Genomic DNA, 110,203 nt, shown 5'->3' on the forward strand with positions numbered 1-110,203 from the left:
TCTCCGCTCGCCAAGCGTCCATATGATCTCCGGCACGCGGCGGTGTCCCTCTGGCTCAACGCGGGCGTGTCAGCCCCGGATGTGGCCGAACGAGCGGGTCACAGCGTCGATGTCCTCCTGAGGGTCTACGCCAAGTGCATCGACGGCCAACAGGAGATCGCCAACAAGCGGATCGGCGACGCCCTCGCCGCATGACCCACACCTCAACTCCGCCCAGAGCCCCGGCCACCACCGGGGCTCTTGTTCTTGGCCGCGTATTGGCCGGAACCAAGGCTCGACCTGCGAAAACGCACTCAAGATCATTGCACGCATATTGGTGGACCAGCGACAACAGGCCGCTCAGAGCGGCATCCGGCTGCATACCCCTGAAACGCAGAAGAGGCCCCGTAGGGCCTCTGACCTGCAGCTACTGCTGGTGGCAGGTGCAAGGTTCGAACTTGCGTAGGCTGAGCCGACGGTTTTACAGACCGCTCCCTTTGGCCACTCGGGCAACCTGCCGTGCCATCCGCTCTCGCGGCGACAGACAGAAGAATAGCGGACTTCGGGGGTGCACGTGACACCGGTTTGTCCCGAGCCGGATCCTGATCGCTTCGTGTCTTGAGGAGGTAGGGGGTGGAGCGGCCTCTCGCGGCCTTTGTCCCATGAGGTGATCCGCTTGGGGGGCCGAGGCTGATCCCCAGGTTCCGATGGGCCGGGAGCTGGTCGTGAGGGTCTGGAGCAGGGGATTCGATGTGGTTGGTGAGAGGGCTGCGGGCGTGTTGGTGGGTGAGGGGGGTGGGTGTGTCGGCGGAGGTGGTATGCGCCGGCAGGTGCTGTGCGGGTGTGGATGGCGTCGCGTTGCTTGACGGGGTGGCCGGGAGGGGTGTGAGGGCGGGGGTGTTGTGGGTGTGAGGGGCGTGAATGGGGGGTTGAGGGTGGGGCAAAACGGGGTGAAACGGGGGCGGGGAGGGTGTGGGGTGGGTTGGGGGCCTGCACTGGAGGGCGATGCTGGCTAGGCTCGTTCGCTGGGTCCGGAGCGTTTCGGGGCTGGGCCTGAATTCATCGCAGCTGAGAGGATGTGTACTTTGGCCGATTCATCGTTCGACATCGTCAGCAAGATCGACCGCCAGGAGGTCGACAACGCTCTCAACCAGACGGTCAAGGAGCTCGGGCACCGGTTCGACTTCAAGGGCACCGGGGCGAGTATCGAGTGGTCCGGGCAGAACAACATCGAGATCAAGGCGAACAGTGAGGAGCGGGCTAACGCCGCGCTCGACGTGTTCAAGGACAAGGTGGTCAAGCGGGGTCTTTCGCTTAAGACGCTCGATGCGGGCGAGCCCAAGCTTTCGGGGAAGGAATACCGCATGGCGGTCGCCCTGAAGGAGGGGATCGATCAGGAGCATGCGAAGAAGATCTCCAAGATGATCCGCGATGAGGGGCCGAAGGGGGTCAAGGCTCAGATTCAGGGCGAGGAGCTTCGGGTGAGCTCCAAGAAGAAGGACGATCTGCAGGACGTCATCACGCTGTTGAAGGGCAAGGACCTGGACATCGCCCTCCAGTTCGTGAACTACCGCTAGCCAGCCAGGGCATGCTGTACGGCTCCGAAGTAGCACGAGCGTCGCGGAGAGCGGAGCGCATCCGGGGCACGGGGAGCGAAGAGGGCTTCGTCGTTATATGCCGGTATATGCCGGTGTATATCGGTGTAGATGTGTGGCGGGCTTCTTCTCTCTACCTCCCCTGTGTCCCGGGGCTGTCGTCCTCTCCCATGCCGCGGGCTTCCGGGTGATGTTCGAAGGGCCGTAATGCTGTTTTTGGGTTTGTTTCGATCGTATGCTCGGGAAACGTGACGAAGATCCCTCTGCGCCGGTTCACAGCACGTGTGCTGCCCGTTGACGGACACGACCGCGTACTGCTGCTGCACGGCCTCGATCCGGCCCAGCCCGAACGGCGGTTCTGGTTCACGATCGGGGGCGCCGTGGAAGGCGATGAGACGCCTCAGGAGGCCGCGGCGCGGGAACTGTATGAGGAGGTCGGAATTCGGGCCTCCGTGGAGGAGTTCAGCGGGCCGCATGCCGAGGCGCTGGTCGAGTTCGAGTGGAGTGAGTACGCCTTCACCCAGGATCAGGTCTTCTTCGCGATTCGGGTGAATGGTGGGGCGGAGGCCGTGTCGTTCGATCATATGGAGCAGATCGAGAAGGATACGACGATCGGGTATCGGTGGTGGAGTGTCGCTGAGCTGGAGGCCACCGAGGAGGTCGTTCATCCGGAGGATCTGCCGGTGATTTTGAAAAGGGTCGCGGCGGCCGACGGCGGTGGCGATCAGCGGCGGTAGCCGGCCATTCGCTCCAGGCGGGCGACTCGCTCCGAGGTGGGCGGGTGGGTGGAGAAGAGGCGGGCGAGACCGGAGCCGCTGAACGGGTTGGCGATCATCATGTGGGCGGCCGAGGTCAGGCGGCTGTTCTCCGGGAGCGGGAGGCGGCGGGCGCCCATCTCGATCTTGCGGAGGGCGGAGGCCAGCGCGAGCGGGTCACCCGTGAGTCTGGCGCCCGATTCGTCGGCCTGGAACTCTCTCGTGCGGGTGATGGCCATCTGCACCATGGTGGCCGCCACGGGGCCGAGGAGCATCATCAGCAGGGCGCCCACGAAGCCGGGGCCCTCGTCGTCGTCGGAGCCGCCGAAGAAGACGGCCACGTAGCTGAGCCAGGTGATCATCGTGGCCAGCGCGCCGGCGACGGAGGAGATGAGGATGTCGCGGTTGTAGACGTGGGACAGCTCGTGGCCGATCACGCCGCGCAGCTCGGCCTCGTCGAGCAGTTTCGTCAGTCCGTACGTGACGCACACCGCAGCTCGGCGGGGACTTCTGCCGGTCGCGAACGCGTTCGGCTGCACCGTCGGCGAGATGTAGAGGCGCGGCATCGGCTGGCGGGCCTCCGTGGAGAGCTCGCGGACGATGCGGTAGAGGGTGGGCTGTTCGACCTCGCTGACCGGCCTGGCACGCATGGCCGACAGGGCGATGCGGTCGGAGAAGAAGTAGGCGACACCGTTGCTCACCAGGGCGAGAACGAACGCGAACTGCGCGCCGGTGCCGCCGCCCAACCACGCGCCCACCGCGACAATCAACGCCGACAGCCCGCCGAGCAGAACGGCGGTGCGCAGGCCGTTGTGGTGCAAGGTTCCCCCCTTCGTGGTTCGGGTCCATACGTCCAACGACGATGACCCGGTTCTTCGTTCCCCGTTGTGCTCAGCCGAGGGCGGAGCGCGACTTGTCCACAGCCCCGGTGCTTGATCGGGGCGGGACCTACCTACCCGGAGGGGGACAAGGTGGTCAGGTCCAGGACGAGCTGGGGGGCGATCGAGAAGAGGACGGCGGCGGCCACGGCCAGGCCCATGGCCATGACCAGCCACGTGCTCGTGGCGCGCCGCGGGACGGTGGACGCGGCGGGGGCGAAGAGGCGGGCCGTCCAGATGGCGTAGTAGTAGAGGCCGATCACCGTGTTGACGGCCATGACCACGGCCAGCCAGCCGTACCCGCCGCCGACGATCTCGCGGAAGACGAAGACCTTGGCGAACAGGCCCGCCAGCCCCGGCGGCAGGCCGGCCAGGCAGATCAGGCAGAACGCGAGCGCGATGCCCGCGGCGGGGCGGCCGAACACCAGGCCGCGGTAGTCGTCGAGCTCGTTGCGGGCGGACCATCGGGAGACGAGCATGACGACGGTGAATGCGCCGAGGTTCATGGCGGCGTAGATGACCAGGTAGGCGATGGACGCGCTGATCGCTCCCCCGGTTTGACCGGGTTCGGGGCCGGACGTCGTCGCCAGCGCCAACGGGGCCAGGATGTAACCGGACTGCGCCACCGAGGACCAGGCCAGCAGGCGTACGGCCGAGCGCTGGCGCATGGCGAGCAGGTTGCCCGCGGTCATGGTCAGCGCGGCTACGATCGCGACGATGGGGGCCCACGTGGCAGCCTGCCCGGCCAGGCCGGTGACCAGGATGAGGATCAGTCCAGCGAAACCGGCCGCCTTCGAGATGACCGAGAGCAACGCCGCCACCGGTACGGGGGCGCCCTGGTAGACGTCGGCCGCCCACGAATGGAACGGCACCGCGGCGATCTTGAAGGCGAAGCCGGCGACGACGAGGACCACGCCGACCGTGACGACGGCGGGCAACTCCTGACCTGCCGCGGGCAGCACGCCTGGAGCCGGCGCCTGGCCGCTGAAGACCGCCGCCAGGCGTGACAGGTAGACCGTGCCCGAGATGCCGTACAGGAGGGAGACGCCGAACAGCATGACCGCCGTCGAGACCACCGACACGACGAAGAGCTTCACGGCGGCCTCGGACGCGCGGCCGTCGTAGCGCTTCAGCGCGGTGAGCGCGAAGACCGGGAGCGAGACCAGTTCGAGCGCCACCACGAGCATGATCAAGTCGCGGGAGGCGGGCAGGGTGACCGCGCCCACGAGGGTGCACAGGAGCAGGAAGTACCACTCGCCGACGGGAATCGCGCCGCCTGCCAGCTCCGTCATCGACAGCAGGACGATCACCACGGCGGCCACGAGCATCAGGCCGGCGAAGATCAGGGTGAATCCGTCGGTGACGTACGAGCACAGTTGCAGGCCCTCGGCGAGGTTCGGCGGGACGCAGAACGTCGACCGGGGCGGGCCGCCGCTGGCCGCCTGAGCGACCACGAAGCCCAAGGAGAGCAGGACGCCCGCGAGCGTGACCAGGCCCAGGCCGGTTCGTGTCCGCGGGCGGGCCGGCAGGAACGCGTCCAGCAGCAGCACCAGGCCGGCCGCCAGGGCGAGCACGAGCGGTGGCGCGATCACGAAGTAGTCGATCTGCTGGATCATGAGATGGCTCCCAGCAGGGCTTGGACGGGCGGCGTGGTCAGCGACAGCAGCAGGCCCGGCCAGAGGCCGAACAGGAGGGTCAGGACCACCAGCGGCGTCCAGGCCAGGAGTTCGTGTCTGTCGATGTCCTCGATGGCGCTGTCGGTGGGGGGTCGTTCGAGGGTGGTCGTGGTGGTGTGCGCGGGCGTGGCGGCGGGCTGTTCGTCGGAGGTGTCCGGGGGCGGGGCCACGACGTTCGTCCCGGACGGGCTCGTGGGGGTTGGCGGCTGGGGGCGGCCGTGGGTGAGGCGGGAGAGCATGACGAGGAAGTACGCCGCCGTCAGGACCGCGCCCAGCCCGCCGATCACCATGTACGTGAGGAACAGCCCGCGCGGGAGCCCGGCGGCCGGCTGGAACGCCCCGTACAGCGCCAGCATATCCCCCCAGAACCCGGCCAACCCCGGGAGCCCGAGCGACGCGATAGCCGCGAACGTGAGCAGAGCGCCCAGCCGTGGCAGCGTCGCCAGCAGGCCGCCGCCCAGGGTGGGCATGTCGGCGGTGTGGTGGCGTTCTTTGATCGCTCCGGCCAGGAAGAACAGCAAGCCGGTGATCAGGCCGTGGGCGACGTTGGCGAAGAGGGCGCCGTTGACGCCCACGGGGGTGAGCGTGGCGAAGCCGAGCAGGACGAAGCCCATGTGCACGACGGAGGAGTAGGCGATCATGCGTTTCAGGTCGCGCTGGGCGAGGCAGGCCAGGGCGCCGTACACGATGCCGACCACGGCCAGCGCGCCCAGCCACGGGGCCATCGCCGTCGCGCCCTCCGGCAGGACGGGGATGGCGATCCTGGCGAAGCCGTACGTGCCCATCTTCAGCAACACGCCCGCGAGCAGCACAGAGCCGACGGTGGGGGCCTCGGTGTGCGCGTCGGGGAGCCAGGTGTGCAGCGGCCACATGGGGGTTTTCACCGCCAGGCCGATGCCGATCGCCACGAACGCCAGGATCTGGATGGACCTGGACATTCCCGCGCCGTGGGACGCGCTCAGCGCCACGATGTCGAGGGTGCCGGTCTGGGCCCAGATCAGGAGCAGGCCGAGCAGCATGACGACCGAGCCGAGCAGCGTGTAGAGGATGAACTTGATCGAGGCCGCCCTGCGTCCGTCGCCGCCCCAGATGCCGATCAGGAAGTACATCGGGATGAGGACGATCTCGAAGAAGACGAAGAAGAGGAGGAGGTCGAGGGCCAGGAACGTGCCGATCATGCCTACTTCGAGGACGAGCAGGGTGAAGATCAGGGCTCTTGGTCTGGTTCCCGTGGCCGGTTCGGTTTTCGCGGCCGGTCCGGCTCCCGTGGTCGGCACGGCTTTCGTGGCCGGTTTGGTGGTCAGGAGTTGGCCGGACGCTCGTGCGTTGCCCCAGCACAGGTAGACGAAGCAGAGGAACGTCAGCAGGGCCGTGAGGGTGATCAGCGGCAGTGAGATGCCGTCGACGCCGAGGTGGAACCGCAGCCCGAGGCCGGGGATCCACGACTGGTCGAGCTCGAACTGCACGTCTGCGGGCCGGTCGTAGTCGAACGTGGCGACCAGCAGCAGGCTCAGCGCCAATGTGAGGCCGGAGAGGATCAGCCCGTACGTACGGAGCACTGGGCGGAGCAGCTGCGGGGCGAGGAGGAGCAGGAGCGCGCCCAGCAGCGGCACGGCGAGGAGCGCCACGGGGATCCAGGCCATCATGCGGGCACCCCTTCCTCCGTGGTGCCGCGTCGCGTCCCGGTCGTCACGTGAACACCACCGCCCCCACCGCGATCAACAGGACGCCGGCCAGGACGCCGCTGACGTAGAGCTGGACGTTGCCGTTCTGGGCCAGGCGCAGCACGCCCGACAGCCCGCGCGCCGATCTGCCCGAGCCGCGTACCGCCCCGTCGACGACCACGTCGTCCGTTCTGACGACGAGCCTGGCCAGGGCCAGCACCGGGCGGACGAACAGCGCGGCGTACAGGGTGTCGACGTAGAACGCCCGCTCGCACGGCGCTCGCAGCGGGCCCAGCAGGCGGGCCGGGTCGGCGACGGGGTCGCTGCGCCAGAACGCGTACGTCGCCCCCGCGCCCAGCAGCGCGAGCACCACGCTGATGGCGGCCACGCCGAGGTCCAGGTGCGGTTCGCCGGCGAAGCCCAGCAGCAGGGCGGGGACGGCGAGGACGACGAGCGGCACGAGCATCGTCCTGGGGGCCTCCCTGACGTCCACGACGTGAGCGATGCCGGGCTCGGGCTCGGGCAGCGCCACGGCCTTCGCCTCGCCGAAGAAGGTGCGCAGCCAGGCTCTGGCGGCGTAGGCGCCGGTCACGGCCACGGTGGCGAGCGCGCACCCGTACAGGAGGAGGGCGGCCGCGTCGGTCAGGCCTCCCCCGCTCGCCGCGCCGCCGCCGGTCAGCGCGTCGTCCATGGCCAGCAGGAGGCCGTCCTTGCTGAAGAAGCCGCTGGCCGGCGGGAGGCCCACCAGGGCGGCGAAGCCGATCGTCATCGTCACGAACGTGACCGGCAGCTCCCGGCGCAGGCCGCCCATCTGGCTCATCAGGTTGGAGCCGACGTGGTGGATCACCGCGCCCGCGCACAGGAACAGCAGCGCCTTGAACGCGCCGTGGGTCAGCAGGTGGAAGATCGCCGCGGTGTCGGAGCCGGCGGCCAGGCCGCCCGCCATGTACGCGAGCTGGCTGACCGTGGAGTAGGCGAGGACGCGTTTCAGGTCGTCCTGCGCGAGCGCGGCCAGGGCGGCGCCGAGCATGCCGAGCGCGGCGACGACGGCCAGCACGTCGAGCGTGGGGCGGGCGGCGAGGAACGCGGGGAAGAGCCTGGCCACGATGAAGATGCCGGCGGCGACCATGGTGGCGGCGTGGATCAGCGCGCTGATCGGCGTCGGGCCGGCCATCGCGTCGGGGAGCCAGGTGTGCAGCGGCACCTGCGCGCTCTTGCCCGCCACCCCCGCCAGCAGCAGCATCGTGGCCGTCACCAGCGTGGCCGTGGACATCTCCGGCACCTTCGCCAGTACGTCGGCGATGCGGAAACTGCCCGCGCCCAGGCCCAGGACGAAGATGCCGAACAGGAAGCCGACGTCGCCCAGGCGGGTCACGAGGAACGCCTTCACCGCGGCGCGCGAATTGCCCCGGTCTTCCCACCAGTGGCCGATGAGGAGGTAGGAGCACAGGCCCATGATCTCCCAGCCCACGTATAGGACCAGGAGGTCGCCCGCGTAGACGACCAGCAGCATGGCGCTGGTGAACAGGCTGATGAACGCGCTGTAGGAGGGGTAGCGGGGGTCGGTTTTGAGGTAGCCGACCGAGTAGACCTGTACGGCCAGGGCCACCACGGTCACCAGGACGCCGAGGACGCTGGACAGGGCGTCGGCCTGGAGGGTCAGGGAGATCGGGACGGCGCCGGTGACGATCGTGCCGTAGGTCTGGCCGGTGGGTGGGGTGGCGGAGCCGGTGAAATAGGACAGGCCTGGGGTCCAGGCCAGCCAGGTGGCGAGGATGGTCGCGGCTGTGGTGGGGAGGATCGCGATCCAGGCGGCTCGGGTGTTGGCTCGGTCACCTGCCGTGCTGTCCGCCTGGCCGGCTTCGGTGGCGGTCGTCGTGGTGGCGGCTGGCGTGATGGCGGGTGTTCGGCGGCTGTGGTGGGGCCAGCGGGAGAGCAGGAGGCCGGCGAAGGCTGCGACGAAGGGCAGGAGGATGGCCAGCAGAGGGAAGGTCGTCGTCATCGTGGGCCACCGCCTCGCTTGACGGGCGCTTCGTTCTCGTCGGCTGCCTCGGGGGTGTCGCCGGCTGCGCCGGGGGCGGTCCGGTGAGAGGGGCCGTCATTGGATGGGGATCCGTCGGTGGCCGGCGTCTTGTCCGTCCCGATAGCCCGTGCGTCGTCCGTCTCCGTGGCCGACGCGCCGTCCCTCGCGGTGATCGGCTCGGGCTTCGCGGTCGAGGCCGGGGTTTGAGGTGAGGGCGGCGTGGGTGGTGCGGTCGTGTGGCCGTCTGTTGGGTGGAGGACGGCTGTCTGTGCCGGGGTGAGACGTTCGTCGGTGGGTTCGGCCAGGTCGCGGAGGTGGTCGATGTCGACGGTACGGCGGTTGCGGTAGAGGGCAAGCACGATGGCCAGGCCCAGGCCCACCTCGGCCGCCGCTATGACGATGACGAAGAGGGTGAGCACCTGGCCGCTGTGGAGGCGGTCACCGAGCCACACGTCGAACGCGACCAGGTTGAGGTTGACCGCGTTGAGCATCAGCTCCACCGACATCAGCACGAGGATCGTGTTGCGGCGGGCGAGCACGCCGTAGACGCCGATGGAGAACAGGAGCGCGGAGACGACCGCCGGGTAGACGATGTGCACTAATGACCCCCGGTCTGATCGGGTGGCGAGCCGTCCACTGTCCGGTCGGGTGCTCCGGTACTCCCCTGCCGACGGGGTGACCCCGTGCTCTCCCCCGGAGCGGGAGATCTCGTGCTTTCGGGTCGGTCGGGCGAGCTGCCGGAGGTGTCAGGGCGTGCGTCGAGTTGGGCGGTGCCCGGGTCGGGCGCGCCGCCCGGGATGTCGGTGCGGGACAGGACGATGGCACCGATCAGAGCGGCCAGCAAAAGCACCGACAGTGCCTCGAACGGCAGCACCCATGTGGCGAACACGCTGGCGCCCAGTTCCTTGGCGGCGCCGGGGCCGGGAGTGAGCGGGGCGTAGGCCGTACGGAAGCCGTCGATCACCACCGTGACGAGGAGCGCGGCCGTCGCGAGCGCCACCACGGCGGCGACCACTCTGTTGTTGCTGTCGAGGTCGGCGGAGCGGCCGATGGGGGCGCGGGTGAGCATGATGCCGAACAGCATGAGCACGACCACCGCGCCCACGTAGATCAACACCTGCACCCACGCCACGAACTCGGCGGTCAGGACGAGATAGCCGCCCGCCAGCGCGCCGAAGCAGAGCACCAGCCAGAGGGCCGCGTGGACGAGTTGTCTGGTCGTGACGACGAGCAGCGCCGATCCAACCGCTACCGCGCCCAGGAGCAAGAAGACGATCTCTTGCCCGGTGGGTGACAGATAGGAGGGCACCGCCTCGGTCACGACTCCTCCTCGGACTCCCTTGTCTCGCCAGGACCGAGCCGACCCGGCGGGCGGATGGACCGTGGATCGGCCATCTTGCGCCGGCGAGGGCTCGCGGCAGAAGTCTGCTCTTCGGGATCGGGGCTCGGTTGCGGCTCGCCCGAAGCTGTGGACAACTTTTCTGGAGGTGGCCGGCCTGTGGATGAAGACTCGGCCTCAGCCTGGCCCCCTGCTTGAGGCTCGGCCCCTTCCGACGAAGGCTCAGAACCGGACGGCGGCTCGGGGCTCGTCTGGGTCTGGGTGGATGGCGTGTTCTCGCCGTTCTGGGACCGGTCCTCGTCCTCGCCTGCCTGGGCCGACGGACGGGCGGCTTCTTCCCCGGCGGCTTGAGTCGTGTCCTGCGGGGTGGGCAGGGCACCTGGAGGACGGATTCCCCGTACGTTCGCCATAGAACGGCGGGGGCGTCCGCTTGGAGCGGACGGCTCGCCCGAACCTGGCTGTGGGGTGGCCGGTTCGTCTGAGGCACGGGGGCGTTCGGCGGGTGAGATGTCCGTTGTGTCGGTGGCCGGAGCGCCTGGTCCTGCTGTGTCGGCTTTCGGGGTGTCGGTCGCCTGGCCTTCTGTCGGCGTACGTGCTGAGTCGTCGCTGGACGAAGGCCGGGTTGGGCGTTCGGCGGGTGCCTGAGCCGGCCGGTCCGTGGCCGAGGTACGTGCAGGGCGGTCGGCGGCCGGGGTGCGGGACGGACGGTCGGCCGCTGCGGCGGTGCGGGCCGGGCGGCGGGGGGCGGCCGTCAGCTCCTTGGGAGGTTCGGCGCCGGGGTCGTGGGCCGGGGGTGGAGGAACGGTCTGCGTCCAGGAGGCCAGTTTGTCCTTCTCGTGGAGGAGGTTGCGGATGTCGCCTTCCGCGTACTCGAACTCCGGAGACCAGAAGAGCGCGTCGAAGGGGCAGACCTCGATGCAGATGCCGCAGTACATGCACAGGGAGAAGTCGATGGCGAAGCGGTCGAGCACGTTGCGCTGGCGGGCGCGGCCGCCCTCGGGGGCCGGGATCGTCTCCTTGTGGGAATCGATGTAGATGCACCAGTCGGGACACTCCCGGGCACAGAGCATGCAAGAGGTGCAGTTTTCCTCAACCAGGGCGATGACGCCTCGGCTGCGGGGCGGGAGGGTGGGCTTGACCTCGGGATATTGCTGGGTGACGGATTTGCGCAGCATGTGGCGAAGGGTGATGGACAGCCCTTTCGCCAGTCCGACTCCCGGAATCCGCGCCATGGTTCAACATCATGACGTACTTGGCCGCGCAGGTGAATGAGTGAGGCCGTTGTCCCCAGTTTTTCCACAGCTGTCCACAGGTTCACGGGTGGTTATCCACAACCTGTGCGCATGCCCGATATGAACTACTGCATGGCGATAGTCTCTCGGCCATGCAACACAGCCATCCGGTCCGCCCCAGTGGCCTGAGGTGGACGGCCGCCGTTGCTTGGGCCTGCCTGCCCCTGTTCACGTGCGGTCTGGCGACTCCGTTCACCATCGGGGCCGCCGCGTTCTGGCTGCGCAACTTCTGGCACGCCGCCGCCGCGTCCGTCTACCTGGTCGGCATCGGCACCTTCGTGATCGCGACCTTGGCGTACACCGAGTACGAGGAATGGCCGCCGGGGGTGTCCGTGCTGGCGACGATGGGGCTGCTGGTCAGCTGGATCGGTGGGCTCGTGCACTCGGCGGTCCTGGTGCCGTTCATGGTTCGCGCGCGACTGGAAGGCGCGGCGCACGGGCGGCTGGAAGGGCCTCCGCACGCGGGGATGGAAGGGACGGCACGCGGACGGCAGGGCGGGATGGCGCACGCGCGGCTCGGTGGGACGTCGCGTCCGCCGGTCGACCTGCGACAGCGAACGACCGCGCCCACGCACCACCGTTCGAGCACCGAGCCGCAGTGGGTGGGGCACTATCGCGTGCTGCAACCGCTCGGGCGGGGCGGGCAGGGCGCGGTCTACCTCGCCGTGGCGCCCAACGGGGCGCGGGTCGCCGTGAAGGTGCTGCATGACCTGGTGGACGAGACGGCCAGGACCCGGTTCGCGCGGGAGGTCGAGGCGGCGCGGCGGGTCGCGACGTTTTCCACAGCGCGGGTGCTCGACGTGAGCATCACCGGGCAGCAGGCGTACATCGTCAGCGAGTACGTGGAGGGGCCGTCGCTGGAGCAGCTCGTCAGGAAGCACGGTCCGCGCGACGAGGACAGCTTGACGCGGCTGGCGTTATCCACAGCCGGGGCGTTGGCGGCCATTCACAAGGCCGGAGTCGTGCATCGTGACTTCAAGCCGAGCAACGTGCTGATCGGGAACGACGGGCCGAGAGTGATCGACTTCGGGATCGCGCGTGCGCTTGATCAGGTGACGATGACCTCAGGGAAAATGGTCGGGACGCCGCCTTACATGTCGCCTGAGCAGTTGTCCGGGGAGACCGTGGGGCCGGCTTCTGATGTGTTCAGCTGGGCTGTGACGATCATGTTCGCGGCGACGGGGCGGCCGGCGTTCGGGGAGGACACGGTGCCGGCGGTGTTCAACCGGGTGCTTACCGTTCATCCTGATTTGTCGCCGTTGCCGCCTGGGTTGCGGGGGATTGTGGGGGCGTGCCTGAACAAGCGGCCTGATGAGCGGCCGTCGGCTTCGGATGTGATGCTGGCGATCGTGCGCTGAGTTAGGTGTTCGGGCGTTCCGGGGGCTCAGGTGTGCAGAAGGAGACGCTCTGGTTCGACCGGCGGGCCCTCGGGTGCGCGGGACAGAGGTGCTGCTGTTCGCTCGTCGGGTCGAGGTATGCAGGAGAGCGGGTCCCCTCCCGCTCGGTCTGGTCCGGGATGTGTACGAAGAGCTGTTCCGTCCAACCCACCAGCGGCGGGGTATGCAGAGAAGGCTGCTCCAGTCCGGCCCGCACGGGTACAGGTGTGCAGGTAAGGGGTCACGTTCCGGCGCTCCTCGGTCGAGTGTATGTACGGAGGGACGTTCTGGTTCGGCCTGCCTGGGCTGAAGTGTGCAGGGCATGTTGTCGAAGTAGGGCGGTTCGTGAGTGATGAGGTGAGCGGGGGCGTTGGGGTAAGCCCGCACGCCGAAGGGCCCGCTCACCAGGGACCCGCACGTTGGGAGACCCGCACGTTGGAGACCGCACGTTGGGAGGCGAGCCCGTTATGCGGGCGCGGGAGGACCCCCGATGGACTCCTATGTCGTCGGCACGGCCTCCTCAGCCTGGAACTCGGCCGCGTGGTCGGCCGCCCACCGGTCGAACCCGATCGCGGCACGACCCAGCACCTCCTCGACGGTGGAGGTGGCCGGCGAGTTCCCGGCGGCGGCGTCATCGAGGAACCGCAGCACCGCCTCGGCCTCCTCGCCCGGCATGAACCGCGAGAAGCGTTCCAATGCGGCGTCCTTGGACAGCTCGATCACCGGGATCTTCCTCCCTGCCGCGCGGCCGATCGCCGCGACCTGCTCGCGCTGGGTGAGCCGGGCCGGGCCGGTGAGCATGCCGCTCATCGGCGGCGTGGGCGTACCGGTCAGCGCCGCGCAAACCACTGCGGCGACGTCGCGCTCATGGATCGGCGCGGTGAGCGCGTCCGGCTGGAAAAGCGGCAGGCCGCCACCGCCGCGAATCGGATAAGCCCAGCCCAGAGCATTGGTAGCGAGCACCAGCGGCCGGATCGGCACCAACTCGACCCCCGGCTCCGCGGCGAACGCGGCCTCGGTCTCGCGGTGCCTCTCGGTGATCGGGTTGCCTGCCGACGTCGGGTGGATCACGCTGCCCGAGGACATCAGCACGACGCGTTCCACCCCAGCGGCACGCGCCACGTTCCACCCCAGCGGCACGCGCCACGTTCCACCCCAGCGGCACGCGCCACCTCGGCGACAGCGGGGGCGCCCTCGTGGGTGGCGTACAGGAACACCTGCGTCATCCCGTCGAACGCCGGGCGCAGGCTCGCCGGATCGGTCAGGTCCGCGGCGAACCAACCGGGCTCCGGCCGTCGTGCGGAGGCCCGAACCGGGACGTCGTCGGCCAGAAGCTGTTCGAGCACGAGCCGGCCGATGTGTCCGCGGGCTCCCATGATCAAGGTCGGTCGGCGATCCACCGCGGCTGTCTCCCATCGGCGCCATGGGGACCCGGGCGGCCGGCAGGGCGTTCCGACGCTTCACCCTGCTCCCGCTGATATTACCGAACCCGTCACCGCGGCCCATCGGGAACCACTCGCGTGAAGAACCCCGAGAGCTCTCGAAGCACTGGGATTTGTGAGGGGGCCGGGGTTCTCTTCGTGCTCGCCCCCTGGGCTCTCTTCGTGCTCGCTCCCTGGAAGGAGTCGGCGCCGACGCCCCGTGTGCGCGAGTGGGGTGGGCGGGGTTATGGGGTGGCTTCTCGGGTTTGTTTGGTGAGGGTTGTGTATTCCTCGTGGTCTATCTGGTGAACGGCCAGGGCGAGGTCGTGTCGATTGGCGAAGTGTTCCGCTTGTTGGGGGGACCACCTGCCGGGGAGGTGGTGGAGGGGGCGGCCGTATCGGTCGCTGATGAGGAGGCCGGTCAGGTTCTCGTGGCGGTAGAGGAGGAGGCTGAACGCTTGGCCGTGGAGCGCGCCGAGGCGGATCTCGGCTAGGACGGCGTTGCCGATGCGAACCTGGAGCTTGTTGGCGTCGCCGAGAATGAGGTGGAGGCCGGCGTACGGGCCCAGGGCGATGCCGCGCTTGACGCGGTAGCGGTGGAGCTTCGCTCGGAGGAGGCGCAGGAGGAGCAGTACGGGGCTGAAGGCCACCAGGAGCCACTTGCCGTCCACGAGGTCGAGGACGATCCGGCCGAAGGTGGCCAGACCGCGCCAGGCCAGCCACAGCCCCGACGTGGCCAGATAGACCATCAGTGCCGCGCCCGCGATTCCGGCGCAGATCGCCACCGGTGGCTGGGGTGGTGGATGTACGGCTGGGGAATGGTTGGACGTGGCCATCCGCCGTGTGTATGCGTAAGCGTGAATGGTTCGACGTGACCTGGTCATTCGCCCTGCACGTGTGTAGGGGTGAGCGGTTGGGCTTGGTCATGCGCCATGCATGTATGTGGGGGTGCATGGCGCATGACGTGGTCGGGTGACGTGCATGTGGGCAAGGCGGCGAATCTTCGCGTGGTCGGGAAGATGGCGCAGGGTTACGTGCTCGTTCGATCATGAGTGAAGGTGTGGCGAGGGGGTCGAGCGAGTCCCGTCCATGCCGAGGGGCTTCGGGTTTGTGGGTGGGGGTTAGATGAGGACCTTGATGATGCCGGTCAAGGCGAGTTGGACGAGGGCCAGGGGGACGAGGACGGCCCAGGCCAGTTTCTGGAGCTGGTCCTCGCGCAGTCGCGGGTAGGTGACGCGGAGCCAGATCACGACGAAGGCCAGCAGGAAGACCTTCAGCAGCGTCCACAGCCACCCGGGCAGGAACGGGCCCTGCCAGCCGCCCAGGAACAGGACGGTGGTCAGGAACGACAGGACGACGATGCCGGCGTACTCGGAGAGCATGAAGAGCGCGAAGCGCATGCCCGTGTACTCGGTCATCGGGCCCATGATGATCTCGGACTCGGCGATCGGCATGTCGAACGGGGGGCGGCGGAGTTCGGCCAGGCCTGCCAGGAAGAAGACGACGCCGCCGATGGCCTGCCAGGGCAGCCACCACCACTGCCACGCCTCGACGATCGAGGGGAGCGACAGGGTGCCCGCCGCCATGGCCACCGATGAGGCCGCGAGGACGAGGGGCAGTTCGTACGACATGAGCTGGGCCGCCGAGCGCATGCCGCCGAGGACCGAGTATTTGTTGGCCGACGCCCAGCCCGCCATGATCGAGCCGAGGACGCCGATGCCCATGACGGCGAGGACGAAGAAGAGGCCGAGGTCGAGGTCGACGGCCACGCGGTCGCGGTCGATGGGGATGACGATCAGGACGACCAGGTACGGGACGAGCGCCACGCCTGGGGCGATCATGAAGATGCGGCGGTCGGCCGCGGCCGGGATGATGTCCTCCTTCTGCGCGAACTTCACCCCGTCGGCGATGAGCTGCGCCCAGCCATGGAAACCGCCCGCGTACATAGGGCCGAGGCGGGACTGCATATGGGCCATGACCTTGTGCTCCGTCTGCCCGATGATGAGGGGCAGCACCAGGAACACGATCAGGATGACGACGAAGCTCAGCACCACTTCAAGCATCGGGCGGCCCCCAGTCGGCGGGTACTCCTGGCGGAAGCGTCTTGCGGCGGCTCGGGGAGCCGTGTCCTGATTCGCCTGGTTCCTTTGCGCCCGGCCAGGGCTTGGCCACGCGGGCGGCCAGGATGAAATCCTTGCGGAGCGGGTGGCCTTCGAAGCCGTCGGGCAGGAGGAGGGGCACGAGGTAGGGGTGGTCGTCGAAGATCACGCCGAACATCTCGTACGTCTCGCGCTCGTGCCAGTTCGCGCCCCGGTAGACGCCTACGGCGGTGGGGAGGTGGGGGCGGTCCTTGGGTACGCGGGTGCGCAGGAGCAGGCGGCTGCCCGACTCCGGGTTGTAGACGTGGGCCACGACGAGGAAGGCGTCCGGTGGGTCGTCGACGCCGGTCAGCCAGTCGAAGAAGATGTGGCCGAGGTTGTCGCGGGCGTAGGTGAGGAGGGCGATCCAGTCGGCGGGGGCTACATCGGCGGTGGTGTCGCCGTACGACTCCGAGATGTCGACGCGGTCGCCGAAGTGGGCCGAGATCCGGGCTGTCACTGCGCCTTGGGCTGTTTCGGCCTCAGCTGTTTCGGCCTCAGCTGTTTCGGTGTCGGACTGGGCGGGGTCGGAGTTGTCCTGCCTGGTCGGGGTGTTGCGGGGATCGTCCTGGCCGCTCGGGGTTGTGGTGGAGTCGCCCTGCCCGTGCGGGGTCACGTGGGGGTCGTTCTGGCCGTTCGGGGGCGTGCCGGTCATGACTGGTCCGCTTCCGGGGAGTCGCCGTGGGGGCGGGACCAGACGTAGCGGTCGCTGAGCTTCTCGCCGGCGATCTTCTCCTGGAGCTTCATGATGCCGTACAGAAGCGCTTCCGGCCTGGGTGGGCAGCCGGGGACGTACACGTCGACGGGGATGATCTGGTCCACGCCATTGGTGACGCAGTAGGAGTCCCAGTACGGGCCGCCGGTGTTGGAGCAGGCCCCGAACGAGATCACGTACTTCGGGTCGGGCATCTGCTCGTAGAGGCGCTTGACGGCCGGGGCCATCTTGTCGGTGACCGTGCCTGAGACGATCATGAGGTCGGCCTGTCTGGGGCCGTTCGCGAACGGGATCACGCCGAAGCGGATGAAGTCGTGGCGGCTGGTGGAGGTCGCGATGAACTCGATGGCGCAGCAGGCCAGCCCGAAGTTGAACACCCAGAGTGAATAACGGCGGCCCCAATTGAGCACGAACCGCATCGGTTTGGGCGCCAACCGGGAGATCGGGCCCACGGTGGGCATCGGGAGATCCGTTGCTGCCATGCCGCCCATTCTTGCGCGGATCGCTGGTCAGGCAAAGGATTGATCCCAAAGGGGGTTCGGCGGCGGCCCAGCCTGCGCGTCCTAGCAGTGCACGGTGCGAGGCGGTGCGGTGCGGTCCGGGGTGGGTCGGGTGGTCCAGGGTGAGTGGTGCCGCCGGGAGTGGTGGGTAACCGAGCTGTCGGGCGGGCTGGACGGTTGAAGGGTGGAGCGGCGGCGCCGTTCGGTGAGAATCCAGGCGTCGAGATACGGATCGCAGGGCTGGGGGCGCCGGGTCGTCCGGTGGCGGGTCGAGACGTCGGGGCTGATCCGGCGGGTCGAGACGTCGGGGCTGATCCGGCGGATCGAAGGCGGGCGAGACGTCGGGGCGGAGCCAGCAGACCGGAGGTAGGAGAGACGCTGGCGTGGAGCCGGCGGGCCGGTGATGGGGCGAACCATTGGGGCGGAGCCGGCGGGCTGGAGGGGGCGAGCCGCAGTGCGCTGAAGACCTCAGTGCGCCGAGGGTCTCAGCGCGCCGAGAGCCTCGTGCGCTGCGAGACGGCGGCGCGTTCAGGTCCAGGTCAAGACGCGTTTGCGCCAGGCGTACACGATGCCCAGCGCGATGAACCCCAAAAACACGAACATCTCCACCAGCGTCGTCAGCCCGTAACCGGGCGCGTCGAAGACGGTGGCCCAGGGGAACAGGAAGACGGCGTCCACGGCGAAGACGACGTACAGGTACGTGAAGACGTAGTAGCGCACCTGCGACTGCGCCCATCCCTCTCCGACGGGGTCGACCCCGCACTCGTACGTGGTGAGCTTCTCCGGGGTCGGGCGGTTGGGGCGCAGGAGGCGGTTGGCGAAGAGGGCGCCGGCCACGATGGCGACGCCGATGGCGAGCAGTGCGGCGACCAGCGCGTACGAGCCGAAGTAGCCGTCCATGAACGCGATGGTAACCCGAGGAGAGGTACCCGCACCGGTCAAAGCCTCTGGACCTATCCCACAAAATCGGAGTAAAAGGTAAGATCAGCGCCATACCCTGACAAGCATGCACAAATCGCGGTTCTGTATGGGAATCGCTCTGCTGACCCTCTCAGCCTCCGGCTGCGGCCTGGCCGCCGCCGGCGACGGGAAGGACGTCATGGTCCCGGCAGAGCCGACGATGATCGACTTCGTCGACCCCGCCGGCATCGTCGGCCTGTCCACCAGGACGCTGACCGAAGGCGACTCGGCCGACAGCAGATACGTGCACATCAACTACCCCGAACTGCCCGGCGCCCCAGCGCTCACCAAGGCCCTGCGCGCCCAGGCCGAGCGGCAGATGAAGGAGTTCCACGACCGCACCCGGGGCGACGAGCACCTGACGCCCCGCCCCGAGCTGAACGTGGACTGGCAGCTCGCCGCCGCCTCGCCCCAGGCCGTCGCGGTCCGGCTGCGCACCGGTGAGTATCTGGGCGCGAGATGGGGCAACTCCACCCGCACCTACTGGTTCGACCCGGGCGCCGGCAAGGCGGTCGACTCGACCGGGCTGCTGTCGGGCAAGGCGGCGCTCAGGACGCTGACGGCGCTGGTCAAGGAGCAGTTCAAGGAACGCAAGCCGCAGATCGAGCAGGACGACCTGCGGCCCGGCGGGGACGCGTTCGACTCGATGGCCTTCAACCGGAGCGGAGACCTCGTCGTCGAGTTCGACGACTGCCAGCTCGGCCCCTGCTCGCTCGGCCGGCTGGCCGTGGCGGTGCCCGCCTGGCGGGCGGCGCCGCTGCTGTCGGATCTGGGCCGGCGGGCGCAGGAGGGCGTGCGCGCGGAGAGCGCGGCGCACGGCGGTCCGCCCCGGTTCGCGCCCACGACCAGCCCCGACGCGGTCAGCAGCAGGGCAGGCAGCGTGGACTGCGCGCGGGTCAAGTGCGTGGCGCTGACGTTCGACGACGGGCCTGGACCGTACACGGGGAAGCTGCTCGACGCGCTCAAGCGGGAGCGGGCGCGGGCGACGTTCTTCCTTGTCGGGAGCAACGCGATGGCGCAGCCGGCGCTGGTGCGCCGGATGAGCGCGGAAGGCCACCTGGTCGGCAACCACAGCTGGGCGCACAGGGACCTGTCGAAGCAGGCCAGCAGCAAGATCGCCGACTCGCTCACGAAGACCAACAGCGCGGTGTCGGCCGCCATCGGGCAGACGCCCACGCTGGTGCGGCCGCCGTACGGGGCGGTGAGCGAGCGGCTGCGTGACGTCGCCCGCGAGATGGGGCTGGCCCTGGTCAATTGGGACGTCGACACGAAGGACCAAATCGGGGGACGGGCCGGCGAATCTGGCGACATAGCGGACCTGGCCGTGCGTGCGGCGCATCCAGGTGCGATCATTCTTATGCACGACATCCATCGGGAAACCGTTGCGGCGGTTCCGGACATCCTCAAAAGGTTGCGCGGGAAGGGTTACAGCTTCGTCACCGTTCCCGAGTTGTACGGCTCTGCGGGGATGCAGGCCGGACGCCTGTACGGGTCAGGAAACGAGCTGCCAGGTAAGCAGCCCCTGACGTAACGCACGTAGTGGGGGGACGTATAGTTGGCGCTCGTGACCCGAACCGTCCTGTTCGCCCGCCTGCATGTAGACCTCTGCAGGCTCGCGTCCGGGCTGTGTCGTCGCTCTCCCACCTCACCCTGACTGACGTCCACCGCGTTTACCCGCTCAACGCGGCTGGCAAACGCGTGACCTTCCGAGGATCTAGCATGGATACAGAGAACGCGCCCAGGCAACCGCGCATCGGCGTGTCGAGGAGGATTGAGCTGTGACTAAGCAGGTCCAGCAACTCGATCGCGTGATCATCAGGTTCGCTGGAGACTCCGGCGACGGCATGCAGCTCACCGGCGACCGCTTCACCGCGGGCACGGCGGAGTTCGGCAACGACCTGTCGACGCTGCCCAACTTCCCGGCGGAGATCCGCGCGCCCGCAGGCACCCTGCCCGGCGTGTCGAGCTTCCAGCTCCACTTCGCCGACCACGACATCCTCACGCCCGGCGACGCGCCGAACGTGCTCGTGGCCATGAACCCGGCCGCCCTCAAGGCCAATCTGGGCGACCTGCCCAGGGGCGCGGACATCATCGCCAACACCGATGAGTTCACCAAGCGCAACCTGCAGAAGGTCGGCTACGCCACCAGCCCGCTGGAGGACGAGTCGCTGAGCGAGTGGCGGGTGCACGCGGTGCCGCTGACCTCGCTGACGGTCAAGGCGCTCGAAGACTTCGACCTGTCCAAGAAGGACGCCGAGCGGTCGAAGAACATGTTCGCCCTCGGCCTGCTGTCCTGGCTCTACCACCGGCCGACCGAGCAGACCGTCAAGTTCCTTGAGCAGAAGTTCGCCAAGAAGCCCGACCTCGCCAAGGCCAACATCGCGGCCTTCCAGGCCGGCTGGAACTATGGCGAGACGACCGAGTCGTTCTCGGTCTCCTACGAGGTCAAGCCCGCGCAACTGGCGCCGGGTGTCTATCGCAACATCTCCGGCAACCAGGCGCTCGCCTACGGATTGATCGCCGCGAGCGTGCAGTCGAAGCTGCCGCTGTTCCTCGGGTCCTACCCGATCACCCCGGCCAGCGACATCCTGCACGAGCTGAGCAAGCACAAGCGGTTCGGCATCCGCACCTTCCAGGCGGAGGACGAGATCGCGGGCGTCGGCGCGGCGCTGGGCGCGGCGTTCGGCGGGGCGCTGGGCGTCACCACGACGAGCGGCCCCGGCGTTGCGCTGAAGGCGGAGACCGTCGGCCTGGCGGTCACCACCGAGCTTCCGTTGATCGTCGTGGACGTGCAGCGGGCCGGTCCGAGCACCGGCATGCCGACCAAGACCGAGCAGACCGACCTGCTGATGGCGCTGTTCGGGCGCAACGGCGAGTCGCCCGTGCCGGTCGTGGCGCCGATGTCGCCGAGCGACTGCTTCGACGCGGCCGTCGAGGCGGCCAGGATCGCCGTCAAATATCGCACTCCGGTCATGTTGCTCTCGGACGGCTACCTGGCCAACGGCTCCGAGCCGTGGCGCCTACCGGAAATTTCCGACTTGCCGGACATTTCGCAGGAGTTCACCACCGAGCCCAACGGCGCCGACGGCGAGTTCCTGCCCTTCAAGCGTGACACCGAGACCCTCGCCCGCCCGTGGGCCATCCCCGGCACCCCCGGGCTCGAACACCGCATCGGCGGCATCGAGAAGGCCGACGGCACCGGCAACATCTCCTACGACCCGGACAACCACGACCTGATGGTCCGCACCAGGGCCGCCAAGATCGCCGGCATCGACGTGCCCGACCTGGTGGTCGACGACGCCGACGGTGACGCGAAGGTGCTGGTCATCGGCTGGGGTTCCACGTACGGGCCCATCGCCGCGGCCGTGCGGCGCATCAGGAGGAGCGGTGGCAAGGTCGCGCAGACCCACCTGCGTCACCTCAACCCGCTGCCCGCCAACACCGGCGACGTGCTCAAGCGCTATGACAAGGTGCTGCTGCCCGAGATCAACCTCGGCCAGCTGGCGCTGCTGCTGCGGGCGCGCTTCCTCGTCGACGTGATCAGCTACAACCGTGTGCGCGGGCTCCCGTTCAAGGCCGAGGAGCTGGCCGGAGTCATCCAGGACGTGATCGACAGTGACTGAGCTGGTTAATGGGAAGGGCCTGTCGCTCATCCCGAAGACCGACGTGAAGCAGGGCATGAAGGACTTCAAGTCCGACCAGGAGGTGCGCTGGTGCCCGGGCTGCGGTGACTACGCGATCCTGGCCGCGGTGCAGAGCTTCCTGCCCGACCTGGGGCTCAAGCGCGAGAACATCGTGTTCGTCTCGGGCATCGGCTGCTCCTCACGTTTCCCGTACTACCTCAACACCTACGGTTTCCACTCCATCCACGGCCGGGCTCCGGCCATCGCGACCGGGCTCGCGGCCAGCAGGCCCGACCTGAGCGTGTGGGTGATCACCGGTGACGGCGACGCGCTGTCCATCGGCGGCAACCACCTGATCCACGCGCTGCGGCGCAACGTCAACCTGAACATCCTGCTGTTCAACAACAGGATCTACGGCCTGACGAAGGGCCAGTACTCCCCCACCTCCGAGGTCGGCAAGATCACCAAGTCGACCCCGATGGGCTCACTGGACAAGCCGTTCAACCCGATCTCGCTGGCCATCGGCGCCGAGGCGTCGTTCGTGGCCAGGACCATCGACTCCGACCGCAAGCACCTGCAGTCGGTGCTGCGCGAGGCGACCGAGCACCGCGGCACGTCGCTGGTCGAGATCTACCAGAACTGCAACATCTTCAACGACAACGCCTTCGAGCAGCTCAAGGACCCCGAGGTCCGTGACGACATCACGTTGCGGCTGGAGCACGGGCAGCCGATCACGAGCGCTTCCAAGGCGGTCGTACGGAGTGCGAACGGCGGCATCGAGGTCGTGGCCCGCGACGGCGTGAGCGAGGACGAGATCCTCGTGCACGACGCGCACAACCCCGACCCGTCGGTGGCGTTCGCGCTCAGCAGGCTCGACGAGCCGGCCTTCGAGCACGTGCCGATCGGCATCTTCCGCCAGGTCGACCGGCCGGCGTATGACGTGCTCATGGCCGAGCAGCTGGAAGAGGCCGTGGCCCAGAAGGGGCCCGGCGACCTGGGAGAGCTGCTGCTGGGTGGCGACACCTGGCGCATCGGCTGATTTTTCGCGACGATGCCGGGGTGGCGAGGACGTGGTCGTACGTTGTAGCCGCGGTCGCCGCCCTGGCACTGGTCGTGGCCGTCGCAGGTGAACTGGCTGAGCCGATCGGCTCAGCCGGCCCTGCCAAGCAGGCCGACCAGACGGCCGAACCGGCCGAAAAGGCCACAGACCAGGCGGGACAGGCCACTGGCCGCGGACAGGCCGCGGACCAGGCGGTCAGCCCTCCGGCGACGGCCCCCGCCGGTTTCCCCGACGCCGCCTCGACCGGCGTCCCGCCGGGCACCACACTCACCGACGTCACCGGCGACCAGCTCTTCGCCAAGGACGGCGAGATCGTCGAGGGCAAGGTCTTCTACGGGTTCGTCACCGTGACCGCGCGCGGCGTCACGTTCAGGGAGTGCGTCTTCCGCGGCGGCCCCACCGAGGAGACCCGCCCGCTGCTCGACAGCGAGCACGCCCGCGACACCGTGATCGAGGACTCCGAGTTCTACCCCTCCCACCCCTCGCCGTCGATCGACGGCATCTGGGCGGCGCACACGAAGATCTTCCGCAGCGAGTTCCGCGGCACGGTGGACGGGATCAAGGCCCACACCGGCACCCTGGTCCAGGACTCCTACATCCACGACCTGAGCTGGTTCGCCAGCGATCCCGACCAGGGCGGTGAGCCCACGCACAACGACGGCGTGCAGGCGTTCGCCGAGCAGCGCGGTGTCACGCTGCGGCACAACACGATCGACGTCTCCACCACCGAGGACCCGAACGCGGCCGTGCAGTCCTCCGCGGACGAGCTGCGGGTGGAGGGCAACTACCTCGACGGCGGCGCCTGCGTGGTCAACATCGACCACACGCCGCTGGGCCGGCCGCTGACCGGGCAGCGGGTCACCGGCAACCGGTTCGGCCGCGGCTCCACGCACGACTGCCCGATCCTGCTCAGCACGCGCGCGAAGCTCCAGGAGGGGTCGGGAAACGCCTGGCACGATTCCGGCGATCCCATACCGTCACCGGAACAACACGACTGAACCAACCGCGGAGGCCGCATGTCCGCCTGGCACGGAACGCGGGCCCTGGTAACGGGCGCGACCGGGTTCATCGGCTCCCACCTCGTCCGGCGCCTGACGGAGCTGGGCGCGCGGACGCACACGGTGAGCCGCCGCCCACCCGAAGCGGAAGGCCGGCACGTGGTGGACCTGACCGACGCCGAAGCCGTCGCGGAGCTGGTCGCGCGGGTCGAGCCCGAGGTGGTCTTCCACCTGGCCGGCGAGGTCACCGGGGTGCGCGACCCGGCCACCGTGGCGCCCACCCTGGCGGGCAACCTGGGCGCCACGGTGAACCTGCTGACCGCGCTGACCGGCACGCCGGTGCGCAGCGTGGTGCTGGCCGGGTCCGTGGAGGAGCCGCGTGACGGGCAGGCGCCCGGCTCGCCGTACGCGGCGGCCAAGGCGGCGGCGACCGGGTACGCGCGCATGTACCACGCGCTGTGGGGGCTGCCGGTGTCGGTGCTGCGGGTGGCCATGGTCTACGGCCCCGGCGAGCCGAACCTGGCCAGGCTGGTGCCGTACGTGACGCGGTCGCTGCTGCGCGGGCAGGCGCCCGAGCTGACCTCAGGGACCAGGCTGATCACCTGGGTGTACGTGGACGACGTGGTGGAGGCGTTCGTCCGCGCGGGCGCGAACGGCGACGCGGCCGGGCACGTGCTCGACATCGGCACGCCCGAGCCGGTCTCCATCCACGACACCGCGGAGCTGCTGGCGAAGATCGTCGGCGGGCCCGCCAGGCCCGTGTACGGCGCGGTGGCCGCCCGCCCGCTGGACCGCGCGCAGCGCTCCGACGTCGAGCCGGCCGCCCGCGTCCTCGGCTGGCGGCCGGTCACCTCCCTGGAGGAGGGCCTGAGACGGACGGTCGATTGGCACACAAGTCGCCTGTAACGGTCCATCCCGGGCGGCGATAACACTCTCGGCGGCACTCTGATCAGGGGGCGGGATGCGTGCGGTGACCAATCTGACCGTGCACGGCATCGGCGGCACCACCCGGGAGCTCGACCGGGACGAGGACCAGACGTGGGTGTCGGTCGAGCAGTTCGAGCGGGTGGTCGACGCGGTGGCGGGACGGCCCGACGTACGCCTCACGTTCGACGACGGCAACGCCTCCGACGTGGAGATCGCGCTTCCCCGGCTGCTGGAGCGCGGGCTGGAGGCGGAGTTCTTCGTCCTGGCCGGGCTGCTCGGCGAGCCGGGCCGGCTCGACGCCGGCGGCGTGCGCGAGCTGATCGGCACGGGCATGCGGGTGGGCTCGCACGGCTGGGCGCACCGCGACTGGCGCACGCTGGACGCGGCCCAGGCGGGCGAGGAGCTGACCCGGGCCTGCGAGGTGCTCGGCGAGCTGACCGGCACGCCCGTGTCCAGGGTGGCGATCCCGTTCGGCTCCTACGACAGACGGGTGCTGCGCCGCTTACGCCGCGCGGGGGTGACCCGCGCCTACACCAGCGACGGCGGCAGGGCCAGAGCGGGCTCGTGGCTGCAGCCGCGGACCAGCCTGCGGCGTGACCTGGACGCCGCGTGGATCGACGGAGTGCTCTCCGGGCCGTCGCCGGCCCGCCGGGCGGGCAAGCTCGGCATGCGGCTGTACAAGCGGGTGCGCTGATGCGCAGGGTCGCGGTGGTCATCGTCACCTACAACAGCGCGGACGTGCTCCAGGGCTGCCTCGACTCGCTGCCGTCCGGCGCGGCCGGGGTGGAGCTGGCCGCGGTCGTGGTGGCGGACAACGCCTCGAAGGACGACTCCACGGCGCTGGCCGAGCGGGCGGGCCTTCCGGTCACGGTGGTGCAGGTGGGCAGGAACGCCGGATACGCGGCGGCCATCAACGCCGGGATCGCCGCGCTCGACCTCGACCGGCTGGACGGCGTCTACGTGCTCAACCCCGACTGCCGGCTGCGTCCTGGGGCCGTCGCTCCCCTGCTGGACTGCCTGGAGCGGCCGGGCCTGGGCATCGTGGTGCCGTACATGGTCAATCCGGACGGCACGCTGCAGCCCTCGCTGCGCCGGATGCCCACGGTGGGCCGGGCCGTGGCCGAGGCGGTGGTCGGCGGGGCGCTGGCCGGGCGCATGGGCACCGTGGGCGAGCTGGTGACCGACCCGCGCGACTACGCCAGGCCGGGCGCGTTCGCCTGGGCGACGGGGGCGGCGCTGATGCTCTCGCCGCGGATGATCCGCGAGGTGGGGGCGTGGGACGAGTCGTTCCTGCTCTACAGCGAGGAGACGGACTACTGCCTGCGCGCCGCGGACCTGGGCTGGGCCACCTGGTACGAGCCCGCCTCGGTGATCGAGCACATCGGCGGCGCCTCAGGGATCGATCCGGTGCTGGCGTCGCTGCTGGTCGTCAACAAGGTACGGCTGTTCCGGCGGCGGCACGGGCCCGTGCGCGGGACGGCGTACTACGTGGCCGTGCTGGCGGGTGAGGCGGTGCGGGCCCTCGCGGGGCGGCGTACGTCCAGGGCCAGCGTGGTGGCGCTGCTGCGGCCCTCGCGGCGCATGACGGCGCTGCCGCAGTGAGCGGCCTGCGGGTCAAGGCGTTCGACGAGCTGACCGCGGCCGAGCTGGACGCCTGGGAGGCGGTACGGGCCGCGAACCCGGCGCTGGACAGCCCGTACTTCCATCCCGGCTTCTCCGCGGCCGTGCACGCCTCGGGGCACACCGTGCACGTGGCCGTGGGGAACGACGTGTTCGTGCCGCACCACCGCGAAGGCCGGCTGCTGCGCCCGGCCGGCTGGCCGGGAGCGGACTTCCAGGGGCCGATCCTGGCCGCCGGCGCCGCCTTCCGGCCGCTCGACCTGCTCGGGAACGGCGCGGGCGGCTACGCCTTCGACCATCTGGTGCCGGACGCCCCCGGCTTCGAGCGGTGGGTGCTCTCGCGCCGGCCATCGCCCTACCTGGACGTCACCGGCGGGCTGACCGGATATCTGGGCCGGGCCTCGAAGAGCGGCAAGGACAACATGGGGCAGGCGCGGCGCCGGGCCGCCAGGGCCGAGCGGGATCTGGGCGCGGTCAGGTTCGAGGCCGACGCGGTGGACGCCGGGGCGCTGGCGCGGGTGATCGAGCTCAAGCGGGCCCAGTACGCCGCCACCGGCGCCCAGGACTACTTCGCCGAGCCCGGCCGGATCAAGCTGCTCGAAGCCCTGCTCGATACCCGCGATCCAGGCTTCGGCGGCGTGCTGTCCACCCTGCGCGCCGGGCCGCACCTGCTCGCGGCCCACTTCGGCCTCAGGTCGGGCGGCGTGCTGCACTGGTGGTTCCCCGTCTACGACCCCGCGTTCGCCAAGCTGTCCCCCGGCTGGATCCTGCTGCGCGAACTGGTCGCGGCCGCTCCGTCGCTCGGGATCGCCAGGATCGACCTCGGGCGGGGCGAGGACGAGTACAAACGGCGGGCCAGGACCGGCGAGAGCGTGGTCTGCCAGGGCATCGTGACCAGGAATCCGGCCCGCCGGTGGGCGGCCGCCGTCGGCACCAGGGCCAGGGCGGTCGTGCGATCCCTCCGCGCCGGAAGAAATCGGTAACGTTCCAAAGGGCATACCCGACATATCCCTTGGAGGCGGGGGAAATCGCGCTTTGCCCTCCACATAGGCGGTCCACGGTAGACGGTCCAACGGAGGGCGGCTATGCGGATCAGTGTCTTCGGGCTCGGCTACGTGGGGTGCGTCTCGGCCGCCTGCCTGGCCTCCATGGGACATCAGGTCGTGGGCGTGGACGTCAATCCGGCCAAGGTCGACCTCATCAACGGCGGGCACGCGCCCATCGTCGAGGAGCGCATCGGCGAGCTGATCGCCGAGACGACCGCTCGCGGCGCGCTGCGCGCCACCACGGACGCGGCCGAGGCGGTCGCGGCCACCGAGCTGTCGCTGGTCTGCGTGGGCACGCCGTCGGCGCCCAACGGCAGCCTGTCCACGACCTTCCTGGAGCGGGTGGCCGAGCAGATCGGCCGGGCGCTGCGGCCGGGACACGTCGTCGTCTTCCGCTCGACCATGCTGCCCGGCACCTGCGCGGAGCTGCTGGTGCCGATCCTGGAGCTGGCGTCGGGCCTGCGCGCGGGCACCGGTTTCGGGGTGGCGGTCAACCCCGAGTTCCTGCGCGAGGGCACCAGCGTGCGCGACTTCTTCGCGCCGCCGAAGACGGTGATCGGCGAGTCGGACGAGCGGACGGGGAACGTGGTGGCCTCCCTGTACGAGGGCCTGCCCGGCGACGTCTTCCGGGTCCCCGTCCCCGTAGCCGAAATGACGAAATATGCGGACAACGCGTTTCATGCGGTCAAGATCGGCTTCGCCAACGAGATGGGCGCCATCTGCCAGGCCCTCGGCCTGGACTCCCACCAGGTCATGGACGTCTTCCTGGCTGACCGCAAGCTCAACATCAGCCCCGCCTACCTGCGCCCAGGATTCGCCTTCGGCGGCTCCTGCCTGCCCAAGGACCTGCGCGGGCTGGTCTACGCGGCCAGGAAGGCCGACGTGTCGATCCCGCTGCTGTCGCACGTGCTGCCCGCCAACGAGGCGCACCTGCAGCGCGCCTTCGAGCTGATCACCGCCTCGGGCCGGCGCCGGATCGGCATGTTCGGCCTGTCGTTCAAGCCCGGCACGGACGACCTGCGCGAGAGCCCGCTCGTGGAGCTGGCGGAACGGCTCCTCGGTAAGGGCTACGACCTGCGCATCTACGACGCCAACGTGACCCTGTCACGGCTGGTCGGCGCCAACCGCGCCTACATCGCCGAACGGCTGCCGCACCTGGGCGACCTGCTCGGCGACTCGGCCGAGGAGGTGCTCGACCACGCCGAGGTGTGCGTCGTCGGGTGCCTGGACGAGCGGGTGCTCGCCGCCCTGGACCAGGCCGACGACCGCACGATCGTGGACCTCGTCCGCATCCCGGACGCGGAAACCCAACGGGGCAGAAAGGACTACACAGGCATTGGGTGGTAGAGCGCTCATCCTCGTCGAGAACCTTTCCGTACCACTCGACCGGCGTGTCTGGCAGGAGAGCACCGCGCTGCGCCAGGCCGGCTGGGAGGTGCACGTCATCTGCCCCAAGGGGGCCAAACAGGACACCGAGGTGGAGGCCGTCATCGACGGCGTCCACATCCACCGCTACCCGCTGCGCGCCGCCACCGGCGGCCCGGCGGGCTTCCTGCGCGAGTACGGCTCCGCCCTCTGGCACACCTTCCGCCTGGCCCGGCGGCTCGGCCGGTTCGACGTCGTGCACGGGTGCAACCCGCCGGACCTGTTCTTCCTGCTCGCGCTGGCCATGCGGCGCAGGGGCACCCGGTACGTCTTCGACCAGCACGACCTGGTGCCCGAGCTGTACCTGTCGCGCTTCGGCCGGGGCCGGGACCTGCTCTTCCGCGCGGTGTCGTGGATGGAGCGGATGACGTACCGGGCGGCGCACGTGGTGATCGCGACCAACGAGAGCTACCGGCAGGTCGCGCTCTCCCGGGGTGGCAAGCGTCCTGAGGAGGTGTTCGTGGTGCGCAGCGCGCCCGTGGTGGAGCGGTTCCACCAGGTGCCGCCGGACGCGTCCGTACGGCGCGGGAAGCCGTACCTGCTGTGCTACCTCGGCGTGATGGGCCCGCAGGACGGTGTGGACTACGCGCTGCGCAGCCTGGCCAGGCTGCGGGACGAGCACGGGCGCGCCGACTGGCACGCGGTGTTCGTCGGCGGCGGCGACACGTTCGACGCGATGGTCGGGCTGGCCCGCGAGCTGGGTCTGGACGACTGCGTCGAGTTCACGGGACGCATCCCGGACGAGGACCTGATGCGTTACCTGTCCACCGCCGACGTGTGCCTGTCGCCCGATCCGCTCAACCCGCTCAACGACGTCTCGACGATGAACAAGGTCATGGAGTACATGGCCATGTCCAGGCCCATCGTCTCCTTCGAGTTACGCGAGGCCCGCGTGTCGGCGGGCGAGGCGGCGCTGTACGCGCCCGCCAACGACGAGTCGGAGTTCGCCAAGCTGATCTCCCGGCTGCTCGACGACCCGGAGGAGCGGCGGCGGATGGGCGAGATCGGCCGGGAACGGGTGGCCGGGCCGCTGTCCTGGGACCACTCGGAGACCGCGCTCCTGGCCGCATACGAGGCCGCCGTGGCACCGCGCAAGGGTGCGCGATGACGGCCGCCACCTACGAGGTCGACGCCTACGAGTCCGCTGCGGGGTCGCCGGCGGGGTCGCGATGACGGCTGCCCGCGTCGGTGCCCCAGCCCGTGGCGCCGCCGCGGAGCCTGGCGAGCAGCCGATCCACGGCCAGCACCGCCAGGTAGCAGGCGGCGTCCAGCGGGCTGACCTGGCGCCCGGCCAGCAGCGCTCCGAGCGCGGACAACCGCAGCGCCCGGCCCGGCCGGCCCAGCGCGGCCAGCTCGCGGTTGCCCCTGCGCACCCTGATCCGCCGGCGCAAGTGGGCGCGGACCGTACGCGGAGGGCGTACCAGAGACCGGGCCTCGGCGACCACGACGCGCTCGGCGCCGGTGAAGCAACCGTCCACCCAGCCGTCGTCGGAGATCACGTCGGGCAGGGGGAAGGCGCGCTCGTGGCCGCGCTCGCCGAGCACGTACACGCCCACGCCGGCCAGCGCCCGCGACGGCGCGACGAGCCGGTCGTGCACCCGGTGCACCCGCCGCACCACGGGCCCGGCGCCGCTCAGGTCCCACTCGGGCACGGGCGCGCAGGCCAGCACGCCCGGCCGGGCCACCGCCTCGGCCAGGGCCCGTACGGAGGCCGCGTCGATCCGTACGTCGGCGTCCAGGTAGACCCGGGGGAAGACCCGGCACGCGGCGTCGCCCAGGTGCAGCGCGTGGACCTTGCCGGGCACGGGCGTCTCCAGCACCCGCACGCCGGGCCGCGCCGCCACCGCCGCCGTACGGTCGGAGCAGGCGTTGGCCACCACCACGACGTCGAACTCCCCCGGCGCCGCCCCCGCGAGCAGCGCGTCGAGCCCCGCCCCGATGACCGTCTCCTCGTTGTGCGCCGGAATCACGACGCTCACCGACGCCTTCATCAGACCCCCTCCCGGAAGGACGAAGCATGAAAGTGGAGCAGGGCGAGCTCGACGGGGTGCTGCTGTTCAGGCCGTCGCCGCACCGCGACAGCCGCGGCCTGTTCACCAGAACGTTCGACGCCGCCACGGCCGCCGCGGCGGGGCTGGACGCGTGCGCGTTCATCCAGGACAGCCAGTCCAGGTCGCGCCTGGGCACGATCCGCGGCCTGCACGGGCGCTCCGGCAGAGGGGAGGCCAAGCTCGTCCGCTGTGCCAGGGGCGCGGTGCACGACGTGCTGGTGGACGCCAGGCCGCACTCGCCCACGTTCGGCCGGAGCATGGCGGTGCGCCTGGACGACGAGGACTTCCTGACCCTGTACGTGCCCCCCGGTCTGCTGCACGGCTTCCAGGCGCTGACCGAGCCCGCCGACACCTGCTACCGCATCGACAGGGAGCACGATCCGAGCGAGGACCTCGCGGTCCGGTACGACGATCCGGACCTGCGGATAGCCTGGCCCCTTCCCCCGGCCGAGGTCAGCCCGCGCGACCTGGACGCGGGCTCCTGGGCCGAGCTGCTGCCCCGGCTCGGCGCCTGAGAGGCGGCCATGCGCGCACGTCATCTCCTGCTCCTCGCCGCGGCGCTGGCCCCGGCCGGCTGCGACGCGGCCCCGGCCGCGACGCCGACCCCGGCGCCCTCCCCCGTGATCGTCCGGCCGGACGGCTCCTCCTGCCCCGACCACCCCACGCCCGCCTGCACCGGCGCGCCCAAGGGCGTCAAGCTGAAAGAGGTCGAGCTCAACACGGAGAACGTCGCCTACCGCGTGCAGACCGACGGCACCGTGCTGGACGGCGTGCACATTCCCGGGCACCTGCTGATCCACGCGAACGACGTGACGATCACCAACAGCGTCGTCGACGGCGACGTGATCAACGCCGACGGGCCCGAGTCGTTCCGGTTCACGATCGCCGACTCCACGGTGGGCACCACGGCCAAGTGCGAGCCGCTGCCCGCGATCGGCTACGACAAGTACAAAGCCACCCGGGTGCTGGTGCAGGGCCACAGCGACGGCTTCCGCGTCTCCGGCGACGACGTGGAGATCCGCGACTCCTTCGTCAAGCTCTGCTCGCGGTCCGGCGACCACTCCGACGGCATCCAGGCCTACAACGGCGGCAAGGGCCTGCTGTTCCACCACAACACCGTCGACCAGCGCGAGGCCGAGCACATCACGGCGCCGATCTTCCTGGTGGACGAGAAGTCGGAGGACGTGACCGTCACCGACAACCTCATCATGGGCGGCACCTACAGCCTCCAAGTGCGCAACGCCCGCGGCAGGCAGGTGGTGCGCGGCAACAAGCTGGTGGACAAGTCCTGGGTGTACGGGCCGACCGACTCCGAGTGCGGGCGGACGGAGTGGGCCGGCAACGAGCTGGTCACCATCGACGAGAACTATCGGGTCACCTCGATCGTCGGCCCGCTGGCCTGCGCGGGAGAGAGCTGATCCGCCTGCCGATCCGCCTGCTGAGCCGAGTGCTGATCCGCTCTGGCCGCCCGTAGCAGGGCGCCGGCCGCGCCGACCAGGATGAACGCCAGGCCCGTCACGGTCGCGAACGACAGCAGGTCGAAGGTGAGCGAGCCCACCAGCGGCACGACCAGGCAGGCGGCGACCGTCAGGCACAGGTCGCGGTCGCCCGGGTCGGCGCTGAGGTGCCTGGCCCGCAGCGCCGCGTAACAGGCCACCACGAACAGCGCGGCGAAGGTGACGGTGCCGAACAGGCCCGTCTCGACCATGGACAGGATGTACTGGTTGTCGAAGATCTGGTGTTTGGGGGCGTACCAGGTGCCCAGGCCCCGGCCGAGCCAGAAGTGCCGGCCGATCTGCTGGGCGGCCACGGCGTAGTCGTGCGTCCTGTACTGGATGCTCTCGTCGTTGCCGAGGTCGGTGAACAGCCCCGTGATGGCCCCGAGCAGGCCCGGCACGGCCACCCTGATCACCACCAGGAACCCGGCCGCCACCAGCAGCGTGGCCAGCCGCCGCCACCACGACCACCCCGCGAACAGCACCACGCCCACGGCGAGCAGGCTCAGCATGGCCGAGCGCGACACCGAGAACATCAGGCCGAGCCCGATCAGCGCCGTGCACACCCACCACCGCAGCGCCGGCTCGGCCCGCAGCCGGGCCCGGGTGGCGTAGTGGGCGGCCAGCGGCAGCAGGATGGCGCAGGTGACGCCGAACTCGATCGGATGGCCGGTGGTCGCGGCCACTCGGCGCAGGTCGGCCCGTTCCAGCACGAACGAGTCGCCCTCGCTGCTGTAGCGCAGGATCGGCAGCTCAAGGAACCTGGTCAGGTCGATCGAGAGCAGGAACTGCAGGGCCGCGATCACCGAGATCACCGCTCCGCAGACCACCAGCGTCTTGAGCATGAGGTCCAGCCGGTGCCTGCCGCGCACGCCGTCGCAGACCGTCAGCGCCAGGCCCACCGTGGCGATCACCAGGACGAAGGAGTGATCGCTCAGGTTGAGCTCGTCGGAGTCCATGTACCCCCAGGTGGACAACCCGTAGGTGGCCACCATCGAGGTGAAGTAGGCGAACAGGGCGGTACGCACGGGGTTGCGGCCCTTGGCCGCCCCCAGCGTGAGCGTGAGCTGCGCGCACAGCCAGAGCACCGCCGCGCCCAGGCTCACCACGTTGGCCGGGGTGAGCGACAGGGGCAGGCCCTTGAGCACGAGCCGGGCCGGCACGATCAGCAGCACGGCGGCGAACACGGCGGCCACGGTCGCGCCGTCGGCCCGCCCCGGCAGCGGCGGCCCACCGGGACGCCGGGCGGTCCCGGGCGCGGGCGCGCGGACGTCTGCGGGGGCGGCCATCGGTCACGCCCCCGTCTTCCCGGCTTCGGCCGGGTCCGGCATCTCAGCAGGCGTCCCGGTCTGAGGCGTCTCAGCCGAAGGCGTCTCGCCGGCGTCGCGCCGGTGGCCCCGGAGCAGGCGGCCCCGGAGCAGGCGGCGTCCGGCGAGGCGGGCGCCGAGCGGCGCCGCCAGGCTCTCCGCCGCGAACGAGGCACACAGCGAGGCGATCACCCCCAGCCCGAGCGCCGCCGCCGCCGAGCGCAGCTTCCTGCCCTGCTGCGGCGCGGGCCTGGTCGGCGGCACGGCCTCGCTGACCGTGATGTACGTCCCCACGGGCGCCTGCACCTGCCGCTGCCGCGCGTTCAGCTCCTGCCTGATCCGTGTGACGGCCTTGCGCACGATCGCCGTGGCCTCCTGCGGCGCCAGGCTCTCCCCCTCCACGAACACCAGCGGCCCCGTGGCCAGCGACTCCAGGTTGTTGGTGCCGTTGGTCACCGCGTACGTGGTCGGCCCCCCGCTGGTGACCCCCATCTCCGCCACCATGTCCGGCGTGCTCATGACGCTGATCAGGATGGAGGCGGCCACGTCGAGCCCGTGGTCGAAGTTGAGCAGCGGGTTGACCTGGAGAAGGGGCTGATCGGGATCGGACGGGAGGGTGCCGCCGCTGTTCGGCGCGGTGAGCACGAGGACCGCGGTCGTGGTGTAGGTGACCGGGACCGTGGAGTAGGCGTAGAAGGCGGCGCCGACGGCCGCGAGGAAGGCGGGGACGGCCACGTACCAGCGACGCGCCAGGACGAGCAGAGTCCCCCAGAAATCCACGCGTCCTCCCTGTGAATCCCGCCTCATGCATGTCGGCCAAACCGGGGTGGAGCGTTACACAAACGCTGTAACACCAGCTATGGGTCACCGATATGGATACAAGGGGACATCTTCAACTCGGCGGGACGGAGATCACCTTTCTTGACATCCTCCCCCTCGTCAACGAGGGGATTCCCACGGTCGCCCGTGAGGCTTCCTGCTTCACCGCCGGTTGCCCGCCCGAGAAGGACTCTCGTTGAGGTCTGACACCAGCTCCACAGGCGTCTGCTGCAACGGCACAGACGGCACCTCCGACAGGAAGCCGAACTCGCCGCTGCGCTTCCACTCCGTGAGCATCGCCGATGACTCCCCGTAGGAAACGCGCTTGCCTTGCAGGGTGTAGGCGCGCGTGCGCTCCTCCAGGGCTTTGTTGTACACGAGGCGGACGCAGCCGAACGTCCGGGCAAGCTCGGAGGCTTGCTCGGGAGTCGGATAGAAGCGGCACTTGTAGGCCCGCTTCACGATCTGCGCCACGTCCCACATCATACCGAACGATCAAGAAATACTCGTGCGTTTGTTCGATATTCCGGTTCGCCTGGAGGCGAATCGGCTGCCCCTGTCCTGCTCCGCAGGGGTCCGGTTCCTCCCCGCCTGAAGGCGGGGGTCTCCTCGGAGGTATCCGATGAGCGCACTGGCCGTCGTCACGCCCACGTACGCTCCCGACGCCGGACTCTTCGCCCACCTGCACCGTTCGGTCCTCGACCACACCTCGGACGACACCGTCCACCACGTGATCGTGCCGCCGTCCGACCGGCGGCTCTTCGCCCGCTTCTCGGGCCCTCGGTGCCGAATCTGGACGTACGCCGAGATCCTGCCGCGCCGCCTCGCGCACGTCCCGTTCACCGGCGTGTGGATCGATCCCGTACGCCCCTGGCCGCCGTTGCGCGGCTGGGTGGCCCAGCAGGCGGTGAAGATGGCGGTCACGGCGCGGCTCGACGCCAAGGTCGTGCTGGTCGCCGACTCGGACGTGGTGCTGGTACGCGAGGCGACGCCCGATCTGTTCATCCAGGACGGCCAGGTGAGCATGTTCCGGGTGGACGGCGGCGTGCACGAGCTCATGACCGACCACGTCACCTGGCACCGGGTGGCCCGCGAGCTGCTGGGCGTGCCGGGGCCCGCGCCGCTGCCGCTGCCCGACTACGTCAGCTCGCTGGCGTGCTGGGATCCGGCCGTCGTGCGCGCCATGCGGGAGCGCATCACCGAGACGACCGGGCGTGACTGGCTGGCCGCCTTCACCTCCTACCTCCAGGTCTCGGAGTTCATCGTCTACGGCGTGTTCGTGGACGAGGTGCTGCGGGCCGCGCCTCCGGTCAGCACCGCGATCTGCCACAGCCGGTGGGATCGCACCCCTCTGGACCACGCCGGAGCCATCGCGTTCGCCGACCGGCTGCCGCCCGACGCGGTGGGCATGATGATCTCGGCCAAGTCGGGCACGCCCATGGCGGTCAGATCGGCGGCGATCGAGCGATGCTCCCAGATCACCGGACCCGATGGGAGTCATCCGTGAGCAAGCTGGCGGTCATCACCCCGTCCTACGCCCTGGACGCCGAGCTGTTCGCCGAGTTGCACCGTTCCGTCCTGGAGTTCACCTCCGAGGACACCATCCACCACGTCTTCGTCCCGCCGAGCGACCGTGCGGCCTTCGCCCGCTTCGAAGGCCCGCGTTGCCACGTGTGGATCCGCTCGGAGCTGCTGCCCCGCCGATACCTGCGGCTGCCCGGCGCCGACCTGTACGTCAACTACCGCCGCCCCTGGCCTCCGCTGCGCGGCTGGGTGATGCAGCAGACGGTCAAGATCGCCTCCGCCGGATTGATCGACGCCGACGCCATGCTCATCGTCGACTCCGACGCCGTACTCGTCCGCCCGACCAGCGCCGCGTCCTTCACCGTGGACGGGCGGCTGTGCCTGTACCGGCTGGAGAACGGCGTCACGGCCGAGATGGAGCGGCACGTCATCTGGCACCGGGTCGCCCGCGAGCTGCTCGGCCTGCCGTCCCCGCCGCCCCCGCCGCTGCCCGACTACGTGACGGCGCTGACGTTCTGGGACCCGGAGATCGTGCGGGCCATGCAGCGGCGCATCACCCAGGTGACCGGCCGCGACTGGCTCGACGCGTTCAATTCCCAGATGCACGTCTCCGAGTTCATCCTGTACGGCGTCTTCGTGGACGAGGTGCTGAAGGCCGACCCGCCGATCAACACCACGATCTGCCACCTGAGCTACAACCACGAGCCGTGGGACGTGGCGCAGGCCGTGGCCTTCGCCGACCGGCTGCCGCAGGAGGCGGTGGGGATGATGATCTCGGCCAAGTCGCACACGCCGGCGGAGGCCAGGGCGGCCGCCATCGCGCGGTGCGCTCAGGTCGTCGAGTCGAGCTGACCCTTCTTCGGCCCGTCCTCGTCCGGCTTGTCCTCTTCGGGCCTGTCCTCCTTGGGCCCGTCCTTCTCGGGCCCGTCCTTCTCGGGCTCGGCCTTTTCAGGGACGGCGCTCGCCTGAACCGGCTCCACCTCGGCCGGTGCAGGGTCGGCCGGTGCAGGGTCGGCCGGCCCGTCTCCGGCCGGTTCCGCGTCGGTCTTGATGACCTGGATCGGGCCGGTGGTCTCCTCGGCCAGCTCGTCCACCGTCAGCGGGAACCCGGACATCATGGGCAGACGCGACCTGGAGCCGTTGACCGCCGCGGCGCCCTCCGCCACCGGCTGCTCGGCGACGACCTCGGCCCAGACGCCCTGCGAAGCCTCCGCCGGTTCCTCCGAAGGTGAGGGCTCGGGTGCGGGCTCGGGTGCGACGTCCGCGCCGGCCCGCCGCGCGGAGCGGACGCGCTGGACGGCGTAGGCCAGCCCCATCCCGCCGACCACCCCGAACGCGCCGCCGAAGGCCGCGACGGTCAGCCGGTCGCCGATGGCCGCCTTGGGCGTGGAGGGCGGCATCACGTCCATGATCGCGATGTGCGTGCTGATCGGCGCATCGAGCGCGGTCTGCCGCTTGGCCAGCTCCAGCCGTACCCGCAACTGGGCCTTGCGCATGACCTCCCGCACGGTGGCGGGCGAGTCGCTCTCGACCTCGACGTAGACGAACGGCCCGTTGGTGCTGATGCCGAGCAGGTCGGGGTTGGTCCGCCCGTCGTTGATGATCACGGCGGTGGGCCCGTTCTCCGGCGCGCCGATCTCGGCGTACACGTCGGGCGTGTTGGTGGCCAGGATGAGGATGCCCGCGGTCGTGCGCAGGGCGTCGTTGAACTGCAGCAGCGGGTTGGTCAGGCCCGGGCGGTTCTGCGGCTCGGTCTCCAGCGTGCCGCCGGTGGCGGGCACGGTGAGCACCATGGAGGCGGTGGAGACGTACCGGCTCGGCATCAGGAAGTAGGCGGCCAGGGCGAGTCCCACGGCCGCGATGACGACAGGCGGCCCCACGAACTTCTTCCGGGCCAGTCCAAGGACGGTCCTCCAGAAGCGCACTTTTCCGCCCCCGTCACTTCTCGTTCCATGGGAAATCGCTCTGTTCATCGGACGTGTTACACAAATCGGACCATGGAGAGGAGCTTGCGGCTCCTGTGCGCGATGGTGCGCCGCTGGCGTCGTGCGAACATGCGCAGCACCTCCGTACGGGCCCGGCGGCGCTGCGCGTCGGTGAGCTCGGCCTGGTGCAGCCAGCGCAGCAGTTCCCTGCACTGGAGCGTGTTGGCCAGATGGGACTGCCAGGACGGCACGTCGAGGCGGCCGGCCAGGCGGGTGATCCGTTCCGTCCGCCAGTTGCGGTGCGAGAGCACCTCGGGGACGTGCGCCCATGGCCCGGCCAGCGCCAGCTTGGCCGCGTAGACCTCGTCCTCGCGCAGCATGTTGCGCCGGGGGATCTCGGTCGCGGGCCCGCGCCGCAGCAGCCCGTAGAGCGGGTCGATGAGGAACGGGCTCTCGTTGAGCAGCCTGAGCATCTCGGCGAACCGCTCGACCGGGTCGTCGGAGCCCAGCCCGGCGCCCGCCGCCGCGCCCTCCCCCGGACCCGGGTAGGGAGTGGTGGTGACCTGGCCGCCGTCGCGGGTGTAGGCCACCTGGTTGGTGACGAGGATGAGGCGTTCGTCGGCGGCGAAGGCGGCCAGGGCACGCGAGACGCAGGAGGGCTCCAGCCGGTCGTCGTCGCCGATCCAGCGGATGAACGCGCCGCGCGAGATCCTGGCGGCGTGGGTGAAGTTGCCGAGCAGGCCGACGTTGCGCGGGTGCCGGTGGTAGACGATCCGCTCGTCGCCGGCGGCCAGGTCGCGGCAGAGCTCCTCGGTGGCGTCGGTGGAGGCGTTGTCGGAGATGACCAGCTCGATGTGCTGATGATCCTGGGCCAGCACCGAGCGGACCACGCCTTCGAGGCGTCCGGCCCCGTTCCTGACCGGCAGGGCGATCGAGACGAGCTCAGAGTCGCGCATGGACCCTCCCTTGGCGTACGAGTCGCTTCAGCACGGCGCGCGGCACCACGACGAGCACGAACAGCAGCAGCCCCGCCCCGCCGGCCACGCACAGCTCGAAGAAGGGGCCGTCGATCACCGTGGCCAGCCCCGTCATGACGCCGCCGGCCAGCGCCGCGCCGAGCAGCGGCCGGGCCAGCCCGGCGCCGAACAGCCGCGCGGGCACGCCCGAGCGCCGCAGGGCCACGGCGAGCAGCGGCAGCGCCACCAGCACCGCGACGGCGGCGTGCGCCACGGCCGCGCCCTCGATGCCGTCGAGCCTGGCGCCGGCCAGCAGGGCGGGCAGCAGCGCGGCGGCCCAGCACAGGTTGACCCACATCGTCGACTTCGTCCGGCCGAGCGCGGCCAGGATGTCGGTGATGAGCAGGGTCAGCATGCGCACGGCCATCACGATGGCCAGGAAGCGCAGCACCTGGGCGGCGGGCAGCCACGGCGTGCCGTACAGGAACTCCACGACCGCGGGCGCGAGCGTGCCCATCAGCACGGCGATCGGCAGCACCATCCCGGCCAGCAGCGGCACGGCCTGCCGTACGCCCTCCCGCATCGACTCCTCGCCCTCCTCGGCCAGGCGCGCGAAGCTGGGCAGCGCGACGTAGCGGATGGCGGTGCCGATGAGGCCGGGCACCCAGCTGGAGATGTTGAACGCGAGCAGGTAGAAGCCCAGCATCACCGGCCCGAGCACGTCGCCGACGATGACAGCGTCCATGTTGAGCAGCAGCCCCTCGATGCCCAGGCTGACGCAGAGCGGCAGCCCGAACCGCAGCAGCCGGGCCGCCAGCGCGCGGTCGAAGCCGAGCTCGATCTTGACCCGGGCCAGCACGACCACGAGCAGCCCGGTGAGCACCCCGCCGCTGAGCTGCCCCCAGGCGAAGCTGTAGGCCCCGGCGCCGTTCGCGGCCAGCGTGATGGAGACGCCGGCGTTGACGACGAAGCCGGCCAGGTTCGCCCAGGCCAGTTTGTCCTGCTCGAACCTGCGCATGAGCGCGGCGCTGCGGACCGCGGTCAGCCCGTAGACGACGTTGGTGGCCATGAGGACGCGGATCACCCACGTGGCGTCCTCGCTGCCGGCCAGCCGCGCGTAGAACGGCGCGATCACCCAGAACAGGGCGTAGAGGGCCAGGCTGGACGCGATGGCGACCACGGTGGCAGTCTGCGCGACCTCCTCCAGCCGGCCGCGCCACTGCACGGTCGCCGCGATCACCCCGGCGTCGTTGATGTAGATGACGAACTGGGTGGCGGCCAGGGCGATGGCGAACACGCCGAAGTCCTCGGGCACCAGCAGCCTGGCCAGGACCAGGCTCATCACGAACGAGCCCGCCTTCATCACCAGGTTGCCGAGCAGGCTCCAGCGCAGGCCGCGCCCGGCCTTGCGGCCTATGTCGCCGACCTCGCTCACGGGGCTTCCCCGCCGGCCGGCACCCGTTCCAGCCAGATCTCCCGCCAGAACGGGACGAACTCGCGCGGGCAGTTGGCGTTGTAGACGCCCTCGCAGACCAGGTCGTCGAGAATGATGCAGGGGCTCTTCATGGTCAGCATGCGCCCGGTCTTCTCGTCCAGGCAGCGCTCGACCCTGGCGCGTACGCGTGCCGTCCTGCCGCAGTAGCGGGCCATCTCCTCCTCGAACCCGAGGCCGCGGTTGAGCAGGTCGTCGTTGAGCGTGTCGAGGATCTCGTCCTTGGACTTGATCCTGACCAGCTCGCCCGGCCGCAGGTCCAGGCTGCCCGTCGGGGTGACCCGGCCGGCGCGGCCCTGGACGAAGCCCCAGCGCAGCCCGCCCCTGATCCACAGGCGGCGCGGCAGCACCTTCTTGCTGACGTCCTGGAAGCGGTTGAACAGCCCGACGAGGAACGTGCGAACGGTCGCGAGCACGCCCGCGTTGCCGCTGCGCACGTCGGTGACGTACTGGCCGAGGTCGCGGAAGGGCAGGCACGTGGGCGCGGCGCGGAGCAGCTCGGTGGCCTGGCAGGAGTAGGCGTCCGCGCCCTTGCGGGTGTTGGCCTCGACCAGCTTCAGCAGGCGCTCCTCGGGCACGGCCTGGGCCTGTGGCGTGCCGGGTTCGACCCGTTTGAGCCAGGCCTCCTTCCAGTAGAGCGAGCAGGCGGTCTGGCAGCCGCCGTGCCCGCCGCCGTCGCAGCGCGCCCCGGTGAGGTGCACGGCACGCTCCATCCGCCGCATGCCGCTGCGGCTGATGGTGTCGCAGAGCTTGTGCGCCACCTTGTGCACGGTCATCCGCCGCCCGCAGAAGGCCAGCATCTCCGGCATGAACGGCAGGCTCTCCAGCTCGCCCCGCTCGTCCAGCGTGGCCAGGATCTCCGCCTCGCTCCGCACCTCGACGAGGTCCCCCACCCGCAGGTTCATGCGCTCTCTCCCACCCGCTTGAGCAGGCCCGCGCCCTCCAGCGCGCCCGCCGCCTCGGCGACCGCCTGGAAGGGCAGGCCCGACCGCTCCGCGATGTCCAGCAGCCCGTGGTCGCCGTCCGACAGGTTCAGCACCCATAACATCGCCAGTTGCGCCTGTTTCGTGTCACTTCTGCCGCCGAGTGAGCCGTACAGGCCGCGCCGGCCCAGCTGCGGCTCCCCGTACGGGCTCAGGTTCTGGTAGCGGCCGTCACGTTCCAGCACCTCCACCGCCGACCAGAGCGCGTCCAGGGTGTCGGCCATGGCCTGGGGCGAGACGAAGCCCACGTCGTCTCCGGAGGTGTGGTACTCGGGGTAGCCCGCGTACGGCGTCCTGGTCAGGCTGCCCACGGGCAGGTTGAAGCCGGGCGAGCAGAACTGCCGCTCGTCGTACCCGTACGGCGAGAAGCCGGCGATCGTGTGCGGCCTGTCGCGCAGCACGGCCGCCAGCACCCGGTCGATGGGGGCGTCCCCGCGCCGGCTGCGCTTGTACGTCAGCGCCCCCGGATCCCCCGCGCAGGCCAGCGTGAGCCCATGACGAACGCGCCCGGTGCGCTCCCGGTTGCGCGCCAGCCAGGTGATGGCGCCGATCGTGCCGGGGGCGAACAGGAACCGGTAGGTGTAACGGGGCTCACGCAGCCGGCCCGCGAGCGCGACGGCCACGGCGATGCCGGCCAGGTTGTCGTTGGCCAGCGACGGATGGCAGACGTGGCAGGAGATCAGCACCTCCTCGTCGGTGCGTCCCCGTACGACGTGCTCGGCGTACGTCAGGTGCCCGTCGGCCAGCGTCGAGTCGATCACCACCTCGTACGGCCCCGGGCCCATCCCGTCGAGCGTCTCCTGGCTCAGGCAGAACCCCCACGTCTCGGCGTAGTACGAGGTCCGGTACGGCACCAAGCCCGGCTGCTCGGGCAGCGTGTGCAGGTGGGGGCGCAGCTCGTCCAGCGTCATGACGGCCGAGACGGGCACGCTGTAGCCCACCACGTGCAGGTTCGACCGCCGGAAGTCCACCACCCTGGCCCCTGACGGATCCTTGACGTAGGCGTCGCGGATGTTCCACTCCCTGGGCACGGTCCAGTCGAGCACCTGGGTGCCGGTGGGCACCTCGTGCACCTTCAGCTCCAGGTGCTCGCCGACGATGCCGAGCGTGGCGCGCACGCCGTCGCCCGTGATGGAGCGGCACAGCGGGTAGAGCCGCTCCACCAGGGCGTGCATCTCCTCGCCCGTCACGTCCGCAGCTCCTCGGAGACCGTGCCGGCCGCGCGCCGGTCGGCCAGCCAGGCCAGCCTGGTGAAGCGCTGGCGGAAGTCCGTGACCGTCAGCCCGTGGCACCGGTAGGCGTCGGCCAGCTCGACGGCGCCTGCCTTCACCGTCCAGCGGGCGTGCAGCTCCGGCAGCGCGGCGCGGATGCGGGAGAAGTCGACCCGGTACGAGCGCGGGTCGGCTCCCGTCTCACCGGTGACCAGCAGCTCGGAGCCGGGCACCGCCTCCACGACGTGCTCGGCGATCTCGGCGACGGTCAGGTTGTTCTGCTCGCCGCCCACGTTGAACGCCCTCGCGTGCACGGCTTGGCGCGGCGCGGTGAGCGCGGCCACGAAGGCGTCGGCGATGTCGGCCACGTGCACGAGGGGCCGCCACGGAGTGCCGTCCGACAACACGCGGACCTGCCCGGTCAGATGGGCGTGGCCGACCAGGTTGTTCAGCACGATGTCGGCGCGCAGCCTCGGGGAGAAGCCGAACGCGGTCGCGTTGCGCAGGAACACCGGCGTGAAGTCGGCGTCGGCCAGCTCGACCAGCTCGTCCTCGACGCGGACCTTCGACTCCGCGTACGGGGTGACCGGGCGCAGCGGGGCGTCCTCGCCGAGCAGGTCGTCGCCGCCCGAGGCGCCGTACACCGAGCAGGTGGAGGCGTACAGGAAGCGGCGCACGCCCGCGTCGCGGGCCAGCCTGGCCAGGCGGACCGAGGCGTGGTGATTGATGTCGTAGGTCAGCTCGGGCGCGAGCGCGCCCAGCGGGTCGTTCGAGAGCGCGGCCAGGTGGATCACGGCGTCGAAGCCGGTGAGCAGCCCGGCCGGTACGTCGCGCAGGTCCACCCGGTGGCCCGGCGGGTCGTCGGGCAGCGGGCCGAGCACGCACTCGGCGAAGAGCCCGGAGTCGAGGCCCACCACCTCGTGGCCGGCCCGGGCCAGCGCCGGCGCCATGACGGTGCCGAGGTAGCCCTGGTGCCCCGTGAGTAACACACGCATGCCGATCAGCCTCCAGCTAGATCTAGGGCGAGTTTGTGCAGGTAGAACGCCTCCGCATGGCGTGCGTGACACTCGATGCCGCGGATTCTGGCCAGTCCGAGGAAGGCCTCCCTGTCGAACCAGGGGCGGTGCCGCTGCGAGGGGTAGTGCTCCCACAGCAGGTTGACCTTGCGCTCGGCCAGGGCCAGGTCGAGCGGCTGGTAGGCGTTGGGCCGGCCGAGGTCGCCGTCCCATTTGAGGATCTCGTACCCGAGCGTGAGGTGGTCGCGGAAGGCGGTGGGCACGAGCTGGGCCAGCCCGCGATGGTCCTGGTGCGCGTCGCCCGCGTGGGGGGCCAGGATCAGGTCCGGCTCGGTACGCAGCCGCATCCCCTCGACCGCGGCCTTGGCGTCGTCCCAGTGGGCGGGCAGCCGTCCGTCGGGCAGCTTGCCCACCTCGACACGCAGGTCGGCGCCTGGGCAGAAGGCGGCCAGCGCGTTGCGTTCCTCCTCCTCGCGTACGGTCCCGCCCCCCGACAGGATCAGCGCGTCGACCTTGATGCCCGGGTGCGCGGTGCACATGACGAGGAGCGTGCCGCCCGCGCCGATGGCGAGATCGTCGCAGTGGGCGGCCAGCAGGGCGATCCGGCGCAGGCCGGACGGGAAGAGCCGGTTCACGCCCGCTCCCACAGTGCCCAGGGCCGCTCGCCGCGGATGTAAGCCCGGTCCAGCTCCATGCGCTGGTTGACGGTGTCGGTGGGCCGCCAGTAGCCGCGGTAGGGGTAGGCCATCAGGCGGCCGCGCTTGGCCAGCTCCTTGCAGCCGTCCACGAGCAGGTCGCCGTTCTCGGGGATGTGGTCGAAGATTTCCTGACGTAAGACGAAATATCCGCCGTTTACCCATAAGGGCATTTCGGTGACCGCGGTGATCTGCCCGACCATCCCGTTCTCCCCCACCTCCACGCAGTGGAAGGTGCCCGGCGGCGGCACCGCCATGAGCGTGCCGCCCGCCCCCGACGCGGCGAACCTGCCGATGATCTCCGGCAGCGGCGCGTCCGTGAGCACGTCGGCGTAGTTGGCCAGGAACATCTCCTCGCCCTCCAGGTGCTCGCGCACCCGGCGCAGCCGCTCCCCGATCGACGACTCGATCCCCGTGTGGATGAAGGAGATCGTCCAGTCGGAGATGTCGTTGCCCAGCAGCTCGACGTCGCCGCGGCGCAGGACGAAGTCGTTGGAGGCGGTCTCCTCGTACCGCAGGAAGAAGTTCTTGATCTGCTCGGCGCCGTAGCCGAGGCAGAGCACGAACTCCTTGTGACCGAAGTGCGCGTAATAGCGCATGACATGCCAGATCAGCGGCCTCGGGCCGACGAGCTGCATGGGCTTCGGCACGTCGCCGGAGCCGCCCGTACGCATGCGCGTGCCGTACCCGCCGCAGAAGAGGACGACCTTCACACGACCTCCAGTGTGGGGATGGGGAAGACCAGCCGGCCGCCCCAGTCACGGATGTAGGACAGCTGCTCGATCAGCTCGTCCCGCAGGTTCCACGGCAGGACGAGGACGTAGTCGGGCCGATCGGCCGCGATGCGCTCGGGCGGGAAGATCGGGATGCGCGCCCCGGGGGTGAACTTGCCGTGCTTGTACGGATTGCGATCCACCGTGTACGCCAGCAGATCGGGCCGGACCCCGCAGTGGTTGAGCAGCGTGTTGCCCTTGCCCGGCGCCCCGTACCCGACCACCGTGCTGCCCTCCTCGGCGGCGTTGACCAGGAACGTCAGCAGGTCGCGCCGGACCTTGGCCACCCGCTCGGTGAAGTCGATGTAGCCCGAGAGGTCGTGCAGCCCCGCCGCCTTCTCCATCGCCAGCACGTCGGCCACCCGCTGCGAGGGCGTGCCCGAGGGCCGGGCCCACAGCCGGATCGAGCCGCCGTGCGTGGTCAGCAGCTCCACGTCCACCAGCGTCAGCCCGCCACTGGCCAGCGCGCGCCGGGCTGAGGCGACCGTGTAGTACTGGAAGTGCTCGTGGTAGATCGTGTCGTACTGGTTCAGCCGCATCAGCGTGAGCAGGTGCTGCACCTCGATCGAGACCACGCCGTCGTCGGCGACCAGCGCCCGCAGGCCCTTCGTGAAGCCGATCACGTCGGGGATGTGCGCGTAGACGTTGTTGGCCACCACGTGGTCGGCGGTGCCGTGCTCCCGTACGACGGCACTGGCGCTCTCCGGGGTCAGGAACGCCGTCACCGTCGGCACGCCGCGCTCCCTGGCCGCCTGGCCCACGTTCACCGACGGCTCGATGCCGAGACAGCGCACGCCCCGGTCCACCACGTGCCGCAGCAGGTAGCCGTCGTTGCTGGCCACCTCGACCACGAACGCGTCCGGCCGCAGGTCCAGCTCGGCCACGAAGGCGCGGGCGTGCTCGACCCAGGAGGCGGAGTAGGAGGAGAAGTAGGCGTAGTCGGTGAAGGTGTCCTCGGGGGTGATCAGTGGCGGAACCTGCGTTAGCCAGCACGACGTGCACACGCGCAGGTGCAGCGGATAGGTCGGCTCTGGCTCTTCGAGCTGCTCGGCGGTGAGGATGCGCTCGCAGGGAGGTGTCGCCCCGAGGTCCACCACACTGGCGAGCTCCGCCGAGCCGCATAACCGGCAAGTCATCATTCGCACGCTCCAAGAGATTGATATTTCGCCGGGGCCGGTGCTCTCGTTACTGTCGGACCATGGATCCCCTCGGCATCGATGGCGCCTGGCGCCACACGCCGCGCGTCCACACCGACCCCCGCGGCGCGTTCTTCGAGGCCTTCCGCGCCGCCGACCTGCCGCGGCGGTTCGACCTGGCCCAGGTCAACTGCTCGGTCTCCGCCCACGGCGTGCTGCGCGGCGTGCACTTCGCCGACGTGCCCCCTGGTCAGGCCAAATACGTGATGTGCCTGTCCGGCAGCGTCATGGACGTCGTCGTGGACCTGCGTGTGGGCTCGCCCACGTTCGGCCGGTGGGAGGCCGTGACGCTCGACGACGAGTCGCGCACCGCGGTCCTCATCGGCGAGGGCCTGGGGCACGCGTTCATGGTGCTCAGCCCGAGCGCCACGGTCGCGTACCTGTGCTCCGAGCCGTACGCGCCGGCTCGCGAGCACGGGGTCCATCCGCTCGATCCGGCCCTGTCGATCGGCTGGCCGGCCGATGTCGAGCCGGTGCTGTCGGAGAAGGACGCCAAGGCGCCCACCCTGGAGGAGGCGCTGGCCGGCGGGCTGCTGCCCGACCACCGCGCCTGCGCCGAGTTCTACGCGACCCTGCGCTGACGGCTCGCGGTTCGCACGGGGCTCGTGATTCGCACGGGGCTCGTGGCTCTTGTCGCGTCTCACGCCACGCTCCGCTGACGGCTCGTCGCCAGCACCGGCCAGGCCGCGTGCAGGGCCTCGCGCCAGTGCCTGATCGGCTGCCACCGGGTGTGGGCCAGCACGCTGTTCGCCGGCCGCACCGCCGCCCGCGACAGCGCCGACGACGGCACCGGGCGCACCCGTCCCGGATCCTCACCGAGCAGCGCGAAGATCTCCTTGGCGAACCCGCACCAGGTCGTCTCCCCCGAGCTCGTACCGTGGTAGACGCCGGGCGGCAGATCCGACTGCGCCAGCCGGACGAGATAGTCGGCCAGGTCGGCGCTCCACGTCGGCTGCCCGCGCTGGTCGTCCACCACGTCCACGCTCGGCCGCTCCCCGGCCAGGCGGATCATCGTGCGGGCGAAGCTGACACCGCGCGCGCCGTACAGCCACTCCGTGCGCACCACGTAGTGCCCGTGCTCCAGCGCCGCCTCCTCGCCCGCCAGCTTGCTCCTGCCGTACGCGTTCACCGGCCCGGTCCGCGCGTCCTCCCGGTACGGCAGCGCGGCGGCACCGTCGAAGACGTAGTCGGTGGACACCTGGACGAGCCTCGCCCCCACGAGGTCGCACGCCTCGGCCAGCCAGCGCACGGCGGTCCCGTTGACCGCCAGCGCGTCGGCCTCGCTCGCCTCGGCGTCGTCCACCGCTGTCCAGCCGGCGCAGTTGAGCACGACCCTCGGCCGGTAGGCGCAGACGAAGTCGCGCACCGCCCGCCGGTCGCGGACGTCCAGCTCGTCCCGGCCGAGCGCGAGCACCGGATCGCCGGTCAGCGCGGTCCGGTCGAGGACGTCGCTCGCGAGCATGCCGCCCGCCCCCGTGATGAGCCACCTCATGCCGCCTCCAGGCATAAAAGAGCGATCATCGCGCCCACCAGTCGCGGTGCTCCGCGTACCAGCGGACGGTGTCCTTCAACCCCTGCTCGAACGGGACCTGCGGCCGGTAGCCGAGGGCGCGCAGCTTGCTGTCGTCCAGGGAGTAGCGGCGGTCGTGGCCCTTGCGGTCGGCGACGTACTCGACCATGTCCCAGTCCCGGCCGCAGGCTTCGAGCAGGCGCGTCGTGAGCTCCTTGTTGGTCAGCTCCGCCGTGCCGGCGATGTGGTAGACCTCGCCGGGTTCGCCCCGCTCTGCGACCAGGCGGATGCCCGCGCAGTGGTCGCGGACGTGGATCCAGTCCCGTACGTTGCCGCCGTCCCCGTACAGCGGCACCTTCCTGCCCCGGAGCAGGTTCGTGATGAACAGCGGGATGACCTTCTCGGGGTACTGCCTGGGCCCGTAGTTGTTGCCGCAGCGGGTGATCGAGACGTTCATCCCGTACGTGACCGCGTAGGCGCGCGCGATCAGGTCGCCGCCCGCCTTCGAGGCCGCGTACGGCGAGCGCGGCCGCACCGGCGCGGCCTCGTCCCACGAGCCGATGTCGATCGACCCGTACACCTCGTCCGTCGACACCTGCACCACCTTCGGCACCTCCGCCTCCAGGCAGGCCTGGAGCAGGGTCTGGGTGCCGAGCGCGTTGGTGCGCATGAACGGCGCGGCGCCCTCGATCGAGCGGTCCACATGGGACTCCGCGGCGAAGTTGACCACCAGGTCGTGCCCGGGGACGACGCGGGCGAGCAGCTCGGCGTCGCAGATGTCACCGTGCACGAACGTGTGCTCGACCCCGTCGAGGTTGGCCCGGTTGCCCGCGTACGTCAGCTTGTCCAGAACGGTGACGTCCACGTTCGCGTCGGCGGGGGTCGTGTCGCGGAGGCTCCGGACGAAGTGGGAGCCGATGAATCCCGCACCACCCGTCACCAGAATTCTTGTCATCAGAAACCTCCGAGGAAACCCCCGCCTTCAGGCGGAGGAGGAACCGGACCGCTGCGGAGCAGGGCAGGAACAGGCGATTCGCTGCCAGCCGAACCGCCATATCGAACAAGCACGCGAATTCCCCTTGATCGTTCGATACGATGTGCGACGTGGCGCTGATCGTGAAGCGGGCTTACAAATACCGCTTCTACCCGACCCCCGAGCAAGCCTCGCAGCTGGCCCGGACGTTCGGCTGCGTCCGCCTCGTCTACAACAAAGCCCTCGAAGAGCGCAGCGGCGAGTTCGGCTTCCTGCGCGAGGTGTCGTCCGTGCCCTTGCAGCAGACGTTGCGCCATCTCCAGGCGGGGTTTGGACGCCCCGCTGGACGTCGTGTGGTCGTGTCCGCTGCCGGAGGGCGCGCAGCCGTCCACGGTGACGGTGTCGAAGGACGCTGCGGGGCGCTAGTTCGTGTCGATCCTGGTGGAGGAGACGATCGCCCCGCTCGCTCCGGCAGAGCAGGCGGTGGGCGTGGACGCGGGCATCACCGTGCTGGCCACCCTGTCCACCGGCGAGAAGATCGTCAACCCCCGGCACGAGCGCCGCGACCGGCGCAAGCTCGCCAAAGCCCAGCGGGCCCTGTCCCGCAAGGAGAAAGGCAGCGCCAACCGGGCCACGGCCCGGCTCAAGGTGGCCAAGGTGTACGCCCGCATCGCCGACCGCAGGACAGACCACCTGCACAAGGTCACCACACGGCTTGTTCGCGAGAACCAAGCGATCGCCGTGGAAGACCTGACCATCCGCACCATGGTTCGCAATCACTCGCTGGCCCGCGCCATCTCGGACGCGGCCTGGCGACAGTTGCGGTCGATGCTGGAGTACAAAGCGCGCTGGTACGGGCGCACGCTGGTGGCGGTGAACCGCTGGTTCCCCTCCTCCAGGCTGTGCTCGGCCTGCGGCGCCGTGCGAGAGAAGATGCCGCTGAACGTCCGGATGTGGCAGTGCGCCTGCGGCACGGTCCACGACCGGGACGTCAACGCGGCCAGGAACGTGCTCGCCGCCGGGCTGGCGGAGAGCTGAAACGCCTGTGGAGCCGGTGTAAGACCTCAACGAGACCCCTCTCGGGCGGGCGACCGGCCGTGAAGCAGGAAGGCCCATGGGCGACCGTGGGAATCCCCCTCCTTCAGGAGGGGCGGATGTCAAGAACTGATCTGTACCTGGCTGTGATCGCCCAGTACGAGACGGTGGGCTTTGGGCGTGTTGGGAGCCGACGTGATCTCGACGTCGTGTCCGATCAGCGACGACTCGATCCGGCCGACCCCGGCGATGGAGGCTCTGGGCAGCACGATCGAGTACTCGATCTCGCTGCCGGTGATGGCGCAGGAGGCCCCGATCGAGGTGTACGGGCCGACGTAGCTGTCCTGGATCCTGGCGCCGGCGCCGACGATGGCCGGGCCCACGACGCGGGAGCGCTCGACCACGGCGCCCGGCTCGATCGCGACCCGGCCGATGAGCTCGCTGACCGCGTCCACCCGGCCCTGGACCAGGGGCTCGACCGATTCGAGCACCAGCCGGTTGACCTCCAGCATGTCGGTGACGTTGCCGGTGTCCTTCCAGTAGCCGGAGATGATCGAGGACTCGACGCGCAGCCCGGCCTCGATCAGCCACTGGATCGCGTCGGTGATCTCCAGCTCGCCCCGCCAGGACGGCTTGAGCTCGGCCACCGCCTTGTGGACGGCCGGGCCGAACAGGTAGACGCCGACCAGCGCCAGATCGCTCTTGGGCCGGGCGGGCTTCTCCTCCAGACCGGCCACGCGCCCCTCCGCGTCCAGCTCGGCGACCCCGAACTGCCGCGGGTCGGCGACCTTGGTGAGCATGATCTGAGCCGCCGGCCGTTCCCTGGCGAACCGCTCCACCAGGCCGTTGATGCCGCCCACGATGAAGTTGTCGCCCAGGTACATGACGAAGTCCTCGTCGCCCAGGTAGTCGCGGGCGATCAGCACGGCGTGGGCCAGCCCGAGCGGCGCCTGCTGGCGCAGGTAGGTGACCTGCAGCCCGAACGCCGAGCCGTCGCCCACCGCCGCCTCGATCTCGGCGTGGGTGTCGCCCACCACCAGGCCCAGCTCCGTGATCCCGGCCGCGGCGATGGCCTCAAGGCCGTAGAACAGGACCGGTTTGTTGGCGACCGGGACCAGTTGCTTGGCCGAGGTGTGCGTGATGGGTCGTAGCCGTGTGCCCGACCCCCCGGCGAGCACGAGTGCTTTCACCGCTAGTACGCCCCTTCTCCACGGGTGACGACGGACCAGGTCTTCCAGAGGATCTGCAGGTCGAGGATGAGCGACCAGTTCTCCACGTAACGCAGATCGAGGCGGACGGACTCCTCCCAGGTCAGGTCGGAGCGTCCGCTGACCTGCCACAACCCGGTCATGCCCGGCTTGACGACGAGGCGGCGGCGGACGTCGGCGCCGTATTTGCCCACCTCTTCGGGCAGCGGGGGGCGGGGGCCGACGAGGGACATCTCGCCGCGCAGGACGTTGAGCAGCTGGGGCAGCTCGTCGAGGGAGTATTTCCGCAGGAATGCGCCTACCCGGGTGATCCTTGGATCGTTCCGAATTTTGAACAGCACGCCGTCGAACTCGTTGTCGTCGAGGAGGCCGCCTTTGAGCCTTTCGGCATCCACCACCATCGTACGAAATTTCACGACACGGAACTCTTTGCCGTCTTTGCCGACCCGTACCTGGTAGAACAGGGCTCCCCCAGGGCTGGTCAGCCGGATCACCAGCGCCAGCACCAGCAGCGGCAGCGCCAGGACCAGCAGCGCGATCCCCGCGACCAGCCGGTCGAACACAGCCTTCACGAACTGCCGCATGCCGTTGAACTCGGGATGCTCCACGTGCAGCAGCGGCATCCCCGCGACCGGCCTGATGCTGATGCGCGGCCCGGCCACGTCGAGCAGGGCCGGGGCCACGAACAGATCCGTGCGCGCCGTCTCCAGGCTCCAGGCCAGCCGGCGCAGCGCGGCCCCGTCGAGCTCGGGGCAGGCCAGCACGGCCACCGCGTCGGCCCGTTCCCGCTCCACCACGCTCGCCACGTCGCCGAACGACCCCAGCACCGGAATGCCGTCCAGGTCCACGTCCATCGCGTTCTCAGGAAGGCAGGCTCCCACCACCCGCATTCCGTGATAAGGCTGGCGCCTGAACTGCATCACCAGGTCGAGGATCGACTCCCGGTGCCCGACCGCGATCACCTGGCGCATGTATTCGCCCACCGCTCTCCTTCGGTGGAGCCGTTTGCGCATGCGATAGCGGTAGTAGAGCGTGGCCAGCAGCGCGAGCGGCAGCATGGCCATCACGAAGCTTCGCGCGATCACCGTCTGCGTGGCGTAGGCCATGATCGCGACGGCGGCCATCAGCCCGACGCCGCCGTTGAACACCGCCTTGAACTCCTCCGTTCCCTCGCCGTTGGCGCGCTGGCGGTACGCGCCGCCCATCATGAGCGCGAGCGGCCAGGCGACGACGAGGCCGAAGCCCAGCACGAACTCGGCCGCGGGAATGTAGGCGCCGGCGATCAGCCGCACACCCAGCACGCACACGCAGGCGAACAGCGCGCACATCGTGTCCCCGGATAACAGGAGCCGTAGGTACGCACGCGTCCAGATGCTCGACGCGCGGCGCGGTACGGCCTCGAGGAGCACGACGGCGGACTCCCCAGTCCCCACCCTCATAACACCATCCTGACAACTCTGTGCACCGCGATAACCGGACGTTCCTTGAGCCTCATGGGTTGACAGCTCCCACGAACAACAAGGGCGGCGGCCCCCACTAAAGAGTAAAGATCGATTCCGACCCGGGAAATACCATCAAATGTCCACAATCGGACGATTGATGGGTGGGCGAAGGGCTTGACGGAACGATCCATCAGTGGCAGCAGTACGCAGGTGGAATGCGAGTTTTGCCAGGAGATTTCGGGAGGTTACCGTTATGCGAAACGGCTAGGCGTACGCGGGATCACGGCTCGTCGTCCTCCGGATGAGGCTAGTCGTACTCCAGATCGGGAAGCGCCGACGGCGGGTCCGGGCTGCGCCAGACGACCACGACCCCGTCGTGCGCGGAGTCGCTCGCCACCGTCAGCCGATCGAGGTCGAAATCGGGCAGATAACGCAGGCGGGCCAGGAACGTGGCGTCCGTGGCCGAGCGCGGCACGACGCAGCCCTCGCCGTCGCGGTCGAGCAGGATGTAGAGGACGTCTTCCCCGGCTTCGGTGACGACACGGACCTCCACCACGTCCTCCCAGGCGAGGGCTTCGACGCTACCGTCCGCGTAGTGACGAGTGACGCCCTCTTCCGTGACATACACGTAGGAGTCCGGCATCGGATTGCCGTGCATGGCCGCGATTCTTGCGAGTTACGGGGCAGTACCGCAAGGGTTCGCGCTCATTGGCGCTCACGCGGGGCCCGGGAGACGCTCCTCGCCGCCCCAGGAGTGGCTGAGATGGGCCGCCACCGCCGCCCGCGCGGCCTCCTCGGGCCCGTTCGCGATGGCCTCCAGCAACTCGCGGTGCTCGCGGACGAGCACGTCCCTGTCCTTGTAGACGGCACGCAGCCGGACCAGCCCGAGCCTGGTCTCGACGGCCAGCGCGCCGTAGAGCCGCTCCAGCCGCGGGCTGCCGACCGCCTCGATGAGCGCCTGGTGCAGCGCCATGTGCTCGCCCACCATCTCCGACCAGGGCGCGTCGGCGGGCAGCGCGGCCATCCGGTCGAGCGCGGCCTGCGCCCCCGCCACCGTCCGGCCGGCCAGGGCCTGCGCCATCAGGTCCTCCAGGGGGCGGCGCACGTACATGAGATCTTCGAGGTCCGAAAGCGTCACCTCGGGGACATGAGCGCTGCGGTTGCGCTCGCGCCGCAGCACCCCCTCATTGACCAGGACCGCCAGGGCCTCGCGGACGGTCGGTCTGGCCACGCGGTAGGCCGCGGCGATCTCCTGCTCGGGCAGCGCGGTGCCGGGCGCGATCTCGCCGGACAACACCCTGCCGCGCAGGGCGTCGGCGAGCGCTCCCACGGTGGAGACGGGTCTGAGGGGCAAGGTCACGGCTGCGACTCTAGCTGCATTTCCGGTGTACGTTCCGGTACGGCCACAGCCACCAAACTAAGACCCAGCAGGACAAGCCCGGCGATCGACACCAGAGTCAGCCGCTCACCCAGCACCACCAGGCCGAGCAGCGCGGCGACGGCCGGCTCGGCCAGGGCCAGCGTGGCGGCCGTGGCCACGGGGGTGGTGCGCAGGCCGCGGCCGTACAGGAAGTAGGACAGGGCGGTGGTCCCGAGCCCGAGGTAGAGCACGGCGGCCAGGGCGCCGGGCGAGGCGATCCAGCCGGTGCCGCTGATCACCAGCACCGGCAGCATGATCAGCGCGGCTCCGCCGAACATGACCCCCATCACCGCGTTGGACTCACCGCCCTGGCCGATCGCCCGCGCCGCCGTGACCGCGTAGAACGCGTAGAGCAGCCCACCCAACAACGCGAACAGAATCCCCGACACCACCTGCGTTCCCGCCTGGATGTCGCCGCCGATGATCAGTGCCGCGCAGCCGCAGACGGCGGCGGTGGTGGCCGCGGTCCAGCGCCCGCTCGGGCGGCGGCCGTGCAGCAGCCACGACAGCAGCCCGGTGAACACCGGCCCGCTGCCGATCGCGACGACGGTCCCGATCGCGACCCCGGTACGGCTCACGGCGGCGAAGAAGCAGAGCTGGTAGGCGGCCACCGCCACCGCGCCGAGCAGCAGCCCAGGGCTGAGCGTGCGGCGCAGCCCGGCCCCGGCCAGCAGGGCGAGCGCCACGCCGCCGATCACCAGCCGCGCGGCGGCCAGGGCCACGGAGTCGGCGCTGACGAGCAGGCCGGCCGTGCCCGCCGTGCCCCAGAGCACGGAGGCGCCGACGACGGCGAGCGGTCCATTCCTCATGTACCCATTGTCAGACAACCAGACACCGTTCGTCTAGTTGTCCGACAATTCTTCGAGCAGTCCGTCGATCACCCGCGCCGCCGGAGCCGTCACCTCCCCCGCGTAGTCGTCGAACACCGCCAGCCCGTCCTGGATCGTCTCCACACTCTTGCGCGGCAGCTCCAACAGCGGCTCACCCTCCGCGTCGATGCCGCCGTCCACGTGGAAGACGTCGCCGGCGGTCACGATGGACACCTCGAAGCGCACCTCGCGGCCGTCGGGCAGGGTGAAGACGGTGCCGACGCGGACGCCGGCCGGCGGGAGGAAAAGGGTGAAGCGCTCACTCCTGGCGAAGGGGTGGCGTAAGTCCGCGAGAATCTCCGACGCCCGCCCCAGTGCCGCCAGCAGCCCGGCCGCGGCCAGACTCGCGCTGTCCATTTCGCAAAGGGTAGTTCAGCCCCACCCACCCTGACCAGGCCACGCCCTCCCCGCACGTCCCGGTTGTCGATCAATCCGTGACGAGGCGGGCGTGCCGTTCGACGTCGTAACGGATGCCGTCGTAACAGATCTTGCTCCGCTCGATCCCCTCGGGCAGGAAGCCCGCCTTGGTGGCCACCCGGCAGGAGGCCGGATTGTTCGTCCGGTGGCCCAGCTCCAGCCGATACAGCCCGCGCTCCTCGAACGCCCACCGGGCCAGTAACTCGGTGGCCGCCGCCGCGACCCCTTTCCCCCTGGCCTCGGGCACCACCCAGTAGGACACCCAGCCGTTGTCGTTGCCGTCGATCCGGTCCACCGCGACGTTGCCGACGACCTGCTCCCCCACCGTCACCGCGAAGGCGTGGCCGACACCGGACCAGGCGGCGATCCAGCCCGCGGCGTCCTGGAGGGTGAGCACGGGCAGCGGCGCCTGCGGCCGCAGATCGGGGGCCCGGAAGGCACGCAGCACGACGGGCGCGTCCGCCTCGGACCAGGGTCGTAGCCGGACCGGCGCGTCACCGTCGAACCAGGGACGCGGCCGTACGTTCACAGAAGTCACGTTGTCCGAGATTACGGCGCTTGCACCTTCTGCCCGATCGGGTGGGTCGCCTCGAACTCCTCGACGAGCGGCGTGGGCGCGGTCAGGCACCAGGCCTCGGCCATGAGCTCGAACAGCTCGTCGGCGTCGATCCGATCGAGATGCACCACCACCCAGCCGAACCGCCCCGCCGTGAACTGCACCTCGAACACCTCGGGCCGCTCACTGACGAGCGCGATCTGCTCCTCGATCGTCGCCTTGAGCCCGACGGTCTCGGTGGCCTCCCACAGGTAGCCGAACCCCTTGCCGTGCACCTTGAACGCGACCCACTCGCCGCCGTGGCCCTGCTTGACCTCGGGCAGCTCTTTCAGCAACTCCAGGAACTCATCGACGCTCACACCCATGCCGCCTGTGTACCAGAAGCGACCGACACTTCGAAGCCACTTGAGCGACTGCTCAAATCGCCGTACTCTGCCTTAAGCGTCCGCTCAACTTCCCGGCGGTGTCAGCATGCGCGTGTACGTCGAGACCCTGATCAAGGCCGACCTGGAGGAGGTGTGGCAGGCCACCCAGGACCTGTCCCAGCACCAGCGCTGGGACCTGCGCTTCGGCCGGATCCAGGCCCTGCCGGGCGGCCGGCTGCGCTACACGACACTCGGCGTCTCCGGCACGGCCGTCGCCACCCAGAGCCGCCACCACACAAAAGGCACCACCGGAAACAGCGCTGGAATCACCACCGGGACCCGTACCGAAAACCGCGCCGGCGGCCGCACCTCCGCGCTCCGGTTCGGCTCGGCGCACCCGCTCTCGCCCATCCGCTCGGGCTCCGGCTACTGGCGCTACCTCCCCGCCCCCGACGGCGGTGTCCGTTTCCTCACCGGCTACCGCTACCGCCCGAACGTCCTGCCCGCCCGCCTGATGTGGTGGGCCACGGCCTGGTCGTTCGACCGGCTGCGCCTGTGGCTGGAGACCGGCAGAACCCCCGAACGCCTCCTGCGCCAAGCCCTCGCCGAGGCCACCCTGCGCACGGCCGCCGTCGCACTGGCCGCCTGCGTACTGCCGCCCCTCGCCGCCCTGGCGGCAGCCGCGCTCGCCCTCGCCATCCCGCCCCTCCCCACCACACCGGCGGCCCGCCGCTGCCTACGCCGCCCCCCGCAAGGAAACGGAGCGACCACACCATGCCCTCGATCTTCGAACGCGCGCTCGGCCCCGACTTCTCCCGCCTCCACCCCCAGCTCCAGCGCCGCTTCCGGGTAGGCCTGGACAGCGGCGAGGCCTGCGTCGGCACCGGCGTCATGCACCGCGTCTGGAACGCCGGCCTCGTCGTCCAGCCGTTCCTGGCCCTCGGCCGCCGCCGCAACATCCTGGTGGCGGAGACCGGCCACGACCTCCCGTTCCGGATCGAGAACTATCCGTACGCCGACTCGTACGGACGCGAGACCGTGACCTTCGTCCGCACCTTCCCGCACAGCCGCTTCGACGCCACGATGATCTACGACGAGACCCGGGCGCAGGTGCTCGACTACCTGGGCAGTCACCAGCACATCGCGGCCCCGCTCTCGCTCACCGTGGACGACCGCGGCGGCCTGGTCATCCGCTCCGGCCGCCAGCGCCTGCTGGAGGGCCCGCTCGCCGTCCGCATCCCGTCCGCCGCCACCGGCACCGCCGTCGTCAGCGAGCACTACGACGAACGGATCGAGCGCTTCAGGATCGCGGTGACCGTCTCCAACCCCCTGCTCGGCCGGATCTTCGGCTACTGGGGCACCTTCACCGCCGCGTACGTGGACGTCGCCGAGCACGGCGTGCCCGCTAGCGTTAGGCCGAGACGGGAGGACGCCCGTCGCTGACCCGTCCCGACAAGCCCGGGGAACCTGGTGGCCGACACACGTACCAAGCTGCTCGACGCGGCGCTCGAAACGCTCAAGAAGCAGGGGATGGCCGGCGTCTCCGCCCGTACGATCGCCACCGCGGCCGGCGTCAACCAGGCCCTCGTCTTCTACCACTTCGGCAGCGTCGACCAGCTGCTCGCCGCCGCCGTCGAACGCGGCTGCGAGCAGCGCATGGTCCTCTACCGCGACCGCTTCGCCGCCGTGACGACCCTGCGCGAGCTGCTCGACCTCGGCCGCGCGATCCACGAGGAGGAGCGCGCCGAGGGCAGCGTCGCGGCGCTGGCCCAGCTGCTGGCCGGCAGCCAGACCGACAGCAAGCTCGCCCCGGCGGTGGTCGGCGGGCTGAACCTGTGGATCGGCGAGGTGGAGCAGGCGCTCGGCAGGGTGCTGGCGACCTCGCCACTGGCCGAGTTCGCGGACGTGTCGGGCCTGGCCAAGGCGACGGCGGCGGCGTTCGTCGGGCTGGAGCTGTACGAGGGCGTCGACACCGACGGCGCCGCCCAGGCCCTGGACGCGCTTGAGGAGCTGGCGGTGCTGGTGACGGCCCTTGAGGACATGGGCCCGATGGTCCGCCGGGTCGTCCGTGCCCGGCTCACTCGTAGTATCGGACCTCGATCACGTTCCCATCGGGATCAGGAAAGTAAATAGTCTCCGGTGCGATTCCGCGGGCGCCGAAGGAATTGGTTCTGGTTCCGGTGACCTCCACGTCGTGCCGCTTCAGCCGTACCTGGAGCGCGTCGAAGTCCTCTTCGTTCACGGCCAGGCAGAAATGGTTCAACGGATGCCCGGCGCTGCCCCGTACACCGGTTCCCTCGTCCACGCCGCGCATGGCGTCATAGGACATCAGGTCGAGAATGGTGTCGGGCGAGATCCGCACGCTCGGAAAAGGCGCCGTCCCATGGCGGAACTGGTCGGCCCTGACTCCGGGGAGCCCGACCACCTGCTCGTAGAACTGCAGGGATAAGAGCTGATCGGAGACCCAGCAGACGAGGTGGTCCAGGCGTGCGCGCATTCAAGCACCTCCGTTTTCTCTCCAATATCGGCTGTACGAATCGCCATGTCCACCTGGCCACCCGTAAGAAAAACGGATTCAACGCCGGAACACGCTGAATTTTCCCGTCGGCGGCGGCCTTGACGGGTGTCATGAACGGCGGGTCAGCGCTGTCGCAGGGCGAGCAGTTCGGAGACGGTGACGAACCTGTATCCCTGCTCGCGCAGCTCGGTGACCAGCCCCACGATGGACTCACGGGTGGGGGCGCCGCCGGCGTACCAGGGATGCAGCAGGATGATCGATCCCGGCCTGACCTCGTCGCGCACGGTCGTGACGATCTCGGCCGCCGTGGGGGTGGTGCCCGAGTCCGGCTCGATGTCCCACATGACCGTGTGCCGCTGGTGCTCGGACAGGTAGAGCGGCAGGCTCAGCAGCTTCTTGCCGGTCGGCGGGCGGAACACGATCTCGCCCTGCTGCCCGGCCGCGCGGATGACCCGGTCGGTACGTTCGATCTCGTCGGCCACGGTGGACTTCGAGACGAAGACCATGCGCCGGTGGCTGTAGGTGTGGTTGGCGAGCTGGTGCCCCGCGTCCACCAGCGCCTTCGTCAGCCGGGGATGGGCCTCGACCTGAGAGCCGACGACGAAGAACGTCGCGTGCACCCGCTGCTCGGCGAGCAGGTCGATGATCTCACGCGTGTGCTCGTCGGGCCCGTCGTCGAAGGTCAGGGCGACGACCTTCTCGTTCGTCTCCACGCGGTCGGTCAGCTCTCCCGCGAGCTGGAAACTTCGGGCGTTCATCAGCTGGTAGAGACCCGTGGCGGACAGGAGGACGACGACCGGGAGGAGCGCGAGCAGCAGCTTGACCCCTCGCCGGCGTACGGTCGTTGCGGCTGTCTTCATGGGTGATCATGGAACCACGAGCGGCGGGCGCAGGTGGCCTCTTTGCCCACGGAGACGGACCTTCGCCCGCGCGGGGGCGGGTCAGCGCTGGTGCTGCTCGGGCAGATAGCCTTCGCCGTGCGCCCAGACCATCACATTCGCGACACCCTCCCGCTCGAAGAAGTCGAGCACCTCCCGGTCCGAGTGACGCAAGCTGAAATGGGTCAGCACGAAGAGATTGTCCGGATGCGCGATGACGTACGGCTTGAGCTCGCTCCACACCGTGTGCCCCACACGCCGCGCCCGATCGAGCTCGGCGTCGTCCAGATAGGTGCACTCCGTGATGATCGCCGGATATTCGGACAGCCACCCGCCACGTCCGAGCGCACTCGCGTGCGTGTCGCCGAGATAGGCGAACAACGGCCGCCGAACCTCCCGATCGACCGCCTCTCCCCGCTTCCTCCTGCCCGCGACCTCCCGGCCGAACGCGCCCGGATCCAGCCTCTCCTTCAACGCCTCGATCTCCGGCAGGAGGGCCCGCCGGTTCTCGGCGACGCCGTACCCGACGCTGGGCACCTTGTGCTCGGTCTCCAGCACCCGTACCGTGTGCGACCCGTTCCTGCCGAAGCGGAACTCCGCACCGGGCCGCACACCGTGCACCCGCGCCCCCGCCGCCCGGGCCGGCTCGAAGGCGGCGGCCTGGTTGAGCTCGGTCGTGGCGCGCAGATAGTCCCGTACGTACGGCAGCACCTGCTCGGGCACGTACATGTCGACCCCGGTCGCCCGCGTGGCCAGGAAGTCGAGGTCCTTGGAGTGGTCGAGATGCGCGTGCGTCAGCAGCACCGTATCGACCTGCCGGCCTTCGGCCAGCCCCGCGTCGAGGGCCAGCTTCAGCTCCGGCACGTGGAAGAAGGTCTTGTCGTTGGCGCGCGAGTAGCCGGTGAGGGTCAGGGAGGCGCCCGGCATCCGCCACGTCTTCCACTGCCGGAACGGATGCCCACGCTCCAGCCGCTCAGGCCGCAAGATCATGGCGAGGAGAATAACCGCCCACCGGGGCCAGGCCCATCGCTTATCCGACCACGACACCGACCGGCACCAGCGGCCACGCTGGACAGCACCACCGGAGGTACGACCCACCCAGAGCGACTTCACCGGACATAGCACCCATCCACAGCGACTTCACCGGACATACCGCCCTCCCAGAACGGCGTACCAAACCATGACCGGCAGATGGAGCGCATACCCCAGCTGCTCCAGCCCCGCAGTTGGACCCTCCGTCCCAGTCGTCCACGGCAGAACGACGGCCGCCAGCCCGGAGAACGCAGCAACCACCCCGGCGACCCGCTGCCACCCCGGCATCGGCAACCCGGCGGCCCCGGCGAAGGTGGCCGCCACCCACAGCAGCCCCGCCAGATTGACCATCCACTTCGCGACGAGCAGCACGGCCATGGCCACGGTCCCGACAGCCGGTGCCGCCGGCCGACCAGCCAGTTGCGTGACCGCCAGATTCCCCGCGTCATGCAACACCCCCGCCAGCCCCGCCCCAGCCAGCAACCCGCCGCCCAACCACCCCAGACACGACCTCCACGCGCGAGCAGCCCGAACACCGGACACCAACTCAACCTGGGCCACTCCAGCCAACACCAGCCCAGCCGCAGCCAACCCCAACCACCCCACGACATCAAAGGCCAATTCCCCCAAATGCAGCCCGACATGCCCGCGTACCGCAACCAACACGGCACTTGAGTCGTACGGATTCAGGGTCAACCCCGATGGCACCACGAGGGCGGTACCGGCGACCATGGCAACCAGCGAGGTCAACAGCAGCACGCCGGCGAGCCGGCGCCGAGGATTCGATTCGGTCATGAACCGGACGCTAAAACCCTGACGCGACGACAAGGTCAACCCACCAGGAGAGGCAATCATGTGGCGGATCGGCCAACTGGCCCGCATGGTCGGCGTATCCGAACGAACCCTGCGCCACTACGACAAGCTCGGCCTCCTGCTCCCCGCCGCGACCGACCGAGCAACCGGCTACCGCTGGTACGGCGTGAACGAGTTGTCCCGCCTCGAACGCATCCGCGGCCTCCAACGCCTCGGCCTCCCCCTACGCCGAATCGCCGACCTCCTGGACGCCCCCGATCAGGACCTGAACCAGGCCCTGAAGGAGACCCTCGCGACCCTCCACCACGACATCGCAGCCCTCACCGCGACCGCGGCACACGCCGAAGAGCACCTCACCACACCGATGTCGATCCTGCCCCAACAGAGCCAGGTAGCCCCGCGCCGTCTACGCGTCCACCGCATGACCCTCGACCACCCCACAGCCCTGTCAGCCCTCTGCCCACCACCCCCGGCAACCCTGCTGACCTGGCTCCAAGGACCCCCGACCGGCACCTTCACCGCCGCCCTGACCACGGACGACGCCACCGAACACCTCACCCTGCCGCGCCGCACGGTCGTACGAGCCGTCGTCCCTCCCGCAACGAGCGTGATCCGCGCCGGCCAGGACCTCTTCGCCTGGCTACACCGCCACCACCTCACCATCACCGGCCCCACCGTCGAGGAACACCTCATCGACGCCGACGGCACCCACGCCACCGTCCTGGAGATCCCCTGCACCCCCGCCACGCCGCGCTGAAACCGGAACGACCCAGACGCGATGGGGCAATCGATCCCACCGCCGCGACGCCCCAGACCACCCCGTCACCCAGGACCATCGGCGCCAAGCCGGGGCCTGACCCCGCACCCGGTCTGCCCTCTCGGCCCCTATAACGGCACCGCGTCATATGCCCCCGTTGGTCTTCCGAAGTTTCCGGTCGTTGGCGGTCTTCTTCAACGCCGCTTTCTGCCGCCCTCGGCAACCGGCACAGGAACAGTCATGGCACCCGGCCCGATAGTGGTGACGAATAACGATCATCCGCTCCCCTATCTGGCTCCCGCTGGGCTCGTCCGCCTGGACCGTCGCCTCCGTGTCGCTTCCGGCAGGTTCGTCCGCTGCGTTCGGGTGGCCGTGCCGCAGGCAGACGACGTTGTCTTCGAGCGGACGTCCTTGTGCCGCTATTTCGTATTCCGTACGGGATCGCAGGAAGTCGACCAAGCTCTCAGCTGAATTGATCATGCCGATGAGCTTCTCCTGCGCCATGCGTTCGGTCTCCTGTCGCTGCCGCTGCAGCCGGTATTGGAAGACCTTGTCCAGGGTGGCCAGCAGCAGCGAACCCACGATCAGGATGATGGCGCCGACGCCAAGAAGGCCGCTCATCTGATCGGTCAACATCCGGGCGGGCAGCAGTATGGGCAGGTGAGTAACGGTCAGGACGCCGCCGCCGACCGCCAGCCCGACGTGAGGGACACGTGACGATGGTGGCATCTTCATACCGGTCGTCCGTCGTGCCGGCTCACGACGCCGAGGTGAGGAATGTGAGCAGGCCAGGCACACTCGCTATCGGTACGACCGAAACACCGAATGTGGATTCGGCAGGCTGTGGCGTTCAGGACACACCTTGTTGACCGACAGCGGTCGTCGCCTGCCCCAAGTGATTGATGGCAATGGGGGGATGGACGTAGAACGTCCCGGTTTACTGGCGGGCTGATGGGCGCTTTGGGGGCGTAATTCCGATCGGGAAACCAAGGGCTTCCATCGGTGGCCCCAAGTGAACCGAGCCGAATGCCTAGACAGGCACTCCGCTGGGGGCTCACAGTCGAGGTCGTACACATGACGAACCTCCTCCGGGGGGTTCGACGGGGCCGCTCTCTCGTTGTCCACGCCTTCATCAGCTGGCAGGCAGAGACGCGTGGGCATCCGGCAGGAGAGCGGCCCCCACCTGGGGGACTTACGCCAACAAGGCGACTACGCGCCTGAGGTGGCGTGATGTGCGGGTTCGCATCCCGCACACAGCGGGGCTCTCCATCCTCGCTCTCGTTATGTGCACCCCAGGCGCCCACCTCCGCCATCGCCGTCCGGGTGTTTTCGCCTGCGGGCCCGCCGGGGCATGACGTGACAGCGGTCGCGACTCCCCCGATCTCCCACCATCACTTGAGGCTCGCCTGCTAACTTTGGGTAATGATTCAGCTAGCCATCGTAATCTGGCCATCTGCATGTGGCAGATTACATGTCGCTACTATACACCTGCATCCTGCCAGGTAGGGTACGGTGGGTAGCTTCTTACCCCGAGGAAGTAGGTGAAGTACCGAGCGAATGCCACGCCAACGGGGTCGGTGCACGTGGCGCTACGAACCATGCGGTATGCTTCCTGTCAAAATGCAGGTAGCACACTTTTGAGACCTCGCTGTATGCGGAGAGTTAGGTAAGGATGTGCGCTGATCAAGGGCCGGTCATTCATCGGGCCCTCTTGTCTTCAGAGCTGGTTCGCCTGCGCCAAGAGAAGAATCTGAAACAAGAAACAGTCGCCCGTGCGCTGGATTGGTCGCCGTCCAAGCTGATCCGCATCGAGGGGGGCAGCGTCGGCATCTCCACCACGGACCTGCAGGCCCTGCTGCGCCAGTACGGCATCGCGGACGAAGATCCACTCATGGCCCGCCTCATCGAGCTGGCCAGGGGCGCCCGAGAACGCGGCTGGTGGAGTTCGTACAGCAGAGAGCTTTCCAGCGACCCCGCCTATCTCGCCTTTCTCGGATACGAGTACGGCGCCTCCAGGATCAAGCACTTCGGCCTCGCGGTGATGCCGGCACTGCTGCAGACCGAGGACTACGCGAAGGCGCTGACCCGCCAATACGTGAGCGAAGAGCGGGCTGACATGCTGGTCACCGTACGCATGTTGCGCCAGGAGAAGCTGCTCGAACGAGACCCCTCACCGGAGCAGGCGTTCGTTCTCGACGAGGGCGTCATCCGCCGTCGCGTGGGCCGGAGCATCGATCCCAAGATCATGCCCAATCAGCTGAAGCATCTTTTGGAGCTTCAGTCCTCCCGCCCCTACTTGACGGTCCAAGTGATCCCTTTCGAAGTCGGCGCTCATTTCGGCATGACCGGCAACTTCGCCGTACTGGAATTCGAAGGTGCGCTCGGTCCCGTCCTGTATCTGGAAAACTCACGCGGCGGCGCGCTCACCGTCACGGGCCGCGATCCGGAGATCGTCAACTACAACTCGGCGTTCGAGACGTTGCGAGAGACGGCGCTGACTCCAGAAGCGTCACGCGAACTGATCGAGCGTGTCATTGCGAAAATGGGTTAACGGGTCATCCTTTAGTGTTCCCGCTGCGGCTCGATGGTGGCGCCGTGACGCGAACTGGTCTTGATCGTCAGATCTGGCGGCCAGGTAAGTGCTGAGACGTGCTCATGGTGTAGGAGAATCCCGGGCAGGGAACTTACACTCGTGAGATAGAGCACGGACAACGCACGGGTGCCTACCACGGGAAGCTCTGGGATACTTCATGGCGGATCCTCGTATGCGTCATTTGACCTGGTTAAAGAGCAAGAAGTGTAATCCTGGTGACTGTGTCGAAGTGGCGTTCATGGGATCCTACGTGTTCCTCAGGAACTCCAAGGAGCAGGCGGGTCCGGTGCTTGCCTTCACCCGGCCCGAGTGGGATGCCTTCGTAGAGGGAATCCATGCGGGGGACTTCGCTTGACAGGCATTCTTGGTTGCTCAGGTCGGCTATGAGTTGTGCCACGCCTGCCCACCCAGTCGAAGCAAGCGGCTGAAGGCTGTATCTTCTCTCCAAATGTGCGCCCAGTACGCTTGGCCGGAACGCTTCCCGGCACGATATCCGGCGACCGGAGGTCCCGATCACCCGGCGGTCTCTCCACTCGGCGAGCCGTTTCCTCCGGCTGCCGAAGCGGAGGTCCGTAGTGAGCTGGAAGAACGGCTGGGCGTGCAGCTGCCGCCGAGTTACCGACAGTTTCTCCTGTTCGCCAACGGGTGGGGCGGCGACGATGACTGCCGCCTGCTGCGAGTGGCAGAAATCGGCCGGCTCCGTAACGTCGACCCCATGATCGCCGAGATCTGGTCCCGCCCCAAGCCCGAGAACTCGTGGAGCGTGCCAACGGAGAACGGCAGCCTGCACGGCCGTACGCTCGCCAGACACCCGGGCACCACCTCGGCCGCCTACACGCCGGACGGCGAGATGGCACTCCTGACCGCCGACGGAAAGCTACGTCGGCCGGCCCGGCAACGTTGGTGATCAGATCATGCTCCACCCGAACCCACCGGACTCCACCCCCTACGCAGCCGCCACCACTCGACCCGAGCGCTAGGACTCGACCCAAACGCTTGAACACAACAGCATCCATCACCCACTGGCGATAAATCCCCAAATTGGACTAACATCGCCATATGACGATCAATAAGGACGCCGGCCGCTGCGTATCCGCCGACATAGCCGCCGGCATCTCCCCAGCCGCAGCCCTGTTCCACTCCCTGTCCGACGAGACCCGGCTACGCATCGTCCAACGCCTGACCCACGGAGAGGCACGCGTCGTAGACCTCACCACCGAACTCGGCCTGGCCCAGTCAACCGTCTCCAAGCACCTGGCCTGCCTGCGCGACTGCGGGCTGGTCGACTACCGGGCCGAAGGACGTCAGTCGTTCTACTCCCTGACCCGCCCGGAACTGATGGACCTCCTCGCCTCCGCCGAACACCTGCTGTCAGCCACCGGACATACCATCACCTTGCGCCCGATCACGGCCGACGAGAGACCCTGATGACCGCCCTCCCCCTGGGCCCGGCCCCTGCCCGCCGCACCATCCTGCGCCGCCGAATCCGCCTCCTCGTCGCCGCGACCATCGCCTACAACGTGATCGAGGCCGCCGTCGCCATCACCGCAGGAACCGTCGCCTCCTCAGCCGCTCTCATCGGCTTCGGACTGGACTCCATCGTCGAAGTCGCCTCCGCCGCCGCCGTGGCCTGGCAGTTCTCCGCCACCGACCACGAGCGCCGCGAGAGGGCAGCGCTCCGGGTCATCGCCCTGTCCTTCTTCGCTCTGGCGGCTTATGTCACCTTCGACGCCGTACGCGCCCTGCTGGGCACCGGGACAGCCGAGCACTCCACCCCCGGTCTGCTCCTGGCCACACTCAGCCTCGGCATCATGCCGTTCCTCTCGTACGCCCAACGGCGCGCGGGCCGCGAACTCGGCTCCGCCTCCGCAGTCGCCGACTCCAAGCAGACCCTGCTGTGCACGTACCTGTCGGGCGTCCTGCTCGCCGGCCTCGCCCTCAACAGCCTCTTCGGCTGGTCCTGGGCCGACCCCGTCGCGGCCCTGGTCATCGCCGCCGTAGCCGTCAAGGAAGGCCGCGCAGCCTGGCACGGAGACACCTGCTGCACTCCCCCGACGGCCACCCCCGAGCACAACCAGAGCGACCCCTGCTGCCGCACCGACTGAGAACACGGCCTGCTGGATGGGTCGCTTCAGTTCTGACAGTAGAAGAGGGGCAGGTCGACTCGGAATCAGTTCGGCAGGGTTTCAGCCGGCTCTAAGAGCAGCGACCGCCTCAACGAGGCCGGCCGCCTCCAAAGCGTCGAGCACATCATCAACAGTCTCCGGCGGACTGCTCCGTGAGTCCGCGATCTGCTGCACACAAGCCCAGACAACTCGTCCGTCCAGGTCGATCTGATCCAGTACGAAATCGTCCGGCGACTTTGCGTTGATATCCCATGGAGCCAAGTAGTCAGCAGGGAAGTCCTTGAGATTCGAGGTGACGATGGTCTCCGCACCCACCTTGATCGCCGCAGCCAGCACATGGCGGTCATCCGGGTCGGGAAGCTTCAACCCTTCTATCAGCGGCTCGTACCCTTCGACGAGGCAGTCTCGGACCGCGGAGTTCATCAGGCAGCGGAGCTTGCCGAGCTTCTCCACAGGAATGTCGGGCCGGTTGGCGGCAAGGTTGCGCTGCATCTCGTCCAGGATCCGGTTGGTCCACTTGGCTTGCACCCGCCCGGTCATGGCGAGGCGGATGAGCAGGTCGCGCAGGGCGTTGCCATAGAGCACGTTCGCGTCGTAGACCGCTACGAATGTCATTGCTCAGATGCCCAGCTCTTGCCCCAGCGCAGCGAGCTGATCGGCTGAGCTCCGGCGTTTGGCGTCATCGCGGCGCTTGTATTCCTGGAGATCCTCGTACTTGATTCGTCGATGCTTGCCGATCAACCGGAAGGGGATCTCGCCCGTCTCCAGAAGCTTGATCACGTAGGGGCGTGAGACGTTCAGCATGTCCGCCGCTTGCTGCGTCGTCAGCTCAGCGTGCGACGGAATGACCGTGACTCCTCGTCCTTCTGCTGCTTGGGCGAGGATGAAAGCAAGCAGACTCACGGCTTCGCGAGGCAGGATCAGCGGATCCTCACCCCCGTGCTCACCGGCGACTCGAACGGTCGACTGCTCGGGGTACCGCATCAGGTAGTCCTTGATCCGGCGCACTGCGCGACCGGCGACCTCGGCGTCGATGCTCCCGGGCTGAACTCGCTTGGCCTGCACGTCCGTCATGACGTCACCCCCTCTTCGCAGTATCCGCAACAAACGAAATAAACGCAAGCGCAATCGCTTGCAGCTTCGGTCACGGCCGGGTCGCGTACCGCCGCCCTTACGCTGACCGCAGAGGACCGAAGCGCAGTGTCCAGGGCGAGACTCACCAGATGCGCAAGCAGCATCAACAGGTACGAAGACGCCCAACCCAAAACCGCTGTCCTGCGCCTCTCGTACGCCCAACGGCGCGCGGGCCGCGAACTCGGCTCCGCCTCGGCGGTCGCCGACTCCAAGCAAACCCTCCTGTGCACGTACCTGTCGGGCGTCCTGCTCGCCGGCCTCGCCCTCAACAGCCTCTTCGGCTGGTCCTGGGCCGACCCCGTCGCGGCCCTGGCCATCGCCGCCGTAGCCGTCAAGGAAGGCCGCGCAGCCTGGCACGGAGACACCTGCTGCACAGCCCCGACAGCCACCCGCGAGCACGACCAGAACGACGACTGCTGCCGCACCGACTGAGAACACGGCCTGCTGGATGGGTCGCTTCAGTTCTGACCGTAAAGGGCGGGCAGGTCGACGAGGCGGAGCTCGGATGACGATGCCGCCGCCTGGTGGGCCTTGCCGTTGAAGCCCGCTCCGCTGAAACAGATCAGCTTCGTCTGTGAGGTGTCATAGCGGCCGGTCCGAGTGATGAGGTCATGGATGTGCCGGAGCCGGTCGACGTGCGCGGCGCCCATGGTGTCGTTCCATTTGGCTTCCCCGATGGCCAGGAGGGGCGCCTTGCCACCGTCGGCGATGCCGATGACGGCCACGTCGATCTCGTGGCCGGTGCGGGTGGCGGGGTCGTGAACGGTGCCGCGCCCCACGCGGGCGGGCAGTCCGCCAAGGAGATCGGGTTCGGCGTGATGCAAGGCCCAGTCGCGGCAGACCTGTTCGAAGTGAGGGCCGAGGACATTGCTGACGAAACGGCGGCGGCTGGCTTGCCAGACTCGATTCGCGCTGCCGGGCCGTTCCAACTGGTCCCAGACGGGCCGCATGATCGCGTGGTAGAAGGCGATCAGCGGTTCCGCGATGCGGTAAGTCGGGCGGTTCTCCCGGAAGACATCGGCGTCTCTGTGGAGCAGCCCAGCGTCTTCGAGGACATTGATCGGGTGTGCGATATCCGTCGCCTTGCGTTCGAGATAACCGGCCATGCCACCGCGAGTGGTGTTCCCATCGGCCACCGCTCCCAGGACGGACAGGTACAGAGTGGTGTCGCGGAGGTCCGGTTCCTCAGCAAGGAGATAACGCGCCTCGCGAAAGAGAGGCGTCTCTGGATTGAGGACCGTACGGACGACCCAGTCATCGAAATCCGCCAGGTCCGACGGGGAGTCGCCGCGGGCGAACTCACGCCTGTAAGCGGGCGTACCACCGACGATCGAATTGACCATGAGAGCCAGACGCGGATCGGCGATCTCCCAGAACTCGGCGGCCAGGCGGTGATCGAGCGGGCGAACGACCAGTTCCAGACCGGACCGACCGCGCAGCGGCGCATTGCCCGCCAGCAGCTTGCCCATGAAGGACAGGGCGGAACCGCAGAGCAGAAGTCTCGTCCTGGAGGCGGTTCGCTGATCGCGCAATGGCCTGAAAGCCTCCTGAAGCAGTGACGGTAGCTCGGGGTTGGCTTTGGCCAGGTACGGAAATTCGTCGATCACCACGGGCAGCGGCCGCTCGGAGCCGAGCGCGAGGAGTGCGTCGATGGCTTCGGACCAATGGGCGAAGTGATGAGGGGTCGCGGGGCGTGAATATTCGGTGAGCGCGGCACTGATGCGACGAAGCGACTCGGCATCAGCGGCCTCGGTCGCGCCGAAGTAGAACCCTCCGGCTGCCCGGCACGCGGCATCGAGCAGGAAGGTCTTCCCCTGACGTCGGCGTCCGGAGACCACGCCCAAGGTGGCGCCGGGCTGCGGGTCGGTGATGAACCTGCTCAGCGCTGACCACTCGTACTCACGGTCGAAGATCTCGACTGGCTTGTCCATCGACTACCTCCGATAGAGAAGTACAGTTCTATTAACTGTACTTCCCTATTCGACCGCAGGGCCGTGAAGGCGACGTCGGACACGGTTCACTCATCGTCCGGGATTGCTGACAGCGACTCTCGCGTCTGCCCGAAAGCGGCAAGCACCTCGTCGAACGAGACCCGCTCTCCCGTATCCGTGACCGATCGGGCGAGCACCAGCGCCGGATCGCGCAGATCGGCCGCCGCCTCCTCCAGCTCGTTGAGCCGCATCTGCCGCACTGCCCGACCGAGTTCAAAGGCGAGACGAGCCGCATCGTACGCCTCAGCCGTTCCGGGCTCGAACAGTCGTCGATCACGGAGACCAGCCCAATCGGTCCGCTCGGTCCGCTCGGTCACCGCAACTCCTCATCCACCGAGTGCGCCTCGTCCCTACAACGAGACAACGCTCGTCGCGCCCGGTCCACTTCTAGATCTTCCTTCATTCGCGTCGGCACCGCTGGTTGAGCACCCTTCATCTCGCGCGGCGAATCGGGTTCAGGCTGCGGGAGCGCACATCACAGGTCAGGCGACAAACGTCAACCGATCATCAGTGGTCACCGCACTGGCCGCCCCGATCTCGGGCTCACGCCGGCCGGGCGGTGGGGCGGAGGCCGTCCATCAGGAGGTCCAGCAGGCGACCGGCCTTGGCTTCGTGCTCGCGCCGAGGCGCCACCGTGAAGATGCCGATGAGCGAGGCGGCGATGTCTTCGGCGGTGACGTCGGAGCGGAGGTCGCCCGCCGCGCGACCGGCGTCGAGGATCGTGGTGATGGCCGCCAGCAGCTCGTCCCGAGTCTGCGCGTGGGCGATCTCGCCCGCCTCGATCATCGCGAGCAGCGTGTCGAGCATGCCGTTCTTGGTGGCGATCCAGTCCCCGAACAGGTCCATCCAGCGCCGCATCGCCGCGGCCGGGGGCAGCCGGTCGAGCAGCTCGCGGGCGCCGGTCGTCAGCCGTACGACCTGGTCCCGGTAGACCGCGTCGACCAGCGACTCGCGGGTCGGGAAGTGCCGGTAGAGCGTGGCGATGCCGACCCCGGCCTCGCGGGCGATCGCGCGCATAGACGGCTCGGCATCGGCCGACATGAACGCGCGGGTCGCCACCGCGAGCAACTGGTCGCGGTTACGGGCTGCGTCCGCCCGTGGGGCACGCATCTCCTCGTCAGCCAAAACGGATCACGCTCCGGTTATGTTAGGGTCATCTATAGAAACGGAGCATAGTCCGTTTGGCGGGCGTTCCCTCCAAGGAGACAGACGTACATGCAGGAACAGAGCACGCAACAGCCGGCGGGCAGGAGCAGGGCGGTCCGGCTCGACACGTTCGGCGGCCCCGAAGTTCTGGACGTCCATGAAGTTCCCGTTCCGCAGGCCGGCCCGGGACAGATCCGTGTACGGGTCACTGCGGCCGGCCTGAACCCGATGGACTGGATCATGACCGCCGACGCGGACACCGCCGCCAGGTTCGGCCTGAGCCTCCCGGCCGGGTTCGGGACCGACTACGCGGGAGTGGTCGACCGGCTCGGTGACGGGGTGACCGGGTTCGCGCCCGGCGACCGGGTGTTCGGGGGCGCGCTGTCCCGCGCGGTCGCCGACTTCGTGGTGATCGACCTGGATGAGAGGATCGCGGCGAACGAGACCCATCACACTCCCGACGGCGTCGACGACCGCACCGCCGCCACCCTCACGATCGCCGGCCGTACGGCCTCCGCCGCCCTCGCCGTGGTCGACCTCGGCCCGGACGACACCGTGCTGATCGGCGGCGCGGCGGGCGGGGTCGGGGGTGTTCGCCGTCCAGCTGGCCCGGATCGCAGGAGCGCGGGTGATCGGGACGGGATCGGCCACCTCATCCGACTTCCTGCGCGACCTCGGCGCCGAGCCGGTCCCCTACGGCGACGGCCTGGCCGACCGGGTCCGCGCCCTCGCTCCCGACGGCGTCACCGCCGCCATCGACCTGCACGGGACGGAGACGGTGCACGCGGCAAGGAAACTCGGTGTCCAGGACGACCGCATCTGCACCATCGCCGCGCAGGTCGACGGCGTACCGGCAGCCAACGGCGCGAACGCCACCCCCGGCGCCCTGGAAGAGATCGCCCGGTTGGTCGCGGCGGGCCGGCTCCGGGTGCCGATCGCGGCCAGCTTCCCGATCGAGGAGATCCGCCGCGCGGCCGAACTCCAGGCCGGTCGGCACGTGCACGGCAAGGTCGTGATCGACCTCTAGCTCAAGGCCGTCGTGACGATGAACGCGAGGTCATTGTCACCGATCAGGCGAGGACGGCCTCCGCCCGCTGAGGGCTCTGGGCGGCCAAGATAGGAATCAGGTGGCCGAGCCCGTCAAAGCTCGCAGGTTGAGCGACGACGAAGGCCCAGACCGACGGGGCAGACGACGCCCGGGCCGCCGATACCGCAGTACCCGTGCGGCACTTTGAAGAGGTACTGCTGGTGGTAGCGGTCCACTCCAAGTATCGAGCGACCCCGCACAGGCCGTGTCAGACCCCGATCACCTGCACGGTCTTCCCGCACAGTTTCCTCGTGTCGTCCTCGTCAGAGGTGAGGACGATGACCGGCCGGATCGAGCGGAGCGCGGTAGCCGCCACCACCGCGTCAACGGCGTACTTGTGACCGTGCAGGCGAGCATCGCGAAGCAGTTCGATCGCCAGCGCTGATATGTCCTCGTTACCGGCTCGATCCTCAGCCGGGACAGGTGCCACCTGAGGCGATCACTCTTCACGCGGACGTCCTGCGCCTCGATCGGCGTCATCGCACTTACGACAACCCTGAAGTCGTTGTCCTGACCCTCCCGTACGAACGCCGTCACTCTCTGATCGGCTTCGCACCACTTCACGAGCCCCTCGCAGCCGAGAACGACGGTGCCCGCGCTCAACCGGCTTCGTGCGCGCGCCATCCGTCGTCCTCTTGGAGTTCAGGCGCGGACTTCACGCGGCGGAACAACTCCGCCGCCTCATCACGCAGAGCCTGTGGGATCGGCCCGGAAAGAGCCTCGTTGGCCTGCAGGGCCTCCTCCAGGAGGTCCCGCTCGATCTGGCGCTCCACGGCAGCGTCAACGTAGCCCGCGGGCTCCGACTCGCTCGCGGACGGCGCGAATGTTGCCCGCTCTCAAAGAGACGCTGACCTTGGCGGCCGGCCCGTCTCCCCGGCGCGTAGTCTCGCTCAGGCATGCTCATAGGTTCAGTTCACTACTCGAAGTAGCAAACCTCCTGTACGAGCTGCCGGTGATGGCAGAAGCGCTGTGGCGGTCAGGCGGACGCCGAGAGACGGATCACCTCGACCTGGCCGTCCAGAAGGACCGGGCCGGCGGCGTACGGAACCAGCAGCGTGTCTCCCCGCCGGAGCGACAGGCCGTCCCTTTCGCCGATCAGCCTGCCCTCACCGGCCACCACGACCAGCACGCTGAAGCCACGCTCCAGGCGTTCGCCGCCATACAGGCGGTGGACGGCGAAGAACTCGTCCGCAGCCTCGGGCAGCAGTCGCGCTGGAGTACCGCGGAGTTCGTCGAGGCGTGCTGGCGTCCAGGCGCCGCGGTCGACGCACTGCAGCGCCAGGTCGTAGCCGAGGCCGAGGTGGCCGCCGGCGAGGCCGAAGCCTTCGTACTCCAGCAGCACCGAGAAGTCGGTCGGCTCCTGGACCTCGACCAGCAGGATGCCGTCGCCGATCGCGTGCGGAAGCCCGGCCGGGCAGAGGATCGCGTCGCCGGCCGCGACCGGGATTTGGTTGGTGGCGGCGAGCATCGCCTCAGTCTTCTGCCCGTCCACCCAGCCGGCCAGCTCGGCGGCCTCCACGTCACGGGCGAAACCCAGATGGACGTACGCGCCGGGCCGCGCGGAGACGATCACCCATGCCTCGGTCTTCCCGTACGGCGAGGCGAGGTGCGCGGTGGCGAAGCGGCGGTCAGGGTGCACATGTAAGGGCAGCCGCTGGCCGGCGTCGAGCAGCTTCACCAGCACGCCGGTGTCGGCGCGTTCCGGACCGAGCCACCAGCGCGGGTCCGCGGCGATCGCCTCGGCCAGCACGCGGCCGTCGGCCAGGGTGGACAGCCCGGATGGGGCGAGCCCGAACCTGGAGGTCACCGAGCCCACCCAGTCCTCCGGGCGGTCGGGCAGCCCCGGCACGTCGCGGAACTCGGCGATCCGGCCGGCGCCGCGATAGAACGTCTCGGGCTGGTTCGCAGGCAGTACCTCGACGGTCATCGATGTCCCTTCAGGGCCAGCTCGGCGAGGAAGCCGCCGACGAACGTGTCGCCGAGCCCGACGGTGGTGGGATTCCGGACGTCGAGTGCGAAGCCGGGGACACAGTCGACAGTCGCCCCCATGCGCGAGCGCAGCGCCGCCGCGAAGGCGACGGACTCGGGCCGCCGGGCCAGCCGGCGCACCCGCTCGACGTCCTCCTCGCTGAATTCGTCGCCGTGGCAGTAGCGGGTGGCGGCCATGACCGTGCCGGTGTCGAGGGCGTCGGCGTAACCGCCTGCGCCGAGCGCCGCAGCCCAGTACTTCGTGTGCAGCACCAGCGTCGGCACCGGGATGAGCGCGTGCACCGCTGTGAGGGCCTGCGCGACATCTTCGGCCGAGAGCAGGTCGACCGGGCGCTCGATGTGCGACTGCAGCTCGTCCTCGTTCAGTCCGTACACGTTGATCTCGTCGAGCAGCGCATCCCGGACCCGGCGGCTGAAGGCGGGCTCGTGGTATGCCGCGTCCTCGAAGTAGGCCACCGCCCCGTACGGCAGCTGCCGCATGTGCTCTTTCAGGGAGGCGAGCCTCTCGTCGAGCTCCGCCTGATCGCGCATGGCGTTGAATCCGGAGATCAGGAAGATGTCCGCCTTCCGCAACCGGTCGCCGAGATCGTCGGTGAGCAGCATGGCGGCGTTCGCCGGGTCGTTGACGTAGATCAGGCGGTTCGGGAACGGCGCGACGATGTCGATGTCGCTTGCCCGGACCCGCAGGCCCTTGTCGTACTGGACGATCAGGTGTGGATAGAAGGTCTCCCCGACACCGCTGTTGATGTACTCGCAGTTCGCCGGCAGCAGCCGGCGGAAGGTGTCGTTGACGCTGACCAGGTGCAGCGTGGACGGCACGCCGAGCCGGCTCATCACGATCCCGGCCCGCACCGAGGTGCCGCCCAGAGTTTCCCGATGCGGAGACCGGTTCGCGAAGGTCGACAGCGCTGGGGCGGAGGCGACGAAGTGTTCGCCGCCTCCGCCCCGGGCGACGTACCCGAGGATCGACACCACGAGGTCCCGCTCACTGGTCACCGTGGCCGGCGACGCCAGTTCCGCGGCCACGATGCCGTAGTCGGCGACAAGCTGTTCCAGGACACCGGCGGTCAGCTTCAACTCGTGGTCGACGCAACCGCCGAGGCCCAGGATTATCCGGGACGCGTCGGCCATGTCAGTAGAGCGAGCCCTTACCGGCAGCGCCGAACAGCTCGATCTTCTGGGCGGCGACCACCTTCATGGCCTCGATGCAGGCGGGCTGGATGGCGTTCGGCTCGCGCACCTTCCGGTCGCTGCCCAGCACCTCGCGCATCTTGTCGTGGTAGGCGACCTTGATATCGGTGGAGATGTTGATCTTGTTGATGCCGATTCGCGCCGCCTCGCGGATCTCGTCGTCCGGGTTGCCGGAGCCGCCGTGCAGCACCAGGGGGATCTGCACCCGGCTCTTGATCTCCTTGAGCAGATCGAGCTTCAGCTCCGGCTTGAGGTGGGCCGGGTAGAGGCCGTGGAACGTCCCGATCGCGACGGCGAGGCTGTCCGCGCCGGTCTGCTCGACGAACGTGACCGCGTCGTCAGGGTCGGTGTAGATGATCTCGGCGGCGCCCGCCTCGGCGTAGCTGTCGTTTCCGCCGATCGTGCCGAGCTCGCCCTCCACCGACACTCCGAGAACGTGCGCGGAGTCGGTGACCTTCTTGGTGATCGCGATGTTCTCCTCGAACGGCTTCAGCGACCCGTCGATCATCACGGAGGTGAAGCCGTACTGGATCGCCTGCAGGATCTGCTCATAGGTGGCGCCGTGGTCCCAGTGGATCGCGATCGGGACGCTCGAGTGGTGCGACCGCTCGACGATGCCGGTGATCATCTCGCGGCCGATGTGCCGAACCTCGTCCGGGTGGATCCCGACGATCAGGGGGGCGTTCGTCTCCTCGCTGATCTCAACGATCCCCTTGAACATCGCCCAGTCGCTGATGTTGAAGGCGGGCACGGCGAAGCTGTGTTCGTTGGCGACGTCCAGGATCGCCTTGCCGGTCGTCAGCATTTGTGCGTTCTCTCCTTTTGCGTGCTGGGTGTGTCAGGCCTTGACGGCGCCGGCGGTGAGCCCGCCGATGAACCGTCGCTGGGACAGGAGGAAGAGGAGCAGGACCGGAATGGACCCGAGGATGCTCATCGCCATCATCTGATTCCACTCGTACGAGTGCTGGCCCATGAGAAGTTGGATGCCGATCGGCACGGTGCGCATGTCGTCGGTACGGGTCAGACTGAGCGCGAACAGGTACTCGTTCCACGAGATCATGAACGTGTACACGCCGACCGCGATCAGACCGGGCACCGAGATCGGTACCAGGATCCGCCACAGCGCGGTCCAGTTGGTGCCGCCGTCGACCTTGACGGACTCGTCCAGCTCTCGTGGCAGCGTGTTCAGGTACGCGGTGATCATGATGATCGCGTACGGGAGGGTGAACACCATGTGCGTGAGGATCAGGCCGGGATAGGTGTTGTACAGCCCGAGCGCGACGACGAGCCCGAAGTACGGAATGACGAGCGTGATCGGCGGCACGGCCTGGACGCTGACGATCACGGCGTTGATGGTCTTCTGGAACGGGAACGTGAAGCGGCTGAAGGCGAACCCGGCCAGGACGGCCACCAGCAGCGTCAGGATGGTCACCGCGAAGGCGACGATGTAGCTGTTGAGGAAGTACCGCAGCTGGGCACCGTTGCCCAGGATCTCCCAGTAGGCGTCGAACGAGAAGCTGCCGGTGATGAGCTTCGGCGGATTCTGGAAGACTTCTCCGTTGCTCTTGAACGAGGTGGACAGCAGCCACAGGACCGGCAGGCCGGCGAACAGCCCGCCGATGACGAGGCCGGTGATGACACCGGCCTTGGCGAGGGTGCGACGACTCTTGATGGTGGTGGCCATGCGTCTCACCGCTCCCTTTGCTGGCGTACGTAGAAGAAGGCCAGGATCATCGTCAGCAGCAGCACGATCACGGCGGCGGCGGACGCGGTCGCGAACTCGTACTCGCTGAAGGCCTGCTTGTAGGTGTAGGTGCTGAGCATCTCGGTGGCGTGCAGCGGCCCGCCGCCGGTCGTCATCCAGATCAGTGCGAACTGCTGGGACGTCCAGATCAGGTCGAGCACCCCCATGCTGACGATCACCGGTCGCAGTTGGGGCAGCGTCACGTGCGTGAACCGCTGGAACCAGTTCGCCCCGTCCATCGCGGCCGCTTCGTACAGATGACCAGGGATGCCCTGCAGCGCGGCGAGCAGACTGATCATGAAGAACGGGTAGCCGGACCAGATGTTGACGAACGTGATCGCCCAGAGCGCCTTGGCCGGGTCGCCGAGCCAGTTCACGCCCTCCTGAATGAGACCCAGCGTGTGCAGGACGTAGTTGACCACGCCGGACGGGTCGAGCAGCAGCCGCCAGATGACGGCGATCACCGCGATCGTGAACAGCCAGGGCAGGATGTAGACGATTCGGAAAACGGCCTTGGTGACCCCGCCCAGCAACTGGGTGTTGAGCATCATCGCGAAGGCCAGGCCGAGGACCAGGTGGGCCACGGTGCTGACCGTGATGAAGATGGCGGTGTTCTGCAGCGCCGCCAGGAAGTCCGGGTCGGTGAGCACCTTGGTGTAGTTGGCGAACCCGGCGAACACCGGGTTCTCCTGGACGATCACGTTGTCCTGGAACGAGTAGCTGATCACCATGACGATGGGGACCACCATCAGGACCACGATCAGAAGCACCGTGGGGGACAGATAGCCGTACGGGATCAGGCGCCCGGCCAGGGTGGAGCGGGTCCGGCCGGGTGTGACCCGCTCCTCGGTGGGCGCCGTCTTCGGCGCCGTCATGGATGTCATCGCTTTCTCCTTGATCGCGCGCCGCGCCCGGGGGACCGGCACGGCGCCCGGGCGAGCTACCCGATCGCCGAGGTCCAGGACTCCTGCGCCTTGGCGAGGGCGTCGTCGACACTCGTCTTGCCGGTCAGCACGAGCTGGAGCTGCTCGTCGAAGCTGCGCATCAGGTCCTCGGACTTGGGCAGGCCGACGAACTCGTTGGCGGGGTAGCCCTGCTGGTAGATGTCGAAAGCGGTCTTGAACAGCGGGTCACTGTCGCTGAAGTCGGGCTGGGCGTTCTTGTTGCCCGGGAAGCCGTTCGCGATCGTGCTCAGCTTCGCGTTGGTCTCCTTGCTGAGCAGGTAGGACACGAACTTGAACGCCTCGGCCTTGTGCTCGGTGGAGCCTGAGATGCCGATGCCCCACGACGCGTACGGGATGCCGCGCTTGCCGGTGTAGCCGTCCTCGGCCGGAAGGGCCGCCACCTCGAACTTCAGATCCGGCTTGTTCTTCTTGATCAGGTTGATGTGCGCGAGCGAGTCGATCATCATGCCGACCTGGCCGTTGGTGAACTTCTCGACCTTGTCCTGTTCCTTCATGGTGAGCGAGCCGGGGGCGATGACGCCCGCGTCGTTCAGGCTCTTCACATACTCGACCACGCTCTTGACCGGCGCGCCGGTCAGGTTGGGCTTGCCGTTGGTCAGCATGCTGCCGCCGGACGCCCAGAGCCAGGACATGACGTCGTTCTGGATGCCGTTGGGGACGGCGGTGTCGAGCGGGAGCGCCCAGCCCTTGACGTCACCGCCGGTTGCGCTGATCTTCTTGGCCGCGTCGAGGAACTGGGTGCGCGTGGTGGGCACCTTGGCGACGCCGGCCTTGGTGAGCAGGTCCTTGTTGACGAAGAGTGGGTAGACGAAGTTGACCACCGGGATCATGTAGGTCTTGTCCTTGATCTGCACCTGACTGGCGAGCTGGCCGGCGTCGTAGTTCGCGTCGGCCATCAGCTTGGACAGATCGGTGATCGCGCCCTGCTTGGCGAAGTCGTTGACCCAGGCGCCGTCGAGGCCGACCACGTCGGGCAGAGTCTTCGACGCGGCGCCGGTGATCAGCTGCTGCTTCGTCGAGGCGTACGGCGCGCTCAGCAGCTTGATCTTGATGTTCGGATTCTGTGCGGTGAAATCGTTGACAATCTTGTCGAACTCCCCGGCCGGCAGCTCGGCCCCCCACCACTGGGCGAACTCCAGCGTCACACTGCCGTCCGAGGCGGTGTCGCTCGAGGTGCCCGAGCCACACGCCGTCGCGAGCGCGACCGTCGCAGCCGCTGTGGCTGCCCCTATCACTCGCCTCACCCGGGTTGCATCAACCACCATGACGGGCTCCTCCTACTTCGAGATCTTTCCGCCCTCTGCCGAGTTGGCCGTCACGTTAGCAGCGTGTTACGGACGTAAACAAGAGAAGAACGGCAGAAAGCTGCGAAGTACGGCATAATGTGGTGCCATGAAGCAAGATCCGGCGCCCCATCGCCGCCCCTTGATCTGTGGATTTCCCCGTCTTCACCGACCTTCGGCCGGCCCTGCCCCCTCTTGCTGCTCTCGGCAGCTCTATGCGGCAACGTGCCCAATCGGCGCAGACTTGTGGAATACTCCCGCACTGACAAGGGGGAATCAGTGAGCGTTGACAGGGACGAGCGGCAGCGCCACCTACCCGCCGGGCGCAAAGCCCAGCTGGCCGCGTACGTGGCCGACACCGGTCAGGTCACGGTGAGCGAGCTCGCCGAGCGCTTCGGCGTCTCCATCGACACCGTGCGACGCGATCTCGATCAGCTGGCCGCCGAGGGCATCCTCGTGCGTACGTACGGCGGCGCCGTCAGCCTGTCCACGGTCTCCCGCACCGACCGCGCCGTCGACCAGCGGCTTGCCGTGCAGGAGCAGGAGAAGGAGAAGATCGCGGCACTGGCCGCGACACTGGTCGACGACGGCTCGACCATCATGATCAACGGCGGGACGACCACCCTTGCGCTCGCCCGCAGTCTGGGCCAGCACCGCGACCTCACGGTGGCGACGAACAATCTGCTGGTGCCGAGCGCGCTCCCGCCCACGGCCATCCGCGACATCTACGTCTTCGGCGGCGCGGTGCGCGCGCTCACCCTCGCCACGATCGGCCCGGTCAGCTTCCGCGCCAACACCGGCGCCGAGCTGGACATCAGCTGCGATCTGGCGCTGATCGGCGTCGGCGCGGTCTCAGCCGACGCCGGCTACACCACGAGCAACCTCGCCGAGGCCGCGATGATGCAGGAGATGATCTCCCGCGCGGCCCGCGTGGCGATCCTCGCCGACTCCTCCAAATTCGGCCGCCGCCTGTTCGCCCAAGTGTCGGAACTGGGAGCTGCCGACTACCTGATCACCGACGCCGCACCGCCACCCGACCTGCGGGGCGCCCTTAAGGCGAGCGGCGTGGAGGTGCTCACCCCCGCGGCCAAGCCCTAGCGCTCACAAGAGCTCGTCAGGCCCCACCGGACGTCAACCCAGCCCCTCAAACCGACACACTTAAGCATGTCTACATATTTCCGTATAGTGGACAAAGTTTGTGTTCAAGGTGGTAATGCCCGAAACTGGGTGACATGCCTGACGCTCGGCGTGGTGTTCTGCTTGGTATCGCCGCCTACATCATGTGGGGACTCTTCCCCCTCTACTGGCCTCTCCTCAAGCCTTCTGGAGCCGTCGAGATCCTCGCCCACCGCATGGCGTGGTCGCTGGTGATCGTGGCGATTCTGCTGAGCGTGCGCAGGCACTGGTCGTGGATGCGCCAGATCGTCAGGCAGCCCGCCAAACTCGCCCTGCTGACGCTGGCCGCCATCGTGGTGACCGTCAACTGGGGCACCTACATCTACGCGGTCAACGCCGGGCACGTCGTCGAGAGTGCTCTGGGATACTTCATCAATCCCCTGGTCAACGTGGTGTTCGGGGTCGCGTTGCTGCGGGAGCGGCTGCGGCCGCTGCAGTGGGCGGCGGTCGGGTTCGGGGCGCTGGCGGTGCTGGTGCTGACGTTCGACTACGGGCGCCTGCCGTGGGTCGCGCTCACGCTGGCCGTCAGCTTCGGCCTGTACGGGCTGATCAAGAAGCAGGCCAACGTGGCGGCCACCGAGAGCTTCGCGGTCGAGACGATGGTCTTGCTGCTGCCGGCGCTGGGCTACCTGGTCTATCTGCAGGCGAGCGGGGGGACCACGTTCGGGCACGCCGGGGTCGGACACGTGCTGCTCATGGTGGGGGCCGGGGCCATCACGGCGGTGCCGCTGATCTGCTTCGGAGCGGCGGCGATCCGGGTGCCGTTGAGCACGCTGGGCGTGTTGCAGTACATCGCGCCGATTCTGCAGTTCGCGTGCGGTGTGCTGATCGCCAAGGAGGTCATGCCGTCGAGCCGGTGGATCGGGTTCTCGATCGTGTGGCTGGCGCTCGTGATCTTCACGTACGACGGGCTCCGGGCGGCGCGTACGTCCGCCCGGAAGCGCACCGAGCTCAGGGCACCTCAGCCCGAGCGCTCGACCACGTAGTCGCAGAGGGCCAGGAAGGCGGCCCTGGCCGGGATGTCGGGCAGGCCGGAAAGGTCCGCCCGGGCCCGGTCCACCCACGCCACCAGCTCCGCCCGCGCCCTGGCCATGCCGGGATGGGCACGGAGCAGGGTGAGGGTCTCCTCGACGTCCTCCTCGGCCACCGGCCCCGACAACAGGGCCGCCAGCCGCGGCGAGTCGCCGGCCGCCAGCGCGTACAGCACCGGCAGCGTCTTGACGCCCTCGCGCAGGTCGGTGCCCTGTGTCTTGCCCGACTGGGCGCCCGTGGAGGCCACGTCCAGCAGGTCGTCGCCGAGCTGCCAGGCCACCCCGATGGCCTCGCAGGCGCGGCTGAGACGCTCTTCGACGTCCGCGGGCGCGCCCGACAGCAGCGCCCCGAAGCGGCCCGAGGCGGCGATCAGGGAGCCGGTCTTGTCGGCCAGGACGCTCAGGTAGTGGGCGACCGGGTCCTCGTCGTCGCGCGGGCCGATGGTCTCGCGGATCTGGCCCTGCACCAGGCGCGAGAACGTCTGCGCCTGGATGCGGATCAGCTCGGGACCGAGGTCGGCGAGGATGTCGGAGGCCTGGGCGAACAGGTAGTCGCCGGTGAGGATGGCCACGGTGTTGTCCCACCGGGCGTTGGCCGAGGGCGTGCCCCGGCGCACCGGGGCCTCGTCCATGACGTCGTCGTGGTAGAGCGAGCCGAGATGGGTCAGCTCGATGACCACGGCGCCGGGGACGACCCCCGGCGCCGACGGGTCGCCGAACTGGGCGGCGAGCAGCACCATCAAGGTGCGGAACCGCTTCCCGCCCGCCTCGATGAGGTGCTTGGACGCCTCCGTGACGAAGGCGTCCTCGCTCTCCACGGACGAGCGCAGGAGCTTCTCGACCGCGGCCAGCCCGGTGGCCACGTCCTGCGCCAGCCGTTCGTCCTCAATGGGAAGGTCAACCACGGGAGGCGCAGACATACGAGATCCCCTTATCTGATGAACAGGCTGCTGGCAGCGTCGTTGGCAACACCGAGCACGGACTCCGGGTAGAGGCCCACTCCTACGGTAACCAGCAACGAAACGGCGATGACCGCCACGGTCCCCATACTGGGGGCCGCGACGGCGGGGCCGTCCGCCGCCGGCTCGCTGAAGAACATCAGCACGATCACGCGGACGTAGAAGAACGCCGCGATCGCGGAGGCCACCACGCCGACGACGACCAGGCCGGCCATCCAGCCGCCCATGGAGTCGCCGGGCTGGGTGCCGCTGTTGAGCGCGGCGGCGAAGACGGCGTACTTGCCGAAGAAGCCGCTGGTCAGCGGGATGCCGGCGAAGGCGAGCAGGAAGAAGGCGAACGCCCCGGAAAGGACGGGCGCGCGCTTGCCGAGCCCGGCCCACCGTGACAGGTGCCCGGCCTCGCCGCCGGGATCGCGCACGAGCGTCAGCACCGCGAACGCGCCGACCGTGGTGATGCCGTAGACCGCCAGGTAGAACAGGATCGCCTTGAGCGAAACCGCGTTCTGCTGCGCGCTCCCGTACGTGGCCAGCACGCCGACGAGCAGGAAGCCCGCGTGCGCGATGGACGAGTACGCCAGCATCCGCTTGATCTCGGTCTGGGTGATCGCCAGGATCGAGCCGACGATCATCGTGAGCGCCGCGACGCCCCAGATGACCGGCCGCCAGTTCCAGTCGAGGTTCCCCAGCCCCACCCAGAAGACCCTCAGCACGGCCCCGAAGGCCGCCACGAGCGTGCCGGAGGCCATGAGGGCGGTGATGGGGGTCGGGGCGCCCTGGTAGACGTCAGGCTTCCACGCCTGGAACGGCGCCGCGCCGATCTTGAACAGCAGGCCCACGCCGAGCATGGCGAAGCCGATCAGCAGCAGCGGGTCGAGCGTGTTGCCCTCCGCCATGGCCCGGTTGATGCCCGGCAGCGAGACGGTGCCCGCGAAGCCGTAGATCATCGCGGTGCCGTACAGGAAGAAGGCCGAGGAGAACGCGCCCAGCAGGAAGTACTTCATCGACGCCTCCTGCGACAGGAGGCGGCGCCTGCGGGCCAGGCCGCACAGCAGGTAGAGCGGCAGCGACATGACCTCAAGGGCGACGAACATCATCAGCAGGTCGTGCGCGGCCGGGAAGAGCAGCATGCCGCCGACCGCGAACAGGACCAGCGGGTAGACCTCGGTGTGGCCGGTGCCGTTGTCGTGGGCCTCGGCCTCCTCCTCGTCGGAGCTGCCCGGCACGGACGCGGCGGAGGCCACGAAGTGCCCCTCGTCGTTGATCAGCAGCACGCAGACGAACGACAGGATGAGGATGACGCCCCAGATGAACAGCGAGGGGCCGTCGACCGCCAGCGCCCCCATGGCGGAGGGCGCGGTGGAGACCTGGCCGCGCAGCGTCTGCACCAGGACCAGCGCGAACGCGCCGGCCAGGCTCAGCAGCGTGAGCGGCACGTGGAAGGACTTGCGCAGGTAGCGCGGCGCGAACGCCTCGATGAGCACGCCGATGCAGGCCGCGCCGAAGACGACCAGCAACGGCGCCAGAGTGCCGTACTCGATCGTCGGCGCTGGGATGACGTCGTTCACTGACCCGTCCCCTTCTCAGCGATGGTGGAGGTGGGCACCTTCACGTTGGTCAGCGTCTGTTGCACTGACGGGTTGATCACGTCGAGCAGCGGCTTGGGGAAGAAGCCGAAGCCGATGATCAGGGCGACCAGCGGGGCCAGCACCCAGATCTCGCGGGCGTTGAGGTCCTTGAACGCCTTGACCGGCTCGGCCGTCGGCCCGTTCATCGTGCGCTGGATCATCCACAGGATGTAGACGGCCGCCAGGATCACCGCGACCGCGGAGATGATCGCGGCCACCGACAGCGCACCCGAGCCGTGGGCCTGGCTGGAGTACGAGCCGATCATCACCATGAACTCGCTGACGAACGACGACAGGCCCGGCAGCGACAGACCGGCCAGACCGGCGACCAGGAAGAACCCGGCCAGCACCGGAGCGACCTTCTGCACGCCTCCGTAGTCCCCGATGAACGGCGAGCCGCGCCGCGCGATGAGGAACCCGGCGGCCAGGAACAGCGCGCCGGTGGCGAAGCCGTGGTTGACCATGTAGAGGGCCGCGCCGGACTGGGCGACCGAGGACATGGCGAACACGCCGAGCACGATGAAGCCGAAGTGGGAGATCGACGTGTAGGCGATGAGCCGCTTCATGTCGGTCTGCCCGATGGCCACGATGGCGCCGTAGATGATGCTGATGACCGCCAGCACGACGATCGGCATCGTGAACGCCTTGGCCGCGTCGGGGAAGAGCTCCAGGCAGAAGCGGAGCATCCCGAAGGTGCCGACCTTGTCCAGCACGCCGACCAGCAGCACCGCGGCGCCGGCCGGAGCCTGGGCGGCCGCGTCGGGCAGCCAGGTGTGCACCGGCCACAGCGGCGCCTTGATGGCGAAGGCGATGAAGAAGCCGGCGAACAGCCACTTCTGCATGGCCGGATCCTGGATGACCCCGACGAGGTCGGGGAACATGAACGTCTTGCTACCGGCCACCACGTAGAGCCCGATGACCGCGACCAGCATGAGCAGGCCGCCGAACAGCGAGTACAGCAGGAACTTCACGGCCGCGTAGGACCGCTGGGCGCCGCCGTACGAGCCGATCATGAAGTACATCGGGATCAGCATGGCTTCGAAGAAGACGTAGAACAGGAAGATGTCGGTCGCCGCGAAGACGCCGATCATCATCGTCTCCAGCACCAGCAGCAGCGAGAAGTACGTCTTCACCGACCGCTTGGGCGTGACCAGCGTGCCGTCGGCGGTCTTGACGCCGTCGGCGTCGTGCCAGGAGGCCAGCACCACGATCGGCACCAGCACCACCGACAGGGCGATCAGCACGAGCGCCACGCCGTCCACGCCGACCCCGAACTTCACGCCGAAGCTCGGGATCCAGTCGTACTCGGCCTTGAACTGGAAGCGCTCGCCGCCCGGCTTGAACCCCGCGGCCATGACGCCGGTCAGGACCAGCACCAGCAGCGAGACCAGCAGCGTGACCTGCTTGGCCAGCTTGTCACTGCCCTTGGGCAGCAGGGCCACCACGATGGCGCCCACCACGGGCACCGCCATGAGTATCGGAAGCCAGGGTGACATCAGATGGTCCCAACGAGGAGCAGGGCGCCGGTCAGCAGGGCGGCACCGATCAGGATGGACAGCGCGTACGTTCTGGCGAAGCCCGTCTGGATCCGCCGAAGGCGCCCGGAGCTGCCGCCGATGCCCGCCGCCAGGCCGTTGACCAGCCCGTCGATGCCCCGGTTGTCGAAGAACACCGCGAGGCGGGTCAGCCACTGGCCGGGGCGCATGAAGAGCGACTCGTTGAGCGCGTCACCGTAGAGGTCGCGCCGGGCGAACGTGGTGAGGAAGGAGCCGCGCGGCTGCACCGCGGGCACCTCGGCCCGGCCGTACTTCATCCAGGCGATGACCACGCCGACCGCGACCAGCGCCAGGGTGGCCAGGCCGGGGGTGGTGAACGGGTCGAAGTGCGGGGCGTCCGCCGGGTCGCCGCCCACGGCGGGGCTGAGGAACCGGTACAGCGTCCCGTTCAGGACGAGGTAGGCGCCCAGGCCGAGCGAGCCGAGCGAGAGGATCATCAGCGGGATGGTCATCACCAGCGGCGACTCGTGCGGGTGCGCGTCCTCGGCCCAGCGCTTCTCGCCGAAGAAGGTCATGAAGACCATGCGCGACATGTAGAAGCCGGTGATGCCCGCGCCCAGCACGGCCAGCCAGCCCAGGATCGGCTGGTGGTGCACCGCGGTCTCGATGATGCCGTCCTTGGTGAAGTAGCCGGACAGCAGCGGGAACCCGATGATCGCCAGGTAGCCGATGAAGAACGTGACGAACGTGATCGGCATGACCTTGCGCAGCGCGCCGTACTTCCTCATGTCGACCTCGTCGTTCATGCCGTGCATGACCGAGCCGGCGCCGAGGAACATGTCGGCCTTGAAGAAGCCGTGCGTGATCAGGTGACCGATCGCGAAGGCGTAACCCGCCGGGCCGAGGCCCGCGCCGAGCATCATGTAGCCGATCTGCGACATCGTCGAGCCGGCCAGGCCCTTCTTGATGTCGTCCTTGGCGCAACCGATGATCGCACCGGCGAGCAGCGTGGCCGCGCCGACGATGGTGACGGCGAGCGCCGCCCCCGAGCCCTCGGGGAAGAAGAATGCGCCCGACCGCACCACGAGGTAGACGCCGGCGGTGACCATGGTCGCCGCGTGGATCAGGGCCGAGACCGGGGTCGGGCCCTCCATCGCGTCGAGGAGCCACGACTGCAGCGGCAGCTGCGCCGACTTGCCGCACGCCCCGAGGAGCAGCAGCAGGCCGATGGCGAGCATGGCGCCGTTCGTCTGACCGGCCGTGATCTGCTCGCCCAGGTTCTTGAAGGTCAGCGTGCCGAACGTGGTCCAGATGACGAACATGCCGACCAGCAGGCCGAAGTCGCCGACCCGGTTGACCACGAACGCCTTCTTGGCCGCCGTCGCCGCGGACGGCTTGAACTGCCAGAACCCGATCAGCAGGTACGACGCCAGACCGACGCCCTCCCAGCCGATGAACAACCCCACGTAGTTGTCGGCCAGCACCAGCAGCAGCATCGCGGCCACGAACAGGTTCAGGTAGCCGAAGAACCTGCGCCGGTGCTCGTCGTGGGCCATGTAGCCGACCGAGTAGATGTGGATCAGCGAGCCCACACCGGTGATCAGCAGCGCGAAGCTGATCGACAGCGGGTCGATCAGCAGCCCCATCTTGACCATGCCGGGGATGAAGTCGTACAGCTCGACGGCCTTGCGGCGCTGCTCCTCCCCGAAGCCGATCAGCTCGAAGAACGCCAGCACCGCCACGACGAACGAGGCGAGGGACATGGCCACGCCCAGCAGATGGCCCCAGCGGTTGGTGAACCGGCCGAACACCAGCAGGACGAGCGCCCCCAGCAACGGGAAGGCGATCATCAGCCAAGCGCTGCCGATCACTCCGCCTGTGTGCTGGGTGATCTCAGCGATATGAGATTCCACCAGTCACCTCTTAGTACTTCAGCAGGTTGGCGTCGTCAACGGACGCGGACCTGCGGGTTCGGAAGATCGTCACGATGATGGCCAGGCCCACCACGACCTCGGCCGCGGCCACCACCATCACGAAGAACGCGATGATCTGGCCTTCCAGGTTGCCGACCTGCCGGGAGAACGTGACGAAGGCGAGGTTGCAGGCGTTGAGCATCAGCTCCACGCACATGAACACCACGATCGCGTTCCGCCTGATCAGCACGCCCATGGCGCCGATGGCGAACAACAGGCCGGACAGTACGAGGTAGTGAGTCGTCATTTGGTGACCTCGTTGTTTTCCTCGGCGTCGTCCTCGGCCGTCTGCTTGATGGCCGCGGCGAGCTTGGGATCCTCGGGAAGGTGTCCGTGCTCGACGTCGTAGCGTGCGATGTAGCGGTTGACCGAGGACTCGGCGACCGACCCGTCCGGCAGCAGCGCCGGCATGTCGATGGCGTTGTTCCTGGCGTACGTGCCGGGGCCCGGCAGCGGCGACGGGTGGTCGCCGAGGAACCGGGCGCGGGACAGGTCCTTCTGCGTGACCTTCTCGGTGAGCCGCTCGCGGTGCGCCAGCACCATCGCGCCGAGCGCGGCGGTGATCAGCAGCGCCGAGGTGATCTCGAACGCGAACACGTACTTGGTGAACAGCTGCAGCGCGATCGAGCGGATGTAGCCGCCCTGCTGGGTGACCGCCGCCAGCCCGGCCTCAGGAGCGAAGATCGCGTTGCCGACCGCGGCGGTGATCAGCGCCAGGAAGCCGAGCCCCGCGATGATCGCCCAGAAGCGCTGGCCCCTGAGCGTCTCGACGAAGGAGTCGGAGGAGTCGACGCCGACGAGCATCAGCACGAACAGGAACAGCATCATGATCGCGCCGGTGTAGACGATGATCTGCACCGCGGCCAGGAAGGGCGCGTCCTGCACCGCGTACAGGACGGCCAAGCAGAGCATCACGGTGCCGAGCATCAGCGCGGAGTACACGGCCTTGCGGTTGAAGACCATGCCGAGCGCGGCGCCGACGGAGACGACGGCGAGCACCCAGAAAGTGATGGTCTCACCCATTGGTCCGCCCCAGCCGGTAGTAGTCCTCTTCGGTCTCACCGAGCCGCATGGCGTGCGGCGGCTGCTCCATGCCCTGGGTCAGAGGGGCGAGGAGCATCTCCTTGGTGTAGATGAGGCTCTCGCGGTCGGTGTCGGCGAGCTCGTACTCGTTCGTCATGGTGAGCGCGCGGGTCGGACACGCCTCGATGCACAGTCCGCACAGGATGCAGCGCAGATAGTTGATCTGGTACGTGCGCCCGTAACGCTCACCCGGCGAGAAGCGCTCCTCGTCGGTGTTGTCCGCGCCCTCGACGAAGATCGCGTCGGCCGGGCACGCCCAGGCGCACAGCTCGCACCCGATGCACTTCTCCAGCCCGTCCGGCCAGCGGTTGAGCTGGTGACGCCCGTGGAAGCGCGGAGCCGTCGGCTTCTTCTCCTCCGGGTAGTTCGTCGTGACGGGCTTTTTGAACATCGTGTGGAAGGTGACCCCGAAGCCCTTGACGGGGTTCAGCCAATCAGTTAGTCCCACTGGGAATCTCCTTGTGCTGCACCCCGTGGTAGTGCGGCAGGTCGAGCGGCGGCACAGGGAAGCCGCCGGCCTCCGGCTCGTTGGACAGTTCCTCGAACTCGGCCTCCACCTGAGCCTTCTTCGCTTCCTTGCGCCGCTGGTTGACGGTGTCGAAGCGCATCCAGATGGCCAGCGCGCCGATCACGATCACCACGCCGAGCCCGATGCCGAGCATCTTGTTCCCCTCGTTGACCACCACGTTGCGCACGGCGGCCACCAGCAGGATCCAGGCCAGGTTGACCGGGATCAGCACCTTCCAGCCCAGCGCCATCAGCTGGTCGTAGCGAACCCGCGGCAGCGAGGCGCGCACCCACACGATGAAGCAGAAGGTCAGCACGAACTTGATGAAGAACCACAGCACCGGCCACCAGCCCTGGTTGGCGCCGTCCCACAGCGAGATCGGGAACGGAGCCCGCCAGCCGCCCAGGAACAGCGTCACGGCGATGCCGGTGGCGGTGAAGGTGTGCAGGTACTCGCCCATCATGATCAGGGCGAACTTCAGCGACGAGGAGTATTCCGTCTGGAAGCCGCCGACCAGCTCGCCCTCGCCCTCGGGCAGGTCGAACGGGATGCGCGCGGCCTCGCCGAACATGCAGACCACGTAGACGAGGAAGGACGGGATCAGCAGCACCGCGAACCAGGTCTGCTCCTGCGCCTTGACGATCTCCGAGGTGGACAGCGTCCCGGCGAACAGGAAGATGGCCACGAACGACAGGCCCATCGCGATCTCGTACGAGACCACCTGGGCCGCCGAGCGCAGACCGCCCAGCAGCGCGTACGGCGAGCGCGACGACCAGCCGGCCAGCACCACGCCGTAGACGGAGACCGCGCCCATGGCCAGCATGAACAGCACCGCCACCGGCAGGTCGACCAGCTGCAGCGGCGTCTGCACGCCGAACAGGTTGACCATCGGCCCGAACGGCACGATGGAGAAGGCGAGGAACGCCGGCACCACCATGATGATCGGCGCCAGCAGGTAGAGCACCTTGTCCACGGTCCGCGGGAAGAGGTCCTCCTTCAGGCCCATCTTCAGGCCGTCGGCCACGGACTGCAGCAGACCGAACTTGCCGGCCCGGTTGGGACCGTAGCGGTTCTGCATCCGCGAGATGAGCTTGCGCTCGAACCAGACGCCGAACAGCACGCTCAGCATCAGGAAGACGAACAGCATCACGGCCTTGATGATGGTGATCCACACCGGATCGTGGCCGAAGTTCTCCAGGGTGGGACTCATGAGGCGCTCCCGATGGTGACGATGTCGCCGGCCACCGCGCGCAGGTCACGGGTGACCGAGCAGCCGCCGGAGTTCGCAGGCACCCAGACCACGCGGTCCGGCAGGTCGGCGACGCGCACCGGCAGCGTCACGGTGTCGCCGACGACCAGCTTGTCGCCGTCCGCGACGCCGAGCTCGGCCGCCGTGCCGCTGGAGACCAGTGCCTCGGCGGTGCGGGCGGTGCCCGCGAGGTACGGCTCGCCGTCCTGCAGCCTGCCGTCGTCGAGCAGCAGGTGCCAGGTCGCCAGGACGGCCTGACCCTGCTCGGGCAGCTCCAGGGTGCGGGTCAGGGCGTTCGGCGCGTTGACCCGGCTGCCCCGCCAGGCGCCCAGGCCCGACAGCTCGCGCCGGACCGCCTTGGCGTCCGGCAGGCCCAGGTGCACGTCCATGCGGTCGGCCAGGTTGGAGATCACGGCGAGGTCGGACTGCAGCCCGGGCACCTTCAGCGGCGCCTCGAACGAGCGGCCCCTGCCCTCCCAGTTGACGAACGTCCCGCCCTTCTCCTGCACGGAGGCGACGGGCAGAACCACGTCGGCGCGGTCGGTGACGGCGCTGGCGCGGATCTCCAGGCTGACGATGAACGGCGTGCGCTCAAGCGCGTCGAGCGCGGCGGCCGGGTCGGCCAGGTCGTAGGGGTCGACGCCGGCCACGACCAGCGCGTCCAGGTCTCCGTCCGCGGCGGCGGCGAGGATGCCGGCGGTGTCGCGGCCGGGCGTGGCGGGCAGCGAGGCCACGTTCCACGCCCTGGCGACCTCGGCCCTGGCGCTCTCGTCGTCCACGGGGCGGCCGATCGGCAGCAGGTTGGGCAGCGCGCCGGCCTCGATAGCGCCGCGCTCACCGGCCCGGCGCGGGATCCAGGCGATCCGGGTGCCGGTGGAGGCGGCGGCCAGGCGGACGAGGGCGGACAGCGCGCCGGGGACCGTGGCCAGGCGCTCGCCGGCCAGCACGATCGTGCCCTCGGCCAGCGTGCCGACCAGGTCGCCGATCGCGTCGGCCTCGGCGCCGGGCGCGGTGCGGACGAGCGTGCCGCCCATCTTCACCAGGCCGGGGGTGGCGAAGGGCGCGATCGAGGTGACCTTGAGGCCCTTCTTCTGCCACGCCTTGCGCAGGCGCAGGAAGACGATCGGCGACTCCTCCTCGGGCTCGAACCCGACGAGCAGCACGTGGGGCGCGTTCTCCAGGTCGGTGTAGCTGATCTCGATGCCCTTGCCGGCCACCGCGTGCGCCAGGAACTGCGCCTCCTCGGCGGAGTGGGGCCTGGCCCTGAAGTCGACGTCGTTGGTGCCCAGGGCGAGCCGGGCGAACTTGGCGTAGGCGTAGGAGTCCTCGACCGTGACCCGGCCGCCGACCAGCACGCCGGCCTTGCCGCGGGCCTTGGCCAGGCCCTCGGCGGCCACCATCAGCGCCTCCGGCCACGAGGCCGGCACGAGCACGCCGTCCTCGTTGCGCACCAGCGGCGTCTTGAGCCGGTCGGGCTGCGTGGCGTAGGAGAACGCCCAGCGGCCCTTGTCGCAGTTCCACTCCTCGTTCACCAGCGGGTCGTTGCCCGCCAGGCGGCGGGTGACCCGGCCGCGCCTGTGGTCGGTGCGCTGGGCGCAGCCGGCCGCGCAGTGCTCGCACGCGCTCGGCGTGGACACCAGGTCGAACGGGCGGGCCCGGAACCGGTAGGCGGCGCCGGTGAGCGCGCCCACCGGGCAGATCTGCACCGTGTTGCCGGAGAAGTAGGAGTTGAACGGCTTGCCCTCGGCCGTACGCACCTGCTCCTTGGCCCCGCGCTCGAAGAACTCGATGAGCGGGTCGCCGGCGATCTGGTCGGAGAAGCGGATGCAGCGCGCGCACTGGACGCAGCGCTCGCGGTCGAGCAGCACCTGCGTGGACAGCGGCAGCGGCTTGGGGAAGGTGCGCTTCTGCTCCTGGAAGCGCGACTCGCCCTGACCGTTCGACATAGCCTGGTTCTGCAGCGGGCACTCGCCGCCCTTGTCACAGACCGGGCAGTCGAGCGGGTGGTTCATCAGCAGCAGCTCCATCGCCCCGCGCTGCGCCTTCTCGGCGACCGGCGAGGTGAGCTGCGTCTGCACGACCATGCCCTCGGCGACCTCGATCGCGCACGACGGCTGCGGCTTGGGGAAGCCGCGGCCGTTGCCCGCGTCGGGGATGTCGACCAGGCACTGGCGGCAGTTGGCCGCCGGGTCGAGCAGCGGGTGGTCGCAGAACCTGGGAATCTGGATGCCCAGCAGCTCGGCGGCCCTGATGATCAGAGTGCCCTTGGGGACACTGACCTGGAACCCGTCGATGGACAGGGTCACCAGGTTCGTTTCGGTCTCTACGACGGTCACTGCTCACCCCAGAGAGTGGACTTCTTCGGGTCGAACGGGCAGCCGCCGATCTCGAAGTGCTTGAGGTACTCCTCGCGGAAGTACTTCACCGAGGAGTGGATCGGGCTCGTGGCGCCGTCGCCCAGCGCGCAGAACGAGCGGCCGAGGATGTTGTCCGCGATGTCGGTGATCGTGGTCAGGTCGTCCTCGGTGCCCTGGCCCTTCTCCAGGCGCTTGAGCACCTGCTTGAGCCAGTACGTGCCCTCGCGGCAGGGCGTGCACTTGCCGCAGGACTCGTGGGCGTAGAACTCGGTCCAGCGCAGCACCGTGCGGACCACGCAGGTGGTCTCGTCGAAGATCTGCAGCGCCCGGGTGCCGAGCATCGAGCCCTTGGCGCCGACCGCCTCGAAGTCGAGCGGCACGTCGAGGTGCTCGTCGGTGAAGATCGGCGTGGAGGAGCCGCCCGGGGTCCAGAACTTGATCTGGTGCCCCTCGCGGACGCCGCCGGCCATGTCGAGCAGTTCGCGCAGCGTGATGCCGAGCGGGGCTTCGTACTGGCCGGGCCTGGTGACGTGGCCGCTGAGGGAGAAGATGCCGAAGCCCTTGGACTTCTCGGTGCCCATCCCCGCGAACCAGTCGGCGCCGTTCGCGATGATCGAGGGAACACTGGCGATCGACTCCACGTTGTTCACGACAGTAGGCGAGGCATAGAGGCCCGCCACGGCCGGGAACGGGGGCTTGAGCCGAGGTTGACCTCTGAAGCCTTCGAGCGAGTCGAGCAGCGCCGTCTCCTCGCCGCAGATGTAGGCGCCCGCGCCGCTGTGCACGACGAGCTCCAGGTCGTAGCCGGAGCCGAAGATGTCGCTGCCGAGGAAGCCCTTCTCGTACGCCTCCCGCACGGCCGCGTGCAGCCGCCTGATCACGTGCAGCACCTCGCCGCGCACGTAGATGAAGGCGTGGTTGGCCCGGATCGCGTAGGCCGTGATGATGATGCCCTCGACCAGCGAGTGCGGGTTGGCCATCATCAGCGGGATGTCCTTGCAGGTGCCCGGCTCCGACTCGTCGGCGTTGACGACGAGATAGTGCGGCTTGCCGTCGCCCTGCGGGATGAAGCCCCACTTCATGCCGGTGGGGAAGCCTGCGCCGCCGCGGCCGCGCAGGCCCGAGTCCTTGACGGCCTGGATGACGGCGTCGGGGTCCATGCCCAGCGCCTTCTTGGCCGCCTCGTACTCGCCGTAGACGCCGAGCGTGAAGGAATTGGGCTGGTCCCAGTTGGCCGTCAGGACCGGTGTCAAAGTCGTCGTCATGCTTCCGGGGCCTTCCATCCCTTGGCCTTGGCCACCTTCAGGCCCTCAAGCGAGGGGCCGGCGGCCGACGGGCCGTCGCCCGCGAGGTCGTCGGGCAGGCCGGCGAGCACACGGGAGGCGTCCTTGAAGGTGCACAGCTTCTTCGGGCCGCGCGTGGGCCGCACGTCCTTGCCGTCACGCAGGTCGTCGACGAGCTGCTTGGCCGACTCAGGCGTCTGGTTGTCGAAGAACTCCCAGTTGACCATCATGACCGGGGCGAAGTCGCAGGCCGCGTTGCACTCCAAGCGCTCCAGCGAGATCTTCCCGTCGGCGGTGGCCTCCTCGTGGCCGACGCCGACGTGCTCGGTGAGCTCGTCCCAGATCTCGTCGCCGCCCATGACCGCGCAGAGCGCGTTGATGCACACGCCGACGTGATATTCGCCGGCCGGCCTGCGCTTGTACATGGTGTAGAAAGTCGCCACGCCGGTGACCTCGGCCTTGCTGATGCCGAGCATCTCCGCGCAGAACTCCTGGCCGTCGTCGGAGACGTAGCCGTCCTCCGACTGCACGAGGTGGAGCAGCGGCAGCAGGGCGGAGCGGGTCTTGGGATAGCGTCCGATGATCTCCTTGGCGTCCCGCTCAAGACGCTCACGGATCTCCGGTGCGTAAGTCACCGGTCCACACCTCCCATGACGGGGTCGATAGAAGCCACCGCGGCGATCACGTCGGCGACCTGGCCGCCCTCCGCCATCGCGGGGAAGCCCTGCAGGTTGCAGAAGGACGGCTCGCGGAAGTGCACGCGGTAGGGCCGGGTGCCCCCGTCGCTGACCACGTGGGCGCCGAGCTCGCCCTTGGGCGACTCGATGCTGGCGTACGCCTGCCCGGCCGGCACCCTGAAGCCCTCGGTCACCAGCTTGAAGTGGTGGATGAGGGCCTCCATCGAGGTGCCCATGATGTGGGCGATGTGGTCGGGCGAGTTGCCGAACCCGTCGGGGCCGAGCGCGAGCTGCGCGGGCCAGCCGATCTTCTTGTCCTCGATCATCACCGGGTCGCCCTTGAGCGGGCCGGCGATGCGGTCGAGCGCCTGCTCGACGATCTTGAGGGACTCCTCCATCTCCTTCATGCGGACGAGGTAACGCGAGTAGACGTCGCAGCCGCGCTCGGTGGCGACGTCGAACTCGTAGGTCTCGTAACCGCAGTAGGGCTGCGACTTGCGCAGGTCCCACGGGAGGCCGGCGGCGCGCAGGATCGGCCCGGTGATGCCCAGGGCCATGCAGCCGGTCAGGTCGAGGTAGGCCACGTCCTGGGTGCGGCGCACGTAGACGGGGTTCTCGTCGAGGAGCTTGCGGATGTCCTTGATCCGCTTGGGCATCTCCTTGAGGAACTCGCCGACCTTGTCGACCGCGCCCGCGGGCAGGTCGACGCTCACGCCGCCCGGCCTGATGTAGGCGTGGTTCATCCGCAGGCCGGTGATGTACTCGAACAGGTCCATGATCATTTCACGATCGCGGTACCCGAAGAGGAACGGCGTCGTCGCGCCCAGTTCCATGCCGAACGTGCCCATCGCCACCAGGTGCGAGGCGATGCGGTTGAGCTCCATCATCATCACGCGGATGGCCTGGGCCCGGTCGGGGATGCGGTCCTCGACGCCGAGCAGCTTCTCCACGCCGAGACAGTAGGCGGTCTCGTTGAAGATCGGCGACAGGTAGTCCATCCGGGTCACGAACGTGGTCCCCTGGGTCCACGTCCGGTATTCCATGTTCTTCTCGATGCCGGTGTGCAGGTAGCCGATGACGCCGCGCGCCTCGGTGACCGTCTCGCCGTCGAGCGTCAGGACCAGGCGGAGCACGCCGTGCGTGGACGGATGCTGCGGGCCCATGTTGACGACCAGGCGCTCCTCGTCGGAGTCGCGGACTCCGGTGACGACCTCGTCCCAGTCGGCGCCGGAGACGTTGTAGACCTTGCCTTCCGTCGCCTCGTCATAAGCGGTGCTCATGAGTAGCTCCTCCTCTGGTCGGGCGAGGGAACGGTGGCGCCGCGGTATTCGACCGGGATGCCGCCGAGCGGATAGTCCTTGCGCTGGGGGTGCCCGTCCCAGTCGTCCGGCATCATGATCCGGGTGAGCCCGGGATGACCGTCGAAGACGATGCCGAAGAAGTCGTACGCCTCGCGTTCGTGCCAGTCGTGACCAGGGTAGACGCTCACTGTGGAGGGGATGTGCGGGTCGGCGTCGGGTGCGCTCGCCTCGACGCGTACGCGCCGGTTGTGCGTGATCGAGCACAGGTGGATGACCGCGTGCAGCTCCTCGCCCGCCAGATGCGGGTAGTGCACGCCGGTGACGCCCAGCGACAGCTCGAAGCGCAGCGCCGGGTCGTCGCGCAGCTTCTGGCAGACCTCGACCAGGCGCTCGCGCTTGACGTGCAGGGTCAGCTCGCCGCGGTCGACGACCACGCGCTCGATCGCGTCGTCGAGCCCGAGGGTGTCGACGAGCTCGTCGAAGTAGCTCCCGTACGGGCGGGGCGTCGACAGCTGCGGCGCCCTGCGCACGACGAGGCCGCCGTAGCCGGAGGTGTCGCCGGAGTCGTGGGCGCCGAACATGCCCCGCCGGGCGACGGGCGGCTCCTGGGCCGCCGGCACCTCGGGGACCTGCGCGTCCGGGACCTCGGGCAGGTTGTCTGGCGAGGTCACTTCGCGCTCCCCTGGTCGATGAGCGGCAGCGTGCGCAGCGCCTGCAGTTCGAGCTCCTCGATCTGCTTGGCGCGGTGCGCGCCGAACTTCATGTTCTGGATCTTGTCGTGCAGCTTCACGATCGCGTCGATGAGCATCTCGGGCCGCGGCGGGCAGCCGGGCAGGTAGACGTCCACCGGCACGACGTGGTCGACGCCCTGCACGATCGCGTAGTTGTTGAACATGCCGCCGCTGGAGGCGCACACGCCCATGGAGATGACCCACTTCGGCTCGGCCATCTGGTCGTAGATCTGCCGCAGGACGGGAGCCATCTTCTGCGACACGCGCCCGGCGACGATCATGAGGTCGGCCTGGCGGGGAGACGCCGAAGCGCGCTCCATACCGAAGCGCGCCAGGTCGTAGTGGGGGCCGCCGGTGGCCATCAGCTCGATGGCGCAACACGCGAGACCGAACGTGGCCGGCCACACGGAGTTCTTGCGCGCCCAGCCGGCGGCCGCTTCGACCGTGCTGAGGATGAACCCGCTGGGGAGTTTCTCTTCAAGTCCCATTTTCAGTCCCAGTCCAGACCCTTGCGGCGCCACACGTACGCGTAGGCGACGAGCACGGTGACGATGAACAGCAGCATCTCGACGAGCGCGAACAGACCCAGGCCCGAGGAGAGCACGCGGCCGAGGTCGTCCGTCTGCGGAGCGAACGAGACGGCCCACGGGTAGAGGAAGATGATCTCGATGTCGAAGACGATGAAGAGCATCGCCGTGACCATGTATTTGAGCGGGAACCGTCCGCCACCGACCGGCTGGGGCGTCGGCTCGATGCCGCATTCGTAGGCGTCAAGCTTGGCGCGGTTCCAGCGCTTGGGACCGGTGAAGGGAGCGATGGCGACCGAGAAGATCGCGAAGCCCCCCGCGAGAACGGCGAGCACCAGGATGGGCACGTAAAGGTCCATCGCTACGCCTCCTCTGGAGTCGCCGCGCGCGCGGGCGCGCAGCCGGATCTGTTGATTGCGAGATTCATGCTGGTGGCGCGACCTTCGAGAGTGCGTTAATGATCATGTCCGACGCATCGCCTCGCCGGTCGGTGAGATTACCAAGGAGTTTGAGCGCGAAGCGCATCAGCCTCGGGTGAGGCAGCCCGTGCTTGGTGCCGAAGCTCATCACCCCGGGCTTCCCGATCGCCTCGACGAACAGTCTCCCCAGTGTGAAGTAGCCGCCGTAGGCGTCCTTCAGCACTTGAGGATAGGTCCGCAGGGTCCGTTCCCGCTGCGCGGGGGTGGTGGTCCTGAGGGCCTTCGCGATGATCTCGGCGGCGATCTCGCCGGTCTCCATGGCGTAGGCGATGCCCTCGCCGTTGAACGGGTTGATCGCCCCGCCGGAGTCTCCCACGAGCACCAGGCCGCGTGTGTAGTGGGGCTGCCTGTTGAAGGCCATCGGGAGCGCGGCGCCGCGGATCGGGCCCGTCATGTTCTCCTCGGTGAAGCCCCACTCCGCCGGCATCGACCGGCACCAGCGCCGCAGCAGGTCGCGGTAGTCGATGTTGCCGAACTGTGAGCTGGTGTTGAGCAGCCCGAGCCCCACGTTGGAGGTGCCGTCGCCGACGCCGAACACCCAGCCGTAGCCGGGCAGCAGCGTGTCGCCGTCCCACAGCTCCAGCCAGGTCTCCAGGTAGTCGTCGTCGTGACGCGGGCTCTCGAAGTAGGTGCGCACGGCCACGCCCATCGGGCGGTCTTCGCGCTTGTGCAGGCCCATGCCCAGGGCCAGGCGGGTGCTGTTGCCGTCGGCGGCCACGACCACGCGGCTGCGGAAGGTGCGGCCGTCCTTGGTGGTCACGCCGACGATGTGGCCGCTGCGGTCGTCGAGGACGGGGCCGGTGACGGTGACGCCCTCCATGAGGCGTACGCCGTTCTTGACCGCGTTGGCGGCGACGATCTCGTCGAAGTCCTGCCGGGTGCGGACGAGCCCGAAGTCGGGGAAGCGTTCGAGCTGGGGCCAGTCGAGCTCGAAGCGCAGGCCGCCGCCGACGACACGCAGGCCCTTGTTCCTGATCCAGCCGGGCGCGTCGATGTCGACGCCCATGTTCTGCAACTGCTTGACCGCACGCGGGGTCAGACCGTCGCCGCAGACCTTCTCCCGGGGGAACCTGGTCTTCTCCAGGAGCAGCACGTCGAGCCCGGCCTGAGCGAGGTAAAAGGCGGTTGCGGAACCGGCGGGACCGGCGCCGACGACGATGACGTCGGCGGCGTCAGCCTGTATGGCTGTTGGCACGGTCACTGGACTGTCCTGTCCCTACACGCTCGAAGGCCGTGGGGTGTCGCGCCTTCGTTCCTTTGTGAACCCCTTCACAAACTTACCGGGCCGCAGTCTACTGCTTTTCGGGTACATAGTGGCAGTCGGGGTGCCGTTCTGTGATCCAAGTGGATGGCGTGTCGCCTGGGGGCAGCGCACTCATGATCCGTCACGCTAGCAGCAGGCCCTGACTGGATCCGAGCGCGGCCGGTCAGGAGCGCCGCACGACTGCGGGGAGTGGGCCGTCGATCCGGTCCGGCGCTCGCGAATCGCCGCCGGCATTTTTTCCGCCGGACTCGTCCCACTGAAATTACCCGCGAAACGCGCGACCGCCCGGCAAGATCAAGCGGGCTTGAAACCCCGGTGCACGGCCACGATCCCCGCGGTGAGATTGCGCCAGGCGACGCGTTCCCAGCCGGCCTCCTGGATGGTCCTGGCCAGCGTCCGCTGATCGGGCCAGTCTCTGATCGACTCGGCCAGATATTCGTAGGAGTCGTCGTTGGACCCGAACACCTTGGCCACCTTCGGCAGCATCCGCATCAGATATTCGCGGTAGACGAGGTCGAACGCTTTGATCGTCACATGGGAGAACTCCAGAATGACCAGCCGCCCGCCCGGCTTGGTCACGCGCAGCATCTCCCGCAGCGCCATGCCGGTGTCGTGCACGTTGCGCAGCGCCACCGAGATCGTCACCGCGTCGAACACGTCGTCGGCGAAGGGCAGCCGCGTCGCGTCACCCGCGAGGAACGGCACCCCGGCCCCCGACAGCGCGTTGCCCCCGTGGCGGGCCACGCCGGTGCGGAGCATGCCGAGCGAGAAGTCGGAGGCGATGGCCCGCGCACCCAGCGTGGTGAACGCGTCGGTGGAGGTGCCGGTGCCGGCCCCCAGATCGAGCACGAGCTCACCGGGACCCGCGTCCACGGCGGCGGCCACCGCCTTGCGCCAGAGCCTCACCTGCCCGAGCGAGATCACGTCATTGACCAGGTCGTAGCGCCGGGCGGTGCGATCGAACATCGCGGCGACCTCATCCGGCTGTTTGTCCAACTGAGCGCGCGTCATGCCCCACACCCTACGGGCAGGCGCCCCCGGACAGGCGGACACGCCCATCCTGGACAATCGACGGAAAGTAGCCATGAGACTACGCAACGTCTGCTAGATATTGGCGAATGCTTTCCCGTGTCGCCCTTGCGGCCATCATCGCCTCGGCTCCCGCCGCGCATCCGCGCGTCGTGTCGGCCGACCCGATAGACACCACCCCTCATGTGCTCGACGGCATCGTCAACGCCATCACCGTCGTCGGGCGCACCGTCGTCGTCGGCGGCTCGTTCAGCGAAGTGAGCGACGCCGCCCGTGGAACGATCCACGCGCGCGACAACCTGTTCGCCTACGACCTGGTCACCGGCCGGATCCTGCCCGGCTTCGCGCCGAGCGTGGCCGGGCCGGTCTTCAGCCTGGCCGCCGGCGACCGCGGCACCGTCTATGTGGGCGGCGAGTTCCACGGCGTCAACCACCAGCGCGCCCGCGGCCTGGCCAGGCTCGCCCTCGCCGACGGCTCGCTCACGCCCGGCTTCGATCCGCGCATCGGCGGCGGCATGGTCACCTCGGTGGTCAGGCAGGGCGCCAGGCTGTACGTCGGCGGCGACTTCACCAGCCCGCGTACGGCGCTGGCCGGGCTCGACGCCACCACCGGCGCGGCCGACCCGGCCTTCGCCATCACGCCGGGCGGGCCGCTGACCACGCGGGTGAAGGTGCACGCGCTGGCCGTCTCACGCGACCGGCTGGCCGTGGACGGCTCGTTCACCACGCTCGGCGGCCACTCCCGGCCGCAGCTCGGGCTGATCGACGTCGGCGGCGCGCAGGCCAAAGTCGCGCCCTGGCGTACGGAGGCGTACGCGCAGGCGTGCAGCCCGAACTTCCCCTCCTATGTACGGGGCCTCGACTTCTCCCCCGACGGCAGCTATTTCGCGGTGGTCACCACCGGCGGCGCCAGGGGCGGGATCTGCGACACGGCCGCCAGGTTCGAGACCTACAGCAGGGGCTCGGCCATCCGGCCCACCTGGGTCAACGCCACGGGCGGCGACTCGCTCTACGCCGTCGCGGTGACCGGCGCGGCCGTCTACGTCGGAGGACATCAGCGCTGGCTGGACAATCCACGGGGCCGCGACTCGGCGGGGCCGGGCGCGGTGTCACGGCCTGGCATCGGCGCCATTCATCCGCGTACCGGAAAGGCGCTCAGTTGGAATCCCACTCGGGAGCGCGGCATCGGCGTGAAGGCGTTTTACGCGCACAGCGGCGGACTACTTGTCGGTAGCGACACAACGAGACTCGGACGGGAGTACCATGCCCGGATTGGCATGTTCCCCCTGCCCTAGTCGTCTTGCGGCTTGGGGCGGTCGATCCTGTGGCTGAGACGCTCGCTGACGGCGTCACGCTGCTTCGACAGCAAGACGTAGCTCGCTATGCCGCTGATCAAGAAAGAAGCCGCGATCAGCGCGAGCGGGTTTTGCAGTCCTAGCAGGAACAGGACACCGAGAGTCACGAGAAACAGGGCGAGCCTGGACGCGGTGTAAAGGAGAACGGGACGCACAGGTCGAGGTTACTCGGACCTGCGTACGGCTCGCTCTTCGCATCGGTCGCGAGCACTGCTACTGTTCCCAGTTAGGGAGTTTCGTAAAGAAACACCCACGAGAGCCCCAAAGAGGCTCTATCATATAACAATCGGGCAGTCAGCTGATAACAACCCGTGATCTTTGTCGAAAACCACGGATAAATCAGGCTTCGCTCGACACACTTGTTACCTGTCCGCCCGCTGGCAGGAAGCGGGATGCGAGGGGGAGAGATTGGTGGAGAGTAGCAGCGAGCGTCTGCTGACCCCTGGAGAGGTTGCCGCCCTCTTCCGGGTAGACCCAAAGACGGTTACGCGCTGGGCTGCGGCAGGCCGCATCAGCAGTATCCGCACCCCCGGAGGGCACCGGCGCTTCCGCGAGTCGGAAGTCCACGCCCTTCTCCGAGGCGAGGACGTTCTTACGGCCGACAGGCCAGCAGGTGAGTCCCCGCGCGTCTGACGTTCCGTCAAGTCGGTGATCCTGCACGGTGGCCCGTCGGCAACGGCGACCACCACCCCCAGGATCACCGCTGGCGGGACCCACTTGTTCGGCGTGCTTTCCGGCCACACTTTCGTACGGCGAGCACGGGGCGGCGCCAACCGCCGACCGTGGCTGGCGCCTGCCCGATCTCCCCGCACAGGCGGCGACCAGTGCCCCGCTCGAAGGCGCTCTTTTCTCCCTGCCTGACGTCTCTTGCGTCTTTCTACCGGCTGAACGTCTCTCGCGTCTTTCCCGGGTCGCCGGCTCAGGCGTCCTCCTGTCGCGCCTTGAAGGCCAGGAACTCGCGCTCCAGCTCGTCGTTCTCCTCTTCCCAGCGACGGCGGCGCAGCTCCAGCTCCTCCTCGGTCAGCGATTCCGGCAACCACTGCTCGTAGTCGGGGTCACCGGGTTGCACGTCCACGTACGCGTTGCCGATCAGACGCCCGTCTTCGCTGGACAGGCTCTGCGGCACGCGCAGTGTCCCGTCCGCGAGCCGGATGACGTACATGGCCGATCACCTAGATTCCGTAGCGCCGGTTGAAGAACAGCATGATGTCGAGCGCCATGCGCGTGTCGCCGCCGAGCATGTCGACGAGGGCCGGGCGCTGGCGGGAGGCGATGGCGGCGAAGGCGTCGGCGAAGAACTCCTTGCGGCCCAGCCCGCCGCCCTGGCGGTGGAACGTCGAGGCCAGCAGCGGGACGGCCGTTTCGTAGAGCCGTACGAACTCCGGCGAGTCGGACACCCAGGCGCCGTAGGCCGAGTCGATGTCGTCGATCGCGTGGCCCACCTCGTGCATCATCACGTCGGGGGTCGGTGAGGGGCGGTCGCCCACGACGATCTTGCGGTCGCCGTACGCGCCCGCGCAGATGTCCCAGGTCGCGCGGCCCGACGGGAGCGGGGCGCCGCGTAAGTAACCCATGTCGTCGAGGTCGGGGACGCCGCCAGGGCCGACGTAGATGCCCTCCAGGCCCTCCGCGAGCAGCTCCTTCAGCCGTTCCGGCAGTCTGGCCAGGCTCTCCACGGCGCGGATGAGGTCCACCGGGGGCCGGCCGCGCCTGGCGTCCCACTGACGGTGCAGGATCGTCTCCAGCTTCCCGCAGTGGCGCAGGCCGTCGCCGAGCGAGGGCGCGTCGGGGCGGTTGGGCTGGGCCCTGAGCGGCTGGTCGGCCAGCTCGAAGTCGTACCAGGTGTAGCGGGGGCGGTCCATCATGACGGCGGCGGGCAGCCGTTCGCCGTGTTCGCGCAGCGTGAATCCGTCCCGGCTCATCTCATGACGCCTTTCCCACGGCCCGGGGGCGTCGCCGCCCGGCCACGTCATCCGCTCACGCTCGCCACCGCCGGGCCACGCGGCCCTCTCGTGCCCTTCAGGCCCGGACGCCCTGTCGCGCCCGCCGGGCCCGTACGCCCGCTCGGGCTCGCCGGGCCAGGCCACGCGCTCGGCGTGTTCGCCGCCCGGCCAGCCGGAACGATCGGGCCGGCCGTCGCCGGGCCAGCCTGACCGTTCGGGCCTGCCCTCGCCGGGGCGCCGCGCCGCCTCGCGCCGCGCGGCCGCCTTGGCCTCCTGGCGCCGCTCACGGGTCCTGGACCAGAAGGAGCGCTCGGCGTCGGGCGGGGCCTCGGCGCGGCGGGAGAAGAGGTAGGAACCGCGCCGCCACCAGCGGCCGCGCCGATGCCGACCTTTGTCGCCCGGACTCCTGTCCGCAGAAAAGGCCATCGCACCTCTCAACGCCCGTGGATGCCCACCCGGCCACGCGGACCCCCGTGGACACCGTCACATCCGTTTCCACCGTACGACGCGGATCTTCCGCTAGTCACCCGATATGGGACATCGGGCAGCACGATCAGGTCGTGCGATGGCTTACAGTTCGGGCATGGCAGTTGTTCTGATTGGCCTGGCGCTGCTGGTCTTCTGGCTCTTCTCGCTTTTCGACGTGGTCACCACGCCCGAAGACGAGGTTAGGAACGTACCAAAGGCACTGTGGATCCTCATCGTCGTAGTCATCCCTCTGCTCGGCGGCGTGGTGTGGATGGCGCGTGGCCGTCCGCGCGCCCCTCGGGCGGCGTGGCCCGTGCCCCCGGGGCCGGGCATACCGAAGGGGCCGGATGACGACCCCGACTTCCTGCGCGACCTCGACCGCCGCATGCGCGGCGACGACGTGAGCTAGCCGGCGTGAGCTAGACAGAGCCGGACAGCACGAACGGGCCGGCTGCGAGCCGGCCCGCCCTGCGCCGTCCGACGTGAGCGGACGGCCGTTTCAGTAAGCCCGTCTCAGAAACTCAGCCGCCGTGCGTCAGTCGACGTCGGCGTAGCTGTGCAGGCCGTCGATGAAGATGTTGACGCCGATCAGGTTGAACAGCAGGCAGCCGAACGCCACGAGCTGCACGATCGTCGATGCCCTGCCCTTCCATCCGGCCGTCGCCTTGGCGTGCAGATAGGCGGCGTAGGCCACCCAGGTGATGAAGGCCCACACCTCCTTGGGGTCCCAGCCCCAGTAGCGGCCCCATGCCCGGTCCGCCCACAGCGCACCCGCGATGACGGCGAACGTCCACAGCGGGAACGCGAACACGATCGCCCGGTGCGCCACCCGCTCCAGGTCCGCGCGGGACGGCAGGCGTGACGCGCCGTCGCCGCGCACCAGGTAGAGGATGCCGGACACCCCGGCCATCGTCATCAGGCCGGTGGCGATGATGGCGGCGCTGACGTGAATGGCGATCCAGTACGAGTCCAGCGCCGGCACCACCGGCCCCGCGACCGTGTAGAACACCTTGACCGCGAGCCCGAGGCCGAGCGCGGCGGTGACCATGACGAACGCGCCCATGAAGCGCACGTTGTGGCGAATCTGGGTGACGAGGAACGCGGTCACGGCGGCGAAGGAGATCGCGACCACGAACTCGTACATGTTGCCCCACGGCCACCGGTCCACGGCCAGGCCGCGGGTGACGAGGGCGCCGAAGTTGGCGGCCCAGCCGAGCCAGGCGAGCGCCAGAGCCACCGTGCCGGCCCGCGCGGGACCGTTGGGCCCGCCCGCCGCCTTCACGGCCTCCGTGCCCGTCTCAGCGGCCCCTGCCACAGCTCCCGCCGCCGCCCCTGCCGCCGCTTCTGACGCCACTTCCGGCGCCTGGGACGCCTCGGACGTCGCGGAGGACTCCCCGCCCGTCACGGCGGCTCCGACCGCGACCGGCTGTCTGGCCTCGACCGGCTCTCCAGCGGCGGCCCGGTCGGAACGGGCCCGGCCGAAGGCGAGATCGACGGCGAAGCCGACCATGGCGAAGACGTAGAGCAAGACGGCTGCGACGACGAACAGGTCGCTCAGCTCGGCTAGCTGCTCAGCGGACATCCTTGTCTCCTGCTGCTGATAGAACCTTGACGATCCCGGCGAACTCCTCGGCGAAGCCCGTCGCGGACCCTTCCGTACGGGTCAGGCCGCCCACCTCGACCCGGCCGCCCGCGATCCGGACGAACACCCGGCGGCGGCGGATCATGAGCGAGAGCGCGATGGCGACGACGGCCGTGCCGGCCGCGATCAACGCGGGCATGCGGCCCGGGTCGTAGGCCGTCTGGATCGTGATCCACTCCTTGACGCCGGTGAACTCGAGCTTGCCCAGCCCGCCGGGCAGGTCCACCGACTGCCCCACGGCCAGCGGCTTGGGCGTGTTGGAGCCCATGAACAGCCGGTTGAGCTTCTTCAGCACCTCGGGCTCGGCCAGCTCGTAGACCGACTGCGGCTTGCCCGAGCGTACGCCCAGATCGCCGGAGAAGGCGCCGAGCACCTGCACCTCGGGGTTGAGCTCGCCGGGGAAGGCCGAGGCGTGGTTGCCGTCGGTCAGCGGCACGCTGGTCGGCAGGAAGCGCAGCAGGAACCCGAGCTGCGACGGCCGCGCGTCGGGCACCTTGACCACGCAGCCCGAGGTCATCGTGGCCTTCTCCTCGATCAGGCAGGCCACGGGCCCCTCGAAGGCCACCTGCCCCTTGCCGTCGGTCACCCTGAACACGGGCGCGTAGCCGTTGCCGATCAGGTACGTCTGCGTGCCGTCGACCTCCAGCGGATCGTTGACCTTGAGGTCGTAGTCGCGGGCCGGCGCCTGCGGCGAGTCGTTGACCTTGAGGTGGGCGGTGTAGTCGAGCACCTGCCCGCGCTTGTCGCCGGTGACCTGGTAGGCCACCTTGAGGTCCTGGAGCTGGAAGGAGAACGGCTCCAGCGACTCGGCCGAGACCTGGCTGCCCGGGAAGAACCGGTCGTAGGCGGCCACGGTGTTGGCGAAGCCGTCGCCCTCGACGACCAGCACGTTGCCCCGGTAGCCGTAGAGCGAGCCGCCCCCGATGGCGAGCAGGATGCCGAGCAGGGCGATGTGGAAGAGCAGGTTGCCGGTCTCGCGCAGATAGCCCTTCTCGGCCGACACCCAGCCGTCGCCCGTCACGACGCGGAAGCGCAGCCGGCGCAGCCGCCGCGCGGCCTGCTCGACCCCGGGCCCGTCGTCCAGCCCGGTCTCGAACGAGGCGGTGTGGGGCAGCCTGGACAGGTTCTTCGGCGCGGCGGGCGGCTTGCGGCGCAGCTCGCGTACGTACGTCGTGACCCGCGGGATGACGCAGCCGATCAGCGAGGTGAACAGCAGCAGGTAGATGGCGGCGAACCAGACCGAGGTGAAGACCTCGAAGAGCTGGAACCGGTCGTACCACGCGGCCAGCGTCGGGCTCTGCTCGTAGAGCCGGGCGACCTTGTCGGGCTCGACGCCGCGCTGCGGCACCAGCGAGCCGGGCACCGAACCGAGCGCGAGCAGGAACAGCAGGATGAGGGCCGTCTTCATCGAGGTGAGCGTGCGCCACACCCAGCGCAGCCAGGCCACGGCCCCGAACGAGGCCCGCTCGGGCGCCCGCTTGCGCTCCAGCTCGTCGACGCTCATCAGATCACCGGCTCGAACGCGCCGATCAAGCCCTGCATGGCCGCGATCATCTCTCCCCAGAGCCCGGTCACGAGCAGCACGCCGACGGCCACCATCATGCCGCCGCCGACCCTGGTGATCAGGCGCGAGTGCTTGCGGATGGCCCGGAACGTACGCAGGGCCCGGCTGTAGGCCAGCGCCGCGCCCACGAAGGGCAGACCGAGGCCCAGGGCGTACGCCATGGCCAGGAGCGCGCCGCGTCCTGCGCTGCCCTCGTTGATCCCGAGCGTCAGCACGACGGCCAGCGTCGGCCCGATGCACGGCGTCCAACCGAGCCCGAACACCACCCCGAGCAGCGGCGCGCCCGCCAGCCCCGCGGCGGGCAGGCGGTGGATGCGCACGTCGCGCATCAGGCCCGGCAGCACGCCGAGGAAGGCGAGCCCGAGCCCGATGGTGAGCACACCGAGCACCCGGGTGATGATCTCCGCGTTGCCCAGCAGGACGGACCCGAGCCCGCCGAACAGCGCCCCGCTGAGCACGAACACCAGCCCGAACCCGGCCACGAACAGCGCCGTCCCCAGCACCAGCCGCCCCCGCTTGGGGTCGGCGCTCATGCCGGTCACGTACGACAGGTAGCCGGGCACCAGCGGCAGCACGCACGGCGACAGGAACGACACCACACCCGCCAGCACCGCGATGGGCACGGCCAGGAGCAGCGAGCCCGAGGCGACGACGTCACTCATCGCGCACCTTGGTCACCGCGTTCATCAGGTCGGTGTATTTGACCGCGCCCAGCGCCCTGGCCGCGATCCTGCCCTGCTTGTCGATGATCAGCGTGGACGGGATCGCCGCGGGCGGCACCGTGCCCTGGAAGGCCAGCGCGACCTTGCCGGGCTGGTCGAAGATGTGGGGGTAGCCGGTCTGCTCGGTGCGCTCGAACGCCTTCGCGTCGGCCTGGCGGTCCTTGAAGTCGACGCCGAGGAACTCGACGCCGCCGGCCTTCGTCTTGGCCGCGACCTCCTTGAGCACCGGCGCCTCGGCCCGGCACGGGCCGCACCAGGACGCCCAGAAGTTGAGCACCACGACCTTGCCCTTGTGCGCGGCCAGCGAGGCGGTGGCGCCGTCGAGGGTCGGCCCCTCGATCGCGGGCGCGGCCTTGCGCTCGCTCGTCTCGAACACCTGCATCTTCCCGTCGCCCGGGACGAACCGGGTGTCACCGGCCTGGGGCTGCCCGCCCTGAGAGCCCGCGCAGCCGGCGGCCAGAAGAGCCAGGGGGGCCAGGAGAAGGAGGGAGATGGACTTGGCGCGCACGGAGGAAGATCTCCTTGTACTACAACCGGTAGAGCTTGCAACTCTACCGGTGCGTCCTTCCGCCCCGGACATCAGGCCCCGGCGACGGCGGGCCCGTCTCGCAGGGCGCTCTGCCCGGAACATCAGGCGCCGGGGACGGTGGGTCCCGTCTCCAGACCTCCGGCCGGCTCGCTGTAACCGATGCTGACCAGACGATCGCCGTCGAACGTGAGCGTCGTGAGGCTGGCCAGCGCGCACTGCCGGCGGCGGGGGTCGTGCCACAGCCTGCGGCCCTCCGCGGCCGACCTGATCGCCCAGATCGGGAGCTGGTGGCTGACCAGCACCGCCTCGTGGCCGCGCGCCGCCGCCCGCGCCTCGTCGATGATCGACTTCATCCGCCGGACGATGACCGGATAGGGCTCGCCCCAGGACGGACGCATCGGATTCCAGAAATAGCGGTAGTTGCGCGGGTTGCGCAGCACGGCCAGCCCCTGGCCCAGAACCCGGCCCTCCAGCAGGTTGCCCGCCTCGATCAGCCGCTCGTCCCGGACGACGTCGATGCCGAGTTTCGCGGCGAGCGGAGCCGCCGTCTCCCGCGCGCGCTCCAGCGGCGAGCTGTAGATGGCGACGATGTCACGGCCGCCGACCGCCTTGGCGACCGTCTCGGCCATGAGGTGACCTGTCTCCGACAGGTGGTAGCCGGGCAGCCTGCCGTAGAGGACGCCCCCGGGATTGTGCACCTCACCGTGGCGCAGCAGGTGGACGACGGTGGTTTCAGCCATGGTGGCCACAGCCTATCCGCTCGGCCGCGCCGCGCCGCCAGGGCCCGCGAGGCGCGCGGGGTAAAGTCGGGCCGGAAGGGAGCCTCCCCACGCCGGCCTGTGGGCGTCCGTCGTACAGGCCGGAAGGAGCCTCCCGGGTCAGCCCGTGGGCGTCCGTCGTAAAGTCGGGCCGGAAGGAGCCTCCCGCGTGAGCCCATGGGCATTCGTCCTCGTCCTGACCGCCGCCGTCTCCCACGCCACCTGGAATCTGCTGAGCAAGCGCGCCGCCCTGGCCGACGGGCCTGTCTTCCTCTGGCTCGTCGCCGTGTCGGCGGCCGTCGTCTGGAGCCCGCTGTTCGCCGGGTTCCTGCTGGTCACGGGCACTCCCGTCACCTGGAAGGACCTCGCGGTGGCGGGCGGAAGCATGATGCTCCACCTCGGCTACTTCGTGCTGCTCCAGCGCGGGTACGGCCGCAGCGACCTGTCGCTCGTCTACCCGGTCGCCCGGGGCACGGGGCCGATGCTGGCCTGCCTGGTCGCGGTGCTGTTCCTGGGCGAGCGCCCGTCGGCCGCCAACATCGCCGGGATCGTGCTGATCGGGGCCGGGGTGTTCCTGATGGGCGGCGGGCACGCGGAGCTCAAAGGGCTGGTTCCCGGGCTGGTCGTGGGGGTGTTCATCGCCGCGTACACGGTGTGGGACTCGCGGGTGGTGAGCGCGTTCGCGGTGGCGCCGATCATGCTGAACTACCTCGGCGAGGTGCTGCGGGCGCTGGCGCTCACGCCCTTCGTGCTCGGCGCCCGGCGGGCGCTGATCCGGCCGGTCTGGCGGGAGCATCGGTACCGGGTGGTGGGGGCGGCCGTGCTGATCTTCGTGTCGTACCTGCTGATCCTGTTCGCGTTCACGATGGCGCCGGTCAGCGTGGTGGCGCCGGCCCGCGAGGTCAGCGTGCTGATCGCGGTCCTGCTCGGGGGACGGCTGCTGGCCGAGGGCGACGTACGGCGCCGGTTGATGGCGGC

113 protein-coding genes, 1 tRNA gene and 5 pseudogenes (2 of these 119 cut by a window edge) are annotated in these 110,203 nt (G+C 69.1%); 39 read left to right on the top strand and 80 right to left on the bottom strand.

Translation table 11 applies throughout. The features are described 5' to 3' along the window. Nucleotides 1-195, top strand: the 3' end of a protein-coding gene (locus AB0C28_RS22645) for a tyrosine-type recombinase/integrase (RefSeq protein WP_358077013.1). Its footprint begins 1,170 nt before the window's first position; only the last 195 of its 1,365 coding nucleotides appear in the window; its start codon lies beyond the left edge, outside the window; it ends in the stop codon at nucleotides 193-195. 218 nt (nucleotides 196-413) lie between these two features. Here AB0C28_RS22645 and AB0C28_RS22650 read toward each other — a convergent pair. Continuing rightward, nucleotides 414-498 (bottom strand) — tRNA-Tyr (locus AB0C28_RS22650). Between the two features lie 557 nt (nucleotides 499-1,055). Between AB0C28_RS22650 and AB0C28_RS22655 the strand changes: the two genes are divergently transcribed. Next, entirely contained in the window at nucleotides 1,056-1,556 is a 501-nt protein-coding gene (locus tag AB0C28_RS22655) for a YajQ family cyclic di-GMP-binding protein (RefSeq protein ID WP_357846143.1), read from the top strand. Nucleotides 1,557-1,822: 266 nt separating this feature from the next. Next, on the top strand, nucleotides 1,823-2,311 hold the full coding sequence (locus tag AB0C28_RS22660) for an NUDIX domain-containing protein (RefSeq protein ID WP_358077016.1): 489 nt from the start codon (nucleotides 1,823-1,825) through the stop codon (nucleotides 2,309-2,311). On the opposite strand, the gene htpX is transcribed toward AB0C28_RS22660, so the two are convergent. The 7 genes and pseudogenes from htpX to AB0C28_RS22695 all read right to left on the bottom strand — a co-directional run bounded on the left by htpX (nucleotide 2,299) and on the right by AB0C28_RS22695 (nucleotide 11,141). Continuing rightward, nucleotides 2,299-3,150, bottom strand: a complete 852-nt coding sequence (gene htpX / locus AB0C28_RS22665) for a zinc metalloprotease HtpX (RefSeq protein ID WP_346101073.1) — start codon at nucleotides 3,148-3,150, stop codon at nucleotides 2,299-2,301. The two genes, AB0C28_RS22660 and htpX, sit on opposite strands and share 13 nt — an antisense overlap. A gap of 131 nt (nucleotides 3,151-3,281) precedes the next feature. Further along, nucleotides 3,282-4,823, bottom strand: coding sequence for an NADH-quinone oxidoreductase subunit N (locus AB0C28_RS22670; RefSeq protein WP_358077019.1), 1,542 nt, complete (start codon nucleotides 4,821-4,823; stop codon nucleotides 3,282-3,284). Further along, nucleotides 4,820-6,529, bottom strand: coding sequence for an NADH-quinone oxidoreductase subunit M (locus AB0C28_RS22675; RefSeq protein ID WP_358077022.1), 1,710 nt, complete (start codon nucleotides 6,527-6,529; stop codon nucleotides 4,820-4,822). The genes AB0C28_RS22670 and AB0C28_RS22675 overlap by 4 nt, the downstream gene beginning before the upstream one ends. A 43-nt stretch (nucleotides 6,530-6,572) precedes the next feature. Beyond that, the gene (locus tag AB0C28_RS22680) at nucleotides 6,573-8,549 is read right to left on the bottom strand and encodes an NADH-quinone oxidoreductase subunit L (RefSeq protein ID WP_358077024.1); all 1,977 of its coding nucleotides are present in this window, start codon (nucleotides 8,547-8,549) and stop codon (nucleotides 6,573-6,575) included. A 317-nt stretch (nucleotides 8,550-8,866) separates the two neighbouring features. After that, nucleotides 8,867-9,169 (bottom strand): annotated as a pseudogene (gene nuoK / locus AB0C28_RS22685) (NADH-quinone oxidoreductase subunit NuoK); the annotation flags it as partial. After that, nucleotides 9,169-9,891, bottom strand: a complete 723-nt coding sequence (locus AB0C28_RS22690; protein WP_358077027.1) for an NADH-quinone oxidoreductase subunit J — start codon at nucleotides 9,889-9,891, stop codon at nucleotides 9,169-9,171. The pseudogene nuoK (AB0C28_RS22685) and the gene AB0C28_RS22690, both read right to left, overlap by 1 nt. Next, nucleotides 9,888-11,141: a 4Fe-4S binding protein gene (locus AB0C28_RS22695; protein WP_357846156.1), complete on the bottom strand. Its 1,254-nt coding sequence runs from the start codon at nucleotides 11,139-11,141 to the stop codon at nucleotides 9,888-9,890. Before AB0C28_RS22695 ends, AB0C28_RS22690 begins: the two co-directional genes overlap by 4 nt. Before the next feature lie 338 nt (nucleotides 11,142-11,479). Between AB0C28_RS22695 and AB0C28_RS22700 the strand changes: the two genes are divergently transcribed. Further along, the gene (locus AB0C28_RS22700; RefSeq protein ID WP_358077030.1) at nucleotides 11,480-12,559 is read left to right on the top strand and encodes a serine/threonine-protein kinase; all 1,080 of its coding nucleotides are present in this window, start codon (nucleotides 11,480-11,482) and stop codon (nucleotides 12,557-12,559) included. 516 nt (nucleotides 12,560-13,075) lie between these two features. Here the strand turns inward: AB0C28_RS22700 and AB0C28_RS22705 are convergent. From AB0C28_RS22705 to ndhC, 7 genes are all read right to left on the bottom strand, one after another. Then, nucleotides 13,076-13,699, bottom strand: a complete 624-nt coding sequence (locus tag AB0C28_RS22705; protein WP_358077033.1) for a hypothetical protein — start codon at nucleotides 13,697-13,699, stop codon at nucleotides 13,076-13,078. After that, complete coding sequence (locus tag AB0C28_RS22710; RefSeq protein ID WP_358077036.1) at nucleotides 13,663-13,953, bottom strand: NAD(P)H-binding protein; 291 nt, start codon at nucleotides 13,951-13,953, stop codon at nucleotides 13,663-13,665. Before AB0C28_RS22710 ends, AB0C28_RS22705 begins: the two co-directional genes overlap by 37 nt. Before the next feature lie 290 nt (nucleotides 13,954-14,243). Then, nucleotides 14,244-14,783: a hypothetical protein gene (locus AB0C28_RS22715; protein ID WP_358077039.1), complete on the bottom strand. Its 540-nt coding sequence runs from the start codon at nucleotides 14,781-14,783 to the stop codon at nucleotides 14,244-14,246. A gap of 336 nt (nucleotides 14,784-15,119) precedes the next feature. Continuing rightward, the gene (gene nuoH, locus AB0C28_RS22720) at nucleotides 15,120-16,061 is read right to left on the bottom strand and encodes an NADH-quinone oxidoreductase subunit NuoH (protein WP_357846166.1); all 942 of its coding nucleotides are present in this window, start codon (nucleotides 16,059-16,061) and stop codon (nucleotides 15,120-15,122) included. Next, the gene (locus tag AB0C28_RS22725) at nucleotides 16,054-16,791 is read right to left on the bottom strand and encodes an NADH-quinone oxidoreductase subunit C (protein WP_358077042.1); all 738 of its coding nucleotides are present in this window, start codon (nucleotides 16,789-16,791) and stop codon (nucleotides 16,054-16,056) included. Before AB0C28_RS22725 ends, nuoH (AB0C28_RS22720) begins: the two co-directional genes overlap by 8 nt. Beyond that, a complete protein-coding gene (locus AB0C28_RS22730) occupies nucleotides 16,788-17,270 on the bottom strand; it encodes an NADH-quinone oxidoreductase subunit B (RefSeq protein ID WP_245956180.1) in 483 nt (160 codons plus the stop codon). The genes AB0C28_RS22725 and AB0C28_RS22730 overlap by 4 nt, the downstream gene beginning before the upstream one ends. 609 nt (nucleotides 17,271-17,879) lie before the next feature. Further along, nucleotides 17,880-18,251 (bottom strand): NADH-quinone oxidoreductase subunit A, encoded by a 372-nt coding sequence (ndhC, locus tag AB0C28_RS22735; protein ID WP_346101044.1) that lies wholly within the window; start codon nucleotides 18,249-18,251, stop codon nucleotides 17,880-17,882. 127 nt (nucleotides 18,252-18,378) lie between these two features. On the opposite strand from ndhC, the gene AB0C28_RS22740 reads away from it, so the two are divergent. The 11 genes from AB0C28_RS22740 (at nucleotide 18,379) to AB0C28_RS22790 (ending at nucleotide 30,118) form a co-directional block, all read left to right on the top strand. Continuing rightward, entirely contained in the window at nucleotides 18,379-19,842 is a 1,464-nt protein-coding gene (locus tag AB0C28_RS22740; protein ID WP_357846170.1) for a polysaccharide deacetylase family protein, read from the top strand. A 33-nt stretch (nucleotides 19,843-19,875) separates the two neighbouring features. Then, the gene (locus AB0C28_RS22745; RefSeq protein WP_311132193.1) at nucleotides 19,876-19,965 is read left to right on the top strand and encodes a putative leader peptide; all 90 of its coding nucleotides are present in this window, start codon (nucleotides 19,876-19,878) and stop codon (nucleotides 19,963-19,965) included. A 124-nt stretch (nucleotides 19,966-20,089) separates the two neighbouring features. Further along, nucleotides 20,090-21,934, top strand: coding sequence for a 2-oxoacid:acceptor oxidoreductase subunit alpha (locus AB0C28_RS22750; RefSeq protein ID WP_357846173.1), 1,845 nt, complete (start codon nucleotides 20,090-20,092; stop codon nucleotides 21,932-21,934). Continuing rightward, the gene (locus AB0C28_RS22755; RefSeq protein ID WP_346101041.1) at nucleotides 21,927-22,973 is read left to right on the top strand and encodes a 2-oxoacid:ferredoxin oxidoreductase subunit beta; all 1,047 of its coding nucleotides are present in this window, start codon (nucleotides 21,927-21,929) and stop codon (nucleotides 22,971-22,973) included. Before AB0C28_RS22750 ends, AB0C28_RS22755 begins: the two co-directional genes overlap by 8 nt. 20 nt (nucleotides 22,974-22,993) lie before the next feature. Further along, nucleotides 22,994-23,992 carry a hypothetical protein gene (locus tag AB0C28_RS22760; RefSeq protein WP_358077045.1) on the top strand — a complete coding sequence of 333 codons (999 nt, stop codon included), beginning with the start codon at nucleotides 22,994-22,996 and terminating at the stop codon, nucleotides 23,990-23,992. Nucleotides 23,993-24,010: 18 nt separating this feature from the next. Next, nucleotides 24,011-24,898: an NAD-dependent epimerase/dehydratase family protein gene (locus tag AB0C28_RS22765; RefSeq protein WP_357846177.1), complete on the top strand. Its 888-nt coding sequence runs from the start codon at nucleotides 24,011-24,013 to the stop codon at nucleotides 24,896-24,898. A 55-nt stretch (nucleotides 24,899-24,953) separates the two neighbouring features. After that, nucleotides 24,954-25,613: a polysaccharide deacetylase family protein gene (locus AB0C28_RS22770; RefSeq protein ID WP_358077048.1), complete on the top strand. Its 660-nt coding sequence runs from the start codon at nucleotides 24,954-24,956 to the stop codon at nucleotides 25,611-25,613. Then, a complete protein-coding gene (locus AB0C28_RS22775) occupies nucleotides 25,613-26,521 on the top strand; it encodes a glycosyltransferase family 2 protein (RefSeq protein ID WP_358077051.1) in 909 nt (302 codons plus the stop codon). Before AB0C28_RS22770 ends, AB0C28_RS22775 begins: the two co-directional genes overlap by 1 nt. After that, nucleotides 26,518-27,522, top strand: a complete 1,005-nt coding sequence (locus AB0C28_RS22780; RefSeq protein ID WP_358077054.1) for a GNAT family N-acetyltransferase — start codon at nucleotides 26,518-26,520, stop codon at nucleotides 27,520-27,522. The genes AB0C28_RS22775 and AB0C28_RS22780 overlap by 4 nt, the downstream gene beginning before the upstream one ends. A 102-nt stretch (nucleotides 27,523-27,624) precedes the next feature. Next, entirely contained in the window at nucleotides 27,625-28,932 is a 1,308-nt protein-coding gene (locus AB0C28_RS22785) for a nucleotide sugar dehydrogenase (RefSeq protein WP_358077057.1), read from the top strand. Next, nucleotides 28,922-30,118: a glycosyltransferase family 4 protein gene (locus AB0C28_RS22790; protein ID WP_358077060.1), complete on the top strand. Its 1,197-nt coding sequence runs from the start codon at nucleotides 28,922-28,924 to the stop codon at nucleotides 30,116-30,118. The genes AB0C28_RS22785 and AB0C28_RS22790 overlap by 11 nt, the downstream gene beginning before the upstream one ends. A 25-nt stretch (nucleotides 30,119-30,143) precedes the next feature. Here AB0C28_RS22790 and AB0C28_RS22795 read toward each other — a convergent pair whose 3' ends face one another. Beyond that, nucleotides 30,144-30,989: a glycosyltransferase gene (locus AB0C28_RS22795; RefSeq protein ID WP_358077063.1), complete on the bottom strand. Its 846-nt coding sequence runs from the start codon at nucleotides 30,987-30,989 to the stop codon at nucleotides 30,144-30,146. 38 nt (nucleotides 30,990-31,027) lie between these two features. On the opposite strand from AB0C28_RS22795, the gene AB0C28_RS22800 reads away from it, so the two are divergent. Together AB0C28_RS22800 and AB0C28_RS22805 are read left to right on the top strand one after the other, a co-directional pair. After that, nucleotides 31,028-31,576 (top strand): dTDP-4-dehydrorhamnose 3,5-epimerase family protein, encoded by a 549-nt coding sequence (locus AB0C28_RS22800; RefSeq protein WP_358077066.1) that lies wholly within the window; start codon nucleotides 31,028-31,030, stop codon nucleotides 31,574-31,576. A 9-nt stretch (nucleotides 31,577-31,585) separates the two neighbouring features. Next, nucleotides 31,586-32,479, top strand: coding sequence for a hypothetical protein (locus AB0C28_RS22805; RefSeq protein ID WP_357846193.1), 894 nt, complete (start codon nucleotides 31,586-31,588; stop codon nucleotides 32,477-32,479). Here the strand turns inward: AB0C28_RS22805 and AB0C28_RS22810 are convergent. The 3 genes and pseudogenes from AB0C28_RS22810 to AB0C28_RS22820 form a co-directional block, all read right to left on the bottom strand. Further along, the gene (locus AB0C28_RS22810; protein ID WP_358077069.1) at nucleotides 32,428-33,846 is read right to left on the bottom strand and encodes an O-antigen ligase family protein; all 1,419 of its coding nucleotides are present in this window, start codon (nucleotides 33,844-33,846) and stop codon (nucleotides 32,428-32,430) included. The genes AB0C28_RS22805 and AB0C28_RS22810 overlap by 52 nt on opposite strands. 3 nt (nucleotides 33,847-33,849) lie before the next feature. Continuing rightward, nucleotides 33,850-34,644 carry a hypothetical protein gene (locus AB0C28_RS22815; RefSeq protein ID WP_358077073.1) on the bottom strand — a complete coding sequence of 265 codons (795 nt, stop codon included), beginning with the start codon at nucleotides 34,642-34,644 and terminating at the stop codon, nucleotides 33,850-33,852. Nucleotides 34,645-34,908: 264 nt separating this feature from the next. Continuing rightward, nucleotides 34,909-35,157 (bottom strand): annotated as a pseudogene (locus tag AB0C28_RS22820) (helix-turn-helix domain-containing protein); the annotation flags it as partial. A 148-nt stretch (nucleotides 35,158-35,305) separates the two neighbouring features. Between AB0C28_RS22820 and AB0C28_RS22825 the strand changes: the two are divergent. Both AB0C28_RS22825 and AB0C28_RS22830 read left to right on the top strand, forming a co-directional pair. After that, nucleotides 35,306-36,190, top strand: a complete 885-nt coding sequence (locus AB0C28_RS22825; protein ID WP_358077077.1) for a DUF6492 family protein — start codon at nucleotides 35,306-35,308, stop codon at nucleotides 36,188-36,190. Further along, nucleotides 36,187-37,059: a DUF6492 family protein gene (locus tag AB0C28_RS22830; protein WP_358077080.1), complete on the top strand. Its 873-nt coding sequence runs from the start codon at nucleotides 36,187-36,189 to the stop codon at nucleotides 37,057-37,059. The genes AB0C28_RS22825 and AB0C28_RS22830 overlap by 4 nt, the downstream gene beginning before the upstream one ends. Here the strand turns inward: AB0C28_RS22830 and AB0C28_RS22835 are convergent. The 9 genes from AB0C28_RS22835 to AB0C28_RS22875 all read right to left on the bottom strand — a co-directional run bounded on the left by AB0C28_RS22835 (nucleotide 37,038) and on the right by AB0C28_RS22875 (nucleotide 46,397). Further along, nucleotides 37,038-38,087: a hypothetical protein gene (locus tag AB0C28_RS22835; RefSeq protein WP_358077083.1), complete on the bottom strand. Its 1,050-nt coding sequence runs from the start codon at nucleotides 38,085-38,087 to the stop codon at nucleotides 37,038-37,040. The genes AB0C28_RS22830 and AB0C28_RS22835 overlap by 22 nt on opposite strands. A gap of 101 nt (nucleotides 38,088-38,188) precedes the next feature. Next, on the bottom strand, nucleotides 38,189-39,088 hold the full coding sequence (locus AB0C28_RS22840) for a glycosyltransferase family 2 protein (protein ID WP_358077086.1): 900 nt from the start codon (nucleotides 39,086-39,088) through the stop codon (nucleotides 38,189-38,191). Then, entirely contained in the window at nucleotides 39,075-40,523 is a 1,449-nt protein-coding gene (locus AB0C28_RS22845) for an oligosaccharide flippase family protein (RefSeq protein WP_358077089.1), read from the bottom strand. Before AB0C28_RS22845 ends, AB0C28_RS22840 begins: the two co-directional genes overlap by 14 nt. Next, nucleotides 40,520-41,485: a hypothetical protein gene (locus AB0C28_RS22850; protein WP_358077092.1), complete on the bottom strand. Its 966-nt coding sequence runs from the start codon at nucleotides 41,483-41,485 to the stop codon at nucleotides 40,520-40,522. The genes AB0C28_RS22845 and AB0C28_RS22850 overlap by 4 nt, the downstream gene beginning before the upstream one ends. Continuing rightward, entirely contained in the window at nucleotides 41,482-42,753 is a 1,272-nt protein-coding gene (locus tag AB0C28_RS22855) for a DUF4910 domain-containing protein (protein ID WP_358077095.1), read from the bottom strand. The genes AB0C28_RS22850 and AB0C28_RS22855 overlap by 4 nt, the downstream gene beginning before the upstream one ends. Continuing rightward, nucleotides 42,750-43,769 (bottom strand): SDR family oxidoreductase, encoded by a 1,020-nt coding sequence (locus tag AB0C28_RS22860; protein WP_357846212.1) that lies wholly within the window; start codon nucleotides 43,767-43,769, stop codon nucleotides 42,750-42,752. The genes AB0C28_RS22855 and AB0C28_RS22860 overlap by 4 nt, the downstream gene beginning before the upstream one ends. 5 nt (nucleotides 43,770-43,774) lie before the next feature. Continuing rightward, nucleotides 43,775-44,425, bottom strand: a complete 651-nt coding sequence (locus AB0C28_RS22865; protein ID WP_346101020.1) for a PIG-L family deacetylase — start codon at nucleotides 44,423-44,425, stop codon at nucleotides 43,775-43,777. Further along, entirely contained in the window at nucleotides 44,422-45,198 is a 777-nt protein-coding gene (locus AB0C28_RS22870) for a sugar phosphate nucleotidyltransferase (protein ID WP_357846215.1), read from the bottom strand. The genes AB0C28_RS22865 and AB0C28_RS22870 overlap by 4 nt, the downstream gene beginning before the upstream one ends. After that, a complete protein-coding gene (locus AB0C28_RS22875) occupies nucleotides 45,195-46,397 on the bottom strand; it encodes a class I SAM-dependent methyltransferase (RefSeq protein ID WP_358077386.1) in 1,203 nt (400 codons plus the stop codon). Before AB0C28_RS22875 ends, AB0C28_RS22870 begins: the two co-directional genes overlap by 4 nt. Nucleotides 46,398-46,456: 59 nt before the next feature. On the opposite strand from AB0C28_RS22875, the gene rfbC reads away from it, so the two are divergent. Continuing rightward, complete coding sequence (rfbC, locus tag AB0C28_RS22880) at nucleotides 46,457-47,035, top strand: dTDP-4-dehydrorhamnose 3,5-epimerase (protein ID WP_357846219.1); 579 nt, start codon at nucleotides 46,457-46,459, stop codon at nucleotides 47,033-47,035. Between the two features lie 59 nt (nucleotides 47,036-47,094). On the opposite strand, the gene rfbD is transcribed toward rfbC, so the two are convergent. Both rfbD and rfbB read right to left on the bottom strand, forming a co-directional pair. Continuing rightward, nucleotides 47,095-47,946 (bottom strand): dTDP-4-dehydrorhamnose reductase, encoded by an 852-nt coding sequence (gene rfbD, locus AB0C28_RS22885; RefSeq protein ID WP_358077099.1) that lies wholly within the window; start codon nucleotides 47,944-47,946, stop codon nucleotides 47,095-47,097. 25 nt (nucleotides 47,947-47,971) lie between these two features. Beyond that, nucleotides 47,972-48,919, bottom strand: coding sequence for a dTDP-glucose 4,6-dehydratase (rfbB, locus tag AB0C28_RS22890; RefSeq protein ID WP_358077102.1), 948 nt, complete (start codon nucleotides 48,917-48,919; stop codon nucleotides 47,972-47,974). A gap of 140 nt (nucleotides 48,920-49,059) precedes the next feature. On the opposite strand from rfbB, the pseudogene AB0C28_RS22895 reads away from it, so the two are divergent. Then, nucleotides 49,060-50,061, top strand: a pseudogene (locus AB0C28_RS22895) (RNA-guided endonuclease TnpB family protein); the annotation flags it as partial. A 33-nt stretch (nucleotides 50,062-50,094) separates the two neighbouring features. Here the strand turns inward: AB0C28_RS22895 and AB0C28_RS22900 are convergent. The 8 genes from AB0C28_RS22900 to AB0C28_RS22935 all read right to left on the bottom strand — a co-directional run bounded on the left by AB0C28_RS22900 (nucleotide 50,095) and on the right by AB0C28_RS22935 (nucleotide 56,249). Then, on the bottom strand, nucleotides 50,095-51,162 hold the full coding sequence (locus AB0C28_RS22900; protein ID WP_358077105.1) for a glucose-1-phosphate thymidylyltransferase: 1,068 nt from the start codon (nucleotides 51,160-51,162) through the stop codon (nucleotides 50,095-50,097). 2 nt (nucleotides 51,163-51,164) lie between these two features. Continuing rightward, nucleotides 51,165-52,619, bottom strand: a complete 1,455-nt coding sequence (locus tag AB0C28_RS22905) for a sugar transferase (RefSeq protein ID WP_357846227.1) — start codon at nucleotides 52,617-52,619, stop codon at nucleotides 51,165-51,167. Nucleotides 52,620-52,929: 310 nt separating this feature from the next. Further along, nucleotides 52,930-53,280 (bottom strand): hypothetical protein, encoded by a 351-nt coding sequence (locus AB0C28_RS22910; RefSeq protein WP_106246263.1) that lies wholly within the window; start codon nucleotides 53,278-53,280, stop codon nucleotides 52,930-52,932. Between the two features lie 57 nt (nucleotides 53,281-53,337). Continuing rightward, nucleotides 53,338-53,982 (bottom strand): GntR family transcriptional regulator, encoded by a 645-nt coding sequence (locus AB0C28_RS22915; protein ID WP_357846229.1) that lies wholly within the window; start codon nucleotides 53,980-53,982, stop codon nucleotides 53,338-53,340. Then, complete coding sequence (locus tag AB0C28_RS22920; RefSeq protein ID WP_357846232.1) at nucleotides 53,979-54,851, bottom strand: EamA family transporter; 873 nt, start codon at nucleotides 54,849-54,851, stop codon at nucleotides 53,979-53,981. Before AB0C28_RS22920 ends, AB0C28_RS22915 begins: the two co-directional genes overlap by 4 nt. Before the next feature lie 33 nt (nucleotides 54,852-54,884). Next, the gene (locus tag AB0C28_RS22925; protein WP_357846234.1) at nucleotides 54,885-55,268 is read right to left on the bottom strand and encodes a hypothetical protein; all 384 of its coding nucleotides are present in this window, start codon (nucleotides 55,266-55,268) and stop codon (nucleotides 54,885-54,887) included. A 70-nt stretch (nucleotides 55,269-55,338) separates the two neighbouring features. Continuing rightward, on the bottom strand, nucleotides 55,339-55,866 hold the full coding sequence (locus tag AB0C28_RS22930) for a GNAT family N-acetyltransferase (RefSeq protein ID WP_357846236.1): 528 nt from the start codon (nucleotides 55,864-55,866) through the stop codon (nucleotides 55,339-55,341). Nucleotides 55,867-55,877: 11 nt separating this feature from the next. Next, the gene (locus AB0C28_RS22935; protein ID WP_357846238.1) at nucleotides 55,878-56,249 is read right to left on the bottom strand and encodes an MmcQ/YjbR family DNA-binding protein; all 372 of its coding nucleotides are present in this window, start codon (nucleotides 56,247-56,249) and stop codon (nucleotides 55,878-55,880) included. Between the two features lie 106 nt (nucleotides 56,250-56,355). On the opposite strand from AB0C28_RS22935, the gene AB0C28_RS22940 reads away from it, so the two are divergent. The 3 genes from AB0C28_RS22940 to AB0C28_RS22950 are packed head-to-tail and all read left to right on the top strand — an operon-like array spanning nucleotide 56,356 to nucleotide 58,382. Next, the gene (locus AB0C28_RS22940) at nucleotides 56,356-57,102 is read left to right on the top strand and encodes a hypothetical protein (protein ID WP_357846240.1); all 747 of its coding nucleotides are present in this window, start codon (nucleotides 56,356-56,358) and stop codon (nucleotides 57,100-57,102) included. Then, nucleotides 57,024-57,692: a DUF4166 domain-containing protein gene (locus AB0C28_RS22945; RefSeq protein WP_358077108.1), complete on the top strand. Its 669-nt coding sequence runs from the start codon at nucleotides 57,024-57,026 to the stop codon at nucleotides 57,690-57,692. The genes AB0C28_RS22940 and AB0C28_RS22945 overlap by 79 nt, the downstream gene beginning before the upstream one ends. A 27-nt stretch (nucleotides 57,693-57,719) precedes the next feature. After that, entirely contained in the window at nucleotides 57,720-58,382 is a 663-nt protein-coding gene (locus AB0C28_RS22950; protein WP_357846244.1) for a TetR/AcrR family transcriptional regulator, read from the top strand. Here the strand turns inward: AB0C28_RS22950 and AB0C28_RS22955 are convergent. The 4 genes from AB0C28_RS22955 to AB0C28_RS22970 all read right to left on the bottom strand — a co-directional run bounded on the left by AB0C28_RS22955 (nucleotide 58,327) and on the right by AB0C28_RS22970 (nucleotide 61,472). Then, nucleotides 58,327-58,746, bottom strand: a complete 420-nt coding sequence (locus tag AB0C28_RS22955; protein ID WP_346101004.1) for a VOC family protein — start codon at nucleotides 58,744-58,746, stop codon at nucleotides 58,327-58,329. The two genes, AB0C28_RS22950 and AB0C28_RS22955, sit on opposite strands and share 56 nt — an antisense overlap. Before the next feature lie 143 nt (nucleotides 58,747-58,889). Next, the gene (locus AB0C28_RS22960; RefSeq protein WP_357846247.1) at nucleotides 58,890-59,627 is read right to left on the bottom strand and encodes a polysaccharide deacetylase family protein; all 738 of its coding nucleotides are present in this window, start codon (nucleotides 59,625-59,627) and stop codon (nucleotides 58,890-58,892) included. Nucleotides 59,628-59,708: 81 nt separating this feature from the next. After that, on the bottom strand, nucleotides 59,709-60,635 hold the full coding sequence (locus AB0C28_RS22965; protein ID WP_357846249.1) for an MBL fold metallo-hydrolase: 927 nt from the start codon (nucleotides 60,633-60,635) through the stop codon (nucleotides 59,709-59,711). A 150-nt stretch (nucleotides 60,636-60,785) separates the two neighbouring features. Continuing rightward, nucleotides 60,786-61,472, bottom strand: a complete 687-nt coding sequence (locus AB0C28_RS22970; protein ID WP_358077111.1) for a hypothetical protein — start codon at nucleotides 61,470-61,472, stop codon at nucleotides 60,786-60,788. A gap of 58 nt (nucleotides 61,473-61,530) precedes the next feature. On the opposite strand from AB0C28_RS22970, the gene AB0C28_RS22975 reads away from it, so the two are divergent. Next, nucleotides 61,531-62,247 (top strand): MerR family transcriptional regulator, encoded by a 717-nt coding sequence (locus AB0C28_RS22975; protein ID WP_358077114.1) that lies wholly within the window; start codon nucleotides 61,531-61,533, stop codon nucleotides 62,245-62,247. Between the two features lie 144 nt (nucleotides 62,248-62,391). Here the strand turns inward: AB0C28_RS22975 and AB0C28_RS22980 are convergent, their stop codons facing one another. After that, the gene (locus AB0C28_RS22980; RefSeq protein WP_358077117.1) at nucleotides 62,392-62,982 is read right to left on the bottom strand and encodes a hypothetical protein; all 591 of its coding nucleotides are present in this window, start codon (nucleotides 62,980-62,982) and stop codon (nucleotides 62,392-62,394) included. A 976-nt stretch (nucleotides 62,983-63,958) separates the two neighbouring features. Here AB0C28_RS22980 and AB0C28_RS22985 point away from each other — a divergent pair. The 5 genes from AB0C28_RS22985 to AB0C28_RS23005 all read left to right on the top strand — a co-directional run bounded on the left by AB0C28_RS22985 (nucleotide 63,959) and on the right by AB0C28_RS23005 (nucleotide 66,945). Then, complete coding sequence (locus AB0C28_RS22985) at nucleotides 63,959-64,798, top strand: helix-turn-helix transcriptional regulator (RefSeq protein WP_358077120.1); 840 nt, start codon at nucleotides 63,959-63,961, stop codon at nucleotides 64,796-64,798. Nucleotides 64,799-65,012: 214 nt separating this feature from the next. Further along, nucleotides 65,013-65,195 (top strand): DUF397 domain-containing protein, encoded by a 183-nt coding sequence (locus tag AB0C28_RS22990; RefSeq protein WP_358077389.1) that lies wholly within the window; start codon nucleotides 65,013-65,015, stop codon nucleotides 65,193-65,195. Nucleotides 65,196-65,288: 93 nt separating this feature from the next. Then, nucleotides 65,289-65,747 carry an SMI1/KNR4 family protein gene (locus tag AB0C28_RS22995; RefSeq protein WP_358077123.1) on the top strand — a complete coding sequence of 153 codons (459 nt, stop codon included), beginning with the start codon at nucleotides 65,289-65,291 and terminating at the stop codon, nucleotides 65,745-65,747. A gap of 152 nt (nucleotides 65,748-65,899) precedes the next feature. Continuing rightward, complete coding sequence (locus tag AB0C28_RS23000; RefSeq protein ID WP_358077126.1) at nucleotides 65,900-66,268, top strand: metalloregulator ArsR/SmtB family transcription factor; 369 nt, start codon at nucleotides 65,900-65,902, stop codon at nucleotides 66,266-66,268. Then, entirely contained in the window at nucleotides 66,268-66,945 is a 678-nt protein-coding gene (locus AB0C28_RS23005) for a cation transporter (RefSeq protein WP_358077129.1), read from the top strand. Before AB0C28_RS23000 ends, AB0C28_RS23005 begins: the two co-directional genes overlap by 1 nt. A gap of 81 nt (nucleotides 66,946-67,026) precedes the next feature. Here AB0C28_RS23005 and AB0C28_RS23010 read toward each other — a convergent pair whose 3' ends face one another. After that, the gene (locus AB0C28_RS23010; RefSeq protein WP_358077132.1) at nucleotides 67,027-67,581 is read right to left on the bottom strand and encodes a PIN domain-containing protein; all 555 of its coding nucleotides are present in this window, start codon (nucleotides 67,579-67,581) and stop codon (nucleotides 67,027-67,029) included. Nucleotides 67,582-67,584: 3 nt separating this feature from the next. Then, a complete protein-coding gene (locus AB0C28_RS23015; protein WP_357846265.1) occupies nucleotides 67,585-68,040 on the bottom strand; it encodes a helix-turn-helix domain-containing protein in 456 nt (151 codons plus the stop codon). A 207-nt stretch (nucleotides 68,041-68,247) separates the two neighbouring features. Between AB0C28_RS23015 and AB0C28_RS23020 the strand changes: the two are divergent. Next, a pseudogene (locus AB0C28_RS23020) lies at nucleotides 68,248-68,532 on the top strand (cation transporter); the annotation flags it as partial. 26 nt (nucleotides 68,533-68,558) lie between these two features. On the opposite strand, the gene AB0C28_RS23025 reads toward AB0C28_RS23020, so the two are convergent. The 3 genes from AB0C28_RS23025 to AB0C28_RS23035 form a co-directional block, all read right to left on the bottom strand. Then, a complete protein-coding gene (locus AB0C28_RS23025; RefSeq protein ID WP_358077135.1) occupies nucleotides 68,559-70,031 on the bottom strand; it encodes an ATP-binding protein in 1,473 nt (490 codons plus the stop codon). An 86-nt stretch (nucleotides 70,032-70,117) separates the two neighbouring features. Next, nucleotides 70,118-70,408: a hypothetical protein gene (locus AB0C28_RS23030; protein WP_358077138.1), complete on the bottom strand. Its 291-nt coding sequence runs from the start codon at nucleotides 70,406-70,408 to the stop codon at nucleotides 70,118-70,120. 226 nt (nucleotides 70,409-70,634) lie between these two features. Further along, nucleotides 70,635-71,201: a helix-turn-helix domain-containing protein gene (locus AB0C28_RS23035; protein WP_357846271.1), complete on the bottom strand. Its 567-nt coding sequence runs from the start codon at nucleotides 71,199-71,201 to the stop codon at nucleotides 70,635-70,637. A 276-nt stretch (nucleotides 71,202-71,477) separates the two neighbouring features. Here AB0C28_RS23035 and AB0C28_RS23040 point away from each other — a divergent pair. Both AB0C28_RS23040 and AB0C28_RS23045 read left to right on the top strand, forming a co-directional pair. Continuing rightward, nucleotides 71,478-71,552 (top strand): annotated as a pseudogene (locus tag AB0C28_RS23040) (hypothetical protein); the annotation flags it as partial. A gap of 313 nt (nucleotides 71,553-71,865) precedes the next feature. Then, nucleotides 71,866-72,264, top strand: a complete 399-nt coding sequence (locus tag AB0C28_RS23045; RefSeq protein WP_358077141.1) for a zinc-binding dehydrogenase — start codon at nucleotides 71,866-71,868, stop codon at nucleotides 72,262-72,264. Nucleotides 72,265-72,923: 659 nt separating this feature from the next. On the opposite strand, the gene AB0C28_RS23050 is transcribed toward AB0C28_RS23045, so the two are convergent. The 7 genes from AB0C28_RS23050 to AB0C28_RS23080 form a co-directional block, all read right to left on the bottom strand. Beyond that, complete coding sequence (locus AB0C28_RS23050) at nucleotides 72,924-73,097, bottom strand: hypothetical protein (RefSeq protein WP_358077144.1); 174 nt, start codon at nucleotides 73,095-73,097, stop codon at nucleotides 72,924-72,926. Between the two features lie 203 nt (nucleotides 73,098-73,300). After that, nucleotides 73,301-74,251 carry a mannose-6-phosphate isomerase gene (locus AB0C28_RS23055; protein WP_358077147.1) on the bottom strand — a complete coding sequence of 317 codons (951 nt, stop codon included), beginning with the start codon at nucleotides 74,249-74,251 and terminating at the stop codon, nucleotides 73,301-73,303. Next, nucleotides 74,248-75,444, bottom strand: coding sequence for an ADP-dependent glucokinase/phosphofructokinase (locus AB0C28_RS23060; protein ID WP_358077150.1), 1,197 nt, complete (start codon nucleotides 75,442-75,444; stop codon nucleotides 74,248-74,250). Before AB0C28_RS23060 ends, AB0C28_RS23055 begins: the two co-directional genes overlap by 4 nt. A 1-nt stretch (nucleotide 75,445) precedes the next feature. After that, nucleotides 75,446-76,309, bottom strand: coding sequence for a ketose-bisphosphate aldolase (locus tag AB0C28_RS23065; RefSeq protein WP_357846283.1), 864 nt, complete (start codon nucleotides 76,307-76,309; stop codon nucleotides 75,446-75,448). A gap of 33 nt (nucleotides 76,310-76,342) precedes the next feature. Next, on the bottom strand, nucleotides 76,343-77,188 hold the full coding sequence (locus tag AB0C28_RS23070) for a carbohydrate ABC transporter permease (RefSeq protein WP_358077153.1): 846 nt from the start codon (nucleotides 77,186-77,188) through the stop codon (nucleotides 76,343-76,345). A 5-nt stretch (nucleotides 77,189-77,193) separates the two neighbouring features. Continuing rightward, a complete protein-coding gene (locus AB0C28_RS23075; RefSeq protein WP_357846287.1) occupies nucleotides 77,194-78,132 on the bottom strand; it encodes a sugar ABC transporter permease in 939 nt (312 codons plus the stop codon). 56 nt (nucleotides 78,133-78,188) lie between these two features. Beyond that, nucleotides 78,189-79,358 carry a sugar ABC transporter substrate-binding protein gene (locus AB0C28_RS23080; protein WP_357846289.1) on the bottom strand — a complete coding sequence of 390 codons (1,170 nt, stop codon included), beginning with the start codon at nucleotides 79,356-79,358 and terminating at the stop codon, nucleotides 78,189-78,191. 417 nt (nucleotides 79,359-79,775) lie between these two features. On the opposite strand from AB0C28_RS23080, the gene AB0C28_RS23085 reads away from it, so the two are divergent. Together AB0C28_RS23085 and rarD are read left to right on the top strand one after the other, a co-directional pair. Next, complete coding sequence (locus tag AB0C28_RS23085; RefSeq protein WP_358077156.1) at nucleotides 79,776-80,594, top strand: DeoR/GlpR family DNA-binding transcription regulator; 819 nt, start codon at nucleotides 79,776-79,778, stop codon at nucleotides 80,592-80,594. A gap of 134 nt (nucleotides 80,595-80,728) precedes the next feature. Continuing rightward, a complete protein-coding gene (gene rarD, locus AB0C28_RS23090; protein WP_357846293.1) occupies nucleotides 80,729-81,658 on the top strand; it encodes an EamA family transporter RarD in 930 nt (309 codons plus the stop codon). On the opposite strand, the gene AB0C28_RS23095 is transcribed toward rarD, so the two are convergent. From AB0C28_RS23095 to AB0C28_RS23175, 17 genes are all read right to left on the bottom strand, one after another. Continuing rightward, nucleotides 81,634-82,623 (bottom strand): polyprenyl synthetase family protein, encoded by a 990-nt coding sequence (locus AB0C28_RS23095; RefSeq protein WP_357846295.1) that lies wholly within the window; start codon nucleotides 82,621-82,623, stop codon nucleotides 81,634-81,636. The genes rarD and AB0C28_RS23095 overlap by 25 nt on opposite strands. Nucleotides 82,624-82,634: 11 nt before the next feature. Then, nucleotides 82,635-84,227, bottom strand: a complete 1,593-nt coding sequence (gene nuoN, locus AB0C28_RS23100; RefSeq protein WP_357846297.1) for an NADH-quinone oxidoreductase subunit NuoN — start codon at nucleotides 84,225-84,227, stop codon at nucleotides 82,635-82,637. Further along, complete coding sequence (locus AB0C28_RS23105; protein WP_357846299.1) at nucleotides 84,224-85,783, bottom strand: NADH-quinone oxidoreductase subunit M; 1,560 nt, start codon at nucleotides 85,781-85,783, stop codon at nucleotides 84,224-84,226. The genes nuoN and AB0C28_RS23105 overlap by 4 nt, the downstream gene beginning before the upstream one ends. Beyond that, complete coding sequence (gene nuoL, locus AB0C28_RS23110) at nucleotides 85,783-87,633, bottom strand: NADH-quinone oxidoreductase subunit L (RefSeq protein ID WP_358077391.1); 1,851 nt, start codon at nucleotides 87,631-87,633, stop codon at nucleotides 85,783-85,785. Before nuoL ends, AB0C28_RS23105 begins: the two co-directional genes overlap by 1 nt. 73 nt (nucleotides 87,634-87,706) lie before the next feature. Further along, the gene (gene nuoK, locus AB0C28_RS23115) at nucleotides 87,707-88,003 is read right to left on the bottom strand and encodes an NADH-quinone oxidoreductase subunit NuoK (RefSeq protein WP_020542667.1); all 297 of its coding nucleotides are present in this window, start codon (nucleotides 88,001-88,003) and stop codon (nucleotides 87,707-87,709) included. Beyond that, the gene (locus tag AB0C28_RS23120) at nucleotides 88,000-88,779 is read right to left on the bottom strand and encodes an NADH-quinone oxidoreductase subunit J (RefSeq protein ID WP_358077159.1); all 780 of its coding nucleotides are present in this window, start codon (nucleotides 88,777-88,779) and stop codon (nucleotides 88,000-88,002) included. Before AB0C28_RS23120 ends, nuoK (AB0C28_RS23115) begins: the two co-directional genes overlap by 4 nt. After that, complete coding sequence (gene nuoI, locus AB0C28_RS23125; RefSeq protein ID WP_106246440.1) at nucleotides 88,772-89,287, bottom strand: NADH-quinone oxidoreductase subunit NuoI; 516 nt, start codon at nucleotides 89,285-89,287, stop codon at nucleotides 88,772-88,774. Before nuoI ends, AB0C28_RS23120 begins: the two co-directional genes overlap by 8 nt. Next, entirely contained in the window at nucleotides 89,274-90,557 is a 1,284-nt protein-coding gene (gene nuoH / locus AB0C28_RS23130) for an NADH-quinone oxidoreductase subunit NuoH (RefSeq protein ID WP_357846304.1), read from the bottom strand. Before nuoH (AB0C28_RS23130) ends, nuoI begins: the two co-directional genes overlap by 14 nt. Next, nucleotides 90,554-92,932: an NADH-quinone oxidoreductase subunit G gene (locus tag AB0C28_RS23135; RefSeq protein WP_358077162.1), complete on the bottom strand. Its 2,379-nt coding sequence runs from the start codon at nucleotides 92,930-92,932 to the stop codon at nucleotides 90,554-90,556. Before AB0C28_RS23135 ends, nuoH (AB0C28_RS23130) begins: the two co-directional genes overlap by 4 nt. Continuing rightward, nucleotides 92,929-94,218: an NADH-quinone oxidoreductase subunit NuoF gene (nuoF, locus tag AB0C28_RS23140; RefSeq protein WP_357846309.1), complete on the bottom strand. Its 1,290-nt coding sequence runs from the start codon at nucleotides 94,216-94,218 to the stop codon at nucleotides 92,929-92,931. Before nuoF ends, AB0C28_RS23135 begins: the two co-directional genes overlap by 4 nt. Continuing rightward, nucleotides 94,215-94,871, bottom strand: coding sequence for an NADH-quinone oxidoreductase subunit NuoE (gene nuoE / locus AB0C28_RS23145; RefSeq protein ID WP_357846311.1), 657 nt, complete (start codon nucleotides 94,869-94,871; stop codon nucleotides 94,215-94,217). The genes nuoF and nuoE overlap by 4 nt, the downstream gene beginning before the upstream one ends. Beyond that, the gene (locus tag AB0C28_RS23150; RefSeq protein WP_346100980.1) at nucleotides 94,868-96,193 is read right to left on the bottom strand and encodes an NADH-quinone oxidoreductase subunit D; all 1,326 of its coding nucleotides are present in this window, start codon (nucleotides 96,191-96,193) and stop codon (nucleotides 94,868-94,870) included. Before AB0C28_RS23150 ends, nuoE begins: the two co-directional genes overlap by 4 nt. Beyond that, nucleotides 96,190-96,795, bottom strand: coding sequence for an NADH-quinone oxidoreductase subunit C (locus AB0C28_RS23155; protein ID WP_358077394.1), 606 nt, complete (start codon nucleotides 96,793-96,795; stop codon nucleotides 96,190-96,192). The genes AB0C28_RS23150 and AB0C28_RS23155 overlap by 4 nt, the downstream gene beginning before the upstream one ends. Nucleotides 96,796-96,881: 86 nt before the next feature. Then, entirely contained in the window at nucleotides 96,882-97,433 is a 552-nt protein-coding gene (locus AB0C28_RS23160; protein WP_346100979.1) for an NADH-quinone oxidoreductase subunit B family protein, read from the bottom strand. Nucleotides 97,434-97,435: 2 nt separating this feature from the next. After that, nucleotides 97,436-97,831, bottom strand: a complete 396-nt coding sequence (locus tag AB0C28_RS23165; RefSeq protein ID WP_111175515.1) for an NADH-quinone oxidoreductase subunit A — start codon at nucleotides 97,829-97,831, stop codon at nucleotides 97,436-97,438. Between the two features lie 64 nt (nucleotides 97,832-97,895). Further along, nucleotides 97,896-99,152, bottom strand: a complete 1,257-nt coding sequence (locus AB0C28_RS23170; RefSeq protein WP_358077165.1) for a geranylgeranyl reductase family protein — start codon at nucleotides 99,150-99,152, stop codon at nucleotides 97,896-97,898. A gap of 357 nt (nucleotides 99,153-99,509) precedes the next feature. Continuing rightward, entirely contained in the window at nucleotides 99,510-100,226 is a 717-nt protein-coding gene (locus tag AB0C28_RS23175) for a demethylmenaquinone methyltransferase (protein ID WP_357846316.1), read from the bottom strand. A gap of 107 nt (nucleotides 100,227-100,333) precedes the next feature. On the opposite strand from AB0C28_RS23175, the gene AB0C28_RS23180 reads away from it, so the two are divergent. Further along, a complete protein-coding gene (locus AB0C28_RS23180) occupies nucleotides 100,334-101,539 on the top strand; it encodes a hypothetical protein (protein ID WP_358077168.1) in 1,206 nt (401 codons plus the stop codon). Here the strand turns inward: AB0C28_RS23180 and AB0C28_RS23185 are convergent. After that, nucleotides 101,536-101,754: a DUF4229 domain-containing protein gene (locus AB0C28_RS23185; protein WP_357846320.1), complete on the bottom strand. Its 219-nt coding sequence runs from the start codon at nucleotides 101,752-101,754 to the stop codon at nucleotides 101,536-101,538. The genes AB0C28_RS23180 and AB0C28_RS23185 overlap by 4 nt on opposite strands. 256 nt (nucleotides 101,755-102,010) lie before the next feature. Here AB0C28_RS23185 and AB0C28_RS23190 point away from each other — a divergent pair, with 256 nt between their 5' ends. Next, nucleotides 102,011-102,232 (top strand): BldC family transcriptional regulator, encoded by a 222-nt coding sequence (locus AB0C28_RS23190; RefSeq protein ID WP_026214226.1) that lies wholly within the window; start codon nucleotides 102,011-102,013, stop codon nucleotides 102,230-102,232. A gap of 286 nt (nucleotides 102,233-102,518) precedes the next feature. On the opposite strand, the gene AB0C28_RS23195 is transcribed toward AB0C28_RS23190, so the two are convergent. Then, nucleotides 102,519-102,761, bottom strand: coding sequence for a hypothetical protein (locus AB0C28_RS23195; protein WP_357846322.1), 243 nt, complete (start codon nucleotides 102,759-102,761; stop codon nucleotides 102,519-102,521). Between the two features lie 10 nt (nucleotides 102,762-102,771). Beyond that, nucleotides 102,772-103,968, bottom strand: coding sequence for a hypothetical protein (locus AB0C28_RS23200; RefSeq protein ID WP_358077171.1), 1,197 nt, complete (start codon nucleotides 103,966-103,968; stop codon nucleotides 102,772-102,774). 157 nt (nucleotides 103,969-104,125) lie between these two features. On the opposite strand from AB0C28_RS23200, the gene AB0C28_RS23205 reads away from it, so the two are divergent. Beyond that, the gene (locus tag AB0C28_RS23205) at nucleotides 104,126-104,419 is read left to right on the top strand and encodes a PLDc N-terminal domain-containing protein (RefSeq protein WP_357846326.1); all 294 of its coding nucleotides are present in this window, start codon (nucleotides 104,126-104,128) and stop codon (nucleotides 104,417-104,419) included. A 126-nt stretch (nucleotides 104,420-104,545) separates the two neighbouring features. Here the strand turns inward: AB0C28_RS23205 and ccsB are convergent, their stop codons facing one another. The 5 genes from ccsB to AB0C28_RS23230 form a co-directional block, all read right to left on the bottom strand. Beyond that, the gene (ccsB, locus tag AB0C28_RS23210) at nucleotides 104,546-105,592 is read right to left on the bottom strand and encodes a c-type cytochrome biogenesis protein CcsB (RefSeq protein WP_358077174.1); all 1,047 of its coding nucleotides are present in this window, start codon (nucleotides 105,590-105,592) and stop codon (nucleotides 104,546-104,548) included. Then, the gene (locus AB0C28_RS23215) at nucleotides 105,582-107,156 is read right to left on the bottom strand and encodes a cytochrome c biogenesis protein ResB (RefSeq protein ID WP_358077177.1); all 1,575 of its coding nucleotides are present in this window, start codon (nucleotides 107,154-107,156) and stop codon (nucleotides 105,582-105,584) included. Before AB0C28_RS23215 ends, ccsB begins: the two co-directional genes overlap by 11 nt. After that, on the bottom strand, nucleotides 107,156-107,878 hold the full coding sequence (locus AB0C28_RS23220; protein ID WP_358077180.1) for a cytochrome c biogenesis protein CcdA: 723 nt from the start codon (nucleotides 107,876-107,878) through the stop codon (nucleotides 107,156-107,158). Before AB0C28_RS23220 ends, AB0C28_RS23215 begins: the two co-directional genes overlap by 1 nt. Then, nucleotides 107,871-108,446, bottom strand: a complete 576-nt coding sequence (locus AB0C28_RS23225) for a TlpA disulfide reductase family protein (protein ID WP_357846335.1) — start codon at nucleotides 108,444-108,446, stop codon at nucleotides 107,871-107,873. The genes AB0C28_RS23220 and AB0C28_RS23225 overlap by 8 nt, the downstream gene beginning before the upstream one ends. Nucleotides 108,447-108,568: 122 nt before the next feature. After that, on the bottom strand, nucleotides 108,569-109,207 hold the full coding sequence (locus tag AB0C28_RS23230; protein WP_357846337.1) for a histidine phosphatase family protein: 639 nt from the start codon (nucleotides 109,205-109,207) through the stop codon (nucleotides 108,569-108,571). A gap of 187 nt (nucleotides 109,208-109,394) precedes the next feature. Here AB0C28_RS23230 and AB0C28_RS23235 point away from each other — a divergent pair, with 187 nt between their 5' ends. Then, on the top strand, nucleotides 109,395-110,203 hold the 5' portion of the coding sequence (locus tag AB0C28_RS23235; RefSeq protein WP_358077183.1) for a DMT family transporter. 43 nt of this gene lie beyond the right edge of the window; the window shows 809 of its 852 coding nt (coding positions 1-809); it begins with the start codon at nucleotides 109,395-109,397; its stop codon lies beyond the right edge, outside the window.

This window comes from Nonomuraea sp. NPDC048892 (assembly GCF_040649735.1).
Taxonomy (GTDB): Bacteria; Actinomycetota; Actinomycetes; order Streptosporangiales; family Streptosporangiaceae; genus Nonomuraea; species Nonomuraea maheshkhaliensis.

Excerpts from the sequence above, each read along its gene's own strand:
- AB0C28_RS22655 (WP_357846143.1), top strand. The coding sequence starts at position 1,056 with ATGTGTACTTTGGCCGATTCATCGTTCGACATCGTCAGCAAGATCGAC.
- AB0C28_RS22670 (WP_358077019.1), bottom strand. The coding sequence starts at position 4,823 with ATGATCCAGCAGATCGACTACTTCGTGATCGCGCCACCGCTCGTGCTC.
- AB0C28_RS22675 (WP_358077022.1), bottom strand. The coding sequence starts at position 6,529 with ATGATGGCCTGGATCCCCGTGGCGCTCCTCGCCGTGCCGCTGCTGGGC.
- AB0C28_RS22680 (WP_358077024.1), bottom strand. The coding sequence starts at position 8,549 with ATGACGACGACCTTCCCTCTGCTGGCCATCCTCCTGCCCTTCGTCGCA.
- AB0C28_RS22695 (WP_357846156.1), bottom strand. The coding sequence starts at position 11,141 with ATGGCGCGGATTCCGGGAGTCGGACTGGCGAAAGGGCTGTCCATCACC.
- AB0C28_RS22710 (WP_358077036.1), bottom strand. The coding sequence starts at position 13,953 with ATGGGAGCCCGCGGACACATCGGCCGGCTCGTGCTCGAACAGCTTCTG.
- nuoH (WP_357846166.1), bottom strand. The coding sequence starts at position 16,061 with ATGCTTGAAGTGGTGCTGAGCTTCGTCGTCATCCTGATCGTGTTCCTG.
- AB0C28_RS22725 (WP_358077042.1), bottom strand. The coding sequence starts at position 16,791 with ATGACCGGCACGCCCCCGAACGGCCAGAACGACCCCCACGTGACCCCG.
- AB0C28_RS22730 (WP_245956180.1), bottom strand. The coding sequence starts at position 17,270 with ATGCGGTTCGTGCTCAATTGGGGCCGCCGTTATTCACTCTGGGTGTTC.
- ndhC (WP_346101044.1), bottom strand. The coding sequence starts at position 18,251 with ATGGACGGCTACTTCGGCTCGTACGCGCTGGTCGCCGCACTGCTCGCC.
- AB0C28_RS22740 (WP_357846170.1), top strand. The coding sequence starts at position 18,379 with ATGGGAATCGCTCTGCTGACCCTCTCAGCCTCCGGCTGCGGCCTGGCC.
- AB0C28_RS22765 (WP_357846177.1), top strand. The coding sequence starts at position 24,011 with ATGTCCGCCTGGCACGGAACGCGGGCCCTGGTAACGGGCGCGACCGGG.
- AB0C28_RS22770 (WP_358077048.1), top strand. The coding sequence starts at position 24,954 with ATGCGTGCGGTGACCAATCTGACCGTGCACGGCATCGGCGGCACCACC.
- AB0C28_RS22775 (WP_358077051.1), top strand. The coding sequence starts at position 25,613 with ATGCGCAGGGTCGCGGTGGTCATCGTCACCTACAACAGCGCGGACGTG.
- AB0C28_RS22785 (WP_358077057.1), top strand. The coding sequence starts at position 27,625 with ATGCGGATCAGTGTCTTCGGGCTCGGCTACGTGGGGTGCGTCTCGGCC.
- AB0C28_RS22800 (WP_358077066.1), top strand. The coding sequence starts at position 31,028 with ATGAAAGTGGAGCAGGGCGAGCTCGACGGGGTGCTGCTGTTCAGGCCG.
- AB0C28_RS22805 (WP_357846193.1), top strand. The coding sequence starts at position 31,586 with ATGCGCGCACGTCATCTCCTGCTCCTCGCCGCGGCGCTGGCCCCGGCC.
- AB0C28_RS22810 (WP_358077069.1), bottom strand. The coding sequence starts at position 33,846 with ATGGCCGCCCCCGCAGACGTCCGCGCGCCCGCGCCCGGGACCGCCCGG.
- AB0C28_RS22825 (WP_358077077.1), top strand. The coding sequence starts at position 35,306 with ATGAGCGCACTGGCCGTCGTCACGCCCACGTACGCTCCCGACGCCGGA.
- AB0C28_RS22840 (WP_358077086.1), bottom strand. The coding sequence starts at position 39,088 with ATGCGCGACTCTGAGCTCGTCTCGATCGCCCTGCCGGTCAGGAACGGG.
- AB0C28_RS22850 (WP_358077092.1), bottom strand. The coding sequence starts at position 41,485 with ATGAACCTGCGGGTGGGGGACCTCGTCGAGGTGCGGAGCGAGGCGGAG.
- AB0C28_RS22860 (WP_357846212.1), bottom strand. The coding sequence starts at position 43,769 with ATGCGTGTGTTACTCACGGGGCACCAGGGCTACCTCGGCACCGTCATG.
- AB0C28_RS22875 (WP_358077386.1), bottom strand. The coding sequence starts at position 46,397 with ATGATGACTTGCCGGTTATGCGGCTCGGCGGAGCTCGCCAGTGTGGTG.
- rfbC (WP_357846219.1), top strand. The coding sequence starts at position 46,457 with ATGGATCCCCTCGGCATCGATGGCGCCTGGCGCCACACGCCGCGCGTC.
- rfbD (WP_358077099.1), bottom strand. The coding sequence starts at position 47,946 with ATGAGGTGGCTCATCACGGGGGCGGGCGGCATGCTCGCGAGCGACGTC.
- rfbB (WP_358077102.1), bottom strand. The coding sequence starts at position 48,919 with ATGACAAGAATTCTGGTGACGGGTGGTGCGGGATTCATCGGCTCCCAC.
- AB0C28_RS22905 (WP_357846227.1), bottom strand. The coding sequence starts at position 52,619 with ATGAGGGTGGGGACTGGGGAGTCCGCCGTCGTGCTCCTCGAGGCCGTA.
- AB0C28_RS22910 (WP_106246263.1), bottom strand. The coding sequence starts at position 53,280 with ATGCACGGCAATCCGATGCCGGACTCCTACGTGTATGTCACGGAAGAG.
- AB0C28_RS22920 (WP_357846232.1), bottom strand. The coding sequence starts at position 54,851 with ATGAGGAATGGACCGCTCGCCGTCGTCGGCGCCTCCGTGCTCTGGGGC.
- AB0C28_RS22925 (WP_357846234.1), bottom strand. The coding sequence starts at position 55,268 with ATGGACAGCGCGAGTCTGGCCGCGGCCGGGCTGCTGGCGGCACTGGGG.
- AB0C28_RS22935 (WP_357846238.1), bottom strand. The coding sequence starts at position 56,249 with ATGGGTGTGAGCGTCGATGAGTTCCTGGAGTTGCTGAAAGAGCTGCCC.
- AB0C28_RS22940 (WP_357846240.1), top strand. The coding sequence starts at position 56,356 with ATGCGCGTGTACGTCGAGACCCTGATCAAGGCCGACCTGGAGGAGGTG.
- AB0C28_RS22945 (WP_358077108.1), top strand. The coding sequence starts at position 57,024 with ATGCCCTCGATCTTCGAACGCGCGCTCGGCCCCGACTTCTCCCGCCTC.
- AB0C28_RS22955 (WP_346101004.1), bottom strand. The coding sequence starts at position 58,746 with ATGCGCGCACGCCTGGACCACCTCGTCTGCTGGGTCTCCGATCAGCTC.
- AB0C28_RS22960 (WP_357846247.1), bottom strand. The coding sequence starts at position 59,627 with ATGAAGACAGCCGCAACGACCGTACGCCGGCGAGGGGTCAAGCTGCTG.
- AB0C28_RS22965 (WP_357846249.1), bottom strand. The coding sequence starts at position 60,635 with ATGATCTTGCGGCCTGAGCGGCTGGAGCGTGGGCATCCGTTCCGGCAG.
- AB0C28_RS22970 (WP_358077111.1), bottom strand. The coding sequence starts at position 61,472 with ATGACCGAATCGAATCCTCGGCGCCGGCTCGCCGGCGTGCTGCTGTTG.
- AB0C28_RS22975 (WP_358077114.1), top strand. The coding sequence starts at position 61,531 with ATGTGGCGGATCGGCCAACTGGCCCGCATGGTCGGCGTATCCGAACGA.
- AB0C28_RS22980 (WP_358077117.1), bottom strand. The coding sequence starts at position 62,982 with ATGAAGATGCCACCATCGTCACGTGTCCCTCACGTCGGGCTGGCGGTC.
- AB0C28_RS22990 (WP_358077389.1), top strand. The coding sequence starts at position 65,013 with ATGCGTCATTTGACCTGGTTAAAGAGCAAGAAGTGTAATCCTGGTGAC.
- AB0C28_RS22995 (WP_358077123.1), top strand. The coding sequence starts at position 65,289 with ATGTGCGCCCAGTACGCTTGGCCGGAACGCTTCCCGGCACGATATCCG.
- AB0C28_RS23000 (WP_358077126.1), top strand. The coding sequence starts at position 65,900 with ATGACGATCAATAAGGACGCCGGCCGCTGCGTATCCGCCGACATAGCC.
- AB0C28_RS23005 (WP_358077129.1), top strand. The coding sequence starts at position 66,268 with ATGACCGCCCTCCCCCTGGGCCCGGCCCCTGCCCGCCGCACCATCCTG.
- AB0C28_RS23010 (WP_358077132.1), bottom strand. The coding sequence starts at position 67,581 with ATGACATTCGTAGCGGTCTACGACGCGAACGTGCTCTATGGCAACGCC.
- AB0C28_RS23015 (WP_357846265.1), bottom strand. The coding sequence starts at position 68,040 with ATGACGGACGTGCAGGCCAAGCGAGTTCAGCCCGGGAGCATCGACGCC.
- AB0C28_RS23025 (WP_358077135.1), bottom strand. The coding sequence starts at position 70,031 with ATGGACAAGCCAGTCGAGATCTTCGACCGTGAGTACGAGTGGTCAGCG.
- AB0C28_RS23035 (WP_357846271.1), bottom strand. The coding sequence starts at position 71,201 with ATGCGTGCCCCACGGGCGGACGCAGCCCGTAACCGCGACCAGTTGCTC.
- AB0C28_RS23055 (WP_358077147.1), bottom strand. The coding sequence starts at position 74,251 with ATGACCGTCGAGGTACTGCCTGCGAACCAGCCCGAGACGTTCTATCGC.
- AB0C28_RS23060 (WP_358077150.1), bottom strand. The coding sequence starts at position 75,444 with ATGGCCGACGCGTCCCGGATAATCCTGGGCCTCGGCGGTTGCGTCGAC.
- AB0C28_RS23065 (WP_357846283.1), bottom strand. The coding sequence starts at position 76,309 with ATGCTGACGACCGGCAAGGCGATCCTGGACGTCGCCAACGAACACAGC.
- AB0C28_RS23070 (WP_358077153.1), bottom strand. The coding sequence starts at position 77,188 with ATGGCCACCACCATCAAGAGTCGTCGCACCCTCGCCAAGGCCGGTGTC.
- AB0C28_RS23075 (WP_357846287.1), bottom strand. The coding sequence starts at position 78,132 with ATGACATCCATGACGGCGCCGAAGACGGCGCCCACCGAGGAGCGGGTC.
- rarD (WP_357846293.1), top strand. The coding sequence starts at position 80,729 with ATGCCTGACGCTCGGCGTGGTGTTCTGCTTGGTATCGCCGCCTACATC.
- AB0C28_RS23095 (WP_357846295.1), bottom strand. The coding sequence starts at position 82,623 with ATGTCTGCGCCTCCCGTGGTTGACCTTCCCATTGAGGACGAACGGCTG.
- AB0C28_RS23105 (WP_357846299.1), bottom strand. The coding sequence starts at position 85,783 with ATGTCACCCTGGCTTCCGATACTCATGGCGGTGCCCGTGGTGGGCGCC.
- nuoL (WP_358077391.1), bottom strand. The coding sequence starts at position 87,633 with ATGATCGCCTTCCCGTTGCTGGGGGCGCTCGTCCTGCTGGTGTTCGGC.
- nuoK (WP_020542667.1), bottom strand. The coding sequence starts at position 88,003 with ATGACGACTCACTACCTCGTACTGTCCGGCCTGTTGTTCGCCATCGGC.
- AB0C28_RS23120 (WP_358077159.1), bottom strand. The coding sequence starts at position 88,779 with ATGGGTGAGACCATCACTTTCTGGGTGCTCGCCGTCGTCTCCGTCGGC.
- nuoH (WP_357846304.1), bottom strand. The coding sequence starts at position 90,557 with ATGAGTCCCACCCTGGAGAACTTCGGCCACGATCCGGTGTGGATCACC.
- nuoF (WP_357846309.1), bottom strand. The coding sequence starts at position 94,218 with ATGACGACGACTTTGACACCGGTCCTGACGGCCAACTGGGACCAGCCC.
- AB0C28_RS23150 (WP_346100980.1), bottom strand. The coding sequence starts at position 96,193 with ATGAGCACCGCTTATGACGAGGCGACGGAAGGCAAGGTCTACAACGTC.
- AB0C28_RS23155 (WP_358077394.1), bottom strand. The coding sequence starts at position 96,795 with ATGTTCGGCGCCCACGACTCCGGCGACACCTCCGGCTACGGCGGCCTC.
- AB0C28_RS23160 (WP_346100979.1), bottom strand. The coding sequence starts at position 97,433 with ATGGGACTTGAAGAGAAACTCCCCAGCGGGTTCATCCTCAGCACGGTC.
- AB0C28_RS23165 (WP_111175515.1), bottom strand. The coding sequence starts at position 97,831 with ATGGACCTTTACGTGCCCATCCTGGTGCTCGCCGTTCTCGCGGGGGGC.
- AB0C28_RS23175 (WP_357846316.1), bottom strand. The coding sequence starts at position 100,226 with ATGACGCGCGCTCAGTTGGACAAACAGCCGGATGAGGTCGCCGCGATG.
- AB0C28_RS23180 (WP_358077168.1), top strand. The coding sequence starts at position 100,334 with ATGCTTTCCCGTGTCGCCCTTGCGGCCATCATCGCCTCGGCTCCCGCC.
- AB0C28_RS23195 (WP_357846322.1), bottom strand. The coding sequence starts at position 102,761 with ATGTACGTCATCCGGCTCGCGGACGGGACACTGCGCGTGCCGCAGAGC.
- AB0C28_RS23200 (WP_358077171.1), bottom strand. The coding sequence starts at position 103,968 with ATGGCCTTTTCTGCGGACAGGAGTCCGGGCGACAAAGGTCGGCATCGG.
- AB0C28_RS23205 (WP_357846326.1), top strand. The coding sequence starts at position 104,126 with ATGGCAGTTGTTCTGATTGGCCTGGCGCTGCTGGTCTTCTGGCTCTTC.
- ccsB (WP_358077174.1), bottom strand. The coding sequence starts at position 105,592 with ATGTCCGCTGAGCAGCTAGCCGAGCTGAGCGACCTGTTCGTCGTCGCA.
- AB0C28_RS23215 (WP_358077177.1), bottom strand. The coding sequence starts at position 107,156 with ATGAGCGTCGACGAGCTGGAGCGCAAGCGGGCGCCCGAGCGGGCCTCG.
- AB0C28_RS23220 (WP_358077180.1), bottom strand. The coding sequence starts at position 107,878 with ATGAGTGACGTCGTCGCCTCGGGCTCGCTGCTCCTGGCCGTGCCCATC.
- AB0C28_RS23230 (WP_357846337.1), bottom strand. The coding sequence starts at position 109,207 with ATGGCTGAAACCACCGTCGTCCACCTGCTGCGCCACGGTGAGGTGCAC.